Below are 114,264 nucleotides of genomic sequence, written 5' to 3'. Positions count from 1 at the left end.
TCGTGAAATAGATGCCTTCGCCTTTGCCTTCCGACGCGCCGCTGAGGTAGTGGTGGTTGGTAAAGAGGGCGTTGGGCGCCAACGAAGGCCGCTCAATAAGCAGACTCAGCCCCTCTTGCGACGCACGCACCTTAACCTGTCGGGTAGCGCCGCCAGCCTGCCCAGTGACAGTCACGTCTGGAACCTGAAAGATGAGGCGGTAGCCATTGACACTGGATTTGACGACTGCAACCGGCTTCAGGCCGTAACGCGCGCTGAAGGTCGCGCCGTCCTGGCTTCCACCAAGGTCCACACCTTCTACACCCGAAAACAGGTCGGACCAGAACCGGGTGCGGTCGGCGTCGGTGGCGCCGAGCAGACCCACAGTGGCGAAAGCGGCGGCGCTGACGGTGCTGAGGAGCACGCTGACCCGCGCGTTCGTGGCACCGGACTCCTTGAGGCCTTGCGGACGAGCGGACAGATCGCAGATCGTGGCGCCCAGGGCCAGCGGTGAGGGCAAGCTGGTCAGGCCGCAAAGGGCCGCCACCTGGGCCTCAACCTCGGGAATCGTCGTGCCCTGGGCAAATTTGGCCTGGGCCAAGAGGTCACTGGCCGCCCGCAATCGCGCCTGCACCCGCGCCGCGCCAGATTCGGCGGCATATTGCGCGCGCAGGATCGCGTCTTGGTCAGCGCTAGATCGCCGCGTGGACAGCGTGACCTGAGCCGTCACGCTCATGATGACGGCCAGCATCAACATCACCAGCAGCAGGGACACGATGAGAGTGGCACCCTGGGTGCGGTCGTTCGGCGGCATAAAGCCAGTATGAGCAAAGAATGCGAAAAATCTCACCCCCCTGGTTGGGGAGTGTGAATTTCCTCATATCCGCTTGGCAAACCGACAGATTTCTGTCATAGAGCAGCCAATCTCGCCGCTAAGCGGCAGAGGCTAGCGATGAGTATCTGACGCCCAAAGCTCAATGCCTACCTCTGCGGGCGAGTCTGCGAGACAGCGGAGCAAGCGAGTTTACACGCTTCTCTTGTCTCCACGAATTCGGCCCAGCTGTAGAAAGCCGCTGACAGCTTCGATACCGGTCCTGGTTATTTTCCGCGAATACGTTCCAGAAGGGCTGTATGCCTTTCCTCACGCTGGCGGCCTGCCGCTTTGGCCCAGGCGCTGCCTGATCCCACTGCAAAAAACCGCTCACGGGCGCGGGTCAGGGCGGTATAGACCAGATTGCGGCTCAGCATAGGCATATGGGCCTCGTGCAGCACGCCCAGCACCGTGCCCCACTCGCTGCCCTGCGCGCGGTGAACGGTCAGGGCGTAGCCCAGTTGCAGGTTGAACAGTTCGGCGCCGGCCAGTTCCACCACGTTGCCGTCAAAATCCACGGTCAGGCGGCCACTGCCTTCCTTGAGCACCGTGCCCACCGTGCCGTTAAACACCTCGTTGGTGTAGTCGTTCTTGGTCTGCACCACCACGTCGCCAGGGCGGGCCTGACCGTCGGCAATCCGCACGCCGCCCTCGCCGGGGTTAAAGAGGCTTTGCAGGTGTTGGTTGAGCATCTCGACGCCCAGCGGCCCCTTGCGCATGGGGGTCAGCACCTGCACCTGCGCCGGGCCGCCCAGGTCGCGCACCAGCAGCGCCACGCGGCGGGCGCCCACATCCGGCTCGGTCTCGGTCAGGTTTAGGCGGGGGTCACCCCACGCGGGCGCCTGCCCGTGCAGCAGTTCGTGGGCCGCGCGGATAATCGGATTCTGCGCCGCCTGACGGTACACCTGCGTCAGGCGCACAGTGGGGGCCACTTGCGTCAGGGCGTGCAGGGGCAGCCCCGCGTCCACCGGGGGCAATTGGTCGGTGTCGCCCACCAGCAGAACCCGCGCACCTGGCGGCACCGCCGAGAGCAGTGAGAGCATCAGGCCGTCGCCGCACATGCTGACCTCGTCCACGATCAGCAGGTCATAGGGCGCCGGTTCCAGGTGATTGTGCCGGAAGCCCGCCGGGCCGTAGCCCAGGAGACGGTGAATGGTGCTGGCGGTGCGTCCCGTCACTTCGCCCAAGCGGCGGGCGGCTTTGCCGGTGGGAGCGCACAAACCGACCTCCAGGCCCAGTTTCTCTGCCAGGTCCGCCACCGCGCGGGTGGTCGTGCTTTTGCCAGTGCCGGGACCGCCCGTCAGCACAACCAGGCGGTTGTCTTCGAGGAGGTCGAGCACGCTGGCCTGTTCGGCCGAGAGCCCCTTGGCTGCCCCCTTGGGCACCGTCCAGTCGGTGCCGGCGGGCGGGGTCGCCAGCAAGGTGCGGATCAGACCGGCCAGCTTCTTCTCGGCGCGCAGCACCGGCGGCAGGTAGATACGGCTGGGATCGTGCAGCGCGTCCTCGGTGGCCAGCAGGGGCGGGGTGTCGTCGGACAGGCGGCCCAGTTCCACGGCGGTGTCCACGGCCAGACGGGCCTGAGCGGGGGTCACACGGGTGTAATGCGCCACCCCCTTCTCGGCCCGGCCACGCGGCAGATAACTGTGGCCCCCCTGCTGCGCGGCCTGCTGGAGCGCGTACACGGCGGCGGCGGTCAGGCGCCGGGGGTCGTCGCCCGTGCCGCCCGCCGCCTGCCACAGCTTGTCGGCCGTTACAAAGCCGATGCCTTCGACCTCGGTGAGGGCAAAGAGGTCGGCCTCCAGACGTTCCAGAGCCGCTTCCCCGAAATGTTTCACCGCCCGCTGCGCCTGCGAGATGCTGAGGCCCAGCCCCTGCAACCCCGCCAGCAGGCGCCGCTCCAGACCCTGCTGCGACCAGCTCTGCACCATCTTGTGCAGGGTGCTTTGCGTCACCCCCGGCACCTGCAAGAGGCGCTGTGGGTCGGACTCCAGAATGTCGAAGGTGCCTGGCCCAAAGGTCTTGGCAATGCGCCCGGCGAGCACCTTGCCCACGCCACCCACGCGAGCTTCCAGATAGGCCGCCACCCCGGCCTCCGTCAGGTCAGCCGGCTGGGCCTCCAGCACCATGTTCACGACGCGGTACTGATAACCGTACTCGCGGTGTTCTTCCATTAGCACATCGGCGCTGAAGGTATCCCCGGCTTCCAGTGGAGGCATCACGCCGATGACGGTGGCGTCGGGGTCCTCGCCCTCGGTGTTGCGGATGCGCGCCGACATGACCGTGAAGCCGGATTCGGCGCGAAAGCGCACCTTATTGACGCCGCCAGACACGCGGAAAGCCTCGGTGGGGGGGGCGGCAGACATGGACTCACAGCATAGCGTGACCCCAGGCATTCCGGCGTGAGCGAAATGACGAGAGCGGTAAAGGGCCGGTGCTGGGAGGTGGGAGACGCCGCCCGACTGGGCCAGCGGTCAGGCGGGGGTGGCCAGCGGCGCCGCGCTCATCACCCGGTTGCGGCCGCTGCGCTTGGCGGCGTACAGCGCCTGGTCGGCGGCGCCCGTCAGGTGTGCGGGCGTGGCCTGTCCCGGCGCCAGTTCCGCCACGCCCAGCGACACGGTCACCTGCCCCAGATTGATGCCCGCATGGCTGAGGTTCAGGGCGGCCACAGCGGCGCGCACCCGCTCGGCCAGGGCTTCGGCTCCGCCCAGGTCCGTCCCGGGCAGCAATAGGGCAAACTCCTCGCCGCCGGGGCGCGCGGGTGTGCTGCCCGCCGGCGCGTGGTCCCGCAGCACCGCGCTGACCCGCACCAGCGCCGCGTCTCCGGCCTCGTGGCCGAAGGTGTCGTTCAGGCGCTTGAAGTGGTCGATGTCCAGGGCCAGCAGGCTCAGGGGCTGGCCGCCGCTCTGGGCCAGGGCAACGTGGTGCGAGAGCTGATCTTCCAACTGGCGGCGGTTAAACAGCCCGGTCAGCGGGTCGCGGATGGACTGCTGGAGCAGGCGGTCTTGCAGACGCAGGCTGGCCAGGGCCAGGGCTACCTGCCGGGCCACGCCAGGCAGCAGCTGCCGCGTTTCGGTGCTCAGGGCCTGACCATCTAGGCTGTCCACCCGCAGCAGCCCCAGCGTTTCGCCGTGGGAAAACAGAGGCAGGCACACATATTGCCCGCCCGCCCCCGGACAACCCGGCGAGAACTCCCGGGCCTCGGGGGTTTGCATCTCGCCGCGCCGCAGCGCCCAGCAGTGGTCGGGGGGCATGGGGGCCGCGACCTCGGCGCCCCAGGTCATGACCGGCACCAGCAGATTCCGGGACGCATTGTGGTGTGACAAGGTGCCGCGTGTGCCCGGCAGCAGCGCTGGCAGGGCGCGTTCCAGAATGCGCGCGCCCTCGTCGAGACTCCGGGCGGCTTGCAGGGCGTCACTCAGGTCGCCCAGGCGGCGCATCCAGTCGTTGCGCCCGGTCAGCTGCGCGGCCCCTGCCTCGGCGGCCTGGCGCGCGGCATGGAGGCGCCCACCCATGTCGTTAAAGGTGCGGGCCAGGGTCCGCAGCTCAGCGGGGCCGCGCTCGGGCACGGTGATCTGCTCGGCGCCACTGGTCACGCGCTGCGCCCCGCCTGTCAGGGCCTGAAGGTGCCGTACCAGAACGTTCGCACCGGCCAGAGTGCTGATGAAGCTCAGCAGCAGCAGCAGGCCCGCCGAACTGTACAGCGTCCATCGCAGGGTCCGCAGCTGCCGCACGGCCTCGGCTTCATAGCGGCGCAGACTGGCGGTCTGGCTGGCATTCAGGGCCGCCACCTCGCGGCGCACCGTGTCCAGCAGCCGTTTGCCCCGCTGACTTTTGACCAGTGCCTGGGCGGCGGCGGCGCTGCGCTGCCGGGCCTCAATTTCAGGCGCCCCCACGTCCTGCTGCCAGCGGGTGACCAGCGCCTCGATGCGGGCCAGCGAGGCTGTGCGGTTGGCCTGCACCGTGACGCCCAACGAGGGGTCGGCAAACAGCTGACGCAGGGCCGCAAAATCGCCGGGCAGCGCCGCCACTGCTTCCCGGTAGGGCTCCAGAAAGACAGGGTCGCCCGCCACCACATAACCACGCACACCGGTTTCCATATCCAGGGTGTGCAGCAGCAACGTGTTAATTCCTTCCAGCTGCGCACGGGTTTGCGAGGCCTGCGTGGTGGCTTTCACGCGGGCGTCCAGGGCGCCCAGCACACAGGCAAACGCCAGCAGCAGACACGCCCACAGAGGGATCTGATACACGAACAGCAGGCGGCGCAGCCTCATGAGGAAAGGGTAGAAGCTTGCCTCTCTCAAAGCTCTTAACCAGAGGTCACCTGACAAAGTTCTCAATGTGGATTGTGGTTATGTAGAACTTTCTGCGTTAGCGCTTATCACCAGAAGACTGAGGTAAGAGTAAAGGTCTTCCTCAGAGACACGAGAAATACGGCTCTTAGACTGGCCATCAGTTCCTCGTCCAAATCTCATAGCTTCTCATCAGGTCGTCAGCACCCTATCTGCTCCTTTTCTTTCCGTTTTGCGTTCTCAGGAGGCCAGGCTGTATGTCCGTTCACTCTTTCTTTCCAGAAGGTGTCATCCGGCGCAGGGAGAACGGCATCCCTGTTGGACCCGGAGTCACGGTGTCTGGGCGACCTTTTGCCCGGTCGCCCACGGGCTAAACCCTGTCCCTGGCCTGCGCCTCTGACGCAGCTTCTAAGCTCCAGGCGCAATTCCCCAGCTGTGCTGCACCACCTTTCAGGCTCTGTTTGGTCCCTTGACCCAGGCAGTTCACCTGGCCCTGACATGACCCTGGCTAGCCCAGAGGAGTTATGGAAGGAGTACGCATGAACCGATTAACGACACTTGCCCTGACGGCGCTGCTGAGTCTCTCGGCAGCCGCCCGGGCCCAGGACACGACCGAGGTGGTTATTCCCACCCCGGAAGGCGTGACCCTGACGGCCGGGGATGAGGGGAAAATTGTCATTGTCCGTGATGGGCAACTTGTTCTCATTAACGTCAGGTCTCTGCCAGCAGCCACCTTAAACGCCCTGCGCGGGCCCACTGGGCCAGCCGGTCCAGCCGGCTCGTCTGGGATTGATGGTGCCAATGGCGGGCCTGGACCAGCAGGGCCAGCCGGACCTGCTGGAGCAGCCGGCCCAACCGGGGCCAGCGGCGCACCCGGTCCAGCTGGCCCTGCAGGTGCCACTGGTGCTCAGGGACCAGCTGGGACTCAAGGCACTCCTGGAGCTACAGGTGCCACCGGCGCTCAGGGACCAGCTGGAACCCAAGGCACTCCTGGAGCTACAGGTGCCACCGGCGCTCAGGGACCAGCTGGAACCCAAGGCACTCCTGGAGCTACAGGTGCCACCGGCGCTCAGGGACCAGCCGGGACCCAGGGCACTCCTGGAGCTACAGGCGCCACCGGCGCTCAAGGACCAGCTGGGACCCAAGGCACTCCTGGGGCAACAGGTGCCACTGGCGCTCAGGGACCACAGGGCATTCAAGGCGAGATTGGGCCCATTGGTCCACAAGGCCCGCAGGGCCTCCAGGGCGAGGTCGGCCCCATCGGCCCACAGGGACCGCAAGGCTTGCAAGGCGAGATTGGACCTGTCGGCCCACAAGGACCACAGGGCGACATCGGCCCGACGGGTCCCACTGGCCCTACGGGTGACACCGGCGCCGTAGGCGTCACAGGTGCCACGGGCGCCACCGGTGCTGACGGTGCCACCGGCGCAACTGGTGATACTGGGGCAACCGGTGCCACAGGTGCGACGGGTGAAACCGGCGCCGCAGGTGCCGACGGTGCCACTGGCGCGACCGGCGCTACGGGTGCAACCGGCGAAACGGGTCCACAGGGCATTCAGGGTGAGATTGGTCTCCCCGGCCCACAAGGCCCGCAAGGCGAAACTGGGGCGACCGGCGCGCAAGGCATTCAAGGCGAGATTGGGCCCATTGGTCCACAGGGACCGCAGGGCCTCCAGGGTGAGGTCGGCCCTATCGGCCCACAGGGACCCCAAGGCTTGCAAGGCGAGATTGGACCTGTCGGCCCACAAGGACCACAGGGCGACATCGGCCCGACAGGTCCTACTGGCCCCACGGGTGACACCGGCGCCATAGGCGTCACAGGTGCCACGGGCGCTACCGGTGCTGACGGTGCCACCGGCGCAACTGGTGATACTGGGGCAACTGGTGCCACGGGTGCAACGGGCGAAACGGGTCCACAAGGTATTCAGGGCGAGATTGGTCTCCCCGGCCCACAAGGCCCGCAAGGCGAGACTGGGGCGACCGGCGCGCAAGGCCCTCAGGGCGAGATTGGGCCCATTGGTCCACAAGGCCCGCAGGGCCTCCAGGGCGAGGTCGGCCCTATCGGCCCACAGGGACCACAAGGCTTGCAAGGCGAAATTGGACCTGTCGGCCCACAAGGCGATACTGGTGCGACGGGTGCAACCGGCGATACTGGGGCCACAGGTGCAACGGGCGCTGATGGAGCTATTGGTGCGACGGGCGTTACCGGGGCAACCGGCGATACTGGTGCGACAGGCGCCACGGGTGACACCGGAGCAACGGGTGCGGACGGCGCGACAGGCGCTACTGGTGCCACAGGCGCAACGGGCGCTGATGGAGCTATTGGCGCGACAGGTGTTACCGGAGCAACCGGCGACACTGGGGCGACGGGCGCAACGGGTGCCACGGGTGCCGATGGTGCGGACGGCGCGACTGGCGCGACTGGTGCAACCGGGCCTACCGGCCCAACGGGTGCTAATGGCGCCACTGGCGCGACCGGCATCGCAGGCGCAACGGGTGCGACTGGCGCAACAGGTGCGACTGGCGCTCAGGGTGCAACCGGCGCCACGGGAGCCAATGGGGCAACCGGAGCTCAAGGTCCAGAAGGTGCTATTGGCGCGACGGGCGCTCAAGGACCGCAAGGTATTGCTGGAGCTGACGGTGCTCAAGGTCCCGCTGGGGCCGACGGTGCCCAGGGTCCTGCTGGGGCCGACGGTGCCCAGGGTCCTGCTGGTGCTGACGGTGCTCAAGGCCCCGCTGGAGCTGATGGTGCTCAAGGTCCGCAGGGTGATCCCGGCCCGGCTGGGGCTGACGGTGCACCGGGCCTAGATGGTGCCCAGGGTCCTCAAGGTCTACAGGGTGATCCCGGCCCCGCTGGTCCTGTGGGTCCGCAAGGTCCACAGGGTGACCCAGGTCCCGTTGGTCCTGCCGGTCCTCCCGGACCACAAGGTCCTGAGGGTCCACAAGGCCCCGAGGGTCCTCCCGGACCTCCCGGAAACGTTATCCCTTAATCCCCTAGCTACGAAAAAGACCCCCTGTGTGGGGTCTTTTTCATAGCTAGCCCGTGCCGGCTCTCTGAACCTACGCGCTTCCCCTCGACTTCTCTTCTCCCCTTCTTTACGATGAGGTCACCCCTATGGCACAGCGCATCTGCCTGAATATGATTGTCAAGAACGAGGCCCACGTCATCCGCCGGTGTCTGGAATCGGTGCGCCCCCTAATTACCGACTGGCTGATTGTGGACACTGGCAGCACGGACGGCACCCAGGCCCTCATTCAGGACCTCATGAGCGATTTGCCGGGCGGCCTGGTCGAACGCCCCTGGGTCAACTTTGCCCACAACCGCACCGAGGCGCTGAATCTGGCGCCAGCCGATGTGGACTACCTGCTATTTATAGATGCCGATGAAGAAATGGTGGTCAGCCCCGGCTTCGAGTTGCCGCAGCTGACCGACGACGCCTACATGCTGCCGGTGCAGTTTGGTGGCACCCACTACCTGCGTCTTCAGCTGGCCCGCCGCAGCCTTCCCTGGCGCTGGGAAGGCGTGCTGCACGAACACCTGACCGGCGCCGATCCATACACACGCGGCGAACTTCAGGGGGTGTACACCGTCCCTCGACCGGAAGGCGCGCGGTCCCTTGACCCCGACAAGTACAAAAAAGACGCTCTGGTGCTGGAAGAAGCGCTGAAACAGGACCCACGCAACAGCCGGTACGTGTTTTACCTGGCCCAGTCGTACCGGGACGCGCAGCAGCCGGAGCAGGCGCTGAGCACCTACGAGCGGCGCGCCAGCATGGGCGGCTGGCCCGAGGAGGTCTGGTATTCGCAGTACCAGATGGCCCGCCTGCGCGACACCCTGGGCCGCCCCTGGCCAGAAGTGATGGCCACTTACCTGGAGGCGTACCAGACGCAGCCGGCCCGCGCCGAGACCCTGTACCGCATTGGCATGCATTACCAGCACCTCAAGGCATTCGCGACCGCCCATCTGTTTCTCTCGCAGGCGGCCACGCTGCCCGCTTTGCCCGACTTTCTGTTTGCCGAACACGAGATCTATCAATTTCACGCCCGGCTGGAAGCGGCGGTGGCCGAGTATTACCTGGGGCGGCACGCCGACGCCCTGACCCGGTACGACGACCTGCTGCGCGACCCCAACCTCCCGCCACGAATCCAGACCCTGATTCGCCAGAACCAGGCGTTCAGTCACAAGGCGCTGGGACTGGTGCTGACCTAGCGCTAGGGTCGTGCCGCTTGCTGGGGTCTAGCAGCCGCGCCGCCCGTATAACCTTGTCGGGCTGGGCAACCCTCTCCCGCTCACTGCATCTACCTCTTGCCAGGACAAGGAGAGTCAGCGTGTCGGGGCAGTACAGCCGCCACGCTGTGCAGGAGAGCTGTGCCCATCTCTCCGCGCTGTGGCCAGCAGTCACCCTTAGAGGTCAGCCAGCGCTCCGTGCCGGCCGCTGAAGCCCCGGCTGGCCCATGCTATTTTTTCTGTGATGCGCGTACTTCATACCGCTGATTTCCATGCGGGCCGTTCTCTACGGGGCTTTGACCGCACCCCCGAGGTCCACGAGGCGCTGATCGAAATTGCCGGCCTGGCCCGCAGCGAGCGTGCCGACGTGGTGCTGGTCTCCGGGGACCTCTTCGACACGGGCAACCCTTCTGCGGACGCGGAACACGCGGTGTTCGACTTTTTTCTGCGCCTGCGCGACGCGGGCGTTCCCAGCGTGGTCATTGCCGGGAACCATGACAGCGCCGCCCGCCTGAATTCGGTGACGGGCCTCCTGGGCTGGGTAGGCGTGCAGGTCGTGGCGCAGCCCAGCGCCAACCCGGCCGAGATGGTCCGCACAGTGCAGACGCGGGGCGGCGAGAGCCTGGTGGTGGGCGCGCTGCCCCACCTCTCCGAGCGGCGGCTGGTCAAGGCGGCCGACCTGCTGGGCGGCGACACGGGCGCCTGGCGGCAGAAATACCGCGAGGGCATGGGCTTTTTCCTGCGCCGCCTGGGCGAGGGCTTTCGGCCGGGCAGCGTGAACATGCTGATGGCCCACGCCACCCTGGACGGCGCCGTGCCCAGCGGCTCCGAGCGCACCCTGCAATTTGACCTGACCAACAGCTACACCCTGTCGGGGCTGCAGCTGCCAGCCGGAGCGCAGTATGTAGCGCTGGGCCACATCCATAAGCCGCAGCAGGTGGGCGAGGCCCCGCCCGCTTACTACTCCGGCAGCGTCATTCAGCTGGATTTTGGTGAGGGCGGCGAGAAAAAGCAGGTCAACCTGGTTGAGGTCGAGGCCGGGCGCCCGGCGCGCGTGCACGCCCTGCCGCTGGCCAGTGGCCGCGAACTGAGAACCATTCGCGTGGACCTGGCGCAGGTCGAGCACCGCCTGGGCACCCTGGGGAGTTTCACTGGCCTGCTGAAGGTTGTGGTGCGGGCGCCTGCGGGCACCGCCCTGCCAGGCCTGAAAGACCGCGTGCTGAAACTGGCCCCCACCACCCTGGCTGTGGACCTGGACGCCGCCCAGGACGACCTCGTGACCCCAGATCTGAAACGCGAGGGCCTGAGCCTGCTGGAACTGTACGAGCGCTACCACCGCGAGAAGCGCGGCGAGTTGCCGAGTGACCTGCGCGCCGCCTTCCGCGAGGCCGATGAAGCGGCGCTGCTGGAGGAAGCGTGAAGGGGTTGATGGTTGAAAGGAGACGGTTGATGGAGAAAAAACAGAACATAGGAAGCGCCGCTGCTCCTTCCATCACCCATCAACCATCAACCCTTACCGGCCCGGAGGGCCACTCATGCGCCCGCTAACACTCGACCTCCAGGGCTTCACAGCCTTTCGGCAGCCCACCTCGCTGGACCTGGGCGACCTGGAACTGTTTGCGCTGGTCGGCCCCACCGGCAGCGGCAAAAGCAGCCTGCTGGACGCCATGACCTTTGCGCTGTACGGGCAGACGGCCCGGCTGGGCGCGGCGGGGCTGGACGCGCTGATTTCTCAGGGTGAGCGGGGGCTGTCGGTTAGTCTGACGTTTGAGATAGGCGGCGCCGTCTACCGCGCGTCACGCACCAAGGGGCGCAAGCAGGCCGAGAACGAGGTGCGCTTTGAGCGCCGGGACGAAGATGGCCGCTGGACCAACCTGTCTGACGGCGGGGCCAAGGGCATCAGCGAACGGATTCGGCGCGTGGTGGGCCTGGATTTCAAGACCTTTGCCCGCAGCGTCATGCTGCCGCAGGGCGAGTTCTCGAAGGTGCTGCACGGCACCGGCAAGGAACGTCAGGCGCTGCTGGGCGAGCTGACCGGCCTGGACCATGTGGCCGCCATGCAGCGGGTGGCCTCTGACCGCGCCAAAGAACTGAAGCATCAGACCACCAGCCTGAATGCCGTGCTGGCCGGCGAATACGAGGGGGTGACCCTGGAAGCGGCGGCGGCCCTGCGCGCCGAGCGCGAGGCCGTGAGCTTTGAGGCCGAGCGCCTCACCGACGAGCGCGAGCGCCTGAACACCCGCCAGACCCGCCTGCGCGAGCAGGAGCGCGTGTTCCGGGCCCGCGAGGACGCCGCGCGCCGCCTTCAGGCGCTGGAGGCCCGCGCCGCCAGCGTGCAGGCCGGCGCCGAACGCGCTGGGCAGGCGCGGCGGGTGGCCGCAGTTCTGCCGCTGCTGGACGCCGCCGAACGCGCCCGCATCGCCGCCGACCGTGAGGCCGGCGAGGCCAGGGGGGCCTGGGCTGCCGCCCAAGCCGCCCAGACCCGCGCCGAGCAGGCTGAAGCCGCCCTGACGGCGGCCCAGGCCCAGGACGCCCGCATTCCGGACCTGGAGGCCCGCGCCGAGACCCTGCGCGGAGCCGAGGACGACGCCGCGCGCCTGCGCCGGGCCGGCGGCACCCCGCAGACCACCCACGCTCAGCCGCTGCCCTGGGATGAGGACGCTTTCCTGGTCGCCCGCGAGGGCGCCCAGAAGGCAGAAAAGAACCGGCAGGAGCGCGTGCAGCTGGAAGCCCAGCGCGCCGCCCTGCAGGCCGACCGGGCCAGACAGGACCTGGAAACGGCACAGATCGGCACCCTGGAAGCCGAGCAGGGCCGCGTGGAGCGGGAGGGCAAGGCAGCCAAAGCCGAGCTGGACGGGGCCGACACGGCCCTCCGCGAGGCGCAGGTGACGGCCGGGGTAGCGGCTTACCGCACCCACCTGCACCTGGGCGAGCCGTGCCCGCTGTGTGAACAGCCCGTCATGGTCCTGCCCACGGGTGAGGTGCCGGACCTGAGCGCCCTGGAACGTCAGGCGGCGGCCCTGCGCGCCGCCCTGGACGGCCGCCGCCTGCGCTACAAAGAGATTGGCCTGGAGCTGGGGGCCCTGCGCCGCGCCACTGAGGCCCGCGCCGCTACCCTACGCGACTGGGAGGAAGGGATAGCGGCCCGCGAAACCGACCTGCGCGCCGCCGAGGCGCTGGTGGCTGGTGACCCGGCGGCGCAGGCCGCGCGGCTCCTCGCGGGGTTAGCGGCGCGGGTACGCGCGGCGGGCCCCGACCCGGCCCGCGCCCGGCAGGCGACCCTGCACGACATCGCCGCCATTCGCCAGCAGCTCCAGGCGGCCCAGGGCACCCTGGCACGCGCCGAGGCCGAAGCCAGCGCTGCGCAGGCCACCCTGCGCGGCGTGCAGAGCGGCGCTGCCCGCCGCGCCCAGGAAGCGGCCGAGGCCACGGCGGCCCTCGCCACCGCGCTGGCGGGCCTGGGGCTGGATGCCCCCCAGGCCCGCGCCGCCGCCCTGCCCGAAGCCGAAGTCGCCGCGCTGGAAGAAGCGGCGCGCAGCTACAGCGCCTCCCGCGCCCAGCTGCGAGAGGCAGTGGCCGACCTGGACCGCCAGCTGGGCGCCGCGCCCTTTGACCCGGCCGAGCTGAGCCAGGTGGCCCGCGACCTGACCGCCACCGACGCGGCCCTGACGGTCGCCCGTGAGCGGGCCGGTCAGCTGGCCGAACAGGAGCGGGCCCTGCGCGAGCGCCTGGAACGCAAGGCCGACATAGAGGCGCGCGCCCTGGCCGCCTCGCGCACCTTTGATACCTGGCAGACCCTGGCCGGCAGCCTCAAGGCCAACGAATTTCAGCAGTTCCTGCTGGCCGAGGTCGAGGCCCAGCTTCTTACCCGCGCGGGGCTGCTGCTGCATGACATCAGCGACGGGCGCTACCGCCTGGCCTTGCAGGGCGGCGACTACGTGGTGCAGGACCTCTGGAACGCGGGCGAGGTCCGTGGGGTCAAGACCCTGTCGGGCGGCGAGACCTTCCTGGCTTCTCTGTCACTGGCCATCGCCCTGAGTGATTACCTGGCCGGCAACAAAGTGCTGGGCGCCCTGTTTCTGGATGAAGGCTTCGGCACCCTGGACCCCCAGGCCCTTGAAGCCGTGGCCGGCGCCCTGGAAAACCTGCGCACCCAGGGGCGCATGGTGGGCGTGGTCACCCACGTCGAAAGCCTCTCCGAGCGCCTTCCCAGCCGCCTGCTGGTCACCAAGAGCGTGGCGGGCAGCAGCGTGCAGAGGTTGGAAGGGTAGTGGGCACAGCACCCGCGCAGACCTGGACTACTCTCCAGTGCTGTACCCACTTTCTATTTCCCACTCTCCGTTTTTACGCCGCTCCCTCTTCCCGGTCCACCTTGGCAAAAATCATGCGACCCACGTTGGTCTGCACATTGTTGACCACCAGCACGCGGGCGGGCTTGCCGCGGAGCTTCAGGCCGTCCTCGACCACGACCATCGTGCCGTCTTCCAGATAGCCCACGCCCTGGCCCTGCTGCTGGCCACTTTTCGTGATGGTGACCGTCAGGTGGTCGCCCGCCTGCACCTGAGGCCGCAGCGCCACCGCCGCCTCGTGGATGGACAGGATTTCGACGCCATGCAGGCGGGCAATCTTGCCCAGGTTGCCGTCGTTCGTCACGATGCGCGCGCCTGATTCGCGGGCCAGGCGAATCAGCTTGTCGTCAGTGGTGGGCAGGTCGGTGTCCCAGTCTTCCACGCGCAGGGGGCGCAACTGGCGCAGGTCTTCCAGCACGCTCAGGCCGCGCTTGCCGCGTGTTCGTTTCTGCGGGTCTTGACTATCGGCCAGGGTCTGCAACTCGCGAAGAATGAAGCCGGGCACAATCACCTCACCGTCTAGAAAGCCGGTGCGGGCCAGCTCCAGAATGCGGCCGTCGATAATCACGTTGCTGTCCAGCAGCTTGCCGCCCTGCTTGCGCCGCACCTGCGGAAAGGCCAGAAGCCCAAAGGCCTCGGCGTTGCGCACCGCAAACGACGTGAAAAAGACCCCCAGCACCAGGGTCACCAGGACATTCCAGACCCAGGTGTAAAACGGCAAGCTGCGCATCAGGCTGCTGAGCAGAACGCTGAGCAGCAGGGCGATGATCAGGCCAAAGGTGGCCGCCGCAACCTTGCGCGGCGAGAGGCCGTTGTACCAGCGCAGAAATCGGCCAGTCCCCGAAAGGAGCAGCACTTCGGCGCGCGGCGCCAGCAGCAGCGCCATCAAGGTGCCGGCCAGCATCAGACTCAGGGTATTGACGGTACTCAGCTCGCCGGGTTGGCCCCCAGCCAGGGCGTGGCCCACGACATAACCCAGCAGCAGCCCCAGCAGCATAAAGGTGACCCGAACAGCAAGCACGCCCAGCAGTGTACCTGCTCCGGGTGAGGACACGGGGCGCATGAAAAGAGCCAGGCCCCCTCTCGGGTGATCCGGCTCCTCTCCTGCGCTCCGCTCAGGACTTGACGGTCCGGTAAGCCCAGCGCACCACCCGGTTGGGTTCCAGCTCAGTCAGCCAGGCCAGGGCAGCGGTCAGAGCGCCCAGGGCCGCCGCCGCCCAGAACACACCTGTCGAGGTGTCCGTCAATAGGGCGTAGGCCAGCAGCCCAAGGCCCAGGCCACCCAGCCCCAGCGGCAGGGCGACGCCACGCCAGAACAGAGGGCGGTCCCGGTAATGCAGGCGGTGGGCGCTGGCGCGGAAAGTGAACAGGGCATAGAGCGCACAGAGCGCTGACACGACAACGAGGAAGAGTTCAAGGTCCGTCATCCGGATGCAAATTGTAAGGGCAGGAGCGCGGGCCATGTAGACCTCTGATTTGAGGCTTCTCAAAGAAAGGCCACAGAAACAGAGGCGGGCTGTGGGCCATGCCACAGCATCTTTCTCAACCACAGCGCCGCAAGAAAAGAGCGCCGCGCCTGGAGGAGAGACAGCGCCGCGCCGAGCGCCATAGTTGGCGATCTGTCTCAACTCGCCGTTTTCTCATTGGCTCTCTGCTGAGCTGCTGCGCGCCGGTTGAAGTCTGGTCGCTGGTCTGCTCTTGTTTCAGCCTCTACCATGGCGGGGTTTATGGCCCGCTCTGCCCCGTCTCCCCTGCCGCCCAGCCCCGACGCGCCCCTGTCCACCGCCCTGCTGACCGGGCCACGGCTCTTTGCCCGGACGCTGGCGCCGACCGAGCCTCTGGCGTGGCGTTACCTGGGGGTCGTGGGCCTGGCGGCGGTGCTGTCGGGGGTGGCCTACGCCGCCCTGGTGCGCCCAGCCGTCACTCTCGCTGCCCAGGTGGCGGGCGGTACAGCGCCGCTGGCGGTGCACGCCACCAACGCGCTGGGCGGCACGTTCCTGACCATGTTCACGTTCCTGCTCCTGTGGGGCCTGGGCCGGTTGGGTGCGGGCCGGGCCGGACGCCCCGCCGAGGTGTACGGTGCGAGTTTCGCGTTGCTACCACCTCTGTATGTGCTGGTGACTGTCCTGGCGCTGCTGACCCCAGCCTCGGCCTGGCACCCCACGGCCGCCGCGCTGGCCGGGGCCGCCGAAGACGCGCGGCGGGTGCAGCAGCTGGCACTGGCCGGTCTGGCCCGCACGCCCGCCGCTTTCCTGCTGCTGGCGGTCACGATGCTGGGCACCCTGGCCCAGAGTGGCCTGGCGTTCGCTGCTTTTCGAGAACTCACCGGCCACGCCGGGCGGGCCCTGGCGGGGGCGCTGCTGCCTCTGCTGCCCGCACTGGTGGTGGGTTTTATCGCGCTCGCTCCCCTGCTGCTGAGCCGCTAATACGGATTCCGCTGAATTGCAGCACAGCCGGCAAGACACTGTCTGCGCTTCCATATCGCGAAATCCGCATCTGTTCCTGCTCGCTCTGCCGCACAGCTTTCCAAGTCCACTCGGATTCCACCCGGCATTCTGCTCAATTCAATCGGAGTCTGTAATAACACAAAGAGCCTTCGGGTGAAGGCTCCAGGGAGGTAGACGTGGTGAGGAAGGCTCAGCCGCTCACCCCTATCCAAGTGGCGCGGATCGCCAAAATTTCGGGCGGCCGTGTCGGCAGAGAGCTGGCACTGGCTGTCCTGCGCTGGCCGGTTGACCTCCAGGACATTGAGGGGCAGCGCAGGGCGACGAGAGCATCAGAGGCCCGACGTGGAAGACAGAGGCCAGCATGGGACCGGCCGGGTCACAGCAGGCTCTTACTAGGGTCCCACAGGCGCCACAGCTCGTACAGGCCAATCATCAGGTGCAGCACCAGCTTGGCGGCCAGACCAGCCAATAGCCCCACCAGCGTGCCCCAGGCAGAGCGAAGAGCGTCAACGGGCAGCTTTTTGACCACGACCAGTTCGGCAATCAGGGCGCCCAGCAGCGGCCCCAGAATCAGGCCGAAAGGAATGATGGGCAAGATGCCCACCAGGCCGCCGATCAGGGCGCCCCACACCGCCTGCTTGCTGCCGCCGTACTTGCGCGCCCCCCACGCCGAAGCCAGGTTGTCCACCAGCCCAATCAGGATGGTGATCGCCAGGAAGGTCAGCAAAAAGGGCAGGTCTGGCCAGAGCTGAAAGCCGTCAACCAGCGTCGCAGCCACCGACCCCAGAAAGATGATGGCCGTGGCGGGAATCACCGGAACAAAGGTGCCAATCATACCGATGACCCAGGCCACCAGGAAAACCACGAAAGCAAGACTCATACGCCTGTGCCTTACGCGGCACGGCGCGGCAGGGTTCCCGTTGGTGGCCACATATAGAAAACCCCCACCGAAGTGGGGGCGAAGTGGTTGCAGGGACAGGATTTGAACCTGCGACCTCCGGGTTATGAGCCCGACGAGCTACCAGACTGCTCTACCCTGCGATACTCTGGTCTTGCTTTTGACGTCTGCGTCGCGGTTTCCCTGTGGGGGCCGCTTTTCAGCGCTCAGGAATAGTAGCGCGACTTCTCCAGACTGTCAACTTTGTGTCACGCTGCACGCTTTTGATGTGCTGGACACGGCCCAGCCCGCTAGGCTGTAAAGGTGAGACGAGGCGACCAGGGCACCGACACGCCGCCGGGCCAGCAGCCCGCGCCCATTCAGGAGCGCAAGCTGCGCCACATTGAGGCCTGCCTGCGCCCCGACAGCCAGTACGCGCTGCAGACCACAGGGCTAGAAGTGGTGCCGTGGCCCTACCGTGCCCTCCCGGAGCGCGATCTGGACGCCATCCGGCTGGACACCACTTTTTTAGGGCGGTCCCTGCGGGCACCCGTTCTAATAGGCGCCATGACTGGCGGCGCCGAGGCAGCCGGGCGCATCAACCGGCATCTGGCACAGGCGGCGCAGCGGCTGGGGCTGGGCATGATGCTGGGCTCGCAGCGCGTGATGCTGGAACGCCCTGAGGCCCGCGCCTCGTTTCTGGTGCGCGAGGTGGCCCCCGACATCCTGCTGGTGGGCAACCTGGGGGGCGCGCAGTTTCTGCTGGGCTACGGCGCCGAGCAGGCCTGCCGGGCAGTGGCTGAGGTGGGCGCCGACGCCCTGGCCATTCACGTCAACCCGCTGCAAGAAGCGCTGCAACCGGGCGGCGACACCCGCTGGGCTGGGCTACTGGACCGCCTGGCCGGGGTGGTGCCCACCTTGCCGTTTCCCGTGCTGCTGAAAGAGGTGGGCCACGGCCTGGACGCGCAGACGGTGGCGGCGGCCGCACCACTGGGCTTTGCCGCTCTGGATGTGGCCGGAGCCGGCGGCACCAGCTGGGCGCGCGTAGAACAGCTGGTTCACCACGGCGCGGTGATCACGCCTGACCTGTGCGACCTGGGCGTGCCCACCGCCCAGGCGCTGCGGGCAGCCCGGCAGGCCGCCCCAGGGCTGCCGCTGGTGGCGTCGGGCGGCATTCGCACGGGGCTGGACGCCGCCCGCGCGCTGAGCCTGGGGGCGCAGGTGGTGGCGGTGGCCCGCCCGCTGCTGGAGCCTGCCCTGCACAGCGCCGAGGCGGCCGAAGCCTGGCTGCGGCAGTTTCTGCATGAATTGCGAGTGGCCCTGTTTGTGGGCGGTTACGGGAGCGTGACGGAATTACGCAGAACTGACGAATAACCGCGAATTGACAAGGCAGCGCTCAGGTGGTGAGGTCGAGGAAGTTCAGGTTATGGGCGAGGATGCAGAGCGCCACCTTCGATCGGAGGCTGAGGGAGGTCTTGATGCGAATTGCGCTTCATTGCAGCACAGCCGGAAAGGCCCCGTCTGCGCCTCCATATCGCGGAATCTGCAGCTGTTCCTGCTCGCCCTGCTGCTCAGCTTTCCAAGTCTGCTCGGATTCCACCCGGCATTCTGCTCGATTCAATCGGAGTCCGTATGACCTGTCCCCAGCGCAGCCCTGCACCGACCAGCACGGAGAATGCGGACTCAATGCACTTTCTGGCCGCGCCGTATTCATCCTTTCAGCGCGGATCTGCCCGCTTGGCCTTGACCTTTGGCGGTGTGATACGAACTCCGATTGAATCGTTTACAAAAACGATTCAATTCAAGCGGAGCGAGTGGGAGAAAAACGGGTTCCGGGCGTGGAGTTGGCAACCCAGTGGGGTGCTGGGTTGTTGGCGTTACAGACGGAATCCATATGAAGCACGCGCCGGACTGATCGCCTTTATTCCCAATCTGTTCTGGCCCGCCATAAGTGGGCCAGTCTCGGCGCCAAGATATGCGCGTGACCAATATAGTGCCCGCTCCTCAATTCTCAGGCCAGCTCGTTATTGAATTTTTCGAAGACAGTGAGTGCTGTATCTTGTGTGACGGCAATACTCTCTGTACCCGTGAAAAAGAAAACGTCGCCGGGGTATTCGCCTGCCAGCCTCGCCGCCAGATGGACTGCTCCCTTGACGGTTAATGCAGATGAGTGCTCGACAATAACCCCAAGAATGTCCCCTGACTTTTGAAGGGTATCGAAATAAATGACATATTCGGCGCGTCCCTCATCAAATTTTGCCACCGCCAAACTGACATAGCTGTTTTCAAAGCTGTAGTTGAGTTCCATGATGCTTTCTGGAGTCCGCTTTCTTGCCGTGATCTCCGCATCCAACCAAAGGTCATTGTCAAAAGCCTCAACGTTTTTGAGCTGCCAGCCGTCTGCCTCAAGCACCGTTAGAAAGCATTGACGCTGCTTGATTTGTTCCTGAGTCATACTTGAACGGTCCACAGCTACCTCAAATTCAGTCCGGAGAGGGCTTCGAGTTCTTTGATGACATTTCGCAGCTTGGAGTGAATTGATTTTTTGATGGCTGGATCAAGTGGACCCACATCAGTCTCCAGTTGCGTGATGGCCTGCTCCGGTGACCAGGTTTCGACGCGAATACCGTGCTCAAGCATCCGCTGAATGCCGTCTCTCGACAGAGCTTTGCCGCCTTTTACTTTGGGCGAGTAGATGCCCAACACCTGAACGCGAAGTTTAACCTGGTGACGTTGAGAAAATTCAATGAGCGTCGAGGCGCAGTTGTGCAGTTTCTTTTGAAGGTCCGCGTCACACCCAGGGTCACCGCAGGGACTGCTTGACAACTGCACAATCACTTCAGGCGTTTGCCCGGCGAAGCGCTTAATCACCCGCTCGGCGTTCAGCACAAAATTCTCTTCCGCGTGTTTCGGTAACTCGCCTTTCTTTCCTGGCGTGTTCGCCGACTGAATCTCAATGCCGTTAATAGAGGCCCTCAGGGCCACGCCACGCCGTATGGTCATGAGTTCGAGGTCGTCCTGATCGAACATGATCTTCGTGTCAGTGAGACCGACATTCTCATAGGGCGACGCACTGGCCTCAATCTGGTATTGCCCCCGCTTCACCTGCTTCGTGCGGAGAGCTTTCAGGCCCCTGGGCCTAAACTTGTCCATAGCCTGCTGCAAGGTGGCCTGCGTGTTTTTTGCCGTGCCCTGCCGGGGCAACTGGCCAGAAAGATAAGCCCGAACTTCAGCCTTCACAGCGCGGCTGTCAGGTGTGTCCTGGGTCGCGCTTTCAGATTTAGTGTTCTTCGGTTTCCCCGTTAATTTACTGATGGCGGTTTTAATACGCGCGACGACCTTGTCGAGCAGGCCATCGAGCTTGCCGCGCACCTTGGCGATGACACCCTTGATCTTGGTGCCAATGTTGCCCAGGCCCAGCACCTTGCCCAGGAATCCCAGCGCCACCGGAATGCTGCGCGCCAGCGTACTTTCCACTCCAGCCACCGCCGCCCCGATGTTGCCGGCCGCAATCGCGCCTACGCTCTGAACCGCACTGGTCACCACGCCCATGATCTGCTTGCCCTGCTCAATCACGAACTGCACACTGCGGAACGCCCCAATCAGGGCCTGCACGAAGCCGCCCCCTGGAATCAGCATGCTCGCCACTTTGGTGATGCCCGCCATGACCACGCTCTTGGTCACTTCAGTTTTCAGGCCGGCGACCACTTCGCCGCTGACCGGGGCCTGGTTGGCCTTCAGTTCATCGGCTTTGTGCAACCCGCCCTTGATGCTCTTCAGGGTGTCAATCGTGCCTTCAGCCGCCCGGACCTGTTTCTCACCGTTGGGGCCCATCGCCTTCACGAGACGGCCCCGGAGCGCCTGATAGGTCAGGCCCATCACGCTCAGGGCCGTCATGAAGACGCCCTGCAGGTCCAGTTTGGCCGGAAAGGTGATGCCCGAGGCGCCGGTCAGCCATTGACCCAGCCCGTTCTGGAGGTGTTTGGGCGCGTTGCTCGCAAACTTGGAGAAGCCGCCCTTGAGGGCGCTCAGCAGGTGGCCAGCAAACTTGGCCGGGTTTTTCAGGACCTGCAGGATGAGGTCGCCGCCCTGCCGCAGCTGAGCCACCACCTGCTGCCCCACCGGCCCGAGTCCGGCGGCCAGCGCGGTCAACCCGATGTCGGCAATCTTGCGGGCACTGCCCACAATCAGGTTCTTGAGGCCACTGATGCGGCGGGTTACGGCGTTCTTGGCCCCGCCCAGGTCCGCCTTGCCAATCGCTCCAGCAATCTCGCCCAGCGCGCCCCCCAGATCCAGCTTGCCCAGCTCGGCCTTGAACCATGTCCAGGCCTTCGGGATGGCGCCCGTTTCCTTGAGCGCTTTGAGGATGTCCTTCAGGGGTCCGGGCACCCAGCCGGCCAGCGTGTCCAGAATGCTGTCGGGATTGGCCGACATGGTTTTGCCCGTCACCAGATCCTTGCCAAAGGCCATGCACAGCTCGCGGTAACCGGGCAGGGCCGTCAGTGCGCCGGCAATCATCTCCTTGCCTTTATCGGCAATGGCGCTCACGCCGTCTTTGACCTTGTCGGCGGCCCAGCTCAGGGGATTGCCCCAGCGCTGCACCGCCTGCGGTTGCAGGTCATACAGGGGTTTCAGGGCAAAGCGCTGGACTGCCCCGTCCTGTGCTCGTTGCAGAGCAGCTTTCTGGCTGTACACCCCAGGCGTATGGAGGCTGGGCGGCATCAGGCTCTTGGGGCTGGGCATGGCCTGGGCCAGCTTGGCGCCCATCGTGCGGGCCTCGCTTTCCAGCCCGGCGTCGGGGTCAATCCCTTTGCCCACTCGGCCCTGGGACTGCTGAACGGTGTGGGTGACCTCATGTGCCAGGAGTTCCAGGCCGCTTTTCGTGTTGGGGCTGAATTTCCCGCTCTGGAAAAAGATGTCGGTGCCCGTCGTAAAAGCAAGCGCGTTGACACCTTTGGCGAGCGTGTGGGCTTCGCCGTCGTCGTGAATCCGCACCTTGCTCAGATCGTGGTTGAGGCCCTGTTCCAAATGGCGCTGAACGGCTTCCGGGAGAGGATTACCGCTTCCACGTCTGGCCTGAATGCGTTGCAACACAGGCTGCGTCGCCTCTGCGTCCAGTTCCGCCAACTGCCGCTGAAGGGCGAGTGCCCGCAGCACTTGGGCGTCCTGTGTGGCCTGGGTCTCATGACGCTGCACAGCCGTGTCCACAGCGCGTTGCAGAGCCAGTCGCTCCCCACCGGGGACCAGGCTCAGCACCGCCCGCGAGACCGGCGCGCTGACCGGATGCCGCTGCAAGGTCGCCAGATGCTCGCCGTAAGTCTCACAGCGGGCTGTCGCTGGGCCCCGGTCTGCTTTGAAGCCTTGCGCCAGCGTCTGCGCCACCTGCCGCTGGAGGGCGGTGAACTGGGCCGCCGCACGGGTGTCCAGCGCCACGCCGTCCACCTCTTCGGCCCGTGCCCGCATGACCGTCACCCATTCGCTGGGGGTCTGGGGCTTCGTGGGGACCGGTGCGGACGGCTGCGCTTGACGCTGAAGGGCTGCCTCCGCCCCACGTGCCGAAAGGGGCAGGGCGGCCAGCTGGGTCTGGGCGGCCTGGCGCTGCACGGCCACACGTTCGAGTTCCTGCCTCTCCAGCGCAGCCGCCCTCAGTGGCGCCTGCACAGCTTGCCGCTGCGCCGTGAGCGGGCGGACCGTATGACGTTCCAGGACCTGCCGGGTCTGCTGGCGTTCTGGCTGGGGCGCGTGCGGCTGGGAAGACGGCGAAACCGACGGCGGAGTCGGCTCGTGGGTGGGTGAACGGCGCGGCGCGAACGTCATAGCTGACCTCCCGAACAGCCATCAGCTTACCGCACCGCGCGACCAGAGCGGCTCAGGGTCACACGCCTTGACCACTGCTCAGGCGAACAAGGTGAGCGTCCACCAGAGGCAACAGCGTGGGCGGAATCCAGGGGCGCCCCTCCCCGAGGGCAGAACTGACAGCCGCTGTCAAGCGGCCCTCTACCTCAGGCGGCCCAGCCCTTTCCGGATCAGGGTATCAGCGTTCAGGTCGGGTTCGGCGGCCAGCAGTTCGGCCACAGCGGCGCGCACCTGCGCCTCGCGGAAGCCCAGCGCCAGCAGGGCGTCAATGGCGTCGCGCCCGGCGGTGCTGACCATACGGGCGGCGCGGCCCCCGGCTGGTGCTGCAGCCGCCGCCAGATGCTCGGGCACCTTGTTCTGCAATTCCAGCACCAGGCGCTCGGCGGTCTTCTTGCCCACGCCGCTGACGCTGCTGAGCAGTTTCACGTCGCCGCCCAGCAGCCCCTGGGCCAGCGCGCTCACTGGCATGGCCGAGAGCAGCGCCAGCCCCAGCTTAGGCCCCACACCGCTGACTCCAGTTAAAAGGTCAAACAGGCGCAGGCTGTCGGCGTCCTGAAACCCAAACAGCAGCTGGGCGTCCTCGCGCACGACAAAGCGGGTGTTCAGCTCGGCGGGCTCGCCCACAGTCAGGCGGCCCAGGGTGCCCACCGGACACTGCACCTCGTAGCCCACGCCACCGGCCACCACCACCGCGCTGCCTTCGCGGATTTCGCGCACCACGCCGGACAGGTAAGCAATCACGCCCGCGATTCTAGTGCAGCCTGGCCCCGCAGGCCCGGAAGGACATGACGTTTAGTAGAGGCCTGGGGCAGCCAGTCTCTGGCACTTCAGCTTCGAGCCTGAGGGCGTCAGCGGTCCTGCTGGTGGCGCTCATAGCCAACCTCAAAGCTGTTATTGACTCTGGCACAGCAGCGCAAGTTTCTACCCAGAAAAGACCGCTGACATAGCCTTGAGCGTGGCGGTCTCTCAACCACGAGGCCCTGTCCTGCTCACGTGGCTCTGGCCGGAGGAGATGGAGCTTTGGCGCGAGGCCTCTCGACGCCCGGACAGCTCAGCGCCAATCTCACCCAGCAGACCCACAGCCTTCCGCCAGGCGCCCTCAGTTCTCACGCTGCTTGAGGCAGCGGCCAGGCAGGGAATAAAAAAGCGATCGGGTCGCCCCAGTCGCTTTCGCCTGTACCGCTGCGCCTAAGAGCGGCTTACGGCCGGCTGCGGCGCCACCCGCCTGAGGCTGAGGACCAGCAGCGCCGCGGCCATCACGGCCGCCAGTGCCGCGCCCCACACATACCCGCGCGCCTCATGCCCGGTCGGCGAGGCCAGCAGCAACGGGCTGAGGAACTGGCCCAGAAATACCGCGCTGCTCATGCCGGCAACCACACGGCCGCGCCAGGCCGGTGGCGTCAGGTCGGCCAGCCAGGTGTACAGGTTGGGAAACACCAGCCCGCCGCCCAGCCCACCCAAAACCAGCCCAGCCAGCGCGACCGCCAGGTTCGGCGCCGCCGAGACCACCAGCCAGCCCGCCGCCACCACACCCAGGCCCAGCGCGGCGGCGCGGCGGGGGTCAAAGCGGCCCGCAAAGCGCACGTACAGCAGCGAACTGACCGCTGCCATCAGGGTGAAGGTGCCCAGCAGCAGGCCGGTCTGGGCCGCCTGCGCCCCCAGCGTCCTGAGGAGGAAAGGCCCCTGGGCGGGCATCAGGTAAAACACGACCATGTAGCCCAGCGCCAGGCCGTACACCAGCGCAATGGCCCCCCAGCGTGGGGGCTGCGCCTGACCGGCCTCCTGTGCTGGCTCCGGCACGCCGCGCGGCAGGCGCAACGTGAGGGGCAAGAGGAGCAGGGCCAGCGCGTACAGCACGAAGGGCGCGCGCCACGACAGCCCGGCCAGCGCGCCGCCCAGCGGCAGCAGCACAGCGCCGCCAAAGCTGGTAAAAGCCGCTTGCTGACTGAGAAAGCGGCCGCGTTCAGGCCCACTAAACAGGTCGTTGACCAGCGCCCCGGCCGCCGTCATGGTCCCGGCCACCGCCAGACCCAGCACCACCCGGCCCGCCAGCACGGCCCCCAGCGACTCGGCCACCAAGCCACTGGCCCCGCCCACGGCGTACAGCAGCAAGGACCCCAGCAGCACCGGGCGGCGGCCAAAGCGGTCAGCCAGCACACCCCCCAGCGGCGCGGTAATGGCAATCACCAGCCCCAGAATGGTCAGGGCCAGCTTGACCAGCAGGTCCACGTTGGGGACGCCAGCGAAGTGTTCGCGCATCGCCGGCAGCGCCGGGGCAATGGTGGCCCCCGACATCACAGTCAGGGCGGCCAGCAGTAACAAGGTCAGCCGTGTCAGTGGGTCCGGCGCGGCGGGAGAAGAGGAAGAAACAGACATGCCTCCAGTATAGATTTAAAAATTCAAGCGGTCGGATTTACAAAGTACCTCCTGGGGGACAGCTGGAGGGATGGAAAGCGCCGCCTCATCTGCAATAGGGCGCGAGCCGCCGGGACGGCCTCCGGCGCCATGATTGGCGGAGATAGGCCTCTCCAAAAACATTTGGAGGGCTGCGAAACAACGTAAATAAAAGCAGCGCACCTCTCTGGCCATACCACCCAGAGCGCACGTCACTCCATCGTCAACGCTTTACCCTTCTCTCCTGTTCGCCCCATACTGAGGCGCATGTTCACCCTGCGCCGTGCCCAGGAGGCGGACCGCGCCGCGCTCTACCGCATCTGCCTGGAAACGGGCGACAGTGGGCAGGATGCGACCGCCATCTATGCCGACCCGCTGCTGCTGGGGCATATTTACGCCGGGCCTTACCTCAGCTTCGCGCCGGACTTTGCTTTTGTGCTGGAGGACGAGGCGGGCGTGGGCGGCTACGTTCTGGGGGCGCCGGAGACCCGTGCCTTCGAGGACACGCTGGAGCAGACCTGGTGGCCGTCACTGCGGGCCCAGTTCCCTGTCCCGCCGGCCAACCCGGCGGCCCGCACCCCCGACGAGCGCCTGACTGCCCTGATTCACCAGCCACGCCGCACGCCGGGCACCCTGCTGGCCGACTTCCCTGCACACCTGCACATTGACCTGCTGCCGCGCGCCCAGGGCGGAGGCCGGGGTCGGCAGCTGATGGACACCTTGCTGGAGGCGCTGCGCGTTGCCGGAGTGCCCGGTGTGCATCTGGGCGTGGGGGAACGCAATGTCAGGGCGCAGGGCTTTTACCGCCACCTGGGCTTTGAGGAACTGGGCCGCAGCCCCGGCGCCGTCACCTTTGGGCGGCGCCTGTAGGCCAGGCAGCGCAGGCCCGTGGGGCGGCCTGGGCGCTACACTTCTGCCATGACCCGCGCGCCTTATACGACGCCCCGAATGCCCCAGCGGCTCTGACCCCAGAGAGCCGCGCGGGGCGCTCTGGTCAGGCCGGGCGCCCCGCTTCCTGTTGCCGCTTATTCTGAAAGCCGTTTGCCTGCCCAGGCCGCTCCCTTTTGGGTCAGGGCCGGACAGAAAGGAATCCCCATGAGCCAAGCCGACCCCTTTTACATCACGACCGCCATTGACTACGCCAACGGCGCCCCGCACATCGGCCACGTCTACGAGAAAATTCTGGCCGACGCCATCGCCCGCTACCAGCGCCTTGCCGGGCGCGAGGTCTTTTTCCTGACCGGCACCGACGAACACGGCGAGAAGATTGCCAAGGCCGCCGCCAAGGCCGGCCAGACGCCGCAGGTCTTTGTGGATGACCTGAGCCTGCGCGCCTTCAAAGGCCTGTGGGACCGCCTGGACATTGGGTACGACGACTTTGTGCGTACCACTGAAGGCCGTCACAAACGCTTTGTGCAGGACATCTTGCAGCGGGTGTACGACGCCGGCGACATTTACTTTGACGAGTACGAGGGCCTGTATTCGGTGGGCGCCGAGCGGTACGTCACCGAGAAGGAACTGGTTGAGGGCAGTGACGGCGTGCGCCGCTACCCCGGCGACAAGGACCCGCCCGAACTGCGCCGCGAGGCCAACTACTTTTTCCGCATGGAGAAGTACCAGGCGTGGCTGCTGGAGCACATCAGGCAGAACCCCGACTTTATTCAGCCGGCCGGCTACCGCAACGAGGTGCTGGAAATGCTGAAAGAGCCGATTGGGCCCCTCAGCATCAGCCGGCCCAAGAGCCGCGTGCCCTGGGGAATCGAATTGCCCTGGGACGCCGACCACGTGACCTACGTGTGGTTTGACGCACTCCTGAATTACGTCTCGGCGCCGGTCAGCAAAGGTGAGCGCCCAGACGTGATTGGCACCGCCTGGCACGTCATCGGCAAGGACATCCTCAAGCCGCACGCGGTGTTCTGGCCCACCATGCTCAAGGCTGCTGGCCTCCCCGCCTACCGCCGCCTGGTGGTTCACAGCCACATCCTGGCTGAGGACGGCCGCAAGATGGGTAAGTCTCTGGGCAACGCCATTGACCCTGAGGCCCTGGTGAACCAGTACCCCGCCGACGCCATCCGCTACACCCTGCTGCGCGAGGCGACCCTAAGCGCCGACAGCCCCTACGGCGAGGGCATTCTGGTCTCACGCCTGAACAGCGACCTGGCCAACGACCTGGGCAACCTGCTCTCGCGCACGATTTCCATGATTCAGAAATACCGGGGCGGCGCCATTCCGGCCGCGCAGGAGCTGACCGACCGCGAGCGCGAGATTGAGGCGGCGGCGCTGGCCCTGCCCGGTCAGATTCTGACCCTGGTGGACGAACTGAAAATCAATATGGCCATCGAAGCGGCCATGAACTTCGTGCGCGACCTCAACCGCTACATCGCCGAGAGCGCGCCGTGGAACCTGGCCAAGAGTGAGGACACCGCCCGGCGCCTCGACACGGTGCTGTATACCGCTGCCGAGGGCCTGCGCGTGGCCAGCGTCGCCCTGGAAGCCGTGATTCCGGCCAAGGCCCGCGACCTGCGCGCGCAGCTGGGCCTGGGCGGCCAGTCGTACACCCTGGCCGCCGCCTGGGGCCTGACCCCCGCCGGCACCCGCGTGCAGGGCGGCGCGATTCTATTTCCCAAGCCCGAGCCCAAAGCACAAGAACCCACAGCTGGGACCGAGGCGCCTGCACCGGCCCCCAAAGCCACCAAGCCCCCGAAAGAGACCCCCATGACCCAGACTGAATCTGCCCCCGCTGCCCCTGCCGCCACCCCCACCGTTCCGGAACAGCCCCTGATTTCTATTGACGACTTTGCCCGCATTGACCTGCGCGTGGCCGAGGTGCTGGCCGCCGAGGCGGTGCCCAAGGCGGACAAGCTGCTGAAACTGACGGTGCGCCTGGGCGAGGAAGAGCGCACGGTGGTCAGCGGCATCCGCACTTGGTTTGAACCGGAAAGCCTGGTGGGCCGCAAGGTGATTCTGGTAGCCAACCTGAAACCTGCCAAGCTGCGCGGCATCGAGTCCCAGGGCATGATTCTGGCCGCCGAGGACGACCAGGGGAATCTGGACCTCGTGGGCCTGCGCCTGGACCTCCCCAGCGGAACCAAGGTGCGCTGACCTTGCTGCTGGCAATCATGCCAGAGACCAGCAAAGCCGGGAACTCCAAGGTTCCCGGCTTTTCCTATTGAGGGCCGACGCTGCTAATGCAGCATGGGCGCAGCGGCCGCGAACACGCCGTCACGGCCCAGGCGGCGGGCAGCCCGGCCCGGCTCGGTTTCGACCAGCGGCGTGGCCTGCCACACCAGCGCCGCCAATTCGGCGCGCGCCTCGCCGCGCAGCACCAGGGCGCTGTCGCCGCACCACAGCAGACTCTTGTCGCTGTACTCGTCCAGCACGAAGCAGGCGTCGGCACCCTCCGGCCGCCGGAGCAGGTCGGCCAGCGCAAAAAAGTCAGCGGGTTGCAGGTGCCAGGTGCAGTGGCCCCAGACCAGCGCCACGGTGGCGTGTTCGCACTGAGTAATCACCCGCAGGTCGTCCAGCTGCGCCAGTTGCACGGGAAAGCGGCACATCTCAGGGCACCTGCCGCTGCGCGTGGCGCTGGGCGTAGGCGGCGGCGTCCCAGGGCAGCCGCTCGCGCTTGACCTGCGGGTCGGGAATGGGCACAGCGCTTAGCAGCGCGCGGGTGTACTCGTCCTGCGGCTGGCGGTACAGGGTATGGGCGTCTTGCAGCTCGACCAGGTGGCCCCGGTACATGACGGCCACGCGGTCGGCGATGCTCTCGACCACGGCTAGGTCGTGCGAGATAAACAGCATGGTCAGGTTCAGGTCGTCCTTGAGCTGACGCAGCAGCTCCAGCACCTCCTTGCGGATGCTCACGTCCAGCGCCGAGACGCACTCGTCGGCCACGATAAATTCGGGCTGCAGGGCCAGGGCGCGCGCAATGCCGATGCGCTGACGCTGCCCGCCCGAAAACTCGTGCGGGTAGCGCGCCATGACGGTGGTCGGCAGCTGCACCATGTCCAGCAACTCGGCCACCCGTTTGCGCCGAGCAGCGTCACTGGTGGCCAGCCCGTGAATCACCAGCGGCTCGGCCAGAATGTCACTGACCGTCATGCGCGGGTTGAGGCTGGCAAAGGGGTCCTGAAAAATAATCTGCATCTTGCGGCGGTAGGCGCGCAGCTGGCCCGCACTCAGGCCCCGCAGCGATACCCCGTCATACCGCACGTCGCCGCCCGTGGGTTCAATCAGGCGCAGAATGGCCCGCCCGGCGGTGGTCTTGCCTGAGCCAGACTCGCCCACCAGACCCAGCAGTTCGCCGCGCCGGATATCAAACGAGATGCCGTCAACGGCCTTGACATGTCCCTGGACGCGGTTGAGCAGCCCACCCTTGACCGGAAAGTACACCTGAAGGTGGTCCACCTCAATCAGGGGCGTGCGGTCGCGGCGCTCGGGGGCGGGGCGGGCCTCGTCAATGCGCGGCACGGCGTCCAGCAGGCGCTGGGTGTAAGGATGCTCCGGCTGCTGAAAGATGGCCTGCACCGTCCCGGTTTCGACCATCTCGCCGCGCTGCATGACGACCACGCGGTCGGCCATCTCGGCGACGACGCCCAGGTCGTGCGTGATGAACAGGATGCTGGTGCCGGTCTCGCGCTGCAGTTTGCGCATCAGGTCCAGAATCTGGGCCTGCACAATCACGTCCAGCGCGGTGGTGGGCTCATCGGCGATCAGCAGGGCCGGGTTGCACGACAGGGCCATAGCGATCATCACGCGCTGGCGCATCCCGCCCGACAGCTGGTGCGGGTAGGCTTTCAGGCGGGCTTCTGGGTTCGGGATTTCCACCAGCCGCAGCATCTCCAGCGTGTGAGCAAAGGCGTCGGCGCGGTTCTTGCGCTGGTGCAGCATGATGGCCTCGGCAATCTGGTCCCCGATGGTGTACACCGGGTTCAGGCTGGTCATCGGTTCCTGAAAAATCATGGCGATTTCGTTGCCACGGATGCGCTGCATGGCCCCTTCGCTCTGTTTCAGCAGGTTGACGACCTGCCCGCCACGGGTGCAGAACAGAATTTCACCGCCGTCAATGCGCGCTGGTGGCCGGGGCAGCAGCCCCATGATGGCCAGGCTGCTGACACTCTTGCCGCTGCCCGACTCCCCCACGATGGCGACCGTCTCACCGGGCAGAATGCTGAAACTGACGTCTTTGACGGCCTCGACCACGCCGTCATCGGTCTGAAAACTTACACTCAGGTGCTGAACATCAATCAGGGGCTGGGTCATCGCAACGGGCTCCGGGAGAAAAGAAACGGGGTGGGCAGAAGAGGACAGGGCCGCTACGGGCAGCCAGTCAGGCGTCAGATAGTTCCACACATCCTGATTAATCCGACTTCTTTAGTCAAGTTATACTGCTCTGGTCCCGGTGTGGCATGGCTGCCGCTGCGCCTCCTGGCCATTTCGCAGAGTGATTTTCGCCGGAAGTCGCCTAGAGTGGCCTGAACGCCTGGCGTCCCCTCCCTTATGACATCCATCACCCCTGACCCTTCTGCCCCGCTGCTGCGCCGATTCCTGGGCTATTACCGCCCCTACTGGCGCCTCTTTCTGCTGGATTTCTCGTGCGCCGTGCTGTCTGGCATTCTGGAACTCGGCTTTCCCATCGCCGTTCAGCTCTTTATTGACCGGCTGTTGCCTGGCCAGAACTGGGGCGCTATTGTCGCTGCCTCTTTGGGGCTGGTGGGCCTGTACGTGCTGAACACGGGCCTGCTGTCGGTGGTGACCTACTGGGGCCACATGCTGGGCATCAACATCGAAACCGAGATGCGCCGCAAGGCCTTTGACCACCTGCAAAAGCTGTCACTGACCTTCTTCGACTCGCAGAAGACCGGGCATCTGGTCGCCCGGCTGACCAAAGACCTCGAAGAGATTGGCGAGGTGGCCCACCACGGCCCGGAAGACCTGTTCATCGCCGTGATGACGCTGCTGGGCGCTTTTTTCCTGATGTTTCAGGTGAATGCCAACCTGGCCCTGGTGGCCCTGGTGGTGGTGCCGCTGACCACCTGCCTGACCAGCTTTTACGGTGGCCGCCTGACCCGCAACTGGCAGGAACTGTACAGCCGGGTGGGCGGGTTTAACGCCCGCATTGAGGAAAATGTGGGTGGCATCCGCGTGGTGCAGGCCTTTGCCAACGAGGCCCACGAGCGCCAGCTGTTCGCGCAGGACAACCGCCGCTACCGCCAGACCAAGCTGGACGCCTACCGGCTGATGGCCGCCAACCTCTCGCTCAGCTACCTGTCCATGCGCCTGACCCAGACAGTCGTGATGGTGGCGGGCAGTTACTTCGTGCTGCGGGGCCAGCTGACACCAGGCGAGTTTGTGGGCTTCCTGCTGCTGGTGAACGTGTTCTTCCGCCCCATCGAGAAGATCAACGCGGTGCTGGAAACCTATCCCAAGGGCATTGCCGGCTTTCGCCGCTACACCGAACTGCTCGACATTGTCCCGGACATTGCAGACCGGCCTGGGGCGCAGGCGGCGCCGGCCCTGCGCGGCGCGGTGCGCTATGACCAGGTGGAGTTCACTTACACGGGGTCCCAGCCGGTGCTGCGCAGCGTGACGCTGGACATTCCCGCCGGCGAGACCGTGGCTTTTGTCGGTCCGTCGGGTGCAGGCAAGACCACGCTCTGTTCCCTGCTGCCCCGTTTTTACGAGGTCGGTGCAGGCGCCGTGACGATTGACGGCACCGATGTCCGGGACTTCACGCTGGCCTCGCTGCGGTCCCAGATTGGCATCGTGCAGCAGGACGTCTTTCTGTTCGCCGGCACCCTGCGCGAGAACATCGCCTACGGGCGGCTGGAGGCCCCCGAGACCGAGATCTGGACCGCCGCCCGCCGCGCGCGCCTGGACGACTGGATCGCCACGCTGCCAGACAGCCTGGACACCGTGATCGGCGAGCGGGGCGTCAAACTCTCGGGCGGACAGAAGCAGCGCCTGGCCATTGCCCGCATCTTTCTGAAAAACCCGCCGATCCTGATTCTGGACGAGGCCACCTCGGCCCTGGACACCGAAACCGAGCGGGCCATTCAGGCCGCCCTGACCGAACTGGCGCGCGGGCGCACCACGCTGATTATCGCCCACCGCCTGGCGACCATCCAGGGCGCCGACCGCATCGTGGTCGTAGAAAACGGCCAGGTGACCGAGCAGGGGCAGCACGACACCCTGCTGGCCAGGGGTGGCCGCTACGCCCGGTTGCACGCCGCGCAGCGGCTGGACGTCGCGTAAGGCGGGGCCTTCAGGGGCGGGGTCGCCCTGGGCTCATCCCCCCGCGCTACACTGCCCCCATGCCCTTTGTGGTCGTGTCTGGCCTGTCCGGCAGTGGAAAAAGCACCGCGCTGCGTACCCTAGAGGACGCCGGCTTCTTTATCACGGACAATCTGCCCCCGGAACTCTGGGGGGCCATGCACGACCTGGTGACGGCCCGGAGCCTCAAGTGCGTGGCCATCAGCACCGACGCGCGCACCCGCGACTTTCTGGGGGCGCTGGAAACCAGTTACACCCGCCTGTCACGCCGCCGCGAGGACCTGCGGGTGCTGTTTCTAGAAGCCCATTCCGACGTGCTGCTCAAGCGCTACAACTTTACGCGGCGCGAGCATCCACTGGGCGAGAACCTGATGGTGGATTTTGCCCGTGAGCGTGACCTGCTGGCGCCCCTGCGCGCCATTGCCGATACCGTGATCGACACCACCGACCTGAGTGCCAAGGAACTGGCCGAGCGGGTGAGGGGTCTGTTCCGGCTGGAAAACAGCTTTACCCTGCGCCTGATGTCGTTTGGCTTCAAGCACGCGCCCCCGCGTGACGCGGACATGGTGCTGGACGTGCGTTCTTTGCCCAACCCCTACTACAACCCTGCCCTGCGCCCCAAAACGGGGCTGGACGCCGGGGTGGCGCGCTACGCCTTTGGCGACGAGGCCGCCGAGCAGTTTTACACCGAGCTGCGCGACTTCGTGCGGGTGGCCGCCGAGCGGGCGCGGGCGGCGGGCCGGCACGGCTACACGGTGGCGGTGGGCTGCACGGGCGGCCAGCACCGCAGCGTGGCGGTGGCCGCCCGGCTGGCGCAGGACCTTGAGGACCTGAACGTCAACGTGATGGACCACCGCGACATGAAAGTGGACGGAGAATGAGCGGCCCTCCCCTGCCGCGCGAGCAGGGCAGGCGGGCGCCGCTGGTGGGCGGGCCGGAACCGCTGGGCACCGACGCCCTGACCACAGGGTCACTGGGCACTGAGACCCTGCGCCGGGGCCGCCGGGCCACTCGGCGCGCCAGAATGTGGATGTCGCCGGGCCTGGGGGTCAAGCGCTGGCTGACCCTGTTCGTGGTGTGTACGTTTATCGGCGCCGTGGGCGTGCTGCACTTTACCTGGACCGGCCCGCTGCACTTTGCGGCCACCCGCTGGATTCTGTGGGTCAACCACCTTGTCAGCCCCGAAATCATGCCGCTGTACACGGGCGGCATGGCCCTGATGCTGCTCGCGCTGTTCGGGGCCCTGTGGAGCATCATGATGCTCAACCGCTCGGTGCTGCGCGGCACCGGCACCGCCCCCGAGCAGGCGGTGGACCTGATGTACCAGCGCCGCCACCTTGCGCGGGGTCCCCGCATCGTGGCGGTGGGCGGCGGCACCGGCCTGAGCAATCTGCTGTCCGGGCTGCGCGTCCACACCGGAAACACCACCGCCATCGTGGCCGTCTCAGACGACGGCGGCTCGTCGGGTCGGCTGCGGGCGTCCCTGGACATGATCGCGCCCGGCGACCTGACCGACTGCTACGCCGCCCTCTCGGACAGCCCGGTCATGGCCCGGCTGCTGCTGCACCGCTTTGAACGCGGCGACGGCCTGGAAGGCCATACCTTCGGCAACCTGCTGCTCGCCACCCTGAGCGAGGAGCAGGGAGGCCTAAGTGAGGCCATGCTGGACATTCACGAGGTGCTGCGGATTCGCGGCCGGGTGTATCCGGCCACCACCCAGCCGGCCACACTCGTCGCCCGCCTGAGTGACGGCCGGGTGCTGCGCGGCGAGAGCGGCTTCGCGGCCCAGGTGGGGGACGCCCAGATTCAGGACGTGCGCCTGGACCCCCCGGCGCTGCCCGCCCTGCCCGAGGTGCTGCACGCCATTCGTGAAGCCGATCAGATTGTGCTGGGGCCAGGGAGCCTGTACACCAGCATCATTCCGGCGCTGCTGGTGCCCGATATCGCCCGCGAAATTCGCGCGGCGCCGGCGCCCGTCATCTATGTGGCCAGCCTGATGACCGAACCCGGCGAAACAGACGACCTGACCCTTGAGGAGCATGTGCAGGCGATTACCCGGCACTTGGGCCGCGCCCCGGACTGCGTGCTGGTCAACAGCGCCGTGCCGCCGCGCGACGTGACGGCCCGCTACGCCCAGAACGGCGCCCACCTGCTGAACCTCAGTGGCGCGGGGCGCGACCTGCGCGGGCGCGCAGTGGTGCTGCCACTGCTACAACCGGGGCAGGCCCGCCACGACCCGGCAGCGTTGGCCCAGGCCCTGCTGCACGCCGCCCCAAAACGCGACCAGAATTGACAGAAAATGGGAAGTGAAGGCACTTATCCGGCAGCTGGCCTGAGGGTGAGCATCGGACCATTGTGTCGGCACTTGACCCCATACCTCTTTGGGAAGTGCATGCGGAGTAATCGGCGTGAGAAGACCTGCCAGCGCTCTCCCTGACGCCGGGCAGACTCCAAGCTCTCCGAGTTCATTCGAGCGGAACCTAAGCGGGCTGACGGGTCTAACGTGGGCCAACCAACGCCGTTCGGATATGCGCGCTACACCCAAAGGCCATAGAGCTAGGGAAGTGGCCGGCCGGCTTTGTAGCGCCGTAATCCAGCCGTAAAGACCCCAAACTTGCAAAACCCCAAAACGTCAGCTTTAGCGCAGGGCATCGCGCACAGAAGTCAGCCAGCCCATCACACCCGGCAGGGTGGCCAGGGCCGCCAGCACCCCAAACAGCACGATCGCCACCAGCGAGGCGCTGAGCCACGGCCCCGGCGCACTGCGTTCCTGAGAGTCTGGTTTGGGGGTCAGCCACAGGTGCAGGACCACCAGGACCACCGTGCCGAACAGGGCAGCGCCGATCGAAAGGGGCACCGCCAGCGCGGGATTTTTCAGCAGCTCGGTGGCCTGCTCCTGATTGGCGGGCAGGCGCCCCGCCAGCAGGCTGCCCAGCCCCACTGCCAGCGTGTTGTTCAGGGCGTGGACAATCACGCTGTTCCAGAGGCTGCCGGTGTGCTGCACCAGGCGGGCCAGCACATAGGCCAGCGGCAGAATGCCCACCACGCTGGCCGGCACGCCGTGGGCCAGCGAAAACACCAAAGTGCTGGTCAGGGCCGCCACCCCAAAGCCAGCGGCGCGCTCGTGACCGCGCATCAGCAGACCGCGGAAGGCCACCTCCTCAGCAAAGGGCACCAGCAGGCCCGCTGCCAGCAGCAGCACCCACAGGTCGGCCCCACGGCTCAGAAACTGCGGAACGCTCTCGGCCGACTGGGGAAACAGGGTGACAAAAGCCAGCACGAACGCCCGTGAGGCCAGAAAAGCCAGCACGAACGCGGCCAGAGCAATTCCCCAGGCCGGGGGCGTGCGCCAGCGCGTGTCCTGGGTCAGCGCCCGCAGAGCTGGGCGAAACAGCAGCACGCCAGTCAGCACCACCACGCAGAAGGCCAGCAGCAGCGCAGTTCCCAGCGGCACCCCCAGGGCCAGCAGCGCCGCCGAGGCCACGTTCTGCACCGCCAGCAGCCCCAGCGCCGCGCGGTTGCCATCCACGGCCCGGATGGGGCGGGACCCCGGCGAAGTGGCTGGGGCAGTCAGGTCAGGCTGAGCAGGCGGCACCGTCATGCCGCGAGCCTACCGCGCCTGGGCAGACCTGCGCCTGCGGCCAAGCTTGCAACAGCAGTCGAGGTGCCCCTCAGTGCAGCTCAGCAGGTGATAGCAACGGCCCAGCTGGCCGCATTCCAGCAGTGACCCGCAACGCAAATGGGATAGCCCTGATTGCAGGCCACACCGGAAAGCCACAGCTCTCCTTCGCCGCGTTCACATCACGGGTGTTGCTTGCTCGGCTTCGCCGCTATGTAATACGGATTCCGCTTCATTGCAGCACAGCCGGACAGGCACCGCCTGCGCTTCCATACCGCGAAATCCGCATCTATTCCCTCTCGCTCCGCTCGGATTTCATCGAGCATTCTGCTTGATTCAATCGGAGTCCGTATAAGCCCACTCGGAAGCTGTGGTGGTCTGCCGCCGCATCGCCTTTTCACATACAACGACCCATCCACCTTCAGGAACAGCGGATTAAGCGGCACCTACGCCTCTGCTCAGCCAGCCTACAGAGACCTCTAGAACGACTGCACCGCGCGGTGTGACCGCTCGCCTCTCGCTTCGGTGACCCACTAGCTCCGGCGCGTCCCTGGCCTTACAGCTCTATCCCATCTAACTGGGCGACGCCGTGTTTCAGGGCGTACAGCGCCGCCTGGGTGCGGCTGTCCAGACCCAGTTTGCCCAGCAGGCGCGACACATGGGTCTTAACGGTGGCTTCGCTGACGCCCTGGTCAGCGGCAATGTCTTTGTTGCTGTAACCGTGGGCCAACAGCTGCAACACAATCGTTTCTTTAGGCGTGAGGGTCTCGCGCATCTCGCCGCCCCGAAAGTCGCGCACCAGCCGCCGGGCCGCTTCGGGGTGCAGCCGCACCTCGCCGCGCGCCGCCGCGTGAATGGCGTCGGCCAGGGTGTCACTGGACGCGTCTTTCAGCATGTAGCTGATGGCCCCGGCCTCAATGGCGCCGTTGACCTTGTGCTCTTCCAGGGTGCTGGTCAGGGCAATCACTTCGGTGTCGGGGTGCTGGCGCTTGAGGCTGCGGGTGGCCGTGATGCCGTCCATGACCGGCATCATCAGGTCCATGATCACCACGTCGGGGCGCAGCTCGGCGGCGGCCTGAAGGGCTTCTTCGCCGTTGGCGGCCTCGCCCACCACGTCAATCAGGGGGTCCAGGCCCAGAAAAAGGCGCAGGCCCTGGCGAACAACGGCGTGGTCGTCAACCAACAGCACACGGACGGGGGCAGGGGTGGTCATCGGGTTTCCTCCAGGGGGGTCAGGGTAATGTCGCCGCGTGGGGCGTCCACAAAGATGTCCAGGGCCGGGGTGGGGCTGACCGGGGCGCCGCGCGGCCAGTTCACAGTGTCGCGGTCGGCAAAGCGCACGCGGGTACGCAGCGCCTCAGGCAGCCGCAGCGTGACGCGCCCGCTCTGCGTGCGGATGTCCAGCGCGCCTCTGGTGCGGGGCGTGGCGCTGAGCACGATATCGCCGCTGCCGGTGGTCACCGACGCCCGGCCTGACACGGCTGGCAGGGTCACCCTCACCTGACCGCTCCCGCTGCCCACGCCCAGCGTCTGGGTCGTCAGGCTGCCCAGGTTCAGCACCTGGTCACCGCTGGTGGTGTTGACCCGCAGGGCGTCCGGCGCGCTGCCGACGGGGGCGGTCAGGGTCACGTCGCCGCTGCGCGTCACCACGCTGACCGGGCCTGCGGGGCGCCCTGGCAAGTCCAGATTGACCCGCCCGCTCTCGGTTCTCAAGTTCAGCGCCTGGACCCGCAAGGCGGCCAGCGCCAGAACCTGCTCACCGCTGGTGGTCACGCTGCTCAGCCTCAGCGGCAGCCCCCGCGCCAGCCCCAGGGTCAGGCGGTGCTGCACCGGTTCGGGGCCATTGACCACCACCACCTGAACAGGCACCGGACTGACAATCAGGGCCACCCGCGCGGTGATCGCGCGGCCCTGGCGGGAGACCTCCGCCTGCACGGGGTTGCGCGCGCGGTGGTACACGTGCCCCTGCACCGCCTGGTCACTGCCTGCGGGCAGCGCAGACAGCTGCACGTTGACCCGGTCGCCGTTAAAACTCAGCGCGGCGCTGCTGGCCAGGTCCAGTGGCAGCGGCCCGTCCAGCGGCACCGACAGCGGCGTACTCTGCACGCTCATGCCGGGGGTCAGGCTGCGCGGCGAGGCCTGCCAGAAAATCCCCAGGCCCCCAGCCACCAGCCCCAGGCCCAGCGCCATGCGCCCCAGCACCGGCAGCAGTGGCCGGGACGGCGGCAGCGTGGTCATGCGCCGCCTCCGGGCAGCACCCGGGGCAGGGTCAGGGTCACGGCGCTGCCCTGGCCAGGCTCAGAGGTGACCTGAAGGTGCCCCCCGGCCCCCGCCGCCCGCTCGCGCATGGAGCGCTGGCCCAGGGTGCCGCGCCCCTGCGCCTGCGGGTCAAAACCCCGGCCATCGTCGCGCACGCTCAGGGTCACCCAGCGGCCCTCCTGGGCCACACCCAGCCAGACCGTGTGGGCGCGGGCGTGCTTGACCACGTTGTGCAGCGCTTCTTGCATCACGCGGTAGGCGGCGGCCTGGGCGTCGGGGTCCAGGTCAGGCTCGGCGCGCAGGTCGGCGTGAACGGTCAGGCCGTGGCGGGCTTCCAGGGCGTGCGCGTGCTGGGTCAGGGCGGCGATCAGCCCACCCTCTTCCAGCGCGTCAGGGCGCAGGCTGAACAGCAGGGCCTTCATTTCCGAGACGCCGCCCTCGGCCAGGCGGATGGTGTAGTCCAGACTCTGGCGGGTCTTGGCCGGGTCGCGTTCCAGGGTGGCGCGGGCGGTCTTGGCCCCCAGTGTGATGCCGTACAGGGCCTGGGCCACGCTGTCGTGCAGTTCGCGGGCCAGGCGGGCGCGCTCCTGTTCACCGGCCCGCGCCCCGGCCCGCTCGATAAGTTGCGCGGCGTGCAGCGCAGTGCCGGCGTGGTCGGCAATGGACAGCAAAAACGCCAGCTCATCGGCGCTGGGCCGGCCCCCAGCCGGATACCACGCGCGCAAGGTGCCGCCGTCCAGCGTGCCGGCCGACGCCGGCAGCGTGACGGGCAGGGTGGCCAGCCAGCCGCCGCCGGGCAGCGCGTGCACGCTCGCCTCGCCAGGGGCAGGCCCCGGCTCCTGGGCGGCGGGCCAGGCCCCAGGCACACCACTGACCGCGCGGCGCGAGCCGTCCGGCGCGTCCAGCGCCACCGCCAGCGCCGTGCTGGCCTGCCAGGCCTGTTCAGTCAGGTCAGCCAGGGTGGCGTTGAGGTCGTCACCCAGGGCCACCCGGCCCGCCGCCCGGCGCAGCGCCACGACCTCGCGCCGCGCGGCCTCGTCGCCGTCCGGGGCCAGCAGCGCGACACCCAGACGGGTCCACATGCGGCCCATGACGCTCAGGACGCCGGCGCTGACCAGCAGGGCGCCGGCGCCCGCCAGCATGAGCCCCGCCACCGACAGCGCGCCGGGCCGCAGCGTCCACTCGCCCCAAACCACGGGCACGGCGCTGTTCATGGCCCACAGCGGCGCCCCCAGCCCCAGCACCTGAATAGCGAGCAGGGTACACAGCACCACCCAGCACACCAGGCTCAGCGGCAACTGGATGACGTGAAACAGCAGCGTGCGGTAGGTGACCGGATTGGCCAGCGTGGCCCCCAGCCAGCCCAGCAGCCCGCCCGGTCCTGCTGGGGCCGCTGGCCGCGCCACCCGCACCCCCAGCAACCCAATCAGGACGCGCTGCACGTCGCCCAGCGCCGAGACCAGCCACAGCGCGGCCAGCAGGAACCCGGCCCCAATCACCACGGGCAGGGTCAGCAGCCCGCCCACCACAGCCGCAGTCAGCAGCCCCGCCACCGCGCCGCCCACCGGCAGTGAGAGCAGCACGTATAGGGCGGCGCGGTAGGTCGCAGGGTCCAGCAGGTCGCCCAGCGCGCCGCGGTGCAGGCGGCGGGCAGGCGGCGCAGGTGCTCCCATGACCCTTATCATGCCGCGCAGCCTAGCGGGCCGGCCAGCACCGCAGCGTCCCCCGAAAGGCGCACGGGCATAAAAACCGCGCTGGAGAGGTTCAGAAGACAGGCGTCAGAGTGGGCTTCCACGCGCTCAGAGACTGAATCAAGCGAACGTGCCGAGGGATAGAGCAGGTCGGGTGCCTGTGACGAGCAGCGGCTTTTATAGAAGGGGGTGACGTTTTGCCAAGATTCAAGAAGACAGCGCTATCACCCTCTTCACCAGCAAGTCACCGTCCGGTTCCTGCTCGCCTTACCTGACAGCACCTGAGGCCTGCTGGCCAGCACCCGACATGCCTCAGCCATTTTCAATGCGTGCCTTGAAGCAGGCGGGGACCAACCTGGGTCTCACCCTCCAGTTTCACGCGGCGTTCGGGCTGCGGCTGGCCGTCGCAGGGCGGCACCGCGCGCTCGGGGCGCAGGAGGGGCCACACGCTGGCTGCGGCGCGGCCAGCGATGTCGGCCACCGGCACTGGGCCAAAGGTGCGGCTGTCCAGGCTGCCGCCGGGGCTGCGGTTATCGCCCAGCACGAAGTAATGCCCCAGCGGCACCGTCACCTCGGCCAGAGTCGTCCGGGTAGGGCTGGCCGCCACGCTGTTGGCCACCAGACTGGTGGTATCGGGGCAAAAGGCGGCCCAGTAAGTCTGGGTGGCTTCCTCGGGCAGAGGCTGGCCGTTCACCCACACCACGCCGCCGCGCAGCGCCACACGGTCCCCAGGCAGCCCCGCCACCCGCTTGACCAGAAAATGCCGGTACCGCCAGGGCAGCGGCAGGCCGCGGTACACGTTGGTCCATTCGTAGGCCGCCTCACGCGGCGGCTTGAAGACCACGATGTCACCCCGCGCGTAGCCGCCCAGCCCCAGGCGGTGCGCCCAGCCGGCCGCAGTGCCCACCACCAACCATTCACCGTGGCGCAGAGCGGGCAACATACTGGCGCCGTCCACCCGCACGGCGGAGGCACCAAACTGGGTCAGCAGCAGGGCAACAGCGAGAGGCTGAAGCCACTCGCGCACCCAGCGCCAGGCGCGCCGCCAGTCACCTGTCATGGCCGCTCCAGGGTCAGCTGAGCGCCGGGGCACTGGCCCCACCCGCCTGAACGGCGTAGGCAGCGCCGCCCAGGGCCGCCCCCACCAGCAGCGCGGCGCGCAGAGGAGGCAGGGTATGCACCGCCGCCAGCCGCAGCGCCAGGGGCCAGACCGGACCCGCCGCCCGCAAAGCCACTGGCCAGGCGTCGCCTGCCGGCAGGCCCCGCACCAGCGCGTCATGCATCAGGCCATGCAGGTAGGCGTGCAGCTCGGCGTGTGCGGCGCGCTGTGCACGCGGGAGCAGCAGCCGGGTGGCCCGGCGCAGGTACGTGTGGGCTTCGGGGGGCAGGGCGCTCACCACAGACTCCGGAGCACCCGGTCAAAAGCCGAGTACCCTTCGCGGCGGCGCACGAGTTCGGCGCGGCCCGCGTCGGTCAGGACGTAGGTGCGCACCGGGGGCCCGCCCCGCGCCAGCGTGGTTTCACTGGTCTGCAAGAATCCCGCGCGCTCCAGGCGGTGCAGCGCGGGATAGAGGCTGCCCGCGTTCAGGGTAATGGCCCCATCGGTCAGCGCCTGCACCCGCTTGGCCAAGTCCAGGCCATACCCGCTTTCGCGTTCCAGCACACTCAGCAAGATCAGGTCCAGGTTGCCCTTGAAAAGATTGATATCCATATGGGTATCAGATTCCGATATCAGAGTCTGAGAGTAGTGATTCACAAGAAAGGCACCCGGATGGCCCAGGTGCCCTCTTGATCGCATCAGGCGCTTAGCCCGGAATGCGCAGCTTCTGGCCCGGCTGAATCAGGTCGGGGTTGCTGATGTTGTTGTAATGGGCAATCTTCTTGTACTGCATGGCGTCGCCGTAATACTTCTGGGCAATTTCCGAGAGGCTGTCGCCGGCTTTGACGGTGTACACCGTGTCACCGCTGGTCTCGTCCTTCTCCTTCACCAGAGCCTTGGCGCCCGCCGCCACACGCAGACCACTGGTATCCACACCCGCCACCCCGTCCACCTCGCGGGCCAGCTTCTCGGCCAGCCGCTGCTCATGGTCACTGTCCACCACGCCGCGCAGGATGACGGTCTTGCCGCTTTGCAGCACGTCAATGGGGTCGTCGGCCAGTTCTCCGTTGCCGCGCAGCGCCTTCAGGACAGCTTTGGCGATACGGCTGCGGTCCTCCAGTTCGGCCACTTCCGCCTCTGGCATGGGCTCCAGTTCCTGGAGCTGGGCGGCACTGGGATGGGCGTTCAGGTTGCCGGTCGTGGGGGCCACCTGGGGCTTGAGTTCCGGCAGGGTGGTCTGGCCCGCATTCTCTGACGGGCTTGAAGGAGAGGCGGCACTGTTCTGCGCCGGTGCAGAGCTGGCCTGCTCGAAGGTCACGCCACTCACGTCTACGCTCTTCACGCCGTTAATGCCCTCCGCCACCACGCGAATCAGAGGCAGGTAGCGCTCGTTGGGCACCATCCCGCTCACCGTGACCGCGCCGCCGCGTTCCTGAACCTGGAGCCCCAGGTCTTTCAGGCGAGGCTGCTCGTTCAGCGCGTCCTTGACGCGGTCCGCTGTGCTCTTTCCAAAAGGCCACATGGGGGCAGCGTACACGCCCCCCTCTGGTCAGGGCCGCTGCCTTCAGCCTGGGTAAAGATGAGCTTCAGGGGGTCTGAAGGCCCGGCAGTGGGGGCAGGGTCGGCGACTCTATCCAGCGGCGCAGGACGGCGTCGGCCGGCTGACCGAGCTGCGCGCGCACCAGCCTCAGCAGGTCCGCCGTGCGGGTGGGTTGCCCCGCCTGCTGGCGGGCGTAGATGTGCAGGAAGCTCTTAAAGGCCGCGTCACCCACGGTCACTCGCACCGCATGGAGGGCCAGGGCGCCACGTGCGTAGGCGCTGCCGTCAAAGAGTTCGTCCGCTGCGCGGGCCACCAGGGGCCGGGTGCCGCGCGCCTGCAAACGGGCGTACCAGCCCTGCACCATCGCCTGGCCATCCTCACCCTGGCTCTGCGCCCACACCAGTTCGGCGTAGGTGGCAAAGCCCTCGTTCAGCCAGGTGTCGGCCCAGTCGCCCAGCACCACGCTGTTGCCGAACCACTGGTGCGCCGCCTCATGCACAATGACGCGCACCGAGCTGGAGGTGACGGGCATGGTGGACAGCGTGGCGGTTTCCAGCGCGGGCAGGGGCGGCGTGACCACCACCGAACCGTAGGTCTCGAAGGGATACGGCCCAAACCACTCGCCTAATACACGCAGAATCTCGCCAGTGCGGGCGTAAGGCGCGCGCACCGCAGGCGGGATGCCCGGCGGGAAATAATCGCGCAGCGCCACCTGCTTTCCTCCCGAGACCACCGCTGGCCGGTCCACCCGCTCCAGCGGCCCCAGGTGTAGGGCCAGGGCATATGGGGGAATGGGCTGGCGCTGCTCGAAGGTAAAGGTGCGGCCAGCCACCACCTCCTGCACACCGGTCTGCACTCCACTGGCCGCGGCGGTGACGCCCGGGGGCACCGTGACCCGCAGCGTAAAGGTCGCCGGATCGGCTGGGTGGTCGTTGACCGGCAGGAAGGCACGGGTGCCGTCCGGCTCGCTGTAAGCAAAGTTGACGCCGCCCCCAGGCCCCGGCACCGCCTGCCAGCCCAGCGCACCCGGCAGCAATGGGTCAGGCACCTCGCCCGTCACGCCGTCAAACCGCACGGTCACGCGGGCGGTTTGCCCCGCCGCCAGAGGACGGCGCACCAGCAGCTTTTCAGGGGTACGCTCGTGCGGCACGGCGGCACCATTCCAGGTCACGCCCGTCACGGCCGCGCCCAGATAGTCCAGGCTGAGCAGCGGCAAGGCCCTCACGGCGCGCACCGTCAGGGTCACCTCGCCCTGAAGCGCGCGCGTACCGGGACGGGCCACGCGGAGCGTCACGTCGTAGTGGGTGACATCCAGGCCGGCCTGGCCCAGCCGGGGATAGACAGAATCGCCCCAAGCCGGCGCCGGGAGCGGCTGCCCCAGCGCCGCGCCCAGCAGCGTGAGGGTCAGGGCCAGCGCTGCCCGCCGCACCGCCTTAAATTGGGTAGTACGAGCGGGGCTGGCCCTGCACGAAGTCGCGCGTGGGCACCCACAGCAGCGGATTACGTTCTTCGACCTCGGGGGGCGGGCCGTAGCGCACCAGCCCCTCGATCTGGTCAAACGGCACCCATTTGACCCCCACGACCTCGGGGTCGGTCGGGTCTATCGAGCCGTGGAAGGTGGCGGTAAAGCGGCCAAAAATGGCGTAGCACTCGTTGCGGGTGCCGGTCAGCAGTTCGCCTTCAAGCAGACTGACAAACATCAGGTCGGTCACGGTCAGGCCGGTTTCCACCAGCACCTGCCGCACCGCCGCATCGCCCAGGGTTTCGCCGGGCAGGGCCTTGCCGCCCGGCAAACCATAAAAGATGCTGCCGTCGTCCATCCGTTCTTCGACCAGCAGCAGGTGGCCGTCCTGTACCAGATAGACATGGGCGGCCCGCTTGACCGGCAGGGTACGGGACAGGTGACTCATCAGAGCGGCAGTCTAGAGCATTTGACTGAAATCACAGGGCCACGCGGGACAGGTGCAGAGACCTGGGCTTTGGAGACTGTGCAAGCTGCGCCCTTCCCTTCGCCGGACCGGCTAACTCTGTCCATCTCAATGGCTGAATCCGCCTGCTCGTTCAACTTGTTCAGAGGCCAGCGGCAACTGGCCCAGGTCACCTCTGCTTCAGCTGACAGCGCCTTGCAGCAGCGCCAGCAGGTCGTCGGGCAGGCGGGCTGGGCGGTAGGTGTGGTCCGTGGCAATGTGGCGCGTTTCGCCCGTGGCCAGCACTTCCTCTGCCCGGCGCACCTCATAGGTAAAGGTCAGGGTGCGGGAGCGCACGCTGCTCAGGCGGGCGTGAATGTGCAGTTCGTCGTCGTAGCGAGCGGCGCGGCGGTACTCCACGTTCAGGCCCGAGAGCATCAGGTAGTAGCCGCGCGCCTCCACCTCGCGGTACGGCAGCCCCAGCGCGTGCATGGCGTCGGTGCGCGCCACCTCGAACCACACCGGATAGCCGGCGTGGTGGGCGACCCCCATCGCGTCGGTCTCGGCGTAGCGCACGCGCAGCACCGAGACAAAGGCGCTCACCAGCGCTCTCCAGCCGCGTAGAACTCCAGCGTGGGCGTGCGGCGCAGCCTCACCTGATCGGCCACTTGGCGCTGAAGGTGCCCGCGTGCGCCGCGCAGGGCTTCCAGCAGGTCTTCCATCTCGCCAGACATAGAGCTGACGTACACCCGCGCCAGGCTGTAATCGGGGGTCAGCGCCACCCGCTCGACCGTCACGATCATGGGCACACGGGGATCTTGCAGTCCGGCAATAGCGTCACTCAGCACGCGCAGCAGTTGTGCCTGCAGCTGCTCGGTCCTCATGGTCGCCACCAGGAAAAGAAAAGGGAGAAGCGCGGCATCCCCGCATGGTACGGCATGGCGGGCGACTGGGCGCCCTGCTCTAGCCTGATGATATGAAGACCCTGGACCTGAACACCTGGCCGCGCCGGCCCCACTTTGACTTTTTCCGGGGCTACACCCAGCCGCATTTCAGCGTCACGGCCCCGGTGGACATCACGGCTTTCCGGGCCCAGGTGCAGGGGCGGCAGGTGGCCTTTACGCCAGCTGTGACCTACGTGCTGAGCCGCGCGGCCAACGAACTCACGCCCTTTCGCTGGCGGATTTGGGGGGACGAGGTGGTGGAGCATGAGCGCGTTCACCCCTCGGTGACCGACGCCGGGGCCGAGAGCGAGTTGTTTCATTTTTGCCTGCTGCCCTACCAGCCCGATGCACCGGGGTTTTTGCAGGGAGCCGCCGCCGCCCTGGCCGCCAGCCGCGCGCAGCCGGGCCTGGACGAAGACCCCGTGCAGGACAACGTGCTGTATCTCTCCAGCTTGCCCTGGGTCGCCTTTACCGCCATCACCCACGCCATGCCGCTGGCCCCGGCCGACTCTATTCCGCGCCTGAGCACCGGTCGGTTTACCGAGGTGGGCGGGCGCTGGCAGATGCCGCTGTCGGTGCAGGTCCACCACGCCCTGATGGACGGGCGCCACGTGGGCGCCTACTTTGAGGCGGTGCAGACGCTGCTGGACGACCCGGTGAGCCTGGCCTGAGGGTGTTCGGGCGCCAGAGCGCGCTCACGGTCACAACGCCGTCTGCTTTTTACTCTCTCGCACACTCGGTTGAGACGAGGCCGACGCAACAGGAGCCAGACTGCCAGGGCTGCCCAGCACGTATGGGCTGTTGTCAGTCTCCGATGGAGGGGATGGCCAGGCTGTTTTTAGCGAAGAGCCGATTGGCCACCTCTAGACCTGATATGGATTCCACTTCATTGCAGCACAGCCGGAAAGGCGCCGTCTATGTCTCCATATCGTGAAATCCGCATCTGTTCCTTCTCGCTTCGCTCGGATTTCATCGAGCATTCTGCTCGATTCAATCGGAGTCCGTATGACCGCTTCACTGCCGTCCCAGTTACTGCCGCTGTCTCTTGGCGTGCCTCACTTCGTTCGCCTGAGAAGCAGTTGAGGATCATCTTCCTTGGCCGCTCTGGGTACTGCTGTCAAAACCACCAGCGGTCTGGGCTGACTCTCGTCCCCTTCCCTATTTCACGTACCGCCGCCCCGCATACTCCGTAAAGACCCCAATCCCGTAACTGACCTTACGCACGCTGTCCAGCACGGCGCGGCCATTCCAGGCGATCCCCGCGCTGCTGCCGCCGTCCAGAAGCAGGGCGTCGCGCACGCCCAGGCGGGTCATCACTTTGCCCATCTCGGTGGTGGTCAGGCGGGCGTGGGTGCTGACAAATACGAGGTCACGGTTGCCGATCAGGCCCACAGCGCTGCGGGCGGCGCGGCCAAACAGCGCCGGATCGCGGAACACGGTGCTGTAACGTGTCACCACCTGGCCGCTGCTGAGAATGCGTGGCCCCGTCGCCACCACGGTTTCCAGCCCGGCCCACGAGGTATCCAGTGGGCGCCCCAGGGCCGCCACCGCACTGACCCGGAAGGCCGCGCGGTTGTCGGGCGTGATGGTCAGCGCCTGCGGAATGCGGCCCCAGGTCAGCAGCCGCCCCTGGGTCACGATGTCGCCCGCTGGGGCGTACGACTGCGGGTGAAAATATGACCCGTTCACCAGCACCCGCGCCCCGCTGCGCCGGGCCAGGTCGCCTACTCGCGCCCCCGTGCTGAAGGTCAGGCGGCGGGACGGCAGCACCGGGGCCACCAGCACGTCGCGCCAGCGCAGGTCCACATTGGCAATCTGCACGGGCACGTTCAGGGGCTTCAGCCGTTTGAAGGTCACTGGCTGGCGCTGCGGCCGGGGCGGAATAGGCACCGGCACCCGCATAGGCACCAGCAGCTTCTTGCCCGGCACGACGGCGCGGTAGGTGCCCAGGCCGTTCAGACGCCGCAGCCCGTCCAGACTCAGGCGGTAGCGGGCCGCCAGCGCCTGCGGCGTGTCTTTAACGCCCACCCAGATGTAGCTATACACCGTGCGGACCTCAGTGGTGGGGCGCGGCGCTGGGCGGGCAGCCGGCGGCACAGACAGGCGCTGGCCCCGTTGCAGGGCGTCGCCGCGCAGCCCGTTGGCGGCCTTGAGCGCCGCAACCGACACCCCGGCCCGCGCCGCAATCCGGCGGAGGGTATCGCCGGCCCGGACGGTGTAATTGGGGGCAGATGAGGTCACCGCACGCACGCGCAGCACCTGACCGGCGCGGATGGTTGTGCCGGTCAAGCCATTGAGTTGCTGAAGCTGAACCACACTCAGACCCGCACGGCTGGCGATCTTATACAGGGTGTCACCCGATTTGACGGTCACAGTGGGCGGCGTGAGGGCCAGGCCGGAACCCAGACTCACCAGAACAAGTAGAGAAAGCAGTCGCCGCATGGGGTCACACCTCATCACAGTTGTGCCACGCGGGTGTGAAGTGAAGCTGACGCGCCGTTGATCACAGAGTCCGCTTCATGACGGCACAGCCGGAAAAGCACTGTTTGCTCTCCTTCTTACTCTGCTGCGCAGCTCTGCGAGTCTGTTCGGATTTCATCGGCGGCGGGCCACAGCGTCATCCTGGCAGTGCCAGGGCCGCTGGAGCGATTGGCTTTTCGGTTCAGGTGCCGGGGGTACTGCCCGGAAAGACCGCCACACGCCCTACCATGTAGGCGCAGCCGTACAGAAACAGCGTCGCCACGGGCAGCAGCCTCAGGCCGATGCGGTGCTCGACCATTCGCCCCTTGACCAGCACCTCAATGATGTACAGGGTCAGCAGGCAAAAGGCCGTGTACATCCAGTGTTCCCAGTCGCGGCTGGGGTCAGCGGCGTAACCGTACTTGGTGGCGCCGCCCACATCGGTGGCACTGGGCACTTTCAGGCCGCCCAGCGCCAGCAGGATGCCCGTCACGCCCGGCAGGAGCAGCCCGGCCCACGTCAGGCGCAGCCACACCAGAAAAGGCGTCCCGACCTGCAGTTTCAGCGCCGGCCCCAGGCTCCAGACAAACAGCACCAGGGTCAGCAGGGCCAATGGGGTGGGAAACAGCGGGATAGGAAACCCGACAATCTGATACCCGTGCAGCTGGCGCAGGAACTCCATGGCTGCCAGCGTAGCAGGGGACGCGCCGGCCCCTCAGCCGGCCAGGAAGTCCACGACCGCGTGGGCCGGCAGCGCCGCTCCGCCGAGCAGGGGCTGGGCCTCGCCCGCAGCCCGCACCTGAAGGTGGGCCGGGACGCGCAGCAGCAGCAGTTCGCGCCCACTGAGGCTGACCGTCAGGTCTTCCAGGGCGGGCGCCCGCAGCACGCGGCCCAGGTCGGTGACCGGCGCGTGCAGGGTCAGGGCGTGTTCGCCGTAAGGCCCGCGCACCCGCAAGGTGGGCCCGGCGGTGTGCAGCGCCAGCGGCAGCCCCAGACCGGTCAGTTCACCCAGGGTGGGATGAGGCGCGCGTGCCGGGCGGGCCACCGCCACCCCCAGCAGCGTGCCCGGCCGAATCACGTCGCCCGGCTGCACCAGCCGCGCCCCCTGGCTGACTTCCAGGTCCGGCGGCACGCGCAAAATCCGCAGGCCGGCGCGGTGCTGCTCGGCGCGCAGGCCGCTGAGGTGCGGCACGCTGGACAGTTGCCCCAGATCGAAGGGGCCGCCCAGAGGCGTGGGCACCCCCGTTACGTCCCCGCTGGCCGACACCAGCGAGAGCGTACGGTCCTCGCGGTAGGTAATGCCCTCAACGGCGGGCGGCGCACTGGGGCGCAGACGGGCGCGCGGCGCGGCAGGGCGGCGCAGACTGAGGGCCGCCAGAACCAGGAGCGCGGCCACCAACGCCCCTACCAGCAGCGACACCGCCGAGGGCGCCGGCACCGCGCGGGCCGGTGTGGCCGGCGGCGATGACCCGACCGGCTCAGGCGGCACCCGGCCCCCCGCCGCCCCCACCAGTTCAGGCAGCGCCAGAGGAGGCGACCCCGGAAAGGTCAGGGTGGGAACGAACGTCTGACCTGGCTGGACCCTGAGGCCAGTTAGGCGCACCGCAAATTCCCGCGCGCCGGGCCGCGCGTCCAGGCTGCCGCGTACGCCTTCTCCCAGGCCGCCTAGCGTGGCCGCCGCCGGATTCAGGCCCGGCGCCGCGCGGTATCGCAGCACCAGGTCGTCGCCCGCCCGCAGTTGCCGCGCCGCGCCAGGGTTCAACCAGCGCAGGGCCCCGGCCGGCAATTCGGCGCGCACGAGCACCCGCCGGGGCCGGGGGGCCAGCCAGCCGGAGCCAGCGGCCGGCGGCGCACACAGCAGCGCCGCTCGGCCTGGGCGCAGGTCGGTCAGGGTCAGGGCGCCAGCGCTACTGCGCAGCTCCGCGCCCGCCACCGTCAGTGGTGTGCCCGCCGGAAAGGGACTGGAGAGGGTGCCATCACTGCCGGCCACCCTCAGCCCGCCTTCCAGGCCCGCAGCGGTCAGGGCCGGCACCTCGCCCACCGGCACAGTCAGGCCGCTGGCGTAGGCACTGGCGCGCACAGCGGCCTGGGCTTCGGGGGGAATATCGGTGCCCAGCGCAATGTAGGTCAGGCGGTCCAGGACGCCGCGTCCCTGAAACGCCGCCAGCGCGGCCTGGGGACTGACCGCCTGACCTGCCGCCCGGGTGTCGTTGTCGCGGCCGTCGGTGAGCACGAACACTTGCGTGACCGCGCCGCCTGCTGCCGACAGGGGCGCCAGGGCGTCACGCAGGCTGCGGTAGAGATAGGTGTTCTCGCCGTCGGCCTGCAGGCCACCCAGCGCCGCATTCCACGCCGGGGTGCCTGCAGGGCGCGTGAAGGTGCGGCGCGAGCGCAGACCTGAATCGAAGGTCATCAGTTCCACCTGGTCCGGCTGCTGCGAACGTACGTACGCCCCGATACTGGCCTTGACCCGCTCGAAGATGTCGGCCCGCCCGTCTCCGATACCACGCATGCTGCCGCTGGTGTCCAGCACAAAGACAGCCCGCGTCCGGGTCGGCAGCGGCGCCTGAGGCAGCGCGCACGCCACCTCCTGCGCGCTGGCGGCGCTGGCCAGCAATGAGGCAGACAGCAGGGCTATGCGGAGCATTCGCCGTGCATTGTAACGGCGACTCTCTGCGCAGGAAACCGGGGAAGCGAGCGGCACCCAACTTTACCCGCCAGGCCAGCCCCAGCCAGAAGCCCGAGCGCACCCACCCACACGCCGATTCTTCCCCCTTCAACTTTCCCTCTCTTATTCTGCTATTTACAGAAAATATTTGACCCTTTTCAACTCTGGTAGTATACTGAACAGAGCTGGAAGGCGCGGCTGGACGCGCAATTCCCTACACCTCTCCCCCATCATACGCTGGCCCCACCCGGAGCCGCGTCCCAGGAGTGACATGACCAAAACCGATGACACCCTCCACGACTCGCCCGTCGAAGAGATCACCACGACCAACCGTCCCGACGCCGAATACAACGCCAGTCACATCAGCATGCTTGAAGGCATGGACGCGGTGCGTAAGCGCCCTGGCATGTACGTCCAGGGCGGCACAGGGGTGGACGGCTACCACCAGCTCCTGACCGAAATCATTGACAACGGGATTGACGAAGGGCTTGCCGGCTTCGCCACCGAAATTCACATCACCATGCACGCCAACGGGTCTGCCACGGTCACCGACAACGGGCGCGGGATTCCTGTTGACATCATGGAGAGCAAGGGCCGCCCCGCTATCGAAGTGATCTTTTCCGAGCTGCATGCGGGCGGGAAGTTCGGCCAGGGGGCATATAAGGTCTCTGGCGGCCTGCACGGCGTCGGCTCGACGGTCGTGAACGCCCTGAGTACCTTCCTCGACGTGACCGTTAACAAACACGGCCAGCTCCACAACATCCGCTTTGAAAAGGGCGTGCTGGTCAAGCCCCTGACGGTTGACGGTGACACCCCCCCCACGGTCACGTGGGCCACCAGCGTCACGTTTCACCCGGACCCCGCCATCTTCAAGGAGTTCGACAATCAGTTCAACTATGACCGCATTCGCAACCGCCTGCGCGAACTGGGGTACCTGACTGGGCTGAGAATTGTCATTACCGACGAACGCACCGAACTGCACGCCGGACAGGTCAAGCAGGAGATCTTCCATGAGAAGGGCGGTATCGCCAATTTCGCCCGCGCCCTGGTGACCGACGACACCAAACTGCTGTATGACCAGCCCATCGTCATGACGGGCAACCACAGCGGCGTGAACGTCAAAGTCGCGTTCATTCACGCGAACACCTACGCCAGCGACAACATCCTGACCTACGCGAACATGATTCGCACCCGCGACGGCGGCACCCCGCTGACCGGCTTCAAGACGGCGTACACCCGCATCCTGAACAAGTACGCCAAAGACAAGAACCTCATCAAGAGCGGCAACCCCACGCCCAGCGGCGACGACCTGCTGGAAGGGATTTACTGTGTGGTTAGCGTTGAGGTGGAAGACCCGCAGTTTGAGTCGCAGGCCAAGGTCAAGCTGCTGAACAGCGAGGCGCAAACGGCCGTGAACGCTGTGGTGGGCGAGAAGTTTGCCGAATTCCTGGAGGAAAACCCCAAGGTCGGCAAGACCATCGTGGAAAAGGCTGCTGAAGCCGCCCGCGCCCGCGAAGCTGCGCGCAAGGCCCGCGATATCGTGCGCCGCAGCAACCCGCTGGAAAACGACGACCTCCCCGGCAAGCTGGCCGACTGCTCGTCGCAGGACCCCAGCGAATCCGAGCTGTTTATCGTGGAAGGCATTTCGGCTGGCGGTTCAGCGAAAGGTGGCCGCGAGCGCCGTTTCCAGGCCATTCTGCCCCTGCGCGGCAAGATTCTGAACGTCGAAAAGGCCGAGCTGAACAAGATTCTGAAGAACGCTGAAATCCGCGCGCTCATTGGGGCGATTGGCGCCGGCGTGGAAGGCACGGGCGACCGGATGCACTTTGACCTGTCCAATCTGCGCTACCACAAGATCATCATCATGACCGACGCGGACATGGACGGCGGGCACATCGCCACGTTGCTGCTGACGTTCTTCTACCGCTACATGCGCCCGGTGGTGGAGTCGGGGTACCTCTACATCGCCCAGCCGCCTCTGTACCGCATCATGGTGGGCCGCGAGAAGAAAGGCACGTACCTCTACACCAACGAGGAACTGAAGGTGCATGTGGCCCGCGCCAACAAGGAAGGCAAGAAGTACGACATCCAGCGCTTCAAGGGGCTGGGCGAGATGAACGCCGACCAGCTGTGGGACACCACCATGAACCCTGAAACCCGCGCCCTGAAGCGCGTGGGCATTGAGGACCTGATTGTGGCCAACGAGGTCTTCGAGAACCTGATGGGCAGCGAGGTGGCCCCCCGTAAGACCTTTATTCAGGAAAACGCGAGGTTTGCCGAAATCAGCGTGTAATACGGATTCCGCTTAATTGCAGCGCAGCCGGTGCCTTTCCGTCTGCGCTTCCATCTCGCGCACCTGCTCGCTCTGCTGCGCAGCTTCCCAAGTCCACTCGGATTTCATCTGAATCTGTATAACCTGAGCCAAGAAAAAGCCCGCCCCGGTCAACAGGGCGGGCTTTTTCTTTTGGCTTACGGGCAGGCGCTCAGGATGGCCAGCGGCAGTGGGAGTTGCCCTGGCGTGTTCAGCAGCGGCAGCAGCGGCACCCCAGCGCGGCAGCTCATCCAGTTGGCCAGGACGCCGCTGACGACAGGCGCGGCAAAGCTGCTGCCGAAGTAGGGCAGGCCGCCCATCCAGAACTCGCCGGGCGCCTGCACGCTGGGTGGCAGGGTGGTCACGCCAGGATTGCCCACGCCCCGGTTGTAGGTCGCCATCTGTTTCGTGGCGATATCCCAGCCGGCCACGCTGTAGAGCATGGTGCCAGCGGGCCGAGCAGCAGCCAGCTGGAACTCACTGCTCCAGTCAGCCGGAAAGTGATGGCAGCGGTCACCCTTGACCAGCCCAGCGCAGTCGTCGCGGTTGCCATAAGCCGCCGCAGTAGGCACCCCAGCCGCCGCTACCTCCCGCAGGGCCAGCTGCAAACCCACTGTTGGGTAGGGCCCACCCACACTGAGATTCACCACATGACGCCCGCTGCGTTTGGCTTCAGCCACCACGGCGCACAGAGCCTGCGCGGTTTTAAGGGTCGAGCATTGGCCGTCGCGGTCGCACACGGGCTTGTAGCTGATGGCTGCATTAGGAGCCAGAGTGCCTGCAATCATGCCCGCCACGCTGCCGTGGTACGGGCGGCCTTTGTAAATCTCGTTGTAGTAGTTGACCGGCTCGGCCATGACGAAGGGGTCGGCGCGGCCTGGACCGCTGGCAGTGTCGAGAATGTGGATGGTCACGCCCTTGCCGTTGCCGCCTTTGAAATTCATGACCTTACTGATAATGGTGGTAGGAGATTCGTTTTTGAAGGGTGTGGCGGATTGGTCGGGATGACCTACAGTTGTAGGGTCTATCTGCATTTCCGGACCGAATAACAACCCTAGTAAGCTCAGCACCTGTCCAGTGGGTAGCCCTGCTGTAGGAAACTCCCCAGCCACCAAGGAGCAGAGAGGAGCATTCGTGGCCGCAGGGACAGTCTTCGCCAGCGTAGAGAGGTCAAGCGTTTGCATGGCAGGCACGGCCAGAACATTCGGGTTTAGCGTTCCGACCGCTCCAGGGTTTCCTGCGCCTCCGGTTCTCGCCGTCAGAGGTGTGAAGGACGGCGGCTTAAGCACCGCCAGACGTTCAATGACCGCCCTCACAGCCTGGGGACAGGATTTCTGGCAGGTTTCAAAAAGACGACGCAATCGCATTCCGTACTCACGCTGCACTGTATTCACCGCAGCGGGGCGAACGTAGGCCACCACATTCTGCGCCGCCGCCTCGGTTGGCAAGACATTTAACACCAGCGCGCTTTTTTCCACTGGCCCCTGAAAGCCGACGAACTGCGGCCCACCCGCTGCGGTCTTAGGCACCTGAAAGGCCAGCCAGCCTGACGCCACGTCGCGGGTGTATGACGTGGCCTGCCCACCCACCCAGATCCGCCCTTGCGTCCCTAGATTGGCTGCCCCCACCAACCACGCCGTTTCGCCTGGTGCCGCTGCCGCCGGGAATAACCGTAGGGTATTGGCCGCTGTCACGTTCTGGGCGCCCGCCGTTAGCATTCCTGCGGCGGCGCACACCGCCAACACTTTTCCTCGTCTTTTCATGCCAACCTCCGGTGTACAGCGTGCCCGCCATGGCATGACCGGGCCATGATTGGTGCTGTCCATTTCACGACTGCAACGTTGAAGCCGGAGGAGAAGCACTGAGCTGGGCATTCCGGCGAATCTGAGCCACCAATTCCTGATGCCCAGCCTGTTCCAGCATTTTCAAAGAATCTTCAAAGGCGCTCAGATCGCCTTCTATCTCACTAAGGTTGCTCAGAACAACACCTAAATGCCTCAAGTTGCCACTGCCTTTAAGGTAGCCAACAGCACGCTGATAATGCTCGACAGCAATTTTAAGACGGCCAGACTGGTGAAAAGCTACTCCCAGGTTAATGTGAACCCCCGCCAGACCAGCATAATCGCCAGCCGTTTTCAAATCCTGGAGTGCATCAAGCATGACTGTTTCAGCAATTTGATACTGGGACGCTTCCTGTAGAACCTGAGAATAATTCACGAGAGCGAGCCCTCGAACGCTGGGCATGCCATTTGTCGAAGCGAGAACTGCGCGGAACGCCTCCTGTGGCTCTGCTCCCAGCTTTACCCGCACCCGTGCCACCATCACCAACTCCGCCAGTTCCCGCTCCTCATCTCCATTGACTTGCCACAAATCAGCAGCAATCTGACTATGGCGCCGGGCTTCTGCCCACTGCTCACGAATCCGAGCCGCATGAGCCTTCACGCTCGCCGCATGGGCCGCCTCCGGCCCACTCCCCCCGATCTGCCCTGCCAGCGCCACCGCTTCTTCTGCTCGACCTAACCGCACCAGGGTCGTGGCGCGCACGGCCAGGGCTTCAGGTGTGCCCTGCGCCTGCTCGGACAGGGCATTGAGGCGGGTGTATGCATCGTTGTACCTCCCCACGCCAATCAGCGCCCAGGCGTGAGGAAAGGCCAGGCTGGCCACATCGGCCAGGGTGTCTAGCAGCGCGGCGGCGGGGCCGGGGTAACCGCGCTTCAGCAGCGTCTGGGCACGCAGGCGGGCCGCGCAGGCAGCGCGGGCCTCGTCGTGGTCTTCCCAGAGGTCACGGGCCTGCTCGTAGTGGGGCCAGGCGTCAGCTTCGGGTAGAGCGCGGCCCAGTTTCAGGTGCAGCAGCGCGGCGTGAACCTGCACCTGATTCAGGTGGTCGCGGGTGGCGGCAGCGGCGTAGACGCGCCCGGCTTCGCTCGTGAGACCCTCGGTCGTGAGAAAGGACAGGGTGCGGGCGAATTCGTCGGCAGTCAGGCCCAGGGCAGCGCGGGTGGCGCGCAGGTTGGGCTGGTCTTGCAGGGCCAGCAGCAGAAAGGTGTCGCGCACCGGCGCTGGGTAGGCCCGGACCCGCGCCCCCAGTCGCAGGTCCAGCGGCTGCCCCCGTAGCGCTGCGCCCACCAGTGCTGGGTGGCCGTCAGTCTGGGCATACAGGTCGGCGTTTGCCAGCTCGTCGGGGGTCAGCGGCGCCAGTTTCAAGTGGGCGTCCACATCAAAGGGCGGGTGCAGGCGCCCCGTCACCACCAGCAGGGCGCCGGGGCGGGTACGCGCCGCCTGGGCCAGGACCGCGCGGGTGGCCTCGTCGGTGCCCTCCCAGCCGTCTATGGCCAACTTCAGGTGCGGGTCGCGCAGTGGCAGCGCGGCGGCGTGGGCGCCTCCTGGTGGCGCGGCCCCCAGCGGAGCCAGCGTCCCGTACGGTAGGTCCAGCCGCCCCGGCAACACCGTCCAGCCGCCGCTGCGGGCCAGGGCCTCCAGAAGCGCCGTTTTGCCCATCCCTGCGTGTCCGCTGACCCAGACAAACTGGCCGGACGTCAGGGCGCCCAGGGCGGCCAGTTCCGCACTTCGGCCCACGAAAGGTGCGCTGCTGGTCTGCGGCGCGGCGTCCAGGTCCAGCCCCAGGGTGCGGGCGTCACGCTCCACCTGGGTCGCCAGCGGGTGCCCACCCAGGGTCAGCAGGTGGTGCAGCCGGGGCAGGTCCAGTTCATCGGCGGGGGGGGCGCCGGCCAGGGTCAGGGCGCGGGCAGCGTGGTCTCCTGCCGCCTCACGCTGTCCGTGGGCGGCGGCCTGCGCACCCAGGGTCAGCAGGGCGCCTCGCACCTCCAGGGCCAGGGCCTCGCGGGTGTCATACACCCATTCCTCCAGGTCGGCGCCCAGCGGAATGCCCAGGCCGTCCAGAAAGGGGCCGGCGTACAGGGCGGCGGCCTCGGCGGCCCGGCCCCGGCGCGTGGCGTCCCGCAGCAGGGCGGCGTCGCAGGCCATGCCCGCCGCCACGCGGGGGCCATCTTCGGCCAGGGCACCGGCCAGGCCGCGTAGATGCACCAGATGCTGCGCCAGCGAGTTCATGGGATTGGCGGCCTCGGGCCAGAACAGTTCGGCCAGACGCCGCCGGGGCTGCGGGCCTTCTATGCACAGATAAGCCAGCAGCAGCAGCACCTTTTCCCGCCGGAAGGTCACGCCTTCCACGGACAGGCCCCCCAATGTCCGTAGGGTCATACCGCTATTGTCCGGCTTTTGTAGGCCAGGCCACAAGAGGCGCGGACCCAAAGCCCACTCGCCCGGTATGGTGGCCGCATGCTGACCTTTCCGCATGACCTCTCACGCCGCCTGACCCCAGGCCATCCCAACTGGCCGGGTGACGCGCCCTTCCGCGTGAATGCGGGGGCGCGCATGGCCGCCGGCGATACGGTCAACACGGGCGAACTGTGCACCAGCACGCACACCGGCACCCATGTGGACGCGCCGTGGCACTACAACGACACCGGGGCGCGGCTGGACGAGGTGCCACTGACCCTGTACCTCGGCCGCTGTCAGGTGCTGACGGTCACCGGCCCGCTGGTAGAGGCGAGCGTGCTGGGCGCCCTGCCTTCCGCCCTGCCACCACGGCTGCTGCTGCACAGCGGCGAACCGGCGCACTGGGACGTCTTTCCCGAAGACTTCGTCGCCCTCTCTCCCGCGTTTGTGCAGGCGGCGGCAGCGCGGGGGGTGCGCCTGCTGGGCACCGACGCGCCCAGTGTGGACCCCCTGACGAGCAAGACGCTGGACGCCCACGCCGCCTGCCGGGACGCCGGCGTCTTCATTCTGGAAGGGCTGAATCTGAGTGGCGTGCCGGACGGTGAATACGACCTCGTGTGCCTGCCGCTGCCGCTGGTGGGCGTGGACGGCGCCCCGGCACGGGCCATCCTGCTGGCCGCCGGGTCGGTGCCCGACGCCCTGGCACTTAGCCGCTAAAACCGAACGCCGCGCTGACCCCAGCCGGCGCCCGTTTGGGGCGGCCGCTAACCGGGTCGACCCACACCCATTCGGTCTGGCACTCGGCCAGGCGCACGCCTTCTGGTGGGTCGCCGGGATTCATGCGGTCCAGGGCGTACGCACGCACGCTGCGCACGCCAGCGTGCCGAGTCAGGGCGGTGCGCACGCGCACCCGGTCGCCCAGTACAGCGGGACGGTGGTAATCAATCACGTGCTGACGGGCCACGGGCACTGCACCCGCCTCTAGCAGGGCCTGGGTGCCCATGCCCAGGTGCAGGGCGTGGTCGCGCGCCACCCGCTCGCACCAGGCCAGGTAAACGGTGTTATTCACATGGGCCAGGTCGTCCAGGTCACTGGCCTCCACCGTCAGCGTCAATTCAAAGCGCCGCAGAGCGGGGAGGCTGTCCCACAGCACATCGGCATCGGGAATCTGGAGTTTCAAGGGGCCGGCTGCTCCAGCAGGGCGTTCACGGCCTGGGCGCTCTCAAGGTCCAACTCAGTGACGCCGCCCGCGTCGTGGGTAAAGAAGTTGACGCGCACATAGTGGTAGTGGATGTGAATGTCCGGGTGGTGGCCGCGCGCCTCGGCCTGCTCAGCCACGCGCACCGCGAAGGCCACACCCTCCATGAAGTTGGCAAAAGGCACGTCCCGAAACAGCTTGCCGCTGTCGCCCCACCAGCCTTCAGGCTTGCGGTCCAGAACGTCACCGTCCGTCAGTTTGCGGCTGGGATCGTAGTTCATGCGGGGGTCGTACGCCATAGCGGGCATGGTAGGCGCAAGTGGCGTCCAGGGGACCGGAGGCGGGACGCGGTGCAGCCGAAACCACCCGCCCGATACTCAACATAACTCACATTCTATGAAGGCATCTTCATGTAAGATCAGAAGAACATCAGCTTCAGGAGAGTGTGCCTATGACTGCCCTACTGCGCCGTCTGTTTCCCCGCCGTTTCTCACGGCCTGCCCTGGCTGCCCCCCGCCCCGTCCGCGCTATCACGGAACTGGATCTGCTGCGCGCGCTGGGCTGCGACGAGTAAACCGAACTTTTTTAACCTGAAAGCCGACGGCGTGATCTCGCCCATCGGCTTTTTTATCGGCACCTCAACGGTGTACGCCGCTGGCCGGGGAAACCTTGTCAGCTCCGTCCCTGCTCTGATGCTTTCCCCTGCCAATCGTCGCCTGAGTCCTTTCTCCTTTTCAGTCCGGCGCTATCCTGCCCAGAATGCGGGCACAGAACGTCCTCAAGGGAACCGGTTCAGGGGCGCTGCCGCCCATGCTGGAGCAGTATGTGCGCCTGCGCGACGAAGTGGCTGAGGGTCTCCCCCACGCGCTGCTGCTGTTTCAGGTGGGCGACTTCTACGAGACCTTCGGCGAAGACGCTGAGCGCGCCGCCCGCATTCTGGGCCTGGCGCTGACCCACAAGAGCAGCAGGGATTTTTCGACGCCCATGGCCGGCATGCCGCTGCGGGCGCTGGACAGCCATGTAGAGCGGCTGCTGGCCGCAGGCGTGTGCGTGGCGGTGGCCGACCAGTTTGAGGAACCCGGCACGGGCCTGATGGAGCGCAAGGTCGCGCAGCTGCTGACCCCCGGCACCGTGACCGAGGAGCGGCATCTGGGCGCCGACGAGAACTACCTAGCGGCGGTGGCCACAGGCGACGGCTACGCGCTGGCGCTGCTGGACGTGTCCACCGGCGAGTTTCGCTGCGCGGCCTTTCATACGCGGCTGGCGCTATATGACGAACTCTCGCGCTGCCGCGCCCGCGAGGTGCTGCTGGCGCCCGAGTTGTCGGGCAACGCCGCTCTGCTGGCTGATTTTCAGGCGCGCTTTCCGGTGATGCTCTCGCCCGCCACCTTTGACGAAGCCCAGAGCCGCGACGCCTTAACTCTAACGCTAGGCGAAGTTCCGCCGTCCCTCAGTTCCGCCGCGCTGGTGCGCGCCTGCGGCGCGGTGCTGGGCTATGCCCGGATGACCCAGCAGGGTGAGCTGAACATGGTGCGGCGGGTGGTGCGCTTTGAACCCGGCGCGCACATGCGCCTCCCCGACGCCGCCGTACGCGCCCTGGAACTGTTTCAGGCGCAGGCGCCCCAGGGCCGCACCCTGACCGACGTGCTGTGCCAGACCCGCACGGCGGGCGGACGCCGTCGCCTGCGCGCCTGGCTGCGCGCGCCGCTGCTGGACGAACTGAGTATCCGCGCCCGCCTGGACAGTGTCGAGGCCCTGACCCGCGCGCCGGACCTGCGCGGCAGCGTGCGCGCCCTGCTCTACCGCGCCCACGACCTAGAACGGCTGGCCGCCCGCGTGGCCACCCGCCGCGCCGCGCCCAGGGAAGTGGCAGCGCTGGCCCGCACCCTGGACCTGCTGCCCGAGGTCACTACACTTCTTGCCGGACAGGGCGGGTTGCTGGGCGGCGTGCGTGAGCGTCTGGCCGGGCTGCCGGATGTGGTCACGCGCATCCGCGCTGCGCTGGTGGACGAGCCACCCATCCGGGCCGGCGAGGGGGGCCTGATTCGGGACGGCTTTCACGCCGACCTGGACGCCCTGCGCACCGAGGCCCTGGGGCACCGCGCCTGGCTGGCCGAACTGGAGGCCACCGAGCGCGTGCGCACCGGCATCGGCAACCTGAAGGTGGGCTTTACCGGCGTCTTTGGCTACTATCTAGAGGTCACGGGGCCTCACCTGAGCAAGGTGCCCGCCGATTACCGCCAGATTGCCACCCTGAAAGACCGCGCCCGCTTTACCCGCCCCGACCTGCGCGAGCGCGAGCGCGAGATTGCCCGCCTGGAAGCGGCGGCCAGCCGCCTGGAACTGGAAGTCTTTACCGAGTTGCGCGCCGGCCTGGCCGCCCACGCCGAAGCGCTGTCGGACGCGGCGGGCGCCCTGAGCGACCTGGACGTGCTGGCTGCCCTGGCCGAAGTGGCCGCCGAGGCCGGCTGGATTCGGCCCGAGACCGCCGAGGGGAACGGCGGCGAGCTGCGGCTGACCCAGGCCCGGCACCCGGTGGTGGAGCTCAGCCTGGGCGGGCGCTTTGTGCCCAATGACGTGACGCTGGGCGAGGCGGGCCGACTGGTCCTGCTGACCGGCCCCAACATGGCGGGCAAAAGCACGTACCTGCGCACGGCGGCCCTGTGCGCGCTGCTGCATCAGATTGGGTCCTTTGTGCCTGCTGACCGCGCCGAGCTGCCTATCTACGACGCGGTCCACACCCGCATTGGGGCCAGCGACGACCTGGCTGGGGGCCGCTCCACTTTCATGGTCGAGATGAGCGAACTGGCGGCCATTCTGCACGGCGCCACGGCGCGCAGCCTGGTCATTCTGGACGAAATTGGACGCGGCACGAGTACCCTGGACGGCCTGGCAATTGCCCAGGCGGCGCTGGAACACCTGCACGCGGCCGGGGCACAGACGCTGTTTGCCACCCACTATTTCGAGCTGACCCGCCTAGAAGGCGAGCTGCCCGGCCTGCGCAACCTGCATGTGGCTGCCGAAGAAGACGCGGCGGGCAGCGGCGGCCTAACCTTTTACCATCAGGTTGTGCCGGGCGCCGCCCGCCAGAGCTACGGGGTGGAGGTCGCGCGCCTGGCGGGCCTGCCTGGCCCTGTGACCACCCGCGCGGCGAAACTGCTCTCGGCCCTGAGTGTGCAGGGCGACGACCGGAAACTGACCCGTGAGTTGGCCGCCCTGGATGTGGGCCGCCTGACCCCACTGCAAGCCCTGGAACTCCTGCACCGCTGGCAGCGGGAAGCGCGGGGCGAGGTAGACGCGGTGAGTAGTTAGCGGGACATGGGACAACCTAGGTACGCCTCTCCCCCATCTCGCCTCACGCTAACCCTATTCCACCCGCTGCGGCTCGCTGCCGCCGTCGCGGTAGGCCAGGTCCCCCGTCACGCGCCGGGCCAGGGCTTCCAGTGCCGCCTGCCGGGCTGAGGGCGGCTCAGTCAAGACCGCCCGCAGCTCCTGTGCGGCACCCGGTTCCCGCTGGTCTAAGTCAGTCAGCCAACGCTGCGCTTTGACCTCCCACCAGCCGCGCGCCGCGTACAGCGCGTCCACCGCCTGTTCCGCCGCGCGGCAGGCCACCAGAGCGTGCAGCGGGTCGCCGCTTTCTGCCAGGGCGCGGGCATCGGCCACCTCATCCAGCAGGCGAAACCGCCGTTGTTCGGTCATGGGCCGGGGGACAGGACCAGCGGCGTACAGGGCTTGGGCCTCGGCCACCAATGCCTCCAGTTCCGGGTGAGGCCAGACGACCTTCCCCTCGGCGTACATGGTGATGGTGTCGCCCTGACCCGCCGCGAACATGGCGCGCACCTTGCGCACCGGATTGTGAAAGACCTCGACGGGGACACCGTCCACCGTAAAGTTTGAGCGCCAGCGCAGATCGCCTTCGACCAGCACATGAAAGTCCAGATCGCTGTAGGCGTTCCCATCACCGCGCGCAGCACTGCCACACCAGAGGGCGGCGTACACGCCCGGCGTGGCGCGGAGACGGGCCAGTGCAGCCGGCAGAGCCGCCTCCAGACGAACTTGCGCGGGGTCAGGCATAGCGGAAGCTAGCAGAGAGGCCCCGCCTCTGCGCGCCGATTTAACCGCCCACGCTCTCGGTCAGGGCCGGCGCAGGGCGGCCATCTTCGGCCCAGCTCAGATTCATGCCCTGGGCCTCCAACCAGCTGTTCAGACTGTAGCGTGCCCGCGCCAGCCCCGACAGGGTGCGGTGGGCCATCGCCACGGCGCGGTGCATGTCGGGTTCACTCAGGTAACCGGCGGCGCGAGCGGCCAGCAGTTCGTCGGTGTCCACAATCTCGGCCATCAGACCGTCGTGCACCAGCACGTCCAGATACAGGTCGCGCACCACCCAGACCTCGCCTTCCTGCCAGATATCCGCCACGTCCAGGTGATAGTCATGTTCACGCTCGCCGTGAAAGTCGTAGCGGCAGACCACCAGATTCAGAGCTGGCAACAGGTGCGCCTGCCAGTGCCGCACACGTGGGTGAGACGTGAAAGGGCGCGAGACATACAGACCCTGCGGCGTCAGGTGATAGGCATCGACAGCACGCACCCCTGTATTCGTGTGATGGCGCCGGGCCGGCACGTCATGCCGCTCGGTCTTGACAGGATGCGCCAGCTGGGAGACCTCAGTCACCATGCTCCAGCGTACTGGGCCCACCCGCTGGGTCAGATGAGGCCCCCACCAGCTCCATGAGGAGAGGCAAGCCTGTGCAGAACTGACCCGAGGGTCAATTAGAGGTTTTCCTCTCGCTTGAGCCTTTCTTTAACGTTCCAGGTGAAGTGAGCTGTTCACTTCTAGAGCACCGGCAGGGCGTCCAGGGTGCCGAAGTCATGCGGCACAAAGAGGCTACCTTCGGTGACGCCAGCGTCAGCCTCCGCATCGAGGGCGCGTTCCAGCTCGGCGGCGCTGAGGTCGCCCGCCAGGAAGGCGCGGTGAAGACGGATGACCTCGCCCACCTGCTCGGGTGTCTCGTGGACGAACTCAAGCCGGAAATCCGCCACACCTGCTGCACGCCAGGCGTCCAGGTGCGCGCCCGCCACCTGCGGCCGACCCTCAAACACCGTGTTGCGGCAGCCCACGTCGGCCATGACTGGGTGGGTGCGGCCCCGTTCGTCGCGCAGCGCGACCCGGTGAGACTCGCAGGGATGCCCGCAGTTGGTGTAATCGGTGCCCTCACTGAGGAAGCGGCAGAAGACGCAGTGCTCGGTGTGAAAGACCGGCAGGTGCCCGTAGGCTACCGGCTCCAGCGCCGCGCCGCCCACCAGCCCGGCCAGTTCGGTGATCTGCTGGGCGTTCAGGTCGTAGGTGGGGGTCAGGCGGGTTAGGCCCAGGTCCAGCAGCGCGCGGGTGGTCAGCAGGTTGGCGGCGTTCAGGCTGAAGTCGCCGGTCAGCTCAGTGTCTGCCGCCTGCCCCTGAAGGCCCTCCAGCAGGCCCCCGGAGCGCACCAGAATGCCGGCGCCCAGCGACAACAGGAACTTCTGAAGATTCTGCTCGGTGGGCTTGAGGATGCGTGGACTGGCCACCCGCACTGGAAGGCCCGCCGCTTTCACCCGCTCCACACTGGGCTTGAGGCCGTACAGCTCAAGGTAATCCAGCGTGATGGAATCGGGCCGGGCGGCTAGGGCGGCGTCCAGTTGCTCGGGGGTGCGGACCAGGGCGTGCAGGCGCGGCGCGGCGGCCTCTGGTGCGGGCCGGGTGAACGTGCGCAGAGCACTGTCCAGGCGCCCCTGAGGCTGACGGGCCGGGGCCTGCTCGCGCAGAGCTGTCAGGGCGGCTGCCGCGTCCCGTCGCAGGGCGTTCAGGGCGCTGACGGGCAGAAAGCCGGCGCCCGTCAGTTCGGCCGTCAGGGTCCGCAGATGGTAAGGGGTACCGCCCAGCTTGCCCAGTTGCTCGCGCAGGGTCGCCTCGTCCAGCGCCCGATTGCGGGCGGCCGAGAGGGGCTCGGGCAGGGTGACGGTGACGCAGCGGCCGGCTTCGTCGGTCAAGGACAGGGCCGGCACCTGGCCCACCTCGCCCACAAAATGCGCGTCCACCGCGCGGGTGTGAACGGGATCGGCGGCCTCGACCAGGGGCCTCACCCGCGCCGCCAGCGTGGGGTCGTGGGTGCGCCACACGGGGTCGCCTTCGCGCACCCGGCGGGGGTCCACGGCGCCGCGCCCAAAGCGCAGTTCAGAGAGGGTGCCGGCTGGGTTCACCTGATACACGAAGCCGCCTTCCTCCCGGCCCTCGGGTGCGCGCCAGTTGGCCGGGTCAAAGACCAGACCGTCGCCGGGTTTGACGGCCTCGTCCAGTTCCACCAGCACGCCGCGTTCCGTCACGCCGCGCACGGTGCCCACGCGCACGCCCCGGTGCCTGGGCGCCCGGCCCCGCACGACCGTCTGGTGGTTGGTTCCCGCCATAAAGTGCGGCCCCAGCCCACGCGAATACACCTGTTCGAGGTCGCGCTCCTCCTCTGCGGTGACGCTGAGGGGCAGCCCCGCCCAGGCTTCGTCGACAGCCTTGCGGTAGGCGGCGGTGGTCAGAGCCACAAATTCGGCGTCTTTGTAGCGGCCTTCGATTTTCAGGCAGTCCACGCCAATCCGCACCAGTTCCGGTACCTGATGCAGCGCGTACAGGTCGCCGGGCGACAGGAGGTAGCGGGCGTCGCCCAGGTCGCGCTCGTGGCCGTCCACCAGCAGGTCGTAGGGCAACCGGCAGGCCTGGGCACACTGGCCCCGGTTGGCGCTGCGGCCACCCCAGGCCTCCGACGAAAAGCACTGCCCCGAGTAGGACACGCACAGCGCGCCGTGAACAAAGGTTTCCAGCTCGATGTCGGTGGCGGCGGCGATGCGCTCAATGTCCCGCAGGCTCAGCTCGCGGCCCAGCACCACGCGGCTGGCCCCAAAGCGCCGCGCGAGTTCGGCGCCTTCAGCCGAAGTGATGCTCATCTGAGTCGAGCCGTGAATGGGGAGGTCGGGGCAGATCTCATGCGCCAGGCGGGCCACCCCGTGGTCCTGCACGATCAGGGCGTCCACTCCGGCTTCGGCCAGCGCGATCAGCTGCCGCTCGGCCTGACGCAGTTCGCGGTCAAAGACCAGCACGTTGAAGGTGACAAAGCCCTGCACCCCGCGTGCGTGCAGGCCCCGCATGATGTCGGGCAGGGCTTCAAGGTCAAAGCCCACCTTGGCGCGGGCGTGAAATCCGGCTCCGTCGGCGCGGCCCTCGCCACGGGCGGGATTAACCCCAAAAAACACGGCGTCGGCACCGGCTTCCACAGCGGCGCGCAGCTGCGCCTGTCCCCCAACGGGGCTCATGACTTCGGGTTTGACACGGGCACGCGGCATAACGCGCCAGTGTACCGAATGAAGACTCTGCCAAGGGTGACGCAGGGTGCAGGCGGGTCAGGGTGCGGCATCTGCACTGACCGGGTGTCCAGCTCTGGGCTAGGCTGCAAGGCGTGAGCGCGCCCAAATTGACCAAGCGGGTTCAGAAGCAGGAGGGCGCCCATGCAACTGCGACGGCCGCGCCGGCAACCACGCCGCTCACGGCACCCGCTTCTATCCGACAAAGCCTTCAGCGGCACATTACCCGGCCGGTTGCCGTCCAGCGTCAAGTGGTGCAGGCTCCGCTGCGGGCGGCGCAATTGGAACGGCAGGAAACTGAACGTCTGGCCTTGCAGCGCCACGCGGTGGCCGAACAACTGGCTGCTCTACCCAGTGTGCCAGTGGCGCCACCTCAGCCAGCCGCCTCATCGGCAGTGACCAGGCCCCAGAGCCCGATGGACTGGGTCACGGTCATGCGTCAACGGGCCGCAGAAGTAGAGGGTCAGCCGCTTGACGCCCGTCAACACGCGCAATTCACAGCGTTGCAGCGGCAGACTGCGCAGGCCCTGGCGCAAGGCTTCCGAACAGACCGCAGCCCAGCCACTGCCCGCTACGAGCACTACGGCGACCAGCTGGCCAACTTGCAGCGGCACCCTGTCAGCGCGCCAGTGGCACAGGTGGTGCTGGGGCTGGTGCCCGGTCGCGAACGGCTGGCACTGCAGCGGGCAGTGGATGCCGCTGTGCAGCGGCAGGAAGTGCGTGAACAACAGGCCGCTGCCTTTGCCCAAACCCAGACCCTGCAGCGCCAACTGGCCGAACTGGATGCCGAGGCGACACAGCCCGTCTTGCAGCGTATCCAGGCGCGTCGTGGAATCGGCAACCCCTTGCCCGAGGCCATTCAGCGGCATCTAGAGCAGGGTCTGAATCATGACTTGAGCCGGGTGCGCATTCATGACGATGCCGAAGCAGACGGACTGGCCAAGGGCGTCAATGCCATTGCGTTTACCATAGGAACAGACATTTTCTTCCAAAGCGGGAAGTTTAGCCCGAACACCCAGAGCGGCCTGGAACTGTTGGCCCATGAGGTCACGCATACAGTGCAGCAAAGTCAGGGACGGGTGGGACCGGGAGTAGACCCAGATGCAGGCCTGGAGGCAGAGGCGCGGAGCATGGGCATACGGCTGGCACAAAGTTCCTTTCCTCATTCTGCCAAACGCTTACTAACGACTACGCCTCATACCCTTGCCCTATCTGGACGCTTCGCCATGCAGCGGCAATATGAAACGCCTCTGGTCTTTTCGAATACGGTGACCCACGATCAGATGTTCTTGGGTGGCAATGGACAGCAATGGGCAGATGCTGGCACTGCAGCCCGGATGGCACTACAGCAACTCCCATCGCACCTCGGACGACAGTTCAAAGGAATACCAGCAGAACTTTTGGCAGGACTCCTCACTATGCTGCGGGACAGCGCTCTAGTTCTAACTGCAACCACAGCGCTCGGAGCATTGATAGGAGCCTTCTTCGGGGGCGCAGGAGCAGTGCCGGGAGCCACCATTGGCGCGGAAATGGGCTTGGCCGTACTGAATGCCTGGGGTCTGGGAGCCATTGTCGCTGTCGTAGGCAAACAATTGGGTGTTCTGAATATGAGTGTGCAGTCTTACCTCGCCCTTGCCCGCTCAGCCCACGGCAATCAGCAGCGCATTCAGGCTGCCAGTGAAGCGCTGACCCGTGGACTGGTTGTTCTCGCAGACGCTGTCATTCTGGCTATCGCGGCCCTTGTCCTCAAAAGTGGCGTGCAGGTTATGGGCAAAACCAGACTGGGACAGCAGATTGGCGCTAAGAGCGCCAGCAGCCCTACTATTCAGTGGCTTAAAGCTAGACAGGGCATGACAGCCACCAGGGTAGCGGCTGGCCCGACCGTACGTCACCTCATCGCTCAGGGGCTGGTCCAGGGCCGCCGGCTGATGCAGGTGACCGAAAAGCTCCATAAGCAGGGAATCAGACTCGCTTCTGGAGTCGAAAAAGGCCTTGATCTCCCTGCAGATCCAGTGCTGGCTCGACAGGCCATCCAAATTGGGACGGTCAAGATGCGTCTCCACCCCGAATACTCTGCACTTATAGGCAAAATCAGGTCGTACGGCTTCGACATTCAGCACAAGAAGGGAGTGGCGTATGTCGAAAATATTCAACGAGTAAATGCAGATTACTCTCCTCACTCTGTTGAACGCAGAATAGTCATTGACGAAGATGCCAGATTTCTAGACTTACGGCATGAATTTGACCACGTTCTGCAGATCATGGACACGTTCAAGGGCGAGTTGTGGACGGCACGTTATATGGCGAAGCCAAATGGTGGTTGGAAACTACTCGACACGAACTCGAATCTCAAGTCTCAGGCTACAGGCCAGCTGATGAAGGAGACGCACAATAATGCACTGGAGCTCCATGTTCGTCTCAAAGAGTTCTTCAGGCTACGAGATCAGGGGGCAGATGAGAAGATTCTAGCGGAGCATGGTGTTGATGTCGTAGAACGCATCCTTGATTACAAGAAGGCTTTGCGAAACAGGGATGAATGGGTGAGATGGGGTGCAGAAAAACTTCCACAGTTTAGTGCTTTGATAGAAAAATTTGAACCCTATATATCAGTTTATAAATAGGAGAATGATCGGATGGGCTTTAAAGGCTTTGGTTTGCCGCCGGGCAATATAAAGATTGAGGCGTGGCCTTCTCTCGGCCTTGAGACAGCCACCTCATACGCGGTTTACTGGTCAGGCAAGGCGGTCTTCCATCTTAGCGACGCGTTCGCGTACGAAACCTTACCTCTGGATAGACTCGATATTGAGGAGGATTCGCCCAACGCGTCTGCTCTTATTGAACCCACCCATCTCATTTATCCAAGTCCTATCCGGAAAAAGCCGAGAGTGGTGAAAAGAAGCGTGGGAGGCGAGGCCATAGGTAATTTGCACATCTACCCCGAGCCCCCCAGAAAGTTCTACTTCATAGTCGGCGAACTCCACTGCCTGTTACACGGCCCCGGTACGTTCCTTCTGAGAAACGACCAAGAGCCTATCGGCCCCTACGGCCCTTCAGAAAGTTATTCGGATCTGGAGGTCTTCAAACTTATAAATTCATTGAAATGAACTGACTGGCCGGAAGCAGCATCGCTTCACCCACCCGCGCTACCCTACGCTCCATGCGTGTGCTGTTTTTAGGGGACGTGTTCGGTCAGCCGGGGCGGCGGGTGCTGAGCGCCCACCTGCCTCAGCTGCGGGCTCAGGCCGATTTTGTCATTGTGAATATGGAGAACTCGGCGGGCGGCTTTGGGCTGCACCGCGAAGCCGCCGACGCCGCACTGAAGGCTGGGGCTGGCTGCCTCACGCTGGGCAATCACGCCTGGCACCACAAAGACATCTTCACGATGATGCAGGACGAGGGCACCTATCCCATTGTGCGGCCCCTCAATTACAGCGACCCTGGCACGCCCGGCGTGGGCTGGCGCACCTTCAATGTCAGGACGGCGGCGGGGCTAGAGAAACTCACGGTGGTCAATTTGCTGGGCCGGGTCTTTATGGAGGCGGTCGGCAACCCCTTTCTCGCTATGGACGACTTGCTGGAGCGGGACGACCTGGGCACTATTTTCGTGGACTTTCACGCCGAAGCCACCAGTGAGAAACAGGCGATGGGCTGGCACCTGGCTGGGCGCGTGGCCGCCGTGATCGGCACCCATACCCACGTCCCCACCGCCGACACCCGCATCTTGAAAGGCGGCACAGCCTACCAGACCGACGCCGGGTTTACCGGGCCACACGATTCGGTGATCGGCAGCGGGCGGGACGGCCCTATCCAGCGCTTCTTGACTGAGCGGCCCCACCGCTTTGGGGTGGCCGAAGCCAGCCGCGCGGAACTGAATGGGGTGTTTGTCCAGATAGAGGGCGGCCGGGCCACCGGGATTGAACGGTACCGTTACATCGAAGAAGGCTAAGTGCGGGCCCCTGGCCCCACCCTGCCCGGAGGGCGCCTATGAGTATTCGGAGCGATGTCAAAACGCTGGGCCGCATGCTGGGCCAAGTGCTGAAAGAGCAGGAAGGCGAAGCGTTTTTCAATCTCGTTGAGCGCACGCGCGCCCTGGTGCGCGAGGTGCGTGCCGGCGGCGATGACCACGAACTGCGCGCCATGCTGGCCGAGCTGTCGGGGGCCGACGCGGGCAACCTGGCGCGCGCCTTTACCTGGTATTTCCAACTGGTCAATCTAGCCGAGGAATACGAGCGGGTGCGGGTGCTGCGCGCCGCCGGAGGCGTGCGGCCCCAGAGCCTGGAACAGGCGATGCAGGAACTCAGGACCCAGGGGCTCAGCGCCGAGGAGGTCGAGGCCCTGCTCGCCCGCCTGGACCTGGGCCTGACCTTTACGGCCCACCCCACCGAGATGCGGCGGCGCACGGTGCGGCGGCATCTGGAACAGGTGGCCCGCGCGCTGCCGGGGCTGGCAGAGGGCGGCGCCGAGGGAACGGCCGCCGAGCAGATCGCTGCCCACGTGGAGGCCCTGTGGCGCACCCCCGAACTGCGCCGCCTCAAGCCCACCGTGCTGGACGAGGTCAAAGGCGGCCTGAACTACGTGTCCAGCATCGCCGAGGCCCTGCCGGGGCTGCAGCGCGACCTGCAACGCGCCTTCCGCGAGGTCTACGGCCGCGACACGGCGGCGACCCTGCCGCTCAGCTTTTCCTCTTGGATGGGTGGGGACCGCGACGGCAACCCGTTCGTGACGCCGCAGGCCACCCGCGAAGCGCTGGCCCTGCACCGCGAGCGGGCGCGTGAGGTGCTGCTGGGGCTGATTCGGCAGGCGTTTGCCGACCTCAGCCAGGCCGATGAGGACGGTCAGGAGGGCACCCGCACCGAGTTACAGGCCCTCTTTGACGCTGTGCAGGTGGGCGAGACGGTGGCGTTGGTGCCGCGCCTGGAAGCCTTGGACGCCAGCCTCAGAGCCCAGGGCCAGCGCCGCAGCGCCGAACAACTGCTCACGCCTCTGCTGACGGCCGCGCGGGTGTTCGGGCAGCACCTTGTCAGCCTCGACATCCGCGAGCACTCGGCGCAAACCGGGGCGGCGGTGGCGGAATTGCTGCGCGCCTCGGGCGTGGAGGCCGACTACCTATCCCTTCCCGAGCACGCCAAGCAGGAGTTGCTGACCCGCGAATTACGGTCTCGCCGGCCGCTGTGGCCCGCAGGCGAAGGGCTACCCGAGGCGCTGGAAACCGCCATCGGGCCTATCCGCGAGGTGCAGGGCGCCGTGCGCCAGGCCGGGCCGCGCGCCTTCGGCCGTTACGTCATCAGCATGGCCGAGTCCGTCAGCGACGTACTAGAGCCGCTGCTGCTGGCGCGCGAGGTGGGTCTGCGGATTCTGCCCGTGCCGCTGTTTGAGACCCTGGACGATCTGACACGCGCCCCGCAGGTGGTTTGGGAACTGCTGAGCCTCCCCGAATACCGCGTGGTGCTGGGCGAGGGCGTGCAGGAAATCATGCTGGGCTACAGCGACTCCAACAAGGACGCTGGGTTTCTGGCCGCCAACTGGGCGCTGCACGAGGCCCAGCGCCAGATCAGCGAGGTCTGCCGCCGGGCGGGCGTACGCTGGCGCTTTTTTCATGGGCGCGGCACCTCCATCGGGCGCGGGGGCGGGCCCGCCAGCCGGGCCATTCTGGGCCAGCCGGCCGGCACTATTGACGCGGGCCTGCGCATCACCGAACAGGGCGAGGCGCTGGCCGACAAGTACAGCCACCCGGTGCTGGCGCGGCGCAACCTGGAACAGGCCCTCTACGGCCTGCTGCTCTCGGCGGCGCGGCAGAGCAGTGACCTCAACCCCAGCTGGACCGATGCCATGACCCGCGCCGCCCGCGCCAGTGCCGGGGCTTACCGGGCCCTGGTGGACGACCCCGGCTTCCTGCCGTTTTTCGAGGCGGTGACGCCTATCCATGAGATTGCGCGCCTGAACATCGCCAGCCGGCCGGTGCGCCGCCCTGGCGCCCCCACCCTGGGCAACCTGCGCGCTATTCCCTGGGTCATGAGCTGGACGCAAAACCGCGCCAACCTCCCCGGCTGGTACGGGCTGCTGGAAGGGCTGGACGCCATTGGGCTGGACACCGCCCGCGAGATGTACGCCGCCTGGCCCTTTTTCCGCACGGTGCTGGACAATGCGCAGATGAGCCTGGCCAAAAGTGACCCCCTCATTTTCGACGAATACCTGCGGCTGGACGGCGCGGGCGCACACCCATTAGCCGCGCAGCTTAAAACTGCCTACGCCCGCACCGCCGAGGGGGTCGCGGCGGTGGTGGGGGCGGAACTCATGGCCAATGAGCCCCGTCTGAAAGAAAGCATCAGCCTGCGCAATCCCTACATTGACCCTATCCACCGCATTCAGGTGGAATTGCTGCGCCGCAGCCGCAGCCAGGAGGGCGGCCTGGACGCCTTCGAGCGGCCCCTTCTGCTGACCATTCAGGGCATTGCGGCGGGGGTGCGGAATACCGGCTGAGGGGACTAGACCCCAGGGGAAACCTGAGTGCCGTGTGCCTCAGGTCTTTGGACAGCTCCTCGCCTGAAAGCGGTCGGAAATTCAAGGGACTTCCGAGTGATGCTGATCTAGCAGACCGGCATGGAGCAGGCCTCCAGAGACCATCCCCTCCACCTTGCTGCTCGGGCAGTCAGTGAGCTGACGCGGCCCTCTATACTGGAAGCTCCCATGACTGCCTCAGCGCCCGTTCATCCGTCTGTGGTCGTGCCCCGGCCTCTGCGGACCGAACTGGGGCGCTCGGCGCTGCTGACCACACTGGCCGCGCCTGGCCCAGAGGTGGTCGCGCTGCTGGCGCCGTCAGGCTACGGCAAGACCACGCTGCTCGCCCAGCATGCCCGCGCCCTGGGCCGGGAAGCCCTGTGGCTGAGCCTGAGTGCCAGCGACTCCGAGGTGGAATTTTTTGTGGCCTCGCTGACCCGCGCCGTTCGGCGGCTGGGGCCAGTGCCTGAACTGGCCGCCGGCACCGCCCCCGAGCGCGCCGCTGACGCCCTGGCCGGGCACCTGCTGGACCACTGGCCGGGCGTGGGCCTCTACATTGACCGCACCGAACTGCTCAGCCCCCTGACCGGGCAGCTGCTCGCCCTCTTTCTGGAGCCGCTGAGGGGCACGCGGGTCTTTCTAAGTGGCGTGGCGATGGACACGCTGCCACTCGCCCGCTGGACCGCTGCCGGGCAGGCGACGGTGCTGGGCGCCGCGCAGCTGGCCTTTAGCGCGCTGGAAAGCGAGGCCTTCCTGCAGGCGCGGGGGGCCGCCCAGGAAGCGCAGGCGGTGGTTGCCGCGCTGGAAGGCTGGCCGGCAGGCGTGGCCCTGGCCGCCGGGGGCGCCCACACGACCCTGGACCCCAGCGACCTGATGCGGGAGGCCCTGAACGTGCTGCCTGGCGGGCTGCGCAGCGGGCTGCCCGAAGCCAGCGTTCTGAGCGAATGGCACGACGACCTGGTGCGCGAGCTGGGTCTGCAGTTGCCCGGCGGCTGGCTGGATACGGTGCGCCGCGCGGGGCTGCCCGTCACGCCGCTGGGACGCGGCTGGTACCGGCCGCATGGGCTGCTGCTGGGCACGCTGGAAGCTCAGCTGAGGCGAGACCCCGCCCGGTTTGAGGCGCTGCACGCGGCCCAGGCGCGGCGCCTGGCGGCCACCGATCCACTGGGCGCACTGGGGCACGCCACGCTGGGACAGGCCCACACCCTGACCCTGGAACTGGCGGCGCAGGTGCTGCCGCGCCTGAAAGACCGGGGCGAATTCTCGCTGATGCATGCCACCCTCGAAGGCCTGCGTCTGCCAGACGAGCCGGCGTGGCTGCGCGAATACCGCGCCGTGGCCCGCATTGAAGCGGGTCAGCCTGAAGCCGGAGAAACCGAACTGCGCGCCCTGCACGCCGAGGGCCAGACAACCGCACTGGGCTTTACCTCGCTGGCGCTGCTGGCCACGCGCCGGGGTGAATTTGCCGAGCAGCTGCGGCTGGCCGAACTGGGTCTGGCGCTGTTTCCACCCGAGCAGACCCGCTCGCTGACCCTCCAGCGGGCCGTGGCCCTGATTTCGCTGGGGCAAGTTCATGAGGGCCTGCGCGTCTGCGAGGCTGCCACCGCCGAGGCCAGAGCGCGCGGCGCCCCGCTGGACGAGGCCGCCGCCCTGACCATGAGCCAGTACGCCCACCAGATGCTGGGCCAGTGGCCCGAGCGGGCGCAGGCCGTCGCGCGGGCCTCGGCCCTCTTGCAGGAGCAGCGTCAGGGCGCGCGGGCCGTGCCACTGCTGAACATCCTGGCTGAAGAGGCCCTGCTGCGCGGCGAGCAGGCCCAGGCGCACACGCACCTTGCAGAAGCGCTGGAGGTCGCCCGGCGCAGCAGCCCCGTCATGGAGCCGCAGCTGCTGCTGACCCGCAGCCAGCAGGAGGCGGCCGCTGGTGACCTGAAGGGCGCGCAGGCCACACTGGACACCGCGCTGGACACCGCCGGGCGGCTGCGCCTGGATGTTCTGCGGCCCTTCTTGCGGCTGGCCCAGTTCGAGGTGCTGCTGAATCTGGGGGCGGCGGACGAAGCTGAAGCCGCCTATCAGGACGCCGCCGCCCTGCTGAGTGGCAGCGGGCGGCAGGCGGCGCTGCTGCCTTTCGCCAGCGGACTGCGGGCCTGGACACGCGGCGAGTGGGCACTGGCCCAGAGCGCCCTGAGGGAAGCCACGCAGCAGCCGGGGCGCACCCAGCCGGTCCGGGCGCAGCTGTATCTGCTGGACCTTGAACGCCGGCAGCGGCCTCTGACCGCCGCCGACGCCCAGCAGGCCCGAGCCTGGCTGATGGGCCTGAATGCCGGCGCCCTCCTGGCTCTGGACCGGGTGGCGCTGGCCCCTCTGGCCGCCAGCCTGAGCGCGCTGGACCCAGGGCACCCGCTGGCCGTGCTGGCAGGGGACGCGGCCGCGCCGACACCCGGACCCCTGCCGGCCCACCCCCAGCTGGACGTGCGGGCGCTGGGGCGGGTCCAGGTGACGGCCAGCGGTCAGGCCGCGCGCCTCCCACTGGCCAAATCCGCCGAGGTACTGGTGTGGTTGGCCTGGCACGGCGCGGGCAGTTCCGCCGAAATCATGAACGACCTGTGGGACGGCTCGCGGCAAAGTAAGCACCACGAGTATTTCCGGGTAGCAGTGCGGCGGCTGCGCGCCGCCCTGACACAGGCAGGCGGCTGGACCTTTGACCCCGTGCCCTACGACGGCCAGCGCTACCGCCTGCACCCCGACCTTCAGGTCACGCTGGACGCCCGCACCGTGATGACCGAAGCGGCGCGGGGCGTGGACGGCCTGACTGCCGCCTTAGATGCCTACAGCGGCGACCTGCTGCCCGGCGCCGAAGGTGAGTGGGCGCTGCGGCTGCGTCAGGAGGTTCGCGCGGCCCTGCTGGATGCGGTGATGGACGCTGCCCGCGCCCATCCCGGCGAGCAGTCGCTGGGGGCGCTGCGCCGCGCCGCGCTGCTCGAGCCGGCCGCCGAGGACATCAACCTCACTCTGATTGAGACCCTGCTGCCGGGTCAGCCGCAGGGCGCCCTGGCGGCGTTCCGCACCTACGCCCGGCAACTGCGCGCCCTGGTGGACGAAGATGTCCCCGAAGCACTGGTGCGGCGCCTGCGCGGTCTGGGCCTGCCTCTGCCCTGAAGCCGCGTCTCCATCGGTAGAGCTGAAGGTGTTCAAGTCGAGGGCTGTTCCGAGTTGGGGCAAACCACTCACAGCGGAAGCCGGGGCGGCTGAGGTTACATCTCAGCCGGCCTAGGGCGTGTTGGCGAAGGGGAACTTCATGTCCACACCACTGTGCCTTCGCGAATATCTACCCACTGCAGGCACTGTTCTGGATTCACATCGATCGCTCTTTCCGCGCCTTCACGCGCCCATGGGGGCACCCAGCACAGCAGCGCCGGCCCCCAGCTGACATCGGAGCCAGAAGGGGGAGGCACCGGCGCGATCCACGTGTCCCAGGGGGGCATGTTGTTCTGGTCAAAATACCCACTCGTGGCCACATAGGCTGCCCCGTCTGACAGCGAGTACGCCGGCTCGACCACCAGAAACGCTTGGGGGCGTCGCACTTCCCGTTCCACGGTCAGGTCCGAATGATGACCGGAGTCCGTGGCCGCAGACAGCAAGTGTCGCCGCTCAGCTTGAAATGCTGTCAGCTCAGCTGTCAGGTCAGCGCTATCGAACGTTTCGTAGGTGCTGAGAACCGTGGTGAACGGAGCCAATGCCCGGCTTCGGAGTGCCATGGCAGGCAGTGAAGCGGCAAGATCTGACGCCCACCACGACGCCCAACTTGGATGGTCAAAGGCCAAGGGCTCAATCGAAGCCAGAAGGGCGGCTTCATCGAACGCTGGAACACAACGTCTGATGTACGTCAGACACTCGTCCAGGGCACCCAGAACAGACATAGGACGTTGTACCACCTTGGCCTACACGCCCTGGGCGAACAAGAGGCCTACCAGAAAGAGGCAGAAGCCGTCAGAGTCTTGGCTCTGGGAAAAAAGAACGTCACTAAGCAGAAGGTTGCTCAGAATTAGCGGCTCCTGGGGACTGGCGCCCAGGCCAGGCCATCAGTGCCCTTCCAGAGGTTCGCTACCGAAGTCACACAAGCCCATCCCCATCCTGGGAATATGAAGGTCAGCCTAAGCTCCGCTCAAGAGTTTCCCAGGGTATTCCCAGGGGGTTTCCTAACCTGAACTCACTTCAGGACAAGGAGACACCATGAACTTCATTCGCACCCTGCTGTCGACGCTGGCCCTGCTCCTCATGTTCGCTCAGCCCCCAGCCCAGGCCATCAGCGCGCCGCCCCAGGTCCAGATGGAAGGCGACCAGACGATTGACCCGGTGTGGCCGCCCATCTGGTGGCCCTTCTGCCCATGACCGTCCAGACACCGCGCCGGTACGACCTCGCCCTGGACCTGGCCTGCCAGACCATCGGGGCCTGCCTGGACCGCGCGCGCCTGGCGGCCCCCGAGCGCACCCGGCTGCACGCTGCCCTTCAGGATCTACGCCGCACCTGGGGCACACCCGCTCCGCTTGAGCCTCTGCTCCAGACGCTGGGACTGGCGCTGGCCGAGCTGCCCGACGACTGCGCCCTGCCGGCCCGCGTCAGCCTGCACACGATCCGCCAGTGGCGCTGCGAGGTGCAGGAGCCGGGTGCCCTGGGGGCCGTGGGGTGGCCCAGCGGCCTGGTCAGCGCGGCTTCCTGATTCTCTGCGTCTCCCCTTGCCGTTGTCCTGGTCAGCCCTTCCTCTCGCCCCTGCCCTGCCCACCGGAGGCCACCGCGTATGACCGTTTCCCCGTCTCCACGCCACGCCCCAGCCAGCGCGCAGGTGCCAGCGCCGCTGCCCGGTGAGCTGCCGCGCACCGCGCTGCTGGCCGAGGTCACGCAGGCCAGTCGGCGCATCACTGCCCTGATTGCCCCGGCGGGCTACGGCAAAACCACGCTGCTGGGTCAGCTGGCCCGCGCGGCGCAGGCAGACGGACAGGCCACCGTGTGGCTGACCCTGAGCCCAGAAGAGGCGGACCCGGCGCGGCTGGCGCAGGAACTGGCGCGGGTGTGCGCCGCCCTGCCCGGCTTCCGGGACGACGCGCTGCGCCGGGCACTGGCGGCGGGTGGACCCAGTGAGCCCCTGGCCCTGGCCCGCGACCTGAACGACCTGCCGCACAACCTCCTGCTGATTGTGGACCAGACCGAGGCGCTAGGGGCGGCGGGCAGTGCGTGGCTGGGCAGCCTGCTGGGCGCGCTGGGCGAGGGCCACCGCAGCGCGCTGGCCGGCTTTGACCTGGGGCCGCTGCGCCTGGGCCGCGTGCTGGCGGGCGGCGGGCTGCACCTGCTGGACAGTGAGCGACTGGCCTTCAGCCCGGCGGAAGCCGCGCAGTTCTGCGCGCGGCATCCGGGCGCGGTGAGCGCGGGCCACGACCGCTGGCCGCTGGGTCTGGCCCTGTGCGCGGCGGGCGCCGAACTGGGCAGCGCCCTGACGCCGCAGGCCTATCAGGAAGAGCTGCTGGCCTTGCTGCCGCCCTCCCTGGACAACCTGATGGACGCCGCCGCCGTGCTGCCCGTCTGGACCGCTGCCGAATTCCGCGCGCTGGGCACCGAGCCGCCCGGCGACTGGGCCCAGACCCTGCTGGGAACGGGCCTGCTGCTGCGCGCACACGGCGACGGCACCTACCGCCCCCACGACCTGCTGCTGGCCGCCCTGCGCCAGCGTCTGGACCGCCGCCCCGACGCGCGCCCGGCCCTGTGCCGCCGCGCCGCCGCGCGCGCCGCGCAGGATGACCGCCCCCTGGAAGCCATCCGCCTGTACCTGCAAGCGGGCGACTCCGCGCAAGCGGTGCAGGTTGCCCAGACCTACGCGCCGGCCCTGGAAGAGCAGTGGGCCTTTGACCTGCTGCGCGAGGTGCTGGCCAGCCTGCCCTACGCGGCCCTGACCCCCGAACTGCGCGTCAAGTTCTGCCTGTGCCTGCTGCATTTTGGCGAGGTGGTGCGCGCCGAGGCGCTGCTGCGCGACCTGCGCGGCCTCTCCCAGGTGCGGGCTGAAGCGCTGTTTCTGCTGAGCGTGGTGGCGTCGCGGCGGGGCGACAGCGCCCGGCAGCTGGCCCTGGCCGAAGACGGCCTGAGTGCCCAGCCCAGCGACCGCGTCCGCACGCGCCTGATGCGGGTGCAGGCCAGCGCGCTGAATGTGCTGGGCCGGAGTCAGGACGCCCTGCCTATCGCCCACGAGGCCCTGGCCCTGGCCCAGGACACCGCGCAGCCCGGCGAGCGGGCGCACCTGCTGGCCCTGCTGAACGCCCTGCACGCCTTTACCCGCACGCCCCTGGCCGAACGCGAGGCTGTGATTCGCGCGGGAGTGCGCGCCTACCAGCGCGCGGGGCTGCCGCAGGCCTGCACCCGGCTGCACGCCTCTTTGGCATACCTGTACCGCCTGCATGGCCGCCTGCAAGACGCCTGGAATGAGTTGCAAGCCGCTCTCACCCTGGAAGGCACCCACCCCACCCCGGACGGCTGCCTGATGCTGGAAGCCCAGGCCGACCTGCATCGCTGGAACGGCGACGACGCCGCTGCCGGCGCCGCGTATGCCCAGGCCCTGGCCGCCGCCGAGGCGCAGGGCGTCAGTTACGTGCAGGCCGCGCTGGGCTACAAGCTGGCTGAACTGGCCCTGCGGGCGGGCGACAGTGCCCAGGCCGGCGCCCAACTGACCCAGGCCCGGTCCTGGGCCTACGAACAGCCCGGCACCTGGACCCAGGGCGCCGCCCGCTTTTACGAGGGCCTGTTTGCCGCGCTGCGCGGCGACGACGCAGCCGCCCAGACCCACCTGCGCGCGGCCCTGACCGACGCGCGCCTAGGCCTGGAAGAACAGGTGCGCGCCCGCGCCTGGCTGTTGCACCTGGCCCCCACCGGCCAGCCCCTCCCGGCCGACGAGGTGGCCGCCCTGGGCGACCTGCTGACCTTTCTAGGCAGTTGCGCCGCCCTGCGGCTGGATCAGCCGGCCCTGACCCCGCTGTATGCGCGGCTGCCGGGCCACTGGCCGGGGCTGGAGGCCCTGACCGGCGGCGCCGCTGCCCCGCTGGCCACCCCCCTGAAACACCAGCGGGTGCCGCTTCAGCTGTCTGTGCTGGGCGGCGGCGTGCAGGTGCAGATTGGCGGGGCCCCCGTGCGAATCGCGCACAGCAAATCGGCCGAGCTGCTGGCGTGGCTGGCCCTGCACGGCCCAGCCACCCGCGAACAACTGGTGGACGCCCTGGCCGGTGGCGGCAGTGAACAGCGGCACATTGACTACATCAAGGTCTCGGTGCGCCGCCTGCGCGCGGCCCTGAGTGAAGCGCCGGGGGTGGGGTTCAATCCCCTGGAATTTCGCGCCGGGCAGTACGCCCTGGCCGACGCCTTCGAGGTGCAGGCCGACGCCCTGACGGTGCGCGCCGCGCGCTGCAGCTGCGACCCGGCAGTGCTGACGCGCGCCCTGGACGCCTACACGGGCCCCCTGCTGCCCCGCCTGGACAGTGCCTGGGCCGACGAGGACCGGCTGGAATTAGAAGAGGAAGTGGTCGCCTGCGCCCTGCGCCTGGCCGAACTGGTGCGGGCGACAGACCCTGAACTGGCCGCGCGCGCCTACCGCCGAGTGCTGGACCTGGACCCGTTACAAGAAGACGCCGCCGAGGCGCTGGTCAGCCTGGTCGGGGACCACGGCCGTGCCAGCGAGGCCAGGCACCTGGGCCGCATCTGCCAGCGCCGTTTAGAGGACGGGCTAGGGGCCTAAGCGGCAAGGAGAGGTCTGCCAGATCACAAGCGGCGGCCTGCGGGCTGAGCGAAGCTCTGCGGCGCCTCCAATGAACTCCGGCCTGTGACAGGTCACAACGGTTCATGCCGATTAACCCTGAACATCTTGAGAGCAGTTCAAGCCGGCAACAAAGCGGGCTGAGAGGCCCGGCGTGGGCCGTCCTAGGCTGTTCTGGGGTGTGGAAGGCATAGACAAAAGCCCACCCACACATCCAGAACCCCGAGGAGCTTTCACCCTGCAGCAGTTTGACGCGGGTGGGCGACGCCCAGGCCTACCGCACCCAGCGTTTCATCAGGGTCAGGAGGCGCTCTGGGGTCACCTGGCGGTATTCCACCTCACCTACGCGCACCAGCGGCACGTCCTCGGGACGGACGCCCGCGCCGCACTGCGCCAGCACCAGTTCCACATTTCCGTCGGCTGTCACCATGCCAGGGCTGATGCGAAGGGCCGTCCACACGGCGTCCAGCAGGTTTTCGCGGTCTTCGGGGGCAAGGTATTCGGTGCAGATTTCCAGACGGGTGACGGGCAAGGGGTCAGCCTCCTTCAGGCGCGCCCATGCTAGCCCATCTGCCGCCGGGGCACCGCAGATGGGCCGCCCAGCGTTCACCGGGCGGCCCTCCTCAACTGCCAAATCGCTACTCTCTTTGCACCTACGAGGCGTCTGGGTGACGGCCGCTTTCGTGCAGAGACACAGGCTTGCCCCGGCGCGCCCGCAGGTTCAGCATCTCGACGGCAATGGCAAAGCCCATCGCAAAGTACGTGTACCCCTTGGGAATCTTGAAGCCAAAACCGTCGGCAATCAGGTTCACGCCAATCAGGAGGAGAAAGGCCAGGGCCAGCATCTTAACGGTGGGATGGGCCTGCACAAAGTCGCCGATGGGCCGCGCCGCCACCAGCATAATCATCACCGTCACGACCACTGCCGCCACCATCACGCCGATGTCGTCGGCCATGCCCACCGCTGTAATCACCGAGTCCAGGCTGAACACGATGTCCAGCAGCATGATTTGCCCGATGATGGCCGCAAAATTGGCCCCGGCGACCTTGCCCGCCGTCGGCCCCGCGTCGTGGGCGCCGGGGCCCTCAAGCTGCTCGTGCATCTCCTTGACGGCCTTGTACAGCAGAAAGAGGCCGCCGAAAATCAGGATCAGGTCGCGGCCACTGAACCCTTGCCCAAAGACCGAAAAGAGGTCGTCTTTCAGGCGGTAAATCCAGGTGATCGAGAACAGCAGACCCAGGCGCATCATCATGGCGCCCAGCAGGCCGATGGTGCGCGCCCGCTGCTGCTGCTCGGGGGGCAGCTTGCCCGCCAGAATCGAGATAAAGATGACATTGTCGATGCCCAGCACCACTTCAAGCAGCAGCAGGGTGCCGAAAGCCAACCAGGCTTCCGGCTGGGAGATCCAACCGAACATGGTTTCCATCAGTTCAGGCTCCAACGCAGAGGAAAGACAGACGCTGCCACGCACGTCTGAGGATGCCGCTGGGGTCAGAGACCGAAACCGCGCCCGTGCGGCGCGCCGACCTCATGGTGGCGGGCCAACCGCCGGGGGTTCGTGTGTACTGGCTTAAGAGGCTTTTAGACTGAGGGGCAGGTCCGGTGCCGTCAAGTGTGAGCAGCAGCGCCATCCAGAAAGACGGCCAGCAGCGCGCGGGCGGTGCCCTGGGGGTCAGCGGCCGGCGCCCCTGTGACCAGCGGGTAGGTCAGGGCGAGAAAGGCGCGGGCCAGTGTGGAGGGCGCGATGTCACCGCGCAGCTCGCCGCGCGCCGAAGCAGCTTCAAAGAGGGCACTCAGGCCGCCCACCCAGACCCGGCGGTAGGCCTGCTCAAAGGCCGCGCGGCGCTCGGGCGAAACGTGGCGCAGTTCGCCGGCCAGTTGCAGGCCCACGCGCTGCTCGGGGGCGGTAGCCAGCAGTTCGTAGACCAGGGTGTCCAGTTGCAGGCGGATGCCCACCTGCGCCTCAGCCGAGGCCACCAGGCGGCTCAGCCCCGCCAGCGTGCCGTCCAGCATGGCCAGGAACAGCGCTTCCTTGTCGGCGTAGTGGTGGTACAGGGCTGGCTTGGTCACGCCCACCGCCTCGGCGACCTCACGCATGCTGACCCCGTGGTAACCGCTCTGCACAAACAGCCGCGCGGCTTCCTGCTGAATACGGGCGCGGGTGGTGTCGGCAGGCGCAGTCACGGGCGGAACGGTCATCGCCCTGCATGATACCCGCCGCTCCCAGTCCCTCCCGCAGCAGTGGCCCTGCCTGCGCGGCTGTGACTTTTTAGACTCCCATTCTAGACATCCACCTGACAAACGTTTATAGAATTAAAAACGCACCACAATTCAAAGCCTGCTCGACAAGGAGTCCCTATGCGCCGAACCCTGGTTCCCGCCGTTATCCTTTCTGCCCTTCTTGCCGCCTGTGGTCAGACCGCACCTCAGACGGCGGCCACCGGCAGTGAGGTCAGCGCCTACGCCGCCCGCCCCGAACTGCAGGACGCCGACAGCCAGGCGATTCTGGCGCGCTACGGCAATGACCCCGAGCTGCTGAAGTCCCTGCAAGAAGCCTACGGCGAGCGGCCTACAGTCCTGAGCCTGCCTGCTGTACCGGCCCTGACGGGGCTGGACTACGCTAGCGACCGCCTGGCGTATGTCAAGCGCGTGGGCTGGGGCACGGTGAGCAACTACAACGGCCAGTACAGCGCCTATGCGGGCACGTCCTCGCCCTACACCGGTCTGGACTGGAGCCGCGACGGCTGCAGCGCCCCCGACGGCCTGGGCCTGGGCTACCGCGAGGATTTCCGCCCGGCATGCAACGTCCATGACTTCGGCTACCGCAACCTCAAGGTGTACCAGCGCACCGACGCCAACCGCAAAACCACCGACGAGGCCTTTCACACCAACATGAAGACCATCTGCGCGGCCAAGAGCTGGTATGCCCGCCCGGCCTGCGTCAGCGCGGCCTATGCGTACTACCAGGCTGTGCGCGTGGGCGGCAGCGGCAGCTTCTAATACAGGGGAAACAGCTGGCGGGAGACACCGCTGGGGACAGGGTTACTTCACCCTGTCCCCTTTTGGTGTGGCACCGTAGCGGCTGAACCTAGAGCAGAAAGCCTGGGTCAGGCGCACAGCTGCACCGGGTGTGGCACGGCCCTGCCTCCTGCACCAGCCGGGCCAACGAGCAGCCTCCTCATGCGGGTTCCGCTTCATTGCAGCACAGCAAAGAAAGGCACCGTCTGCGCGTCCATATCGTGAAATCCGCAGCTGTTCCTGCTCGCTCTCCTGCGGCGCTTTTCAAGCCTGCTGCCTAGCTTTCCAAGTCCGCTCGGATTCCACCCGGCATTCTGCTCGGTTCAATCGGCGTCCGGATCAGCCGGGGTTTGTCCAGTAAGGCCAGCGGTGTCCGCCGGAACAGGTGGCCGTGAACTGTAGCCCCGCCTTGCTGAGACGGGCCGGCTGACCGCACTGGCCACAGACCGGTTTGGCGGGCGTATTGCCCGAACAGTCGCCGCACTTCAGGTAGTAGCTGTATTTGCCGTACTGCACGCTGAGGTGGGTGGACTGACAGTCGCGGCACCTCACCGGGGGCTGCGGGCGGGCCTGCGCCTGCCGCTCCTGCGAGGTGCGAACCGGCGCGCCAGAGGCAGAGCGCTGCGGCGGCTCGGGGGCGGCCTCAGCCGGAGTGTGCTGGGCGCGTAGAAACGCCTGTATGCGCGTCAGCTCTGCTTCGGTCAGGCCGAAGGTGCCGAAAGTTTTTTCAGCCTCCCGTTCAATAAGGCTCTTAACGCGGTCTGGGATCTGGTCGGCCTTGACCAGTTCGGGCACGTCCCGCTTGCGGGTAATGCGGCCCCCATCGGAAATAGCCACCAGCACGTCCCGCCTGACACCTGAAAAGGTCCGCTGCTTGAGGCCCAGCAAAGAGCGGTCCATCAGCTCTGTGGTGTGGTCAGTCAGCAGGGCCAGGAGTAAATCAAGTTGCCGCCGCGCCTGCAAGACCGGCGAGGCCATACCGCGCCCCTGGCGGTTCCACCAGCGGGTCCATTCCCCCTGCTCGTTGATGCTGACCTGGCCCGCCACACTCTTGCTTTCAACCACCACCAGGCCGTACCGGTGCAGCACGAGGTGGTCCAGTTGCGCGACCTCGCCTTTTCGCTCCAGACGCAGATTATGAAAAACGAATTTGCGCGGGTCCTCACCAAAGGCCCTTTTCAGATAAAAGGCCATCTGCCGCTCGGCCTCATAACCTGCCCGGCGCAGGGGATCAGTGAACTGCTGCGGTTCCAGCTCTTTGACGATCATGACCCGCCAAGCCTAGCGCGAAGCAGGCCAGAAAGCCCCTGTCAGCCATGAAAAAAGCCTCACACCATGTCCTCTTCTAACCGCCAGATGTCCTGCGACGTCTCGCGCCCGCGAATCACCCTCCACGCGCCACCCTCGTACAGCACCTCGGCGGGGCGCGGGCGGGTCAGGTAGGTGCTGCTCATGGCGGCGCCGTAGGCTCCAGCCTCGTCAATGGCCAGGAGGTCGCCAGGCTGCGGCGCCGCCAGCGGCACGCCCCGCGCCAGCAGATCGCCGCTTTCACAGGCGGGGCCAGCCAGGTCCCAGGGGCCGGTGCCAGGGCGCGACCACAGGGGCCGGACCGGATGCTGCGCGCCGTACAGCATGGGGCGCAGCAGTTCAGTCATGCCGGCGTCTACCAGGGCAAAGGGGCGGCCCGTGACCTTAGTGCCCACCACGCGGGTCAGCAGCGTGCCGGCCCCTGCCACCAGATAGCGCCCCGGTTCGACCCATAGCCGGGCGCCGAAAGCGGCGGCGGCTTCGTGGGCGGCACGGGCGATGCCGTGTAGATCGGCGTCCAGGCTCCAGCCCCCCCCGGCGTCCAGCACCGCCAGTGGCCCCGTGTGCGGGCGCAGGGCGCTCAGCCGCGCGAAGGCAGCCGTGAAGTCCCCGGCGTCCCGAATCGCGCTGCCGATATGCACGTGGAGCCCCAGGGCCTCGTGCCCGGCGTCCCGCAGGGCCTGGAGGACGCGCGGCGCCTGATCGAGAGTCACCCCGAACTTGCTGCTGGCGGCCCCGGTGGCCAGGTGGTCGTGCGTGCTGACCTTCAGGGCCGGGTTGACCCGCACCAGCGCCCGTGAGGCGGGGGGCAGCAGCCCCACCTCCTCTTCCCGGTCCAGAATGAAAGTGGCACCCAGCCGCCCGCCCTCGGCGTATTCCTGGGCCGTTTTGGCCGGACCGTTAACCAGCACCTGCTCGCCGCCTGCGCCGGCATGGGCGGCGCGGGCCAGTTCTCCGGCACTGACGCACTCGAAGCCCACACCCGAGGCGTGCAGGCGGCGCAGCAGGCTCAGGTTGGGGTTGGCCTTCATGGCGTAATACACCTGCGCGCCCCCGAACGCCGCCCGCACGCGGGCCAGGGCGGCGTCCAGTTCGGCGGCGTCATAGACGTACAGGGGCGTGCCGTAGGTCTGGGCTGCGGCATGCAGGGCAGAGTCGGGAATCGTCACGCGGCGAGTGTAGTACGGACGCTAGTGCAACCGGTTGCACCACCCGTGAGACCCAAGCGGACTCCCAAAGCGGCGCAAGAGGCCCGGAGAGGTGCACAGAACAGCGAGCAGGAGGACAGCGGGCGCCAAGCGTGGAGTTGAGTCATTCGCGCTCTCCCGCCCGGTCAGCGAAGCAGACGGAATTCGTCTTATGGACCCCGCTTGACAGGCCGCAAAGGTCAGCCCAAACTGGTCAGACCACTGACCACTCTGTTGAATCCTCTGGAGGCCCGCCCATGACCCTGCCCCTGCGCCCCGCCCTGCACGCTGAAGACACGATGCTGTCGCGCCTACTGGACGGCACCTACCCACCCGGCAGCCTGCTGCCCGCCGAGCGCGAACTGGCTGCCAGCCTGGGCGTCACCCGCCCGACCCTGCGCGAAGCCCTTCAGCGCCTGGCCAGAGACGGCCTGCTGGAGATTCGCCAGGGAAAACCCACCCGCGTGCGGCACCCGGAAGAAGGGGGCCTGCGGGTTCTGGCCCACCTCTCGCGCACGGGCGACCTGGGCAACCTGGTGCCGCAGCTGCTGGACCTGCGCGCCGCGCTGCTGCCGCACTGGATGGCCGCTGTGCGCGACCCGGCCCGCTTGCAGGCCCACCTGGCCGCCCCCCCGGCCACCGAAGCCCCCGAGGACTTCACTGCCTTTGACTGGACGGTGCAGCACCTGGCCGCCGAGGGCAGCGGCAATCCTCTGGCGCCGCTGCTGCTGGGCGCCTTTCATGAGGTCTACGGGCGGGCCGGGCCGCTGTACTTCGCCGCCCCCGCCGCCCGCGAGCGCGCCCGTGACCACTACCGCGCCCTGCACGCCGCCCTGGCACTGGGACCAGCCGCCGCGCGCCAGGTGGCCCTGACCACCGCGCTGGACAGCGTGGCACTGTGGCAGGAGGCGGCCCGTGGTTGACCTGCTGCAAAAGGCCGTGCCCATCTTCGTGCTGTCACTGCTGATCGAGTGGGCCGCCTACTATTTTCTGCGGGACGACCATGATGGGGACGGCACCGACCCCAAGAAGGGCTACGCTCTGCGCGACACTGCCACCAGCCTGAGCATGGGCGTGGGCAATCTGCTTATCAACGTGGTCTGGAAAGGCGTGGTGGTGACCATCTACGCCGCGCTGTACGAATTAACCCCGCTGCGGCTGCCGCCGGGCGCCTGGTGGGTGTGGGTCCTGCTGTTCTTTCTGGACGACTTCGCCTACTACTGGTTTCACCGCATCAGCCACGAGGTGCGCCTGTTCTGGGCCAGCCACGTCGTTCACCATTCCAGCCAGCATTACAACCTGTCCACGGCGCTGCGCCAGACCTGGGTGCCCATGACCGCGCTGCCCTTCTGGCTGCCGCTGGCCCTGCTGGGCTTCGAGCCGTGGATGATTTTGCTGGCCCAGTCGTGGAACCTGCTGTACCAGTTCTTCGTTCATACCGAGCGCGTGGGGCGCCTGCCCCGCCTGATTGAGTACGTGTTCAGCACCCCCAGCCACCACCGCGCCCACCACGGCAGCAACGACGTGTATCTGGATAAAAATTACGCGGGCATCCTGATGCTCTGGGACCGCCTGCTGGGCACCTTTCAGCCTGAAACCGAGCGGGTGCGCTACGGGCTGGTGCAGAACATTCACACTCATAACCCCGTCGGCGTGGCCTTCCATGAATTTGCGGCCCTGTGGCGCGACGTTCGGCACGCACGCGGCTGGCGCGAGCGCCTGAACTACCTGTTGCGCCCGCCCGGCTGGAAACCGTGACCTACCGCCCCCAGCGCAGCGTGCTGGCCACCTGCGCGGCGACCCTGTCCCAGACGGCCCGCCGCGCGACCGGATAGACCACCAGCACCGCCGCCTCTTCCCCGTTTCTGACCAGCACTTTCTGATAGAAGATGCGCCCGTCTTTCTGAAAGCCGCTCAGGACAAACGCGCCGGGCAGCAGGCGGCGGTAGGTCAGGCGCGCACCCTGCTCCCGCCAGCTCTGCGCTGAGTGGGTTATCCAGGCGGCCGGGGTGGCCTGATTCAGCACGCCCGGCGCGTGGCTGCCCCAGACGCTGACCTTCACCTGCCCGTCGGCACTTTGCCAGCTCTGGCCGTCGCCGTTGTCGGGTGGGCGCTGGGCCAGTAGGCCCGCCGGCGCGGCCACAAGGTAGCCAAAGCGGGCGTTGCCATACGCCGTCAGGGGCGCGGCCAGGGCCGCAGAAGCCAGAACAAGAGCGGCAGGCCACAGGCGCATGCGCCCAGCCTACCGCGTCTGTCTTACGGGCTCCGGTAGAACCGGGCCTTTTCCCTGGTGAAAGCCGAGCAGACTTAAACTGCTGTACAGCAGGGGGAACGGAAGAAACGACGGACGGCCGCGAGACGGCGGCGCAGACGATGCCAGTGGCCGTCTGTGTCACCCCCAGCCGTGCGCCCCTACCACGACATATTGACGCCCACGCCGCCGCCGACCTGCCCCGTCTTGGTGTCCACGCTGAGGTTCACCGAGGCGTTCCAGCGCAGGTCCAGCGGCGACTGGGGCACGCCACTGATTCCATAATTCATGCTGGCGCGGCTGGATGAGGGCGAATAGTTGAGAGACAGCGACTGGTTCACCGTTTTGGCCGCCGCCACCGTGTACGGGGCCGAGGCCACCACCTGCCCTTCGCTGTTCAGGAACGACAGCACGCCTGAATGCGGGGCCGTTGCCAGCAGGGTCACGCTTTGCAGGGTGTTGGCACTCAGGATCAGGCGCTCGTCGCCCGCCTGGCGCGGTGTCAGGCGGGCGTCACTGGCGCGCACGCGCACCTCGGCATTCACGGGGCTCAGGACCGAAAAGGTCAGCATGCCGGCGCTGTGGCCGGGAGCCAGCCGCAGGGCCAGCGCCGCCGGCTGCACCGCAAGCGTGCGCGCCACCTCCAGTTTGGGGGCGGCGCCTTCTTTGACCGTAATGCCCACAGGCGGCGCCGAGAACTGTGCCTGCGCGCCGCCCAGACAGCAAAGAACCAGGAGGAATCGTTTCATGGCTTTCCTTACGGCTTCCGGCTGGAACGCCACCACATCGCAACAGCACCGATGTGCAACCTCCACGCCCGGAACCCGTCTTTCTCTCTGTGGTCGGATGGAGTCGTCGTTGCCAACGAGTCAACCGGAGCCCGGATGAGGTGGCGCGCCGGGACCAGAGCCGCCCGGCGCGCCCGCCCCTCAGCTGTAGTCGCTCGTGCCTTCCAGGCTGAAGGTCACGGTGACGGTCTTGCCCGCCGTCGCCGAAATGGCGGCGTCGCTGGGCAGGCCGATGGTGTACTGCAGCTCGCCCGTGCCGCCGGGGGCCAGGGTCAGGCTGCCCGTGACGGCCGTCACGATCACGTTCCCCTGGTAGCTGCCCGTGACCGCCGAAGTGCCGGTGACCACGATGGGCCGGTCGGTCGTGTTGGTGACTGGCACGCTGATGGTGTAGGTGGCCCCGGGCCGCAAGGCCGAGGCGTCCAGATTCAGGGCTGTGTCGGGCACCTCAAAGTTCACGGCCTCGCCGTAGGCGCCGCTGGCGGTGACCGTCATGGAGGCGCGGTCGTAGGTGTCGCCGGTCGAGGTCTCAGCCAGGGCAGAGGGCAGCAGCAGCAGGGTGGTCAGGGCCAGCACAGAAAATTTACGCATGGGGAAACTCCTTGCCAGACGCAGGGTCTTGGCAGTTATCGCTGGCCTGCCTGAGACAGAAACAGCGTGGAAAAGCCGGTCGCACCACTGGCTCGGCGCGTTCCAGGTGCCCGGATACAGAACGCGTTTCATCGCCTCTTCTCGTCTGGAGGGTCCGGAGCGAGATGGGGCAACTATAGCCGCGCCTTCTCACACCCTCGTCACGCTGGACTCAGGGTTCGAGGATGAAGGCAGAGGGGCCAGTTGCTGTCTGGGTGAGGGTTTTTCGGGCTCTGCTTTTGCAACCGCTTCCTGACTGCGCTTTGTCAGACGAACCGGGCACAAGATGAAGGCCGCCCGGCTGGCAATTGCCGCGCACCTCACTCCGGGTTCTGCGGCCCTCTGCTAAGCTGCCCGGCTGTATGAGCGCGCCTGCCCCTCTGCCCCAGCCGGTTCCCTCTCCTGCCACAGCCGCCGGGGAGCGCGTGCTGTGCGCCATGTCCGGCGGGGTGGACAGCAGCGTGACGGCGGCGCTGCTCAAGGACCAGGGCTATCAGGTGGTGGGCGCCATGATGCGTTTCTGGCCCGACGACAAGCGGGTGGACACGTTCGACACCTGCTGCTCGCCCGACGCCGCCTATGAGGCCCGGCGCGTGGCCGAACAGGTGGGCGTGCCGTTTTACCTGCTGGATTACCGCGAGCAGTTTCAGCGCCACATCGTCGGGCCGTTTCTGGATGAATACAGTAAGGGGCGCACGCCCAATCCCTGCGTGAACTGCAACACCAAGGTCAAGTTTGACGAGCTGGTGAAAAAAGCCAAGATGCTGGGCTGCCGCTACGTGGCGACCGGGCATTACGTAAAGCGCGTGGAAAATGCGGCGGGCGAGGTGGAGTTCTGGCGGGGCGACGACCCCCGCAAGGACCAGACGTATTTCCTGTGGGGCACCCCGCGCGACGCGCTGCCGTACATTCTGTTTCCGGTGGGCGAGCTGGAAAAGCCGCGCGTGCGTGAAATTGCGGAGGAACGCGGCCTGCTGACCGCCCGCAAACCCGAAAGCCAAAACATCTGCTTCGTGCCGGGCAAGGTGCAGGACTTTGTGGCCGAGCATCTGCCCCAGGCCCAGGGCTACATCCGCGAGATTGCCAGCGGCGAGGTCGTGGGCGAACACCTGGGCACTCAGTTTTACACCCTGGGCCAGAAAAAGGGTCTGGGCCTGTACCAGACCCACCGCGTCCGGCATGTGGTTCACCTGGACCCGGCCACCAACACGGTCTGGGTGGGCGACCACGACGAGTGCCTGTGGCCAGGGCTGCGCGCCAGCAGCGCGAACTATCTGGTGGACCTAGCCGAATTGCCGCAGGAGCTAGAGGTGCAGGTGCGCTACCGCACGGCGCCTGTCAAAGCGCGCGTGGTGCGGGCCGATGAGCACGGCTTTGAGCTGGCCTTTGCTGAGCCTCAGTTTGCCGTGGCCCCTGGCCAGAGCGCCGTGCTGTACGCCGGACCGCGCCTGCTGGGCGGCGGGCTGATTGAAGACCACACCCGCGACCTGCCGCCCCTAAAGCCCGTCCCGAAGAAGCGTCCCGCTGTACAGCTGAGCTGAGAGTAGAGGCCGGAGAGGCGCTGACGCCTAAGGTAAGAACCGGTAGAGGGCGGCTGCGGCGATAGCCAACGGCCCCGCTGGCAGAACCAAGGAGCGAGCTGGAGATTCCAGCGCTGGCGTAACCCAGGTGTGGCCACCTCTGGCCTCCGGCCACGCTCATACAGCTTCCGTCTGTTTCTCTGGCAAACCGGGAGAGCGCCGGGTGGCATATCTCACGCCCGGAACCTGTGTTGCTCTCCTTCGCACTGCGGCGCAGCTTTTCAAGTTCGCCCGAATTCAAGCGTTTTTGTAGACGATTGAATCCGGGTCCGTCTCCCAGCGGAACTCAGCGTGGTTGAGGGGCGTTGGTGGCCCCTCAATGGAACTGGCAGCGGCTGTCAGGCCCCGTAACCTTCAGATGCCGGCGAACCTCGGCCAGACCCATCAGCAACCCAGCCAGGCTGATCAGGCCAAACGGCAGAATCTCGGGCAGCAGAATCAGGGGCAGACTTAGCCAGCGCCAGCGCCGCCCCGTCACTACCAATAGCGCGCCGTACAGCACCACCAAGGCCAGCCGGGTGGCGTACATCACCCCAAACGCAACCACCTGACCAGAGCGCCCAACCGTCAGCATGGGCAACACCACCAACAGCACCCCCAGCACACCAAACCTTAGCGTCCAGCGCCACAGCCGCCAGCCTTGCTGCTGGTGCTGACTGTCCAAGCGGGTCACTCGGGGCGTCACCTCAGGGCCACCGGGGGACATAGCAAACTGTGCGGGCGCAGGCGGCGGGCTAGGCCGGGGAACTCCGGGTCAGGGCGGCCTCCTCACGCCCAGCCTTGACGGGATGGCGTCCCCAGCGGGAGGGGCCACACTTTAGGAGCGCTTCCCCGGTCACTAGGTCCAGCAGGGGCGTCAACTGTCGGTCCAGTGTAAGGGCACGCCAGACGGGCAGCAGTGGGTCCACGCGTCTGACCAGAAAGCCGCTCAAGCACCGGGACTACCCATATCACCTGTCACGCAGCAGCGGCTGGGCCGCCATCAGTACGCCTGGCCCGGCTCCACGCGGCCTTCGGGGTCGCGGCCCTGTTGCAGGTCAATCAGAAAGTCGCGGGTCAGCGCGGCACCTCGCGCCACGAGGTCGGCGGTGGTGCTGGCAATGTGGGGGGTCAGAATGACGTTTGGCAGGGTCCACAGCGGGTGGTCAGCGGGCAGCGGCTCGGGGTCGGTCACGTCCAGCACCGCGCCGCCCAGGTGGCCAGCCTCCAGCGCCGCCACTAAGTCGGCCGTGACGACCAGGCCGCCGCGCCCCACGTTGCACAGCCACGCGCTGGGGTTCAGCCGGGCCAGCACATCGGCGTTCACAATGCCCTTTGTCTCTGGCGTCTGCGGCAGCAGCAGGACCACCCAGTCGGCCTGCGACAGCAGTTCGTCGCGCTCGGCTTCAGAGGTGTCGCTGCGAATCCCGCTGACCTCGGCGCCGTGCGGCGTGAGCACCGCCTCCAACTCGCGGCCAATGTGCCCGTGTCCCCACAGCACGACCCGCGCGCTGTCCAGGGTGGCCAGCCCCGACTGCCCCGGCGAAGGCGGGGGCGCCCACTCGCGGCGGGCCTGAGCGTCCCGGAAGAGGTGCAGGCCGCGTGACGCTGCCAGCATGCCGGCGAGCGCGTGTACCGCCACCGCGTGGCTGTGCAGGCGGCTGGCGTTATACAGTGCCACCCCCTCTGGCAACTGCCCCTGCACATGCTCGATGCCCGCCGTCAGGGTCAGCGCCCAGGTCAGTCCCGGCGCCGCCAGCAACCGGGCGCGGGTGTCCGGGCCAGTCAGCCACAGCACCGCGCCGTCCGCCGCCCCTTCAGGCACCTCGGTACGGGTATAGAACGCGAGGTCCACGCCAGGGACGCCGCCCTCATCGTGGGCCGCCAGGGCACGGAATTCGGGCAGGTCGGGAACAAGAACACGCATGTCCCGTATTTTGCCCCGTTCCTCAGGCGCCGCAGAGCAACCTCAACCGGCGCTCAAGACTTCAGGGGCACGACACCTGAACACCTGGGCACCGTCCATCTCTCTCGGGACCCCGCTGTCAGTTCTCGCTCTTATGAGAGACAGATTCCGTCTGCTTCGTTGACACATCGGAAGAGAATCGACGTGTCAACGCCACGCCCGTCAACCCGGTTTTTCTTCCTCACGCCCTGCTGCGAAGCGCTCCGAGGCTGCTATGCCGCTTTCCAACTTCGCCCGGATTCCATCATGTGTGCAAACGACTGAAGCCGCGTCGGTATGAAACTCGTTCAGGCTGCGGAGTGCTGTATCAGGGTCCCCAGACCCTGCTCGTCAACTCTCACCAGCCTCGCCCTGCGCTGTCAGCCAGGCCTGCCGGGTCAGCTCCATATGGACGTCGGTGCGGCCGGGGCGAGTGGTGCGGCCCACCTCGTGAAAACCGCAGGCGGCGAAGGCCCGCTGCGCGCGGCGGTTGTGGGCAAAGGTCGTCAGGCGAATACGGGTCAGCGGCGTGTCGCGTTCCTCAAAGGCCCAGCGCACCAGCGCTCCCACCGCGGCGCGGCCGTAGCCCTGCCCCCACAGCGCCGGCAGCCCAATCATGACGCCCAGGGTGGCGGCGGTGGGGGTCAGCGGGGGCGGCGGGCGCAGGTCGTACAGTTCGGCGCTGCCGATCAGCTGGCCGGCCTCGTCCAGCACGCCGAAGCCAGCGCGCTCGCCGGTACGTTCCTCGTCCTGCATGACGCGGCGAAACAGCCATTCCGGCATGCGGATGGGCCGGGCGTCGTTCCAGTCGGCCAGTTCGCGGCTGCGAAAAAATCCGTGCAGCGCGCGCCACTCCGGCGGCGTGAAGTCCAGCACCGGCTTGAGGCTCACGCGCGGCACTCCTGGCGCGGCTTCAGTCACGTGGAGGGCTCGCCTCCGGCCCCGGCTGCACCGTGCCCAGCGCGCGGGTCACGTCACGGGTCAGCCGCTCCAGATGAAAGGCGTCGCCCTCCGCGCGCTCGACCCGGCGGGTCGGCAGGTCCATGACCAGCAGCGCCAGCACCTCGCCCCCGGCATGGCGTATGAACACGCCAGGGTGCTCCGCCAGTGCCTCCTGATCCGCTGCGCCCAGCAATGACCAGGCCGGGTCGGCAGGGGTCAGCCCCAGGTGGGCGGTGGGCAGGCGGTGGGCGCTCAGCGCGCCGTCCAGCCACGCCAGGGCGCCGGGTTGCCCACCGATCAGCCCCTGCTCGATGTGCGGGCGCGGCTGGTTGTAGCGAACCGGGCGCCCGTCGCGGCGGCGCAGGTCGCCCCCAGCGGCGCGCAGCAGAGCGTGCCCGGCGGCAATATCCCACTCGCTGCGCGGCGACATGGTAAAGGTCACGTCGGCCTGACCAGCGGCAATGCGGGCCAGCTTCAGGGCAATGCTGCCGCTGGGCACCATGCCGGGCAGCGGCACAGCGTGCAGTTCGCGGCTGTGCTCGGTGTCCGACACCGCCACCCGCCACTCCGGGCCAGCCGCCGCCGGGGGCACGGGTTGACCATTCAGGGTCACGCCGGCACCCACTACCCCCACAAACAGCTCATGGGTGGCGGGGGCATAGACCACGCCCAGCACGGCCTCACCGTTTACGGCCAGGCCGATACTGACGCAGTAGTCGGGACTGCCGGTGGAAAACTCCTTGGTGCCGTCAATGGGGTCAATGATCCAGACCCGCCTACGGGTCAGGCGCTCGGGGCTGTCGGCCTCCTCTTCTGACAGCAGGCCGTCATCCGGAAAAGCCTGCGCCAGGCTGCGCGTAATCAGCGCAGAGGCCTCGCGGTCAGCAGCGGTGACCGGGTCGTCGGCGCTGGTCTTGTGTTCCACGGTCAGGCCCGCGCGCAGGTGCGAGAGCAGCAGCGCGCCGGCCTCGCGCGCCAGCCGCTCGGCGGCTCTTTGCTCAGGGGCCAGGAGGTCAGAAGAAAACGTCGTCATCTGCCTCCGAGGATAACGGCCGGCCCTCGGACTTCGGCCCCAGCAGCGCCGCCGAGGGGCACAGCCCCTGCAGGACGCAGCGGTCGCAGCGCGGGTGGCGGGCGGTGCAGGTGGCGCGGCCATGCCGCACCCCGGCGACATGCAGGGCCAGACGGTCGGGGGCCGTGCGCGGCGTCACCGCGTCGTACCAGCGCGTGACGCGCGCGGCACTCCAGGCGTCCGGCACCCACTCCAGGCGCCGCGCCAGCCGGTCCAGATTGCCCTCGACCGGCATGGCGGCGCGGTGCAGATCAAACAGCAGCAGCAGGCTGGCAGTGTGCCGGCCCACCCCCGGCAGACTTTCCAGGGCGGCGCGGGCCTGCTCGTCCGTCAAGCCGACCAGGTCGCCCAGGCCCAAGGAGTGGCCACCTGCCTGGGCGCGCTCGGCCAGGGCCGTCAGGAGGCCGTACAGGTGGGCCGCTTTGGCCCGGTGCAGGCCACCACCCGCATCCTTCAGGGTGGTTTCTATGCCGTCTGGACCGTCCAGCAACGCCGCTTCCCAGGCTGGATAGGCCGCCCGCAGCGCACGAAACTGACGGTCAGCGGCCTCACGGGTGTTTTGCTGACCCAGGATGGTGCGAATCAGTTCATTCAGCAGGTCCGGCTGGCGGGTGCGGGGCGGCGCCGCGCCGTCCGGCAGATAGGCCGCCACCAGGCGGCGCGTAACTTCCGCGAGGGTGTCAGGCACAGAGAACACTTCAGGAACGCGCGGCATCCCTGGCAGGCTAGGGCGGCGAAGGCACAGACACCGTGGCGGCAGGCGCGGTTGACCGGCACCACGGGAAAATCGGGCGGCCGGCTCCTGGGCAGACCTCAGCGGATTCCATACGGTGTCCAGAAAATTCCGGAACGTACTGCAACGTCTTTCCGACCAGACCTGGACAGCGGCACCGCAGGCTCGGAGAGCTTCTCAGAAGAGGGGCAAAAGAATGGACTTCCGGGCCTTGGAGAAACCTCCGGCGGTGTCCCGGAGATTATGAAAGTGGACGGAGGCCGCAGCAGGTGGCCGGCTGGTGAGCCTGTGCCGCCTGCCGGCTGACCCTACTGGTTCATCTGCTCAATGCTGTCTTTGAGGCGAGACCAATTCATTTGCCTATGGGACTCAAATCCAGTGTCGAGGCTAACCGGATGAACCACAACAGCCTTTGAATGGGCCAGTCCATTTCACGTCACCCCTCTGAACCGTCCCTCTGCCTTCAGGCATTACCGGGCGCGCAGGGCGGTGCGGTTGCCGGCTGTATCAATGGCCTGAATATCGGCCCAGATGCCGGTGGTCTCGGCGTAAAACTCCACGCTCTGCCCTGGCGTGATGTTCAGGCGGTTGCCGTCCACCGTGATTTGTGCCACCCGCACGTTGTCCGTCACGGTGCCGGCCACACGAATCACGGTGCCGCTGCGTTCAAAGCGCGTGACCTTGATGACCGGGCGCGTGGGGTCCACGCTGACGGGCAGGACCAGGCTGGATGTGTTGCCCGCCGCATCCTGGGCAGCGATGGTGTAGCGGCCGGTGGGGGTACTCAGGACTGCCTGAAACTGAAAGCGGGCAATCTTGTTGCTGCCCGGCTGGATGGAAATGGGCTTGCCGTCCACCGTGATCTGCGTGACGCCCACATCGTCCAGCACGTAGCCCTGAATCAGAAAGCGGGCGCTGGTGCCGCCGTTGCCTGCGCCGCTGGTCACCGAGATGCGCGGCTTGAAGGTGTCGGTGGTGCGGGCGCAGCCGCCCAGTGTCAGGCTCAGGGCGGCGCCCAGCAGGGCAAGGGCGGGCAGACGCATACAGGGAGCAGTATAGAGGCCGCCGGGAACAGCGGCGGTGGAAGAGGCCAGGCGTCAGGGGCGGTACCTGCAGCACACCGTCCTGTCCCACCCGTCTTGACGGCCTGACCCCCGCTCCACTCGCCCGCCCTACAATGCCCGGCGTGAATTCTGCCGTCCCCACCGACCCCGCCGCGCCGCGTCTGGCGGCCATTCCCGAAGGCACGCGCGACGTGTTGCCCCCCGAGTGGGCGCAGCGTGAGGCCATTCGCGCGCAGCTGTCGGCCTGCTTCAGCCGCTGGGGCTACCGGGGCGTGGAGGTCCCAGCCCTGGAATACGCGGCGCCCCAGCATCCGCAAGACGCCCTGGCCTTCAAGCTGATTGATTCGGGCGGGCAGGTGCTGGCGCTGCGCAGCGAATTCACGACGGCGGTGGGGCGCCTGGCCCGTACCCGCTTCCCGCAAGGGCCGTATCCGCTGCGGCTGCAGTACAGCGGCCGGCTGTGGCTGCGCGCCCTGAGCAGCGAACTGGGCCGCCTGCGCGAATTTAACCAGCTGGGCGTGGAGCTGCTGGGCGTGGCGACGCCGGCCAGTGACGCTGAACTGCTGCACCTGGCTGCCGCCGCCCTGGATGCGGTGGGGGTGGGGGCGCAGCTGGAAGTGGGCTATCCCGGCTACGTGGACGCCGTGCTGGAAGACGCCGGCCTCCACGGCCCGGCGCGCGCCGCCCTGCACGACGCGGTGGACCGCAAAAGTGGCGCCGATGTCGAACTGCTGGCCGGGCAGTTCAGTCTGGACGCCGATACCCGTCGCACCCTGCACGCCCTGACCGACCTCTACGGCGGCCCCGAGGTGCTCGACGCCGCCGAGGCGCTGGCCGGTGGCGAGCGGGCGCGCGAAGCGGTGGCCCACCTGCGGGTGGTCGCCGCGCGCTACGGCGGGCCGCTGCTGTTTGACCTGGGCGTCAGCCGCCGCTACGGCTACTACACGGGCCTGACCTTCCGGGCCTATGCGGCGGGCATCAACCAGCCGGTGCTGGGCGGCGGCCGGTACGCTCTGGACGGCGGCGCCCTGCCCGGCGCCGGGTTCGCCCTGGGCCTGGAGCGCCTGATGCGCGCCCTGGCGCCCAGCCTGCCCCCCGAGCCAGAGGTGGTGCTGGCCCTGGACCTGACGGCCGCCCAGGTGGCCCGCGCCCAGGGGCTCTACGCCGAACTGGCCTGGACCGACGACGAAGCGCAGCTGCGCGCCTTTTGCGCCGCACGCGGCATTGAGCGCTGGGTCAGCAGTGGCCCGGCCGGCGCCGAATTTACGGCGGTGAACGCATGACCCCAGCCCCCACCCACGGCCCGCAGCACCTGACCCTGGCGCTGCCCAAGGGCCGCATTCTGGAAGAAGCCGTGGCCCTGCTGGCGCGCGCGGGCCTGCCGCTGACCGTTCCCGAAAAGTCCCGCGCCCTGCGCCACGAATTTCCGGGCGTCACTGTGCTGGAACTGCGCAATCAGGACGTGCCCGTCTACGTAGACCTGGGCGTGGCCGACGCAGGCATCGTGGGCAAGGATGTGCTGCTGGAATCTGGCCGGGCCGTCTACGAACCGGTGGACCTGCGCTTTGCCGGGTGCCGCCTGTCCCTGATTCGAGAGGTCGGGGCCTCGGGCGACATCTCGCGGGTGGGCACCAAGTACCCCCGCGCCGCCCGCGCCTACCTGAACGCGCGCGGCATCCCGGCCGAGATTGTCAAGCTCAGCGGCAATATTGAGCTGGCGTGCCTGACCGGCCTGGCCGACGCCGTGGTGGACCTCGTACAGACCGGCAGCACCCTCAGGGCCAACCACTTGGAGGAAGTGGACGTGCTGTTTCATTCCAGCGCCCGCCTGATCGTCAACCGCGCGGCCCTGAAGGTGCGCCGCGAACGCCTGCGCCCCCTCATTGAGGCCCTGCGCGGGCTGACGCAGGACGTGGAGGGTGGGACGTAAAGGGCGGCACAGCCCCCGGCCCATTGCCCACGCCCCACTGCCTACTGACCAAACGCTACGGTCATCCGTTCCAGCGCCTCGGTGAGCAGCGCCCGGCTGGTCGCAAAGTTCAGGCGCACGAAGCCCTGGTACTGGGCCTTGTGCGCCTCATGGGCAAAGATGGGGCCGTCATGGACCGCGACGCGCGCTTCTTGCAGCAAGAACGCCTGCATGTCGCCCGCGCGGGGGTGGGCGCGCAGGTCCAGCCAGGCCAGGTAGGTCGCCTCGGGGGCCTGCACGCGCGCCCAGGGCCAGTGGGTGTGCATGTACTCGACCAGAAAGTCGCGGTTGCTGCGCAGGTAAGCCAGGGTTTCCGAGAGCCAGGGGCCGCCCTCTTTCAGCGCGGCGCGCCACATGGTCACGCTCAGGGCGCTTTCGTGGCCCATCAGGCCGCCCGCTGCCCGGCGCACCCGCGCCACCAGGGCCGCGTTGTGGCTGACCATCGCGCCGATGCCCAGCCCCGCCGTGTTGTACGCCTTGCACGGCCCGGTCAGGGTCAGGGTGCGGCTCTGCACGCGCGGGTCAGCGGCAAAGGCCTCAAAGGGTTCACCGGTAAAGCGCAGGTCGGCGTGCAGCTCGTCACTCATCACGAAGAGGTCGCGCGCCAGCACCAGCTCGCGCAGCCGGCGCAGTTCATCGGCGGTCCACACGCGCCCAGTGGGGTTGTGTGGATGGCACAGCAGCAGCAGCCGCGCCCCGCGTGAGGCCGCGTCCAGCGCCGCCCAGTTGATCTCGTAGCCGGCGCCCGTCTCGCGCAGCGGCACCCCCGCCACCCGGCGCCCCTGATCGGTGATGCTCAGGTGAAAGGGGTGGTAGATGGGGGTCATCGTGACCACCGGCTCGCCGGGGCTGGTCAGGGCGTGAACGGCGGCGTAGATGCCCGGCACCACGCCCGGCAAAAAGGTGATGCCTCCTTCGGGCAGGTCGCCCAGACCCTGACCAGCGAGCTTCTCACTCAGGGCCGCTTTCAGGGCTGGGTCGCCCATCAGCTGCGCGTAGCCCAGACCATGCTTCAGGCGGTCTTCCAGCGCAGCCACGATGGGCGGCGCCACCGGATAGTCCATGTCGGCAATCCACAGCGGAATCACGTCTTCGGGGTGCAGCGTCCACTTGAACGAATCCGGGTGGCGCAGGGCGGCCTGGTCCAGCGTGTCGCGCGGGTCGAGAACCGGCGGAGGGGCGTCCGTCATGCGCCGAGCATACGCCCGCTGTCTGAGGAAAGGCGGGGGCGGCCCACAGTATGCTGGGCGCCATGCTGGCGATTATCGGTGCGATGGACGAAGAAATTGAGGTCTTGCTGGCCGACTTGCAGGCCCGCGAAGACCTGACCTTTCCCGGCGTGACCCTGCACCGGGGCGCCCTGGACGGCGTGCCGGTGCTGCTGACGCGCGGCGGGATCGGCAAGGTGAACGCTGCCATGACGACCACCTACCTGCTGACCCAGGGGGCCACCCGCATCATCTTTACCGGCGTGGCCGGCGGCGTTCACCCGGACCTGAAGGTCGGGGACATCGTGGTGAGCACCGACTGCGTGCAGCACGACGTGGACGTGACGGCGCTGAACTATCCCATCGGCACCGTGCCGGGCGAAACGCCGTCCTGGGCCGCCGACCCCATCCTGCGTGCGGTGGCCCTGGAAGCCGCCGGGGAGGTGCCGGGCGTGCGCGCCCTGGAAGGCCGGGTGGCCAGCGGCGATCAGTTCATCGCCTCACGAGACGAGGTCGGGCGCCTGTGGACCGCCTTTGGCGCCGCCTGCGCCGAGATGGAGGGCGCGGCGGTGGCCCAGGTGTGTGCCAAGGCGGGCGTGCCCTTTGTGGTCATCCGCTCGGTCAGCGACACCGCCGACCAGGACGCCCAGGTGGATTACCGCGAGTTCATGCCGCAGGTGGCCCGCCACGCCAAACAGGTCGTGCGCGGCATGCTGGCCCGTCTGAGCGGTCAGGCGCCGGCCGCTGGCCCCAGCGCGGGCTAAAGGAGCGCCTGTGCCGGCCCCAGCGCGCTTTGTCCTGGGCCTGGGCGTGCTGCTGGCGTTTGCCGCAGCCGGCCAGGCCCTGGCCAGCGGGCTGAAGCTGCCGCTGCCCGGCCCAGTGCTGGGGCTGGCACTGTTGTGGGCCGCTCTGGCGCTGAGGCTGGTGCGCCTGCACTGGATCGAGGACGCCGCCGACGGCCTGCTGAGCGTGCTGGGGCTGCTGTTCGTGCCCGCCACGGTTGGCTTCATTCAGTTTCTGGGTGCAGGCGCGGCGTGGGGCCTGTGGCTGCTGGTGCTGACCGCCGGGCTGCTGCTGGGGGCTGGCGCGGCTGGCCTGCTGGCCACGCGCCTGCTGCGGCCGGAAGAGTAATGCTCTGGCTGGCCCTCACGCTGCTGGCGTTTGGGGTGGGCGTCCTGGCTCAGTCCCGCGCTAAAACACCGCTGACCAACCCCACCCTGGTGGCGACCCTGCTGGTGGCCGGCGCGCTGCTGGTTCTGGCTGTGCCCTACGCCCACTACGCGCAGGCCGTGCAGCCCCTGACCAGCTTGCTGGCCCCGGCGGTGGTGGCGCTGGCCGCGCCACTCTACCGGCACCGGGCGCTGCTGCGGCGGCAGTGGCGGGCGCTGGGGTTGGGGGGAGCGCTCGGCACCGGACTGGCCGTGGCCGCCGACGCTGGTTTGGCCCACCTGCTGAACCTGGCCCCAGAGGCCCAGCGTGCCCTGCTGACCGCCCCCGCCACCAGCCCAGTGGCCCTGCAACTGGCGCCGCTGACCCACGCGCCTCCTGCCCTGGCCGCCACGCTGGCCGTGCTGTCAGGCCTGGTGGGTGCACTGGTGCTGCCGTCAGTCCTGACCCGGCTGGGTGTGGGGCACCCACTGGCCCGCGGCGTGGGGTTGGGCTCGGTGGCCCACGGCATTGGCACTGCGCGGGCACGCGAGGAACACGCGCAGAGTGGCGCGGCGGCCTCGGTGGGCATGGGGCTGGCGGCGCTGCTGGTCACCGGGTTGGTGGGGCTCTTGACCCGGCTGGGGGGATAAGACGGCGAGACCCAGGCCAGAGAGCAGGTACGCCTTGAGGCAGAGCCCGGAACGTGTGGGGCATCAAAGGCAGAAGCTCACGTCAAAGCGTTCGGCTGGGTTGCGGTGAATGAGGTCATCCGGCAGGGCTCTGTTATCAGGACACACTCATGCCCCCCATCGCCTCCCCTATTGCTGTGGCTGCTCGCTCTGCTTCACCCTTCTGCCAGCCCGGCCCAGCCTGCGGCGCATTGCCAGTGCGCGTTCAACCCCACAGACGATCACCAATCAGCACAGACATCAGCCGGTGAGCCGATCACATAGGTCAAGGGCCTTCTGCCAGTTGCACCTGCCTCACAGCCAAACCAGACAAGTCAGCACGCGGTCTGCCCCAGGCTGGTTGACGCCGCCCCCTGGCCTCCGGGATGCTGGGCGGCATGGCGCGCAAGGTCAACCCCATTCAGGACCGCGCCCGCCGCGCCGCCCTGGAACGGGCCGCGTACCTGGCCATCTACGAGCGGGGCTACGCCGACGTGACGCTGGCCGACATCGCCGCCCACGCCGGGGTCAGCCGGGGCACGCTGGTTTACCACTTCGGCAGCCGCGCGGGGCTGCTGGGCGCCGTGATGCGCCGGTTCTCGCGCACGATTGCCGTGGCCACCCGCCGCGCCGTGCGGCAGGCCACCACCCCCGACGACAAGCTGCGCGCCTACGTTGAGAACCAGTTTTACGGCGTCGAGAACACCCGCCGGTTTTACACGGTGTCCCTGGATTTTCTGGCCGCCGCCACCCGCGACCCTGAACTCATGGCCGTGCAGCGCGCCTTTTTAAAAGAGTCCCTAGCCGTGGACCTGGAACTGGCCCGTCTGGCGGGCGAAACCGGCGCCCCAGGCCGCGCCCGCCTGCTGCGCGCCATCGTGGAGGGCCTGAGTGTGCGCTTCCTGGCCGACCCCGAACCCGATCTGGCCCAGTACCGGGCTGACTGCCTGGCAGGGCTACGAGCGGTGCTGGACAGAGGGGTGGAGGGCGGAGGTTGTGGGATGTAGGAAAGGCAACAGCACAGTTTCAGCTCACGTTCTTCCCGCGCACCGCCGCGCGCCAACCGCGCCCCTCATCTATTCCCACTCCCTACAGCCCACACCTCACCACCCGGCTGTCTATCGCCGCCCGAATCTGCCGTGCGCCCTCAATCAGGCGGGGGCCAGGGCGGCCCAGCCCACTTTCGGGCACCGCCACCACCGGCACGCCCAGCCCCCGCGCCTCGATGACCTCGGGGCGCAGTTTTTTCACGCCGCACCATGAACATACGATCAGGTCCGGCTGGGCCTCACGCACCTGGTCCAGCGTCAGGGGGCGGCTGCGGCCCTCCAGGTCGGCCAGGGCATTGACAGCGCCCAGTCCCGCTAGCAGGTCGGTCACCCAGGACTCGCGGGTGGCGGCAATGATGGGCCTGGGCCACCACTCCACCAGCACGCGGGGGGCGCGGGGGGCAGGGCGGTACAGGGCGGCCAGCTCGGCCTCCAACGTCTGGGCCACCTCCTCCCCCCGGCCCGGCAGCCCCAACAGCGCCCCCACCTGCCGGATGCTGGCCACGGTTTGCGGCACGCTCGTCGGGTCCAGGATGACCGTCTCCAGGCCGGCGGCCTGCACCGCCTCAACCACCCGCTCCATGCCCGGCACACTCAGGGACGCCAGCACAAGGTCGGGACGGGCCGCCACCAGCGCCGCCACATCAATATTCAGGTCGGGCCCCAGGCGCGCGGCGTGGTCCAGCCCCGGCGCGTCACTGTGACTGTCGACCGCCACCAGCAGGTCCGTGGCGCCCAAGGCGTGCAGGATGTCGGTGTTGCTGCACGTCAGACTGGCCAGGCGCGGGGACATAGACCGCAGTCTAGAGCGGGCCGCCGCGCCCCTGTCCAGACCCCATGAAGTGCGCGCCAGCACGGGCAAACGCCCCCTGACCGTATGGTAGGCTCGGGGGTATGAAGAACACGTTCGCCGTCACCATGACGCTGCTGCTGGCCCTGACGCTGGGCGGCTCGATTGCCGGCTACCGCATCGCCACCACGCCGCACCACGAGGAAGAGGCGCACAAGGAAACCCCCACCCCAGGCAGCGAGGAAGCCCCCAGCCCCAACAGCGCGGCCACGGGCGCAGAGGGCGACGCCAGCGCGCAGGGCGACGTGAGGGCCGAGAACGACGGCGGCACCCAGGCCGGCGAGAACGGCGCCGTGATTGCCAGCAGCGACCTGAAAACCGGTGACACCCCCGCCGCCAGCACCGAGGGCACCGCCGAGAACACCCCGCCCAGCGAAACCGTGGGCCAGACGGGTCAGGAACCCGCCGACACGGCCGCCGCCGCCGAACCCGAGGGCGACCCTTCTGCAGGCGGCAAGCTGTTTGTGGGCAACTGCGCCGGGTGCCACGGCCCCGAAGGCCAGGGCGGCGTCGGCCCGGCCCTGGGTCAGGTCAAGGAATGGAACCTGGCACAGTTCACGGCTGTGCTGCGTGAAGGCAAGACGCCCGAACGTGAACTGTCGGCCGTTATGCCCCGCTTTAGCGAGCAACAGCTGACCGATTCGGACATTGCCAACATCTACACCTTCGTCAAGACCCTCAACTGAACAGGGGCGGCGGGCGAGCGGCCTTCCCTTGCGGGGGGCCGCTTTGCCGTTATCCTGCGCCCATGGGACGGGGCTCTCAGCGGTCCTCTGAAAAGTCAGCTGCCGACCTGGCACACGACGGCGGGATGAGCACAAAACGGGAGGGCAGGGCGGCCCACATGGCGTTCTCGCAGAGGCGTGCCGGATGACCGCCAGCAGCGCGCTGACCCCTGGGCCGCTGCTCTCCACCTCTCCCCTGCCGGACTGGCCAGGCGTAGAGGAGGCCACCCTGACGGCACTGCCCTGTGCGGGCGCCCTGCTGCTGCCCCACGATGGCCTGCCGGTCGCCGATGTGCAGGGCCAGCCGGCGCGCTGGGCGGCGCTGAATCTGGTCAGCAGCGCCCTGCGGCGGGGCGTGCCGGTGCTGGGCTGGGGCTCGGGGGCCGCGCTGCTGGGGCGGGTGCTGGGCGCCGCCGTGACGGCGGGTCAGCCCGACTGGGCCGCCGCTCCGCGCGGCGCGCAGGTCCACGGCTGGTCTGGGCTGGTGCCGCGCCACTGGACTTTAGGCCGCGCTGTGGCCTGGGCTGACCCTGAGGTGCCCCCGCAGGTGCGGGCCGATTTTCTGGCGGCCCTGCCTGGTTGGACCGCGCGCAGCCCCGCTTCACCGCTGGAGGAGGTAGGAGGCGAAACGGCCGTGCGCGCTGTGGTGGCCGAGTTCTATGCCCGCGCCCAGGCTGACCCACTGCTGGGCCCTGTGTTTACAGCCCACATTCAGGACTGGCCCGCCCACCTGAACCGGGTCACCGCCTTCTGGGTCACGGTGCTGGGCGGCGCCGAGGGCACCGGCCCCCCCTGGCGCGGCAACCTAAACGCCGCGCACGCGGGCCTGGGGGTGCGCGGCGAGCACCTGGCCCGTTGGCTGGCACTGTGGGCGGCCACCGCCCACGACCTGCTGCCCACCCCAGCCGCTGGTCTGCTGGCTGCCCGCGCACAGACGATGGGCGCGCGCCTGGGCACACGACCGGGCCTGCGGGGAACTTCTGGGCGCCCACCCCCGTAGCCTGGGTCATGCCCAACATTCCGTTTCTGAACAAGGCCGACGACGCTCTTCCCGGTGGCGTGACCCGGCCCACCTGGGTGGTGCTGGACCTGGCCGGCCCCTACCCCGAACGCCAGCCAGGCAACCCGGTGCAGGCCCTCCTGAGCCGCACCGAGACCCTGGAAGCCCTGGCCGGGCGTATCCAGAAACTGAAGGGGGCGTCGTGGCTGCACGGCGTCCTGGTGCGCTTTGGCGAGTTCACGGCGGCGCCCGCAGCGGCGCACGCGGTGCGCGGCCTGCTGCATGACCTGGCGCAGAGTACACGGGTGGTGGCCTACCTGCCGCACCTGAACATGGTGAGCCTGCTGGCCGCCAGCGGCGCCTCCGAACTGGTCGCGCCGGAATCTGCCGAGGTGAACCTGAACGGTTTTGGCCTGGAAAGCACCTTCCTGGGCGAATTTCTGAAAAAACGCGGCATCGAGTTCGAGAACCTGCGCATTCGGGAATACAAGGCGGCCCTGACCCGCTTCTCGCAGGACCACATGGACGACCACAACCGCGAGCAGCTTCAGGCGTATCTGGACGGCCTGGAAGGCGCCTGGGCCGCCGACCTGGCCAGCGCGCGCGGCGTCAGCCCCGAGCAGGCCGCCGCCTGGCTGGACGCCGACCTGACCAGCGCGCAGGGCGCCCTGGACGCCGGGCTGATTACCAAGGTCGCCTACGAGGACGAGCTGATTGGGCCGGCCTCGCGCCCTTTTGGGGCGGTGGTGAACTGGCTGATGCCCGACAAGCAGAGCAGCAAGAAGGGCCGGGTGGCGGTGGTGCCGCTGGTCGGGGCCATCATCACGGGCAAGAGCCGCATCAACCCGGTGCCTCTGCCACTGCTGGGCGGCCCGATGGCCGGGTCCGACACGGTGGTCGCCGCGCTGAAACGCGCCAAAGAAGACAAGACCACGCAGGCCATCGTCCTGTACGTGAACAGCGGCGGCGGCAGCGCGCTGGCCAGTGACCTCATCTGGCGCGAGGTGCAGCAGAGCGAGAAGCCCGTGGTCGTGGTCATGGGCGAATACGCGGCCAGCGGCGGCTACTACGTGGCGGCGCACGCCAAAACCATTGTGGCCTCGCCGTACACCCTGACCGGCTCGATTGGCGTGGTCAGCGGCAAGCCGATTCTGGAGGAATTCAACCGCCGCCACGGCCTCAACCCCGAGCGCGTGGGCCGCGACCGCGCGCTGATGTTCTCCCCAGCCCGCCGCTACAGCGACGAGGAACGGGAACACGTGGAAAAGGGCATTCTGGAGGTGTACGACCGCTTTATCAGCCGCGTGGCGCAGGGGCGCGGGCTGACCAAAGAGCGGGTCAATGAGCTGGGCCGGGGCCGCATCTGGAGCGGCCAGGACGCCCTGGACTACGGGTTGGTAGATGAGCTGGGTGACCTGAGAACCGGCCTGGCCCGCGCCCGCGAACTGGCCGGTCTGCCGGAAGACGCCCCCGCCTGGAACGTGACCCCCAAGGGCCACGGCCCCCTGCCCGAGTTTGCCCAGGAAGCCGCCCGCGCCGCCCAGGTGAGCCTGTGGCCCTTTGGCAGCGAGCGCGTGTTGGCGTGGTTTGACCAGGACATCAAGGTTCGGTAAGTGGACAGTGGGAAGTGGGGCGTAGCATCACCACCCCACTTCCCACTCTCTACGCCCCGCTTACCCCTTCGTACGCCTCAATCTGGCGGCGAATCATGTTCAGGCTGCCTTCCCAGAAGGCCGGGGCGTGCAGGTCAATGCCAAAGCGCGCGGCCAGTTCCAGCGGCGTGGCCTGACCGGTGGCGGCCAGCAGCGCGTCGTAGCGGGCCTGGAAATCGGCTTCCTGGCCCTGCGCGCGGGCCTGCTCGTACTGCGCGTACAGGCCCAGGCCGAACAGCAGGCCAAAGGTATACGGGTAGTTGTAAAAACTGCGCCCGTAGTAGTGCGGCTTGACCGCCCACATGTAGGGGTGCGGGGTGTTCAGGACGTCGCCGTAGGTCTCGCGCTGCGCCCACACCATCAGGTCACTGAGGTCGCTGGGGTTCAGGTCACCGCCCACGCGGCGCTCAAACACGGCCTTTTCGAACAAGAAGCGGCTGTGAATGTCCACAACTACCTGCGCGTGGCCCATCAGCTGGGTTTCGAGGACATACAGGCGTTCCTGGCCCTGGGCTGTTTCTAGCGCAGCATTCTGAATAATCGTTTCGCAGAAGATGCTGGCGGTTTCGGCCAGGGTCATGGGCGTTTCGCGCTGCAGGGGCGGCAGGTCGCCCAGCTGGCGATTGTGGTAGCCGTGGCCTAACTCGTGCGCCAGGGTGCTGACCGAATCCAGGCTGGGGTCGTGGTTCATCAGAATGCGGCTGTCGCTGCCCTGCCAGCGCATGCAAAAGGCGCCGCTGCGTTTGCCGTCGCGGGGGCCCGCGTCAATCCAGTCCTCCCGGAAGGCCTGGGCGGCAAAGTCGCCCAGCGCGGCGCTGTAGCCCCGGAACTGGCGCTCCACGAACTCGGCGCCGGCCTCGTAACTCCAGTGGGTTTCGCTCTTTCCAGCAGGCGCAAACAGGTCCCACCAGTCCAGCGCCGCCTTGCCCAGCCGCGTCGCCTTGGCCTGGAAGTAACGGCGGAAGTCCGGTAGCGCGGCCACCACCGCCGCCTGCATGGCGTCCAGCGTGCCCTGGTCAATGCCGTTGCTCAGCAGACTGGGGGCGACCACGTCACCATAGCCCCGCCGCGCGGCTACCGTGCCGGACTCACCCTTGACGCCGTTCATGCAGGCGGCAAACACGACCTCCTGAGATTTCCAGGCGGCAATTTCGGCGTGATAGGCGTCCTCGCGCACCTGGGCGTCGGGGTCACTGGCCAGGGCGCGCAGGGCAGTCACAGGCAGCCACTGGCCCCGGAACTTGCCCCTGAGCGTCGAACTGACGTTGCCATGCAGTTTGCCCCAGCCGCCGCCGCTGGCGGGGTGCAGGCGGGCGGCCAGGTCTTCCTCAGGTGGGGACATCATAAATTGCGCGTCTCGCACGGCATCGCGCAGGGTGTGGGCGTGGGCGCGGGCCACCTCGCTCTGGTCCAGCAGGGCATCCAACTCGGCCGCGCTCAGGCCACCGACCCAGGCGGTGAAGCGCGACCGCAGCGGTCCCAGCGGCAGGGTCAGGGTGGTAAACGCTGCCATCTGGGCCTGCGCCGCCTCGTCACGGCTGTCGGTGGTCACGAAGGCCGCGACGAACGCGCGCAAAGTGCCTGCGCGCCGCACCACCTCATTCATGCCGTTCAGAGCGGCGCCCAGCGCCTCGGCTGTCACCGGCGACCCGGCGCCGATGGCGTGCCCATCAAACAGGGCTTCGAGGGCCTGGACCTCGTCACGCAGGGCGTTCAGGTCGCGGCTCAGGGCTGGGTCCTTCAGACCTGCATACAGGTCGTCCGTGCGCCAGCGGGGCATCTCGGTCTGGGTTGTGGTCACGGTTCAGAGTGTACGGCGGGGACCCAGTCAGGCAGGTAGGCGAGAACGCCTAGTGGACCGCAACTTCTTCCAACCAATCGTCAGAAGGCCGCTGGTGGCGATTTGGTCAGTGATCAGCTTCAGAGGCAAAAAACGCCTCGGCGCCCGCTGCGACTCTGGCAGGCGTGAATTCAATCACCTCATACGCGGCCAGATCCGCCTGCGCAAAGGGGTCTTCGGCTAGAACGCTGTCCAGAGCCTCACGGCTGAGCCCACGCACCAGAATCACCCCGCCCGTTCTGGGCACCCGAGCCCCCGACGCCACAAAATGGCCGGTGGCGTAATGCTGTTCCAGAAAGGCCCGGTGGGCTTCCAGCAGAGGCTCAACTGCACTGAGCGGCTGGATGTACTGCAGCAGGACGACAAACATTAAAGACCTTTTTATCCTGTTCGGCGTCTGTGGCGCTCCTGTGGCCTCAGGGCTGCGCTGTCTCAGAGAGCCTAATCTGCCGCACAGCCCTGTCAGGCTGCCCCTCCAGCACCCTAGAAGGTTTGGGTTCAAGGCGGCGCCGCGTTCCGCCCTCAGGCCTTACGCTGAACAATCAACACTTCCAGCCGCTCGGCCACGTTAACCAGATGGTCGCCCAGGCGTTCCAGGTTGCGGGCCATGCGCCCGGCGGTCAGGGCCACCTGGGTGTCTTCGGGGCGTTCCAGCAGCCGGGTCAGGCTGGCGCGCTGCATCTGCTCGTACAGGGCGTCGACCTGTTCGTAATCCAGGCGCATCACGTCGCGGGCGGCCACCAGATCGCGCTCGGCAAAGGCGTAGGCCAGCGTCTCAATCATGTGCGAGAGCAGCCGCACCAGTGGCAGCGCGTCTTGCAAGGTGGCGCTGCGGGCGCGCGGCGCGAAGGTTTCCAGGTCGCGGGCCACGTTGAAGGCGTAGTCGCCCACCCGTTCCAGATTGGTCAGGCTGCGGAAGACCATCAGGTAAAAGGCCAGATCGTCCTCGGCCAGCCCTGACCCAAAAGCCTGAAGACACAGGTCCTCCAGTTCGCGTTCCAGCGCGTCGGTCTCGGCTTCCAGCGTTTCGGCGCGGGCGGTCAGACCCGCAAACTCGGCGCGGGCGTTGGCGTCACGCACAGCGTCCAGCAGTTCCAGCGAGATGCTCAGCATTCGCAAGAAGCGCGCCGTGACCAGGGCGGCGCTGTCCGGGCGGCCCGTGGGCGGCGCGTCGCGCTGGGCGGTCGAGCGGACACCATTCGTCATGCGGTCAGTATGGTGCCGCGTTGTGATGGGCGGGTCAAGGGACAGGGGCCTGCGGCTTTATGGATGCGCAGGGGATGTGGCCAGGCAGGCACCTTGCTCCTGATACGGATTCCGTCTGTGACGCCAACGAATCGCAAAAGGCGCGATTTGCAAACGCCACGCCCGAAGCCCACTGTGCTCCTTTCTCGCTTCGCTCGGCTTCAACTGTTCTCACACACGGTTGAAGCCGAGCCCGCCTTACTGATGCAGGCGCACGGGGCCCAGCGGCGTTACTCCGGCCGCCGCCAGAGCGGCGCGCAGGGCGGCGGGGCCGCTTTCGGCCGGGTCCTGAGGCGTGGCCTGAACGGTCAGGTCGCCCAGGCGGGCCACTGGCCAGGCGCGCAGCGTCCAGCCGGGCACCGGGGGCAGTTCAGGGGCGCCGGAGGTCAGCACTTCCAGCACGTAGGTCGGGTGGCAGACCTCCTGGGGCGTGCAGGGCAGGGGCAAAAAGGCGGGGGTGGTCGGGCGCAGGCTGGCGGTCATAGGGTCTCACCTCTTGCCTCCCAGGGTGCGCCTGGCGGCAGCTCTTCGCCATCGGCGCGCACAGGCACAGGGCCGGGCCGCCATCGGTAAACCCGATACACCGGGGAGCCAGCGCGCTCTACACTGGGCCATGACCCCTGACCGTCACGCGGCGCTGCCCACCCTGGCCCAGTTGCGCGCCCTGCTGGCCGTGGCCGATGCAGGCGGCTTCAGCGAGGCGGCGGCTGAACTGGGGGTGTCGCAGTCGTCCCTGAGTGAGGCGGTGGGCAAGTTAGAAGTCCTGGTGGGCAAGCCGCTGCTGCGCCGCAGCCGCAGTGGCACTTCGCCCACCCCGGCGGGCGAGCGGCTGCTCCTGCATGCCCGCACCGCTGTACAGGCCGCCAGCGACGCGCTGCAGGCCGCCCAGGACGACCGCGCCCTGAGCGGAACCCTGCGCGTGGCCTCGTTCCGGTCGACCGCCACCCACCTGCTGCCTCCGGCCCTGGCGGCCTTCCGGGCCCAGCATCCTGGCGTGCGCGTGACCCTGCTGGACGGCGACACCGGCAGCGAGGATCTGGTCCGGCGGGGCCAGGCCGACGCCGCCATCGTCATTGAGGAGCCGCAGCCGGGCCTGCGCCTGCTCCCCCTGGTGGTGGATGAATACCTGTTTGTGGCGCCCGCGTCGCGCGGCACCCACCCGGTCCAGCGCGAGGAACTGGCCAGCAGTCTCCTGCTGGCGCCCGGTCCCAACGCCTGCAACGCCCGCCTGATGACCTACCTGCGCCGCGTGGGTGTCAACCCCGAAGACGCGACTGAGATCGGTGAAGACAGCGTAATTCTGGGCATGGTGGCCCACGGCCTGGGCGTCAGCGTGATGCCGCGCCTGGCCCTGACCCCCCTGCCGCCCGGCGTGGTGGCCCTGCCACTGCCCGAACCGCTGCTGCGGCCCCTGGCGCTGGCCACGCTGCCGCACCGCGCGGGGTTGCCGCTGCTGCGCGCCTTTAGCGCCGCGCTGCTGGAGGTGCTGCGCCGCGCCCCAGAAGAGCTGGCCCCCGCGCCCACGCCAGAGCTGCCCGCGCGCCCGTCTCTGCTACATTGACCCTATGACGACCCTGTGTTGCCCCCTGTAGCGGTGACGCAGCCCTGGTCTGCACCGCGCCCCCCATCCTCTTGGCGGCGCGGTTTTTTATGGTCCCCTTCCCGCCTTTCAGGAGCCTTCATGACTGACCACCCGACCCGGCAGCCCGACCCCAGCATTGTCCTGTACGACACCTTGCAGCGCCAGAAAGTGCCGTTCGTGCCCACCACGCCTGGCCGCGTGGGCATGTACCTGTGCGGGCCAACGGTCTACAGCGACGCCCACCTGGGGCATGCCAAAAAGGAAGTGGCCTTTGACGTGATTCGCCGCGCCTTTGTGCATTTTGGCTATCAGGTGCGCTACGTGGCCAACATCACCGACGTGGGGCACCTGCAAAACGACTCGGATGACGGCGAGGACAAGATGCTCGCCCGCGCCCGGCTGGAGCAGCTTGAGCCGATGGAAGTGGCCGACAAGTACATGTGGTCGTTCGTGAAAGACATGGAAGCGCTCAACGTCCTGAAACCCAGCATCAACCCCCGCGCCACCGGCCACATCACCGAGCAGATCGCCCTGATTGAGGAACTGGTCGAGAAGGGCCACGCCTACGAGTCGGAGGGCAGCGTCTACTTTGACGTGCGCTCCTGGCCGGACTACGGCAAGCTCTCGGGCCGCAAGCTGGACGACCAGGAAGAAGGCGTGCGCGAGGCCGTGCGCGAGGACAAACGCGACCCCCGCGACTTTGCACTCTGGAAGAAGGCTGAAGCCGGCCACATCATGCGCTGGGAGTCGCCGTGGGGCGTGGGCTTTCCCGGCTGGCACATCGAATGCAGCGCCATGAGCCTGAAGTATCTGGGGGAGGGCTTTGACATTCACGGGGGCGGCCTGGACCTGCAATTCCCGCACCACGAGGCCGAGATTGCCCAGGCCGAAGCTGCCGGGCACGCCTTTGCCCGCTACTGGATGCACAACAACATGCTGACCATCGGCGGCGAGAAGATGAGCAAAAGCAAGGGCAACTTCCTGACCATTCAGGATGTCCTGGCCCAGCACGACCCGATGGTGGTGCGCTTCTTGCTGGTGGGCAGCCACTACCGCTCTATCACCGAATTCAGCGACGCCGCCTTCGAGAGTGCCCGCAGCGGTTACCGCCGCCTGAGTGAAGCGCTGAACGAACTTGAGCGCCGGCTCGGCAGCGCGCCTGACGGTCAGAACGCGGCGCTGGACGCCAAGATCGCCGCCCATAGAGCGGCCTTTGAAGACGCCCTGCGCGACGACTTTAATACGCCCAAGGCTGTGGCGGCCCTGTTTGGCCTGACCACCGACCTGAATGCGGCGCTGGGGGCTGGCCCTGTCCCCAGCGCCACCCTAGAACGCGCCCGCGCTGCCTACCTGGACCTGGGCGGTAACGTGCTCGGCCTGTTCGCCGGTGGCGGCACCGCCGCGCGGGCTCAGGATGACAGCGGTGTCGTCAGCGCCCTGATGGAACTGGTGCTCAAAGCGCGGCAGAACTACCGCCTTAATAAGCAGTATCAGGAAGCCGACGAGCTGCGCGACACCCTGACCCGCGTGGGCGTCACAGTTGAAGACACCAAGGACGGCCCCCGCTGGAAGCGCTGAGGGGGGCCTTGATGAGCACCGCGTGACAGAACCGCCTGCATTGACCTCAGCCCCCTGTCAGGAAGATGTCAGTGTTGGGGCCTACGATAAAGGCTGAGTGGTGACCCCACCCTCATCCTTCCCTCCAGAAGGACACGCCGACCTCCCCCCGGGCGTGTCCTTTTTTCGTGCCTTGCGGGACGCGGCGGGGCAAGCCTAAACAATTTGATGGTGGGCAGCCTAGAGGGGGCAGGGGTACACTCCGCGTATGCTGCCGCCGCTCGTTAAACAGATGCTGGACAACTTTAACCTCAATGTTGACCCCGAACTGTCGCGCGAGGACAACGCCGAAGAGGTGATTAAAAGCGCGGCGCTGCTGTCGGGGGCGATTGCCGTAGAGCCGATTCCATTCGCCGATCTGCTGCTGATTACCCCAGTGCAGGGCAAGATGGTGCTGCATATCGGCAAGATTTACGGCTTTGACATCACCCCCGAGCGTTCGCTAGAAATTGCGCGCGAGATTGGCGTGACTATCGCCTACGGCATGGCCGCGCGCCAGGTGATGCGCGGACTGGCCAAGCTGGCGCTGCCCGTGATTGGCGGCCTCATTACCGCTCCAGCGGTCTACGGCTGGACCTTCGCGCTGGGCCGCCTGGCCCAGAACTATTTTGAGCGACGCACCCAGGGGCTGCCGGATTCGCGCCGCAATCAGGTGCAGGTGGTGCAGGAGGCCAAACGCGATTCCCGGCGGGTGCTGCCCGGCGCGCAGGACTTTACCGACCTCGCTTCTGAACTGCGCCGCCGGGCCGAACAGAAGGGTCAGGGCGGCCCGCCCCGACACTAGGTAAAGAAGCGTCAGCGTCCAGGGAAATATGCCTGGACGCTTTTTTATGCCCCATGCAAAGGGACAGACCACCTCGTCAATCATGTGCCGAAGCGGTAGAACACCTGTAGCAACCAAGCGGGTTCAGGTGTGACGGTGTTTTCCTATGGGCGTGACCAGCAGCGACCTCTAGATGTTGACGTGAAGGCCTTTCGCTGAGCTGATCGGTCGATTCGGAATCGGAGAGATCAGCAGTAGAACTAAGCGCCACCCTGAGCTCTCCTCAATGACCC

94 protein-coding genes, 1 tRNA gene, 3 pseudogenes and 1 riboswitch (1 of these 99 only partly in view) are annotated in these 114,264 nt (G+C 67.4%); of the genes and pseudogenes, 40 read left to right on the top strand and 58 right to left on the bottom strand.

The genetic code is table 11. The annotated features are described in order from the left end of the window. The 3 genes from K7W42_RS05855 to K7W42_RS05845 all read right to left on the bottom strand — a co-directional run. Nucleotides 1–793 carry the beginning of a DUF4900 domain-containing protein gene (locus K7W42_RS05855; RefSeq protein ID WP_224573067.1) on the bottom strand. The gene continues 1,199 nt to the left of window position 1, outside the view, so 793 of the gene's 1,992 nt are visible here — the first part of the coding sequence; it begins with the start codon at nt 791–793; its stop codon lies off the left edge, out of view. A gap of 284 nt (nt 794–1,077) precedes the next feature. Further along, complete coding sequence (recD2, locus tag K7W42_RS05850; RefSeq protein WP_224573066.1) at nt 1,078–3,213, bottom strand: SF1B family DNA helicase RecD2; 2,136 nt, start codon at nt 3,211–3,213, stop codon at nt 1,078–1,080. A gap of 108 nt (nt 3,214–3,321) precedes the next feature. Continuing rightward, the gene (locus K7W42_RS05845; RefSeq protein WP_224573064.1) at nt 3,322–5,121 is read right to left on the bottom strand and encodes a diguanylate cyclase; all 1,800 of its coding nucleotides are present in this window, start codon (nt 5,119–5,121) and stop codon (nt 3,322–3,324) included. Between the two features lie 2,574 nt (nt 5,122–7,695). Between K7W42_RS05845 and K7W42_RS23120 the strand changes: the two genes are divergently transcribed. The 4 genes from K7W42_RS23120 (at nt 7,696) to K7W42_RS05815 (ending at nt 13,638) form a co-directional block, all read left to right on the top strand. Then, complete coding sequence (locus K7W42_RS23120; RefSeq protein WP_304524146.1) at nt 7,696–7,947, top strand: hypothetical protein; 252 nt, start codon at nt 7,696–7,698, stop codon at nt 7,945–7,947. 307 nt (nt 7,948–8,254) lie between these two features. Further along, the gene (locus K7W42_RS05825) at nt 8,255–9,349 is read left to right on the top strand and encodes a tetratricopeptide repeat-containing glycosyltransferase (RefSeq protein WP_224573062.1); all 1,095 of its coding nucleotides are present in this window, start codon (nt 8,255–8,257) and stop codon (nt 9,347–9,349) included. 262 nt (nt 9,350–9,611) lie between these two features. Then, nucleotides 9,612–10,787 (top strand): metallophosphoesterase family protein, encoded by a 1,176-nt coding sequence (locus tag K7W42_RS05820; RefSeq protein WP_224573061.1) that lies wholly within the window; start codon nt 9,612–9,614, stop codon nt 10,785–10,787. A 115-nt stretch (nt 10,788–10,902) separates the two neighbouring features. Beyond that, nucleotides 10,903–13,638: an AAA family ATPase gene (locus K7W42_RS05815; RefSeq protein ID WP_224573059.1), complete on the top strand. Its 2,736-nt coding sequence runs from the start codon at nt 10,903–10,905 to the stop codon at nt 13,636–13,638. Between the two features lie 73 nt (nt 13,639–13,711). Here the strand turns inward: K7W42_RS05815 and K7W42_RS05810 are convergent, their stop codons facing one another. Continuing rightward, nucleotides 13,712–14,737 carry a PIN/TRAM domain-containing protein gene (locus K7W42_RS05810; protein WP_224573057.1) on the bottom strand — a complete coding sequence of 342 codons (1,026 nt, stop codon included), beginning with the start codon at nt 14,735–14,737 and terminating at the stop codon, nt 13,712–13,714. Nucleotides 14,738–14,831: 94 nt separating this feature from the next. Beyond that, on the bottom strand, nt 14,832–15,143 hold the full coding sequence (locus tag K7W42_RS05805) for a hypothetical protein (RefSeq protein WP_224573055.1): 312 nt from the start codon (nt 15,141–15,143) through the stop codon (nt 14,832–14,834). 300 nt (nt 15,144–15,443) lie between these two features. Between K7W42_RS05805 and K7W42_RS05800 the strand changes: the two genes are divergently transcribed. Beyond that, a complete protein-coding gene (locus K7W42_RS05800) occupies nt 15,444–16,142 on the top strand; it encodes a hypothetical protein (protein ID WP_224573053.1) in 699 nt (232 codons plus the stop codon). A 397-nt stretch (nt 16,143–16,539) separates the two neighbouring features. Here the strand turns inward: K7W42_RS05800 and K7W42_RS05795 are convergent, their stop codons facing one another. Next, nucleotides 16,540–17,043 (bottom strand): DUF456 domain-containing protein, encoded by a 504-nt coding sequence (locus K7W42_RS05795; protein ID WP_224573052.1) that lies wholly within the window; start codon nt 17,041–17,043, stop codon nt 16,540–16,542. Nucleotides 17,044–17,127: 84 nt separating this feature from the next. Beyond that, nucleotides 17,128–17,204: transfer RNA gene (locus tag K7W42_RS05790), tRNA-Met, on the bottom strand. A 160-nt stretch (nt 17,205–17,364) separates the two neighbouring features. Between K7W42_RS05790 and fni the strand changes: the two genes are divergently transcribed. Then, a complete protein-coding gene (gene fni / locus K7W42_RS05785; RefSeq protein WP_224573049.1) occupies nt 17,365–18,414 on the top strand; it encodes a type 2 isopentenyl-diphosphate Delta-isomerase in 1,050 nt (349 codons plus the stop codon). Nucleotides 18,415–18,674: 260 nt separating this feature from the next. Here fni and K7W42_RS05780 read toward each other — a convergent pair. The 5 genes and pseudogenes from K7W42_RS05780 to K7W42_RS05755 form a co-directional block, all read right to left on the bottom strand. After that, nucleotides 18,675–18,812: pseudogene (locus tag K7W42_RS05780) on the bottom strand (IS982 family transposase); the annotation flags it as partial. A 239-nt stretch (nt 18,813–19,051) separates the two neighbouring features. Then, a complete protein-coding gene (locus K7W42_RS05775; protein ID WP_224573047.1) occupies nt 19,052–19,510 on the bottom strand; it encodes a hypothetical protein in 459 nt (152 codons plus the stop codon). Between the two features lie 2 nt (nt 19,511–19,512). After that, nucleotides 19,513–22,857, bottom strand: a complete 3,345-nt coding sequence (locus K7W42_RS05770; protein WP_304524145.1) for an eCIS core domain-containing protein — start codon at nt 22,855–22,857, stop codon at nt 19,513–19,515. A gap of 180 nt (nt 22,858–23,037) precedes the next feature. Then, nucleotides 23,038–23,637, bottom strand: coding sequence for a Holliday junction branch migration protein RuvA (ruvA, locus tag K7W42_RS05760; RefSeq protein ID WP_224573044.1), 600 nt, complete (start codon nt 23,635–23,637; stop codon nt 23,038–23,040). Nucleotides 23,638–24,084: 447 nt separating this feature from the next. Next, nucleotides 24,085–25,272: an MFS transporter gene (locus K7W42_RS05755; RefSeq protein WP_224573042.1), complete on the bottom strand. Its 1,188-nt coding sequence runs from the start codon at nt 25,270–25,272 to the stop codon at nt 24,085–24,087. 285 nt (nt 25,273–25,557) lie between these two features. Here K7W42_RS05755 and K7W42_RS05750 point away from each other — a divergent pair, with 285 nt between their 5' ends. Continuing rightward, a complete protein-coding gene (locus K7W42_RS05750) occupies nt 25,558–26,160 on the top strand; it encodes a GNAT family N-acetyltransferase (protein WP_224573040.1) in 603 nt (200 codons plus the stop codon). 225 nt (nt 26,161–26,385) lie between these two features. Beyond that, complete coding sequence (metG, locus tag K7W42_RS05745) at nt 26,386–28,392, top strand: methionine--tRNA ligase (protein WP_224573038.1); 2,007 nt, start codon at nt 26,386–26,388, stop codon at nt 28,390–28,392. An 83-nt stretch (nt 28,393–28,475) separates the two neighbouring features. Here metG and K7W42_RS05740 read toward each other — a convergent pair whose 3' ends face one another. From K7W42_RS05740 to K7W42_RS23430, 3 genes and pseudogenes are all read right to left on the bottom strand, one after another. Further along, nucleotides 28,476–28,844, bottom strand: coding sequence for a hypothetical protein (locus tag K7W42_RS05740; RefSeq protein WP_224573037.1), 369 nt, complete (start codon nt 28,842–28,844; stop codon nt 28,476–28,478). Nucleotide 28,845: 1 nt separating this feature from the next. Continuing rightward, a pseudogene (locus K7W42_RS23435) lies at nt 28,846–29,709 on the bottom strand (ABC transporter ATP-binding protein); the annotation flags it as partial. Nucleotides 29,710–29,712: 3 nt separating this feature from the next. Next, nucleotides 29,713–30,549, bottom strand: a pseudogene (locus tag K7W42_RS23430) (ATP-binding cassette domain-containing protein); the annotation flags it as partial. 237 nt (nt 30,550–30,786) lie between these two features. Between K7W42_RS23430 and K7W42_RS05730 the strand changes: the two are divergent. From K7W42_RS05730 to K7W42_RS05720, 3 genes are read left to right on the top strand one after another with little or no spacing between them, the layout of a single operon-like run. Next, the gene (locus K7W42_RS05730) at nt 30,787–32,541 is read left to right on the top strand and encodes an ABC transporter ATP-binding protein (protein WP_224573034.1); all 1,755 of its coding nucleotides are present in this window, start codon (nt 30,787–30,789) and stop codon (nt 32,539–32,541) included. Nucleotides 32,542–32,600: 59 nt separating this feature from the next. Continuing rightward, entirely contained in the window at nt 32,601–33,440 is an 840-nt protein-coding gene (gene rapZ, locus K7W42_RS05725) for an RNase adapter RapZ (protein WP_224573032.1), read from the top strand. Next, the gene (locus K7W42_RS05720) at nt 33,437–34,852 is read left to right on the top strand and encodes a gluconeogenesis factor YvcK family protein (RefSeq protein ID WP_369411326.1); all 1,416 of its coding nucleotides are present in this window, start codon (nt 33,437–33,439) and stop codon (nt 34,850–34,852) included. The genes rapZ and K7W42_RS05720 overlap by 4 nt, the downstream gene beginning before the upstream one ends. A 345-nt stretch (nt 34,853–35,197) precedes the next feature. Here K7W42_RS05720 and K7W42_RS05715 read toward each other — a convergent pair whose 3' ends face one another. The 12 genes from K7W42_RS05715 to K7W42_RS05660 all read right to left on the bottom strand — a co-directional run bounded on the left by K7W42_RS05715 (nt 35,198) and on the right by K7W42_RS05660 (nt 45,558). Further along, the gene (locus K7W42_RS05715) at nt 35,198–36,160 is read right to left on the bottom strand and encodes a CPBP family intramembrane glutamic endopeptidase (protein WP_224573030.1); all 963 of its coding nucleotides are present in this window, start codon (nt 36,158–36,160) and stop codon (nt 35,198–35,200) included. Between the two features lie 574 nt (nt 36,161–36,734). Then, nucleotides 36,735–37,391 (bottom strand): response regulator, encoded by a 657-nt coding sequence (locus K7W42_RS05710; protein WP_157457413.1) that lies wholly within the window; start codon nt 37,389–37,391, stop codon nt 36,735–36,737. After that, nucleotides 37,388–38,416, bottom strand: a complete 1,029-nt coding sequence (locus K7W42_RS05705; RefSeq protein WP_224573028.1) for a DUF4097 family beta strand repeat-containing protein — start codon at nt 38,414–38,416, stop codon at nt 37,388–37,390. Before K7W42_RS05705 ends, K7W42_RS05710 begins: the two co-directional genes overlap by 4 nt. Then, complete coding sequence (locus K7W42_RS05700) at nt 38,413–40,122, bottom strand: sensor histidine kinase (protein ID WP_224573026.1); 1,710 nt, start codon at nt 40,120–40,122, stop codon at nt 38,413–38,415. Before K7W42_RS05700 ends, K7W42_RS05705 begins: the two co-directional genes overlap by 4 nt. A gap of 328 nt (nt 40,123–40,450) precedes the next feature. Then, nucleotides 40,451–41,188 (bottom strand): signal peptidase I, encoded by a 738-nt coding sequence (lepB, locus tag K7W42_RS05695; RefSeq protein WP_224573024.1) that lies wholly within the window; start codon nt 41,186–41,188, stop codon nt 40,451–40,453. Nucleotides 41,189–41,201: 13 nt separating this feature from the next. Continuing rightward, nucleotides 41,202–41,525: a hypothetical protein gene (locus K7W42_RS05690; protein WP_224573022.1), complete on the bottom strand. Its 324-nt coding sequence runs from the start codon at nt 41,523–41,525 to the stop codon at nt 41,202–41,204. After that, nucleotides 41,522–41,839 carry a PadR family transcriptional regulator gene (locus K7W42_RS05685; RefSeq protein WP_157457417.1) on the bottom strand — a complete coding sequence of 106 codons (318 nt, stop codon included), beginning with the start codon at nt 41,837–41,839 and terminating at the stop codon, nt 41,522–41,524. The genes K7W42_RS05690 and K7W42_RS05685 overlap by 4 nt, the downstream gene beginning before the upstream one ends. A gap of 94 nt (nt 41,840–41,933) precedes the next feature. Further along, nucleotides 41,934–42,749 carry a BON domain-containing protein gene (locus K7W42_RS05680; RefSeq protein ID WP_224573020.1) on the bottom strand — a complete coding sequence of 272 codons (816 nt, stop codon included), beginning with the start codon at nt 42,747–42,749 and terminating at the stop codon, nt 41,934–41,936. A gap of 64 nt (nt 42,750–42,813) precedes the next feature. Then, the gene (locus K7W42_RS05675; protein ID WP_224573018.1) at nt 42,814–44,196 is read right to left on the bottom strand and encodes a M1 family metallopeptidase; all 1,383 of its coding nucleotides are present in this window, start codon (nt 44,194–44,196) and stop codon (nt 42,814–42,816) included. 4 nt (nt 44,197–44,200) lie between these two features. Next, nucleotides 44,201–44,677 (bottom strand): NUDIX domain-containing protein, encoded by a 477-nt coding sequence (locus K7W42_RS05670; protein WP_157457419.1) that lies wholly within the window; start codon nt 44,675–44,677, stop codon nt 44,201–44,203. A gap of 198 nt (nt 44,678–44,875) precedes the next feature. Continuing rightward, a complete protein-coding gene (locus tag K7W42_RS05665) occupies nt 44,876–45,277 on the bottom strand; it encodes an acyl-CoA thioesterase (RefSeq protein ID WP_224573016.1) in 402 nt (133 codons plus the stop codon). Further along, nucleotides 45,274–45,558, bottom strand: a complete 285-nt coding sequence (locus tag K7W42_RS05660) for a ribosome-binding factor A (RefSeq protein ID WP_157457420.1) — start codon at nt 45,556–45,558, stop codon at nt 45,274–45,276. The genes K7W42_RS05665 and K7W42_RS05660 overlap by 4 nt, the downstream gene beginning before the upstream one ends. A gap of 92 nt (nt 45,559–45,650) precedes the next feature. Here K7W42_RS05660 and K7W42_RS05655 point away from each other — a divergent pair, with 92 nt between their 5' ends. Next, the gene (locus tag K7W42_RS05655; protein ID WP_224573014.1) at nt 45,651–46,289 is read left to right on the top strand and encodes a chloramphenicol acetyltransferase; all 639 of its coding nucleotides are present in this window, start codon (nt 45,651–45,653) and stop codon (nt 46,287–46,289) included. A gap of 487 nt (nt 46,290–46,776) precedes the next feature. Here the strand turns inward: K7W42_RS05655 and K7W42_RS05650 are convergent, their stop codons facing one another. The 3 genes from K7W42_RS05650 to K7W42_RS05640 form a co-directional block, all read right to left on the bottom strand. Next, a complete protein-coding gene (locus K7W42_RS05650; protein ID WP_224573012.1) occupies nt 46,777–48,030 on the bottom strand; it encodes a LysM peptidoglycan-binding domain-containing protein in 1,254 nt (417 codons plus the stop codon). Nucleotides 48,031–48,280: 250 nt separating this feature from the next. After that, nucleotides 48,281–48,760: a hypothetical protein gene (locus K7W42_RS05645; protein WP_224573010.1), complete on the bottom strand. Its 480-nt coding sequence runs from the start codon at nt 48,758–48,760 to the stop codon at nt 48,281–48,283. Between the two features lie 33 nt (nt 48,761–48,793). Then, nucleotides 48,794–50,725: a vWA domain-containing protein gene (locus K7W42_RS05640; RefSeq protein WP_224573009.1), complete on the bottom strand. Its 1,932-nt coding sequence runs from the start codon at nt 50,723–50,725 to the stop codon at nt 48,794–48,796. 292 nt (nt 50,726–51,017) lie between these two features. Here K7W42_RS05640 and K7W42_RS05635 point away from each other — a divergent pair, with 292 nt between their 5' ends. Continuing rightward, nucleotides 51,018–53,039 (top strand): DNA gyrase subunit B, encoded by a 2,022-nt coding sequence (locus K7W42_RS05635; protein WP_224573007.1) that lies wholly within the window; start codon nt 51,018–51,020, stop codon nt 53,037–53,039. A 176-nt stretch (nt 53,040–53,215) separates the two neighbouring features. Here K7W42_RS05635 and K7W42_RS05630 read toward each other — a convergent pair whose 3' ends face one another. Further along, nucleotides 53,216–54,001: a S8 family serine peptidase gene (locus K7W42_RS05630; RefSeq protein WP_224573005.1), complete on the bottom strand. Its 786-nt coding sequence runs from the start codon at nt 53,999–54,001 to the stop codon at nt 53,216–53,218. A gap of 883 nt (nt 54,002–54,884) precedes the next feature. Further along, on the bottom strand, nt 54,885–57,275 hold the full coding sequence (locus tag K7W42_RS05625; protein ID WP_224573004.1) for a hypothetical protein: 2,391 nt from the start codon (nt 57,273–57,275) through the stop codon (nt 54,885–54,887). A gap of 78 nt (nt 57,276–57,353) precedes the next feature. Between K7W42_RS05625 and K7W42_RS05620 the strand changes: the two genes are divergently transcribed. Continuing rightward, nucleotides 57,354–58,010, top strand: coding sequence for a cyclase family protein (locus K7W42_RS05620; RefSeq protein ID WP_224573003.1), 657 nt, complete (start codon nt 57,354–57,356; stop codon nt 58,008–58,010). Here the strand turns inward: K7W42_RS05620 and K7W42_RS05615 are convergent. Then, nucleotides 58,000–58,473: an acyl-CoA thioesterase gene (locus K7W42_RS05615; RefSeq protein ID WP_224573002.1), complete on the bottom strand. Its 474-nt coding sequence runs from the start codon at nt 58,471–58,473 to the stop codon at nt 58,000–58,002. The two genes, K7W42_RS05620 and K7W42_RS05615, sit on opposite strands and share 11 nt — an antisense overlap. Further along, a complete protein-coding gene (locus tag K7W42_RS05610; RefSeq protein WP_224573001.1) occupies nt 58,470–58,790 on the bottom strand; it encodes a 4a-hydroxytetrahydrobiopterin dehydratase in 321 nt (106 codons plus the stop codon). Before K7W42_RS05610 ends, K7W42_RS05615 begins: the two co-directional genes overlap by 4 nt. A gap of 152 nt (nt 58,791–58,942) precedes the next feature. Here K7W42_RS05610 and K7W42_RS22915 point away from each other — a divergent pair, with 152 nt between their 5' ends. Together K7W42_RS22915 and mutS are read left to right on the top strand one after the other, a co-directional pair. After that, a complete protein-coding gene (locus K7W42_RS22915; RefSeq protein ID WP_255449458.1) occupies nt 58,943–59,065 on the top strand; it encodes a hypothetical protein in 123 nt (40 codons plus the stop codon). A 185-nt stretch (nt 59,066–59,250) separates the two neighbouring features. Then, the gene (gene mutS / locus K7W42_RS05605) at nt 59,251–61,803 is read left to right on the top strand and encodes a DNA mismatch repair protein MutS (protein WP_224573000.1); all 2,553 of its coding nucleotides are present in this window, start codon (nt 59,251–59,253) and stop codon (nt 61,801–61,803) included. A 54-nt stretch (nt 61,804–61,857) separates the two neighbouring features. On the opposite strand, the gene K7W42_RS05600 is transcribed toward mutS, so the two are convergent. From K7W42_RS05600 to K7W42_RS05590, 3 genes are all read right to left on the bottom strand, one after another. Beyond that, nucleotides 61,858–62,565, bottom strand: coding sequence for a hypothetical protein (locus K7W42_RS05600; protein ID WP_224572999.1), 708 nt, complete (start codon nt 62,563–62,565; stop codon nt 61,858–61,860). Nucleotides 62,566–62,605: 40 nt separating this feature from the next. Further along, complete coding sequence (locus K7W42_RS05595) at nt 62,606–63,166, bottom strand: DUF402 domain-containing protein (RefSeq protein WP_224572998.1); 561 nt, start codon at nt 63,164–63,166, stop codon at nt 62,606–62,608. A gap of 158 nt (nt 63,167–63,324) precedes the next feature. After that, complete coding sequence (locus K7W42_RS05590; RefSeq protein ID WP_224572997.1) at nt 63,325–65,853, bottom strand: U32 family peptidase; 2,529 nt, start codon at nt 65,851–65,853, stop codon at nt 63,325–63,327. A 113-nt stretch (nt 65,854–65,966) separates the two neighbouring features. Between K7W42_RS05590 and K7W42_RS05585 the strand changes: the two genes are divergently transcribed. The 5 genes from K7W42_RS05585 to K7W42_RS05565 all read left to right on the top strand — a co-directional run bounded on the left by K7W42_RS05585 (nt 65,967) and on the right by K7W42_RS05565 (nt 75,525). Further along, nucleotides 65,967–68,492 carry an eCIS core domain-containing protein gene (locus K7W42_RS05585; RefSeq protein ID WP_224572996.1) on the top strand — a complete coding sequence of 842 codons (2,526 nt, stop codon included), beginning with the start codon at nt 65,967–65,969 and terminating at the stop codon, nt 68,490–68,492. 12 nt (nt 68,493–68,504) lie between these two features. Next, on the top strand, nt 68,505–68,975 hold the full coding sequence (locus K7W42_RS05580) for a hypothetical protein (RefSeq protein WP_224572995.1): 471 nt from the start codon (nt 68,505–68,507) through the stop codon (nt 68,973–68,975). A gap of 53 nt (nt 68,976–69,028) precedes the next feature. Then, complete coding sequence (locus tag K7W42_RS05575) at nt 69,029–69,817, top strand: TIGR00282 family metallophosphoesterase (RefSeq protein WP_224572994.1); 789 nt, start codon at nt 69,029–69,031, stop codon at nt 69,815–69,817. Nucleotides 69,818–69,855: 38 nt separating this feature from the next. After that, nucleotides 69,856–72,351, top strand: coding sequence for a phosphoenolpyruvate carboxylase (locus tag K7W42_RS05570; RefSeq protein ID WP_224572992.1), 2,496 nt, complete (start codon nt 69,856–69,858; stop codon nt 72,349–72,351). A 207-nt stretch (nt 72,352–72,558) separates the two neighbouring features. Beyond that, a complete protein-coding gene (locus tag K7W42_RS05565; RefSeq protein WP_224572990.1) occupies nt 72,559–75,525 on the top strand; it encodes an AfsR/SARP family transcriptional regulator in 2,967 nt (988 codons plus the stop codon). A 137-nt stretch (nt 75,526–75,662) separates the two neighbouring features. Here the strand turns inward: K7W42_RS05565 and K7W42_RS05560 are convergent, their stop codons facing one another. Continuing rightward, the gene (locus K7W42_RS05560; protein ID WP_224572988.1) at nt 75,663–76,124 is read right to left on the bottom strand and encodes a hypothetical protein; all 462 of its coding nucleotides are present in this window, start codon (nt 76,122–76,124) and stop codon (nt 75,663–75,665) included. Between the two features lie 475 nt (nt 76,125–76,599). Between K7W42_RS05560 and K7W42_RS05555 the strand changes: the two genes are divergently transcribed. From K7W42_RS05555 to K7W42_RS05545, 3 genes are all read left to right on the top strand, one after another. Beyond that, nucleotides 76,600–76,758, top strand: a complete 159-nt coding sequence (locus K7W42_RS05555; protein WP_224572986.1) for a hypothetical protein — start codon at nt 76,600–76,602, stop codon at nt 76,756–76,758. After that, nucleotides 76,755–77,087 (top strand): hypothetical protein, encoded by a 333-nt coding sequence (locus K7W42_RS05550; protein ID WP_224572984.1) that lies wholly within the window; start codon nt 76,755–76,757, stop codon nt 77,085–77,087. Before K7W42_RS05555 ends, K7W42_RS05550 begins: the two co-directional genes overlap by 4 nt. Nucleotides 77,088–77,165: 78 nt before the next feature. Then, the gene (locus K7W42_RS05545; RefSeq protein ID WP_224572982.1) at nt 77,166–80,138 is read left to right on the top strand and encodes an AfsR/SARP family transcriptional regulator; all 2,973 of its coding nucleotides are present in this window, start codon (nt 77,166–77,168) and stop codon (nt 80,136–80,138) included. Between the two features lie 292 nt (nt 80,139–80,430). Here the strand turns inward: K7W42_RS05545 and K7W42_RS05540 are convergent, their stop codons facing one another. The 3 genes from K7W42_RS05540 to K7W42_RS05530 all read right to left on the bottom strand — a co-directional run bounded on the left by K7W42_RS05540 (nt 80,431) and on the right by K7W42_RS05530 (nt 82,356). Then, a complete protein-coding gene (locus K7W42_RS05540; RefSeq protein WP_224572980.1) occupies nt 80,431–80,688 on the bottom strand; it encodes a thioredoxin domain-containing protein in 258 nt (85 codons plus the stop codon). A 121-nt stretch (nt 80,689–80,809) separates the two neighbouring features. Further along, the gene (locus K7W42_RS05535) at nt 80,810–81,586 is read right to left on the bottom strand and encodes a TerC family protein (protein WP_439648853.1); all 777 of its coding nucleotides are present in this window, start codon (nt 81,584–81,586) and stop codon (nt 80,810–80,812) included. Nucleotides 81,587–81,765: 179 nt separating this feature from the next. Then, entirely contained in the window at nt 81,766–82,356 is a 591-nt protein-coding gene (locus K7W42_RS05530) for a TetR/AcrR family transcriptional regulator (RefSeq protein ID WP_224572977.1), read from the bottom strand. 159 nt (nt 82,357–82,515) lie between these two features. On the opposite strand from K7W42_RS05530, the gene K7W42_RS05525 reads away from it, so the two are divergent. Further along, the gene (locus K7W42_RS05525; RefSeq protein ID WP_224572975.1) at nt 82,516–83,157 is read left to right on the top strand and encodes a phospholipase A2; all 642 of its coding nucleotides are present in this window, start codon (nt 82,516–82,518) and stop codon (nt 83,155–83,157) included. Between the two features lie 357 nt (nt 83,158–83,514). Here the strand turns inward: K7W42_RS05525 and K7W42_RS05520 are convergent, their stop codons facing one another. Continuing rightward, nucleotides 83,515–84,444 (bottom strand): nuclease-related domain-containing protein, encoded by a 930-nt coding sequence (locus K7W42_RS05520; RefSeq protein WP_224572973.1) that lies wholly within the window; start codon nt 84,442–84,444, stop codon nt 83,515–83,517. A gap of 59 nt (nt 84,445–84,503) precedes the next feature. Continuing rightward, nucleotides 84,504–85,652, bottom strand: a complete 1,149-nt coding sequence (lysA, locus tag K7W42_RS05515; RefSeq protein ID WP_224572971.1) for a diaminopimelate decarboxylase — start codon at nt 85,650–85,652, stop codon at nt 84,504–84,506. A gap of 275 nt (nt 85,653–85,927) precedes the next feature. Between lysA and K7W42_RS05510 the strand changes: the two genes are divergently transcribed. Continuing rightward, on the top strand, nt 85,928–86,593 hold the full coding sequence (locus K7W42_RS05510; RefSeq protein WP_224572970.1) for a GntR family transcriptional regulator: 666 nt from the start codon (nt 85,928–85,930) through the stop codon (nt 86,591–86,593). Next, nucleotides 86,586–87,428, top strand: a complete 843-nt coding sequence (locus tag K7W42_RS05505) for a sterol desaturase family protein (protein ID WP_224572968.1) — start codon at nt 86,586–86,588, stop codon at nt 87,426–87,428. The genes K7W42_RS05510 and K7W42_RS05505 overlap by 8 nt, the downstream gene beginning before the upstream one ends. Nucleotide 87,429: 1 nt before the next feature. Here the strand turns inward: K7W42_RS05505 and K7W42_RS05500 are convergent, their stop codons facing one another. From K7W42_RS05500 to K7W42_RS05490, 3 genes are all read right to left on the bottom strand, one after another. Further along, nucleotides 87,430–87,903, bottom strand: a complete 474-nt coding sequence (locus K7W42_RS05500) for a hypothetical protein (protein ID WP_224572966.1) — start codon at nt 87,901–87,903, stop codon at nt 87,430–87,432. Between the two features lie 179 nt (nt 87,904–88,082). After that, a complete protein-coding gene (locus tag K7W42_RS05495) occupies nt 88,083–88,670 on the bottom strand; it encodes a hypothetical protein (protein WP_224572964.1) in 588 nt (195 codons plus the stop codon). Nucleotides 88,671–88,850: 180 nt separating this feature from the next. Next, on the bottom strand, nt 88,851–89,300 hold the full coding sequence (locus tag K7W42_RS05490) for a hypothetical protein (protein WP_157460175.1): 450 nt from the start codon (nt 89,298–89,300) through the stop codon (nt 88,851–88,853). Nucleotides 89,301–89,364: 64 nt separating this feature from the next. After that, nucleotides 89,365–89,448: riboswitch (cyclic di-GMP riboswitch) on the bottom strand. A 253-nt stretch (nt 89,449–89,701) separates the two neighbouring features. On the opposite strand from K7W42_RS05490, the gene mnmA reads away from it, so the two are divergent. After that, nucleotides 89,702–90,880, top strand: coding sequence for a tRNA 2-thiouridine(34) synthase MnmA (gene mnmA, locus K7W42_RS05485; RefSeq protein WP_224572962.1), 1,179 nt, complete (start codon nt 89,702–89,704; stop codon nt 90,878–90,880). Between the two features lie 355 nt (nt 90,881–91,235). On the opposite strand, the gene K7W42_RS05480 is transcribed toward mnmA, so the two are convergent. From K7W42_RS05480 to K7W42_RS05455, 6 genes are all read right to left on the bottom strand, one after another. Next, a complete protein-coding gene (locus K7W42_RS05480) occupies nt 91,236–91,604 on the bottom strand; it encodes a hypothetical protein (RefSeq protein WP_224572960.1) in 369 nt (122 codons plus the stop codon). A gap of 297 nt (nt 91,605–91,901) precedes the next feature. Continuing rightward, the gene (locus K7W42_RS05475) at nt 91,902–92,825 is read right to left on the bottom strand and encodes a D-2-hydroxyacid dehydrogenase (RefSeq protein ID WP_224572959.1); all 924 of its coding nucleotides are present in this window, start codon (nt 92,823–92,825) and stop codon (nt 91,902–91,904) included. Between the two features lie 369 nt (nt 92,826–93,194). Continuing rightward, nucleotides 93,195–93,764 (bottom strand): GNAT family N-acetyltransferase, encoded by a 570-nt coding sequence (locus K7W42_RS05470; protein ID WP_224572958.1) that lies wholly within the window; start codon nt 93,762–93,764, stop codon nt 93,195–93,197. Further along, entirely contained in the window at nt 93,757–94,818 is a 1,062-nt protein-coding gene (locus K7W42_RS05465) for a 3'(2'),5'-bisphosphate nucleotidase CysQ (protein WP_224572957.1), read from the bottom strand. The genes K7W42_RS05470 and K7W42_RS05465 overlap by 8 nt, the downstream gene beginning before the upstream one ends. Then, a complete protein-coding gene (locus tag K7W42_RS05460) occupies nt 94,799–95,572 on the bottom strand; it encodes an endonuclease III domain-containing protein (protein ID WP_224572956.1) in 774 nt (257 codons plus the stop codon). The genes K7W42_RS05465 and K7W42_RS05460 overlap by 20 nt, the downstream gene beginning before the upstream one ends. 488 nt (nt 95,573–96,060) lie before the next feature. After that, nucleotides 96,061–96,633 carry a hypothetical protein gene (locus K7W42_RS05455; protein ID WP_224572955.1) on the bottom strand — a complete coding sequence of 191 codons (573 nt, stop codon included), beginning with the start codon at nt 96,631–96,633 and terminating at the stop codon, nt 96,061–96,063. A 134-nt stretch (nt 96,634–96,767) separates the two neighbouring features. Here K7W42_RS05455 and K7W42_RS05450 point away from each other — a divergent pair, with 134 nt between their 5' ends. Together K7W42_RS05450 and hisG are read left to right on the top strand one after the other, a co-directional pair. Continuing rightward, a complete protein-coding gene (locus K7W42_RS05450) occupies nt 96,768–97,937 on the top strand; it encodes an ATP phosphoribosyltransferase regulatory subunit (protein WP_224572954.1) in 1,170 nt (389 codons plus the stop codon). Next, entirely contained in the window at nt 97,934–98,584 is a 651-nt protein-coding gene (hisG, locus tag K7W42_RS05445) for an ATP phosphoribosyltransferase (protein WP_224572953.1), read from the top strand. The genes K7W42_RS05450 and hisG overlap by 4 nt, the downstream gene beginning before the upstream one ends. Before the next feature lie 41 nt (nt 98,585–98,625). On the opposite strand, the gene K7W42_RS05440 is transcribed toward hisG, so the two are convergent. Next, the gene (locus K7W42_RS05440) at nt 98,626–99,813 is read right to left on the bottom strand and encodes a MalY/PatB family protein (RefSeq protein ID WP_224572952.1); all 1,188 of its coding nucleotides are present in this window, start codon (nt 99,811–99,813) and stop codon (nt 98,626–98,628) included. A gap of 62 nt (nt 99,814–99,875) precedes the next feature. On the opposite strand from K7W42_RS05440, the gene K7W42_RS05435 reads away from it, so the two are divergent. The 4 genes from K7W42_RS05435 (at nt 99,876) to K7W42_RS05420 (ending at nt 102,655) form a co-directional block, all read left to right on the top strand. Continuing rightward, on the top strand, nt 99,876–100,595 hold the full coding sequence (locus tag K7W42_RS05435; protein ID WP_224573163.1) for a 5'-methylthioadenosine/adenosylhomocysteine nucleosidase: 720 nt from the start codon (nt 99,876–99,878) through the stop codon (nt 100,593–100,595). A gap of 10 nt (nt 100,596–100,605) precedes the next feature. Beyond that, complete coding sequence (locus K7W42_RS05430) at nt 100,606–100,962, top strand: CidA/LrgA family protein (protein ID WP_224572951.1); 357 nt, start codon at nt 100,606–100,608, stop codon at nt 100,960–100,962. Then, on the top strand, nt 100,962–101,630 hold the full coding sequence (locus K7W42_RS05425; RefSeq protein WP_224572949.1) for an LrgB family protein: 669 nt from the start codon (nt 100,962–100,964) through the stop codon (nt 101,628–101,630). Before K7W42_RS05430 ends, K7W42_RS05425 begins: the two co-directional genes overlap by 1 nt. 416 nt (nt 101,631–102,046) lie before the next feature. Continuing rightward, on the top strand, nt 102,047–102,655 hold the full coding sequence (locus tag K7W42_RS05420; RefSeq protein ID WP_224572947.1) for a TetR/AcrR family transcriptional regulator: 609 nt from the start codon (nt 102,047–102,049) through the stop codon (nt 102,653–102,655). An 82-nt stretch (nt 102,656–102,737) separates the two neighbouring features. On the opposite strand, the gene K7W42_RS05415 is transcribed toward K7W42_RS05420, so the two are convergent. Next, nucleotides 102,738–103,490 (bottom strand): helical backbone metal receptor, encoded by a 753-nt coding sequence (locus K7W42_RS05415; protein WP_224572945.1) that lies wholly within the window; start codon nt 103,488–103,490, stop codon nt 102,738–102,740. Between the two features lie 101 nt (nt 103,491–103,591). On the opposite strand from K7W42_RS05415, the gene K7W42_RS05410 reads away from it, so the two are divergent. The 3 genes from K7W42_RS05410 to sppA all read left to right on the top strand — a co-directional run bounded on the left by K7W42_RS05410 (nt 103,592) and on the right by sppA (nt 106,885). Continuing rightward, the gene (locus K7W42_RS05410; protein WP_224572943.1) at nt 103,592–104,233 is read left to right on the top strand and encodes a c-type cytochrome; all 642 of its coding nucleotides are present in this window, start codon (nt 103,592–103,594) and stop codon (nt 104,231–104,233) included. A gap of 184 nt (nt 104,234–104,417) precedes the next feature. Beyond that, nucleotides 104,418–105,272, top strand: coding sequence for a group III truncated hemoglobin (locus K7W42_RS05405; protein WP_224572941.1), 855 nt, complete (start codon nt 104,418–104,420; stop codon nt 105,270–105,272). A gap of 8 nt (nt 105,273–105,280) precedes the next feature. Beyond that, a complete protein-coding gene (gene sppA / locus K7W42_RS05400) occupies nt 105,281–106,885 on the top strand; it encodes a signal peptide peptidase SppA (RefSeq protein WP_224572939.1) in 1,605 nt (534 codons plus the stop codon). 49 nt (nt 106,886–106,934) lie between these two features. Here sppA and K7W42_RS05395 read toward each other — a convergent pair whose 3' ends face one another. The 4 genes from K7W42_RS05395 to K7W42_RS05380 form a co-directional block, all read right to left on the bottom strand. Continuing rightward, the gene (locus tag K7W42_RS05395) at nt 106,935–108,704 is read right to left on the bottom strand and encodes a M3 family oligoendopeptidase (RefSeq protein ID WP_255639072.1); all 1,770 of its coding nucleotides are present in this window, start codon (nt 108,702–108,704) and stop codon (nt 106,935–106,937) included. A gap of 127 nt (nt 108,705–108,831) precedes the next feature. Next, complete coding sequence (locus K7W42_RS05390; RefSeq protein ID WP_224572935.1) at nt 108,832–109,134, bottom strand: YciI family protein; 303 nt, start codon at nt 109,132–109,134, stop codon at nt 108,832–108,834. Between the two features lie 152 nt (nt 109,135–109,286). Further along, nucleotides 109,287–109,877 (bottom strand): phosphate signaling complex PhoU family protein, encoded by a 591-nt coding sequence (locus K7W42_RS05385; protein WP_224573161.1) that lies wholly within the window; start codon nt 109,875–109,877, stop codon nt 109,287–109,289. A 330-nt stretch (nt 109,878–110,207) separates the two neighbouring features. Next, the gene (locus tag K7W42_RS05380; RefSeq protein ID WP_224572934.1) at nt 110,208–110,492 is read right to left on the bottom strand and encodes a hypothetical protein; all 285 of its coding nucleotides are present in this window, start codon (nt 110,490–110,492) and stop codon (nt 110,208–110,210) included. Nucleotides 110,493–110,622: 130 nt separating this feature from the next. Between K7W42_RS05380 and K7W42_RS05375 the strand changes: the two genes are divergently transcribed. The 3 genes from K7W42_RS05375 (at nt 110,623) to K7W42_RS05365 (ending at nt 113,992) form a co-directional block, all read left to right on the top strand. Beyond that, nucleotides 110,623–111,570 carry a LysR family transcriptional regulator gene (locus K7W42_RS05375; RefSeq protein ID WP_224572932.1) on the top strand — a complete coding sequence of 316 codons (948 nt, stop codon included), beginning with the start codon at nt 110,623–110,625 and terminating at the stop codon, nt 111,568–111,570. A 120-nt stretch (nt 111,571–111,690) separates the two neighbouring features. Next, entirely contained in the window at nt 111,691–113,169 is a 1,479-nt protein-coding gene (gene cysS, locus K7W42_RS05370; protein ID WP_224572930.1) for a cysteine--tRNA ligase, read from the top strand. A gap of 247 nt (nt 113,170–113,416) precedes the next feature. Beyond that, the gene (locus K7W42_RS05365; RefSeq protein WP_224572928.1) at nt 113,417–113,992 is read left to right on the top strand and encodes a YcjF family protein; all 576 of its coding nucleotides are present in this window, start codon (nt 113,417–113,419) and stop codon (nt 113,990–113,992) included. The last annotated feature ends 272 nt before the right edge of the window (nt 113,993–114,264 follow it).

Source organism: Deinococcus betulae (genome assembly GCF_020166395.1).
GTDB lineage: Bacteria > Deinococcota > Deinococci > Deinococcales > Deinococcaceae > Deinococcus > Deinococcus betulae.
This window is presented reverse-complemented; position numbering and strand designations above follow the sequence as displayed.

Bases quoted from the DNA above. Each gene is read 5' to 3' on its own strand.
- recD2 (WP_224573066.1), bottom strand. From the start codon at position 3,213: ATGTCTGCCGCCCCCCCCACCGAGGCTTTCCGCGTGTCTGGCGGCGTC.
- K7W42_RS05845 (WP_224573064.1), bottom strand. From the start codon at position 5,121: ATGAGGCTGCGCCGCCTGCTGTTCGTGTATCAGATCCCTCTGTGGGCG.
- K7W42_RS23120 (WP_304524146.1), top strand. From the start codon at position 7,696: ATGGGGCAACCGGAGCTCAAGGTCCAGAAGGTGCTATTGGCGCGACGG.
- K7W42_RS05825 (WP_224573062.1), top strand. From the start codon at position 8,255: ATGGCACAGCGCATCTGCCTGAATATGATTGTCAAGAACGAGGCCCAC.
- K7W42_RS05820 (WP_224573061.1), top strand. From the start codon at position 9,612: ATGCGCGTACTTCATACCGCTGATTTCCATGCGGGCCGTTCTCTACGG.
- K7W42_RS05815 (WP_224573059.1), top strand. From the start codon at position 10,903: ATGCGCCCGCTAACACTCGACCTCCAGGGCTTCACAGCCTTTCGGCAG.
- K7W42_RS05805 (WP_224573055.1), bottom strand. From the start codon at position 15,143: ATGACGGACCTTGAACTCTTCCTCGTTGTCGTGTCAGCGCTCTGTGCG.
- K7W42_RS05800 (WP_224573053.1), top strand. From the start codon at position 15,444: ATGGCCCGCTCTGCCCCGTCTCCCCTGCCGCCCAGCCCCGACGCGCCC.
- K7W42_RS05795 (WP_224573052.1), bottom strand. From the start codon at position 17,043: ATGAGTCTTGCTTTCGTGGTTTTCCTGGTGGCCTGGGTCATCGGTATG.
- K7W42_RS05770 (WP_304524145.1), bottom strand. From the start codon at position 22,857: ATGACGTTCGCGCCGCGCCGTTCACCCACCCACGAGCCGACTCCGCCG.
- K7W42_RS05755 (WP_224573042.1), bottom strand. From the start codon at position 25,272: ATGTCTGTTTCTTCCTCTTCTCCCGCCGCGCCGGACCCACTGACACGG.
- K7W42_RS05750 (WP_224573040.1), top strand. From the start codon at position 25,558: ATGTTCACCCTGCGCCGTGCCCAGGAGGCGGACCGCGCCGCGCTCTAC.
- metG (WP_224573038.1), top strand. From the start codon at position 26,386: ATGAGCCAAGCCGACCCCTTTTACATCACGACCGCCATTGACTACGCC.
- K7W42_RS05740 (WP_224573037.1), bottom strand. From the start codon at position 28,844: ATGTGCCGCTTTCCCGTGCAACTGGCGCAGCTGGACGACCTGCGGGTG.
- K7W42_RS05730 (WP_224573034.1), top strand. From the start codon at position 30,787: ATGACATCCATCACCCCTGACCCTTCTGCCCCGCTGCTGCGCCGATTC.
- rapZ (WP_224573032.1), top strand. From the start codon at position 32,601: ATGCCCTTTGTGGTCGTGTCTGGCCTGTCCGGCAGTGGAAAAAGCACC.
- K7W42_RS05720 (WP_369411326.1), top strand. From the start codon at position 33,437: ATGAGCGGCCCTCCCCTGCCGCGCGAGCAGGGCAGGCGGGCGCCGCTG.
- K7W42_RS05715 (WP_224573030.1), bottom strand. From the start codon at position 36,160: ATGACGGTGCCGCCTGCTCAGCCTGACCTGACTGCCCCAGCCACTTCG.
- K7W42_RS05710 (WP_157457413.1), bottom strand. From the start codon at position 37,391: ATGACCACCCCTGCCCCCGTCCGTGTGCTGTTGGTTGACGACCACGCC.
- K7W42_RS05705 (WP_224573028.1), bottom strand. From the start codon at position 38,416: ATGACCACGCTGCCGCCGTCCCGGCCACTGCTGCCGGTGCTGGGGCGC.
- K7W42_RS05700 (WP_224573026.1), bottom strand. From the start codon at position 40,122: ATGATAAGGGTCATGGGAGCACCTGCGCCGCCTGCCCGCCGCCTGCAC.
- lepB (WP_224573024.1), bottom strand. From the start codon at position 41,188: ATGACAGGTGACTGGCGGCGCGCCTGGCGCTGGGTGCGCGAGTGGCTT.
- K7W42_RS05685 (WP_157457417.1), bottom strand. From the start codon at position 41,839: ATGGATATCAATCTTTTCAAGGGCAACCTGGACCTGATCTTGCTGAGT.
- K7W42_RS05680 (WP_224573020.1), bottom strand. From the start codon at position 42,749: ATGTGGCCTTTTGGAAAGAGCACAGCGGACCGCGTCAAGGACGCGCTG.
- K7W42_RS05670 (WP_157457419.1), bottom strand. From the start codon at position 44,677: ATGAGTCACCTGTCCCGTACCCTGCCGGTCAAGCGGGCCGCCCATGTC.
- K7W42_RS05660 (WP_157457420.1), bottom strand. From the start codon at position 45,558: ATGAGGACCGAGCAGCTGCAGGCACAACTGCTGCGCGTGCTGAGTGAC.
- K7W42_RS05655 (WP_224573014.1), top strand. From the start codon at position 45,651: ATGAAGACCCTGGACCTGAACACCTGGCCGCGCCGGCCCCACTTTGAC.
- K7W42_RS05645 (WP_224573010.1), bottom strand. From the start codon at position 48,760: ATGGAGTTCCTGCGCCAGCTGCACGGGTATCAGATTGTCGGGTTTCCT.
- K7W42_RS05640 (WP_224573009.1), bottom strand. From the start codon at position 50,725: ATGCTCCGCATAGCCCTGCTGTCTGCCTCATTGCTGGCCAGCGCCGCC.
- K7W42_RS05635 (WP_224573007.1), top strand. From the start codon at position 51,018: ATGACCAAAACCGATGACACCCTCCACGACTCGCCCGTCGAAGAGATC.
- K7W42_RS05630 (WP_224573005.1), bottom strand. From the start codon at position 54,001: ATGAATTTCAAAGGCGGCAACGGCAAGGGCGTGACCATCCACATTCTC.
- K7W42_RS05625 (WP_224573004.1), bottom strand. From the start codon at position 57,275: ATGACCCTACGGACATTGGGGGGCCTGTCCGTGGAAGGCGTGACCTTC.
- K7W42_RS05620 (WP_224573003.1), top strand. From the start codon at position 57,354: ATGCTGACCTTTCCGCATGACCTCTCACGCCGCCTGACCCCAGGCCAT.
- K7W42_RS05610 (WP_224573001.1), bottom strand. From the start codon at position 58,790: ATGGCGTACGACCCCCGCATGAACTACGATCCCAGCCGCAAACTGACG.
- K7W42_RS22915 (WP_255449458.1), top strand. From the start codon at position 58,943: ATGACTGCCCTACTGCGCCGTCTGTTTCCCCGCCGTTTCTCACGGCCT.
- mutS (WP_224573000.1), top strand. From the start codon at position 59,251: ATGCGGGCACAGAACGTCCTCAAGGGAACCGGTTCAGGGGCGCTGCCG.
- K7W42_RS05600 (WP_224572999.1), bottom strand. From the start codon at position 62,565: ATGCCTGACCCCGCGCAAGTTCGTCTGGAGGCGGCTCTGCCGGCTGCA.
- K7W42_RS05595 (WP_224572998.1), bottom strand. From the start codon at position 63,166: ATGGTGACTGAGGTCTCCCAGCTGGCGCATCCTGTCAAGACCGAGCGG.
- K7W42_RS05590 (WP_224572997.1), bottom strand. From the start codon at position 65,853: ATGCCGCGTGCCCGTGTCAAACCCGAAGTCATGAGCCCCGTTGGGGGA.
- K7W42_RS05580 (WP_224572995.1), top strand. From the start codon at position 68,505: ATGGGCTTTAAAGGCTTTGGTTTGCCGCCGGGCAATATAAAGATTGAG.
- K7W42_RS05575 (WP_224572994.1), top strand. From the start codon at position 69,029: ATGCGTGTGCTGTTTTTAGGGGACGTGTTCGGTCAGCCGGGGCGGCGG.
- K7W42_RS05570 (WP_224572992.1), top strand. From the start codon at position 69,856: ATGAGTATTCGGAGCGATGTCAAAACGCTGGGCCGCATGCTGGGCCAA.
- K7W42_RS05565 (WP_224572990.1), top strand. From the start codon at position 72,559: ATGACTGCCTCAGCGCCCGTTCATCCGTCTGTGGTCGTGCCCCGGCCT.
- K7W42_RS05560 (WP_224572988.1), bottom strand. From the start codon at position 76,124: ATGGCACTCCGAAGCCGGGCATTGGCTCCGTTCACCACGGTTCTCAGC.
- K7W42_RS05555 (WP_224572986.1), top strand. From the start codon at position 76,600: ATGAACTTCATTCGCACCCTGCTGTCGACGCTGGCCCTGCTCCTCATG.
- K7W42_RS05550 (WP_224572984.1), top strand. From the start codon at position 76,755: ATGACCGTCCAGACACCGCGCCGGTACGACCTCGCCCTGGACCTGGCC.
- K7W42_RS05545 (WP_224572982.1), top strand. From the start codon at position 77,166: ATGACCGTTTCCCCGTCTCCACGCCACGCCCCAGCCAGCGCGCAGGTG.
- K7W42_RS05530 (WP_224572977.1), bottom strand. From the start codon at position 82,356: ATGACCGTTCCGCCCGTGACTGCGCCTGCCGACACCACCCGCGCCCGT.
- K7W42_RS05525 (WP_224572975.1), top strand. From the start codon at position 82,516: ATGCGCCGAACCCTGGTTCCCGCCGTTATCCTTTCTGCCCTTCTTGCC.
- K7W42_RS05520 (WP_224572973.1), bottom strand. From the start codon at position 84,444: ATGATCGTCAAAGAGCTGGAACCGCAGCAGTTCACTGATCCCCTGCGC.
- K7W42_RS05510 (WP_224572970.1), top strand. From the start codon at position 85,928: ATGACCCTGCCCCTGCGCCCCGCCCTGCACGCTGAAGACACGATGCTG.
- K7W42_RS05500 (WP_224572966.1), bottom strand. From the start codon at position 87,903: ATGCGCCTGTGGCCTGCCGCTCTTGTTCTGGCTTCTGCGGCCCTGGCC.
- K7W42_RS05495 (WP_224572964.1), bottom strand. From the start codon at position 88,670: ATGAAACGATTCCTCCTGGTTCTTTGCTGTCTGGGCGGCGCGCAGGCA.
- K7W42_RS05490 (WP_157460175.1), bottom strand. From the start codon at position 89,300: ATGCGTAAATTTTCTGTGCTGGCCCTGACCACCCTGCTGCTGCTGCCC.
- mnmA (WP_224572962.1), top strand. From the start codon at position 89,702: ATGAGCGCGCCTGCCCCTCTGCCCCAGCCGGTTCCCTCTCCTGCCACA.
- K7W42_RS05475 (WP_224572959.1), bottom strand. From the start codon at position 92,825: ATGCGTGTTCTTGTTCCCGACCTGCCCGAATTCCGTGCCCTGGCGGCC.
- K7W42_RS05465 (WP_224572957.1), bottom strand. From the start codon at position 94,818: ATGACGACGTTTTCTTCTGACCTCCTGGCCCCTGAGCAAAGAGCCGCC.
- K7W42_RS05460 (WP_224572956.1), bottom strand. From the start codon at position 95,572: ATGCCGCGCGTTCCTGAAGTGTTCTCTGTGCCTGACACCCTCGCGGAA.
- K7W42_RS05455 (WP_224572955.1), bottom strand. From the start codon at position 96,633: ATGCGTCTGCCCGCCCTTGCCCTGCTGGGCGCCGCCCTGAGCCTGACA.
- K7W42_RS05450 (WP_224572954.1), top strand. From the start codon at position 96,768: ATGCCCGGCGTGAATTCTGCCGTCCCCACCGACCCCGCCGCGCCGCGT.
- hisG (WP_224572953.1), top strand. From the start codon at position 97,934: ATGACCCCAGCCCCCACCCACGGCCCGCAGCACCTGACCCTGGCGCTG.
- K7W42_RS05440 (WP_224572952.1), bottom strand. From the start codon at position 99,813: ATGACGGACGCCCCTCCGCCGGTTCTCGACCCGCGCGACACGCTGGAC.
- K7W42_RS05435 (WP_224573163.1), top strand. From the start codon at position 99,876: ATGCTGGCGATTATCGGTGCGATGGACGAAGAAATTGAGGTCTTGCTG.
- K7W42_RS05425 (WP_224572949.1), top strand. From the start codon at position 100,962: ATGCTCTGGCTGGCCCTCACGCTGCTGGCGTTTGGGGTGGGCGTCCTG.
- K7W42_RS05420 (WP_224572947.1), top strand. From the start codon at position 102,047: ATGGCGCGCAAGGTCAACCCCATTCAGGACCGCGCCCGCCGCGCCGCC.
- K7W42_RS05415 (WP_224572945.1), bottom strand. From the start codon at position 103,490: ATGTCCCCGCGCCTGGCCAGTCTGACGTGCAGCAACACCGACATCCTG.
- K7W42_RS05410 (WP_224572943.1), top strand. From the start codon at position 103,592: ATGAAGAACACGTTCGCCGTCACCATGACGCTGCTGCTGGCCCTGACG.
- K7W42_RS05405 (WP_224572941.1), top strand. From the start codon at position 104,418: ATGACCGCCAGCAGCGCGCTGACCCCTGGGCCGCTGCTCTCCACCTCT.
- sppA (WP_224572939.1), top strand. From the start codon at position 105,281: ATGCCCAACATTCCGTTTCTGAACAAGGCCGACGACGCTCTTCCCGGT.
- K7W42_RS05395 (WP_255639072.1), bottom strand. From the start codon at position 108,704: ATGCCCCGCTGGCGCACGGACGACCTGTATGCAGGTCTGAAGGACCCA.
- K7W42_RS05390 (WP_224572935.1), bottom strand. From the start codon at position 109,134: ATGTTTGTCGTCCTGCTGCAGTACATCCAGCCGCTCAGTGCAGTTGAG.
- K7W42_RS05385 (WP_224573161.1), bottom strand. From the start codon at position 109,877: ATGCTGAGCATCTCGCTGGAACTGCTGGACGCTGTGCGTGACGCCAAC.
- K7W42_RS05380 (WP_224572934.1), bottom strand. From the start codon at position 110,492: ATGACCGCCAGCCTGCGCCCGACCACCCCCGCCTTTTTGCCCCTGCCC.
- K7W42_RS05375 (WP_224572932.1), top strand. From the start codon at position 110,623: ATGACCCCTGACCGTCACGCGGCGCTGCCCACCCTGGCCCAGTTGCGC.
- cysS (WP_224572930.1), top strand. From the start codon at position 111,691: ATGACTGACCACCCGACCCGGCAGCCCGACCCCAGCATTGTCCTGTAC.
- K7W42_RS05365 (WP_224572928.1), top strand. From the start codon at position 113,417: ATGCTGCCGCCGCTCGTTAAACAGATGCTGGACAACTTTAACCTCAAT.